The sequence below is a fragment of the Mycobacterium sp. NGS40 genome (genome assembly GCF_059812735.1).
Genome location: NZ_JCALDG010000001.1, coordinates 1 through 113528, shown reverse-complemented (window position 1 = coordinate 113528; position 113528 = coordinate 1). Strand labels below are relative to the sequence as shown.

The 113528-nt window shown below is 66.9% G+C and carries 107 protein-coding genes and 1 tRNA gene (1 of these 108 running past the window's edge); 51 read left to right on the top strand and 57 right to left on the bottom strand.

Annotated features, from left to right (window positions below; genetic code table 11):
* A protein-coding gene (gene dcd, locus AC5Y5O_RS00540; protein ID WP_096284132.1) for a dCTP deaminase crosses the window boundary here: on the bottom strand, nucleotides 1–181 show its 5' end (the start). 392 nt of this gene lie to the left of the window's left edge; only the first 181 of its 573 coding nucleotides appear in the window; it begins with the start codon at nucleotides 179–181; the stop codon falls past the left edge of the window.
* Nucleotides 182–213: 32 nt separating this feature from the next.
* A complete protein-coding gene (locus tag AC5Y5O_RS00535; RefSeq protein WP_207768442.1) occupies nucleotides 214–861 on the bottom strand; it encodes a VldE C-terminal domain-containing protein in 648 nt (215 codons plus the stop codon).
* A 137-nt stretch (nucleotides 862–998) separates the two neighbouring features.
* Between AC5Y5O_RS00535 and AC5Y5O_RS00530 the strand changes: the two genes are divergently transcribed.
* Nucleotides 999–1072: transfer RNA gene (locus AC5Y5O_RS00530), tRNA-Gly, on the top strand.
* Between the two features lie 82 nt (nucleotides 1073–1154).
* Here the strand turns inward: AC5Y5O_RS00530 and AC5Y5O_RS00525 are convergent.
* From AC5Y5O_RS00525 to AC5Y5O_RS00510, 4 genes are all read right to left on the bottom strand, one after another.
* A complete protein-coding gene (locus AC5Y5O_RS00525) occupies nucleotides 1155–1520 on the bottom strand; it encodes a winged helix-turn-helix transcriptional regulator (protein WP_500023269.1) in 366 nt (121 codons plus the stop codon).
* 9 nt (nucleotides 1521–1529) lie between these two features.
* Complete coding sequence (locus AC5Y5O_RS00520; RefSeq protein ID WP_500023267.1) at nucleotides 1530–1964, bottom strand: tautomerase family protein; 435 nt, start codon at nucleotides 1962–1964, stop codon at nucleotides 1530–1532.
* Between the two features lie 181 nt (nucleotides 1965–2145).
* Nucleotides 2146–2520, bottom strand: a complete 375-nt coding sequence (locus AC5Y5O_RS00515) for a hypothetical protein (RefSeq protein WP_133160814.1) — start codon at nucleotides 2518–2520, stop codon at nucleotides 2146–2148.
* An 83-nt stretch (nucleotides 2521–2603) separates the two neighbouring features.
* The gene (locus tag AC5Y5O_RS00510; RefSeq protein WP_096284122.1) at nucleotides 2604–3389 is read right to left on the bottom strand and encodes a Stf0 family sulfotransferase; all 786 of its coding nucleotides are present in this window, start codon (nucleotides 3387–3389) and stop codon (nucleotides 2604–2606) included.
* 131 nt (nucleotides 3390–3520) lie between these two features.
* Here AC5Y5O_RS00510 and AC5Y5O_RS00505 point away from each other — a divergent pair, with 131 nt between their 5' ends.
* On the top strand, nucleotides 3521–4279 hold the full coding sequence (locus AC5Y5O_RS00505) for a class I SAM-dependent methyltransferase (protein WP_096290827.1): 759 nt from the start codon (nucleotides 3521–3523) through the stop codon (nucleotides 4277–4279).
* Here the strand turns inward: AC5Y5O_RS00505 and AC5Y5O_RS00500 are convergent, their stop codons facing one another.
* Entirely contained in the window at nucleotides 4280–4903 is a 624-nt protein-coding gene (locus AC5Y5O_RS00500) for an NADPH-dependent F420 reductase (RefSeq protein WP_096284120.1), read from the bottom strand.
* 97 nt (nucleotides 4904–5000) lie between these two features.
* On the opposite strand from AC5Y5O_RS00500, the gene AC5Y5O_RS00495 reads away from it, so the two are divergent.
* The 3 genes from AC5Y5O_RS00495 to AC5Y5O_RS00485 all read left to right on the top strand — a co-directional run bounded on the left by AC5Y5O_RS00495 (nucleotide 5001) and on the right by AC5Y5O_RS00485 (nucleotide 7584).
* Nucleotides 5001–5483: a MarR family winged helix-turn-helix transcriptional regulator gene (locus tag AC5Y5O_RS00495; protein ID WP_096284118.1), complete on the top strand. Its 483-nt coding sequence runs from the start codon at nucleotides 5001–5003 to the stop codon at nucleotides 5481–5483.
* A gap of 95 nt (nucleotides 5484–5578) precedes the next feature.
* Entirely contained in the window at nucleotides 5579–6382 is an 804-nt protein-coding gene (locus AC5Y5O_RS00490) for a mycofactocin-coupled SDR family oxidoreductase (protein ID WP_096284116.1), read from the top strand.
* Nucleotides 6383–6483: 101 nt separating this feature from the next.
* Nucleotides 6484–7584, top strand: a complete 1101-nt coding sequence (locus AC5Y5O_RS00485; RefSeq protein ID WP_096284114.1) for a ferritin-like domain-containing protein — start codon at nucleotides 6484–6486, stop codon at nucleotides 7582–7584.
* Between the two features lie 22 nt (nucleotides 7585–7606).
* On the opposite strand, the gene AC5Y5O_RS00480 is transcribed toward AC5Y5O_RS00485, so the two are convergent.
* Nucleotides 7607–8248, bottom strand: a complete 642-nt coding sequence (locus AC5Y5O_RS00480; RefSeq protein ID WP_500023263.1) for a S1 family peptidase — start codon at nucleotides 8246–8248, stop codon at nucleotides 7607–7609.
* Nucleotides 8249–8440: 192 nt separating this feature from the next.
* On the opposite strand from AC5Y5O_RS00480, the gene AC5Y5O_RS00475 reads away from it, so the two are divergent.
* Nucleotides 8441–9298, top strand: coding sequence for a L,D-transpeptidase (locus AC5Y5O_RS00475; protein ID WP_500023261.1), 858 nt, complete (start codon nucleotides 8441–8443; stop codon nucleotides 9296–9298).
* 272 nt (nucleotides 9299–9570) lie between these two features.
* On the opposite strand, the gene AC5Y5O_RS00470 is transcribed toward AC5Y5O_RS00475, so the two are convergent.
* The 3 genes from AC5Y5O_RS00470 to AC5Y5O_RS00460 form a co-directional block, all read right to left on the bottom strand.
* Nucleotides 9571–10104 carry a hypothetical protein gene (locus AC5Y5O_RS00470; protein WP_096284108.1) on the bottom strand — a complete coding sequence of 178 codons (534 nt, stop codon included), beginning with the start codon at nucleotides 10102–10104 and terminating at the stop codon, nucleotides 9571–9573.
* Between the two features lie 188 nt (nucleotides 10105–10292).
* The gene (locus tag AC5Y5O_RS00465) at nucleotides 10293–11135 is read right to left on the bottom strand and encodes a carotenoid biosynthesis protein (RefSeq protein ID WP_243393744.1); all 843 of its coding nucleotides are present in this window, start codon (nucleotides 11133–11135) and stop codon (nucleotides 10293–10295) included.
* A gap of 47 nt (nucleotides 11136–11182) precedes the next feature.
* Nucleotides 11183–13210 carry a cyclic nucleotide-binding domain-containing protein gene (locus AC5Y5O_RS00460; RefSeq protein ID WP_096284106.1) on the bottom strand — a complete coding sequence of 676 codons (2028 nt, stop codon included), beginning with the start codon at nucleotides 13208–13210 and terminating at the stop codon, nucleotides 11183–11185.
* A gap of 145 nt (nucleotides 13211–13355) precedes the next feature.
* Here AC5Y5O_RS00460 and AC5Y5O_RS00455 point away from each other — a divergent pair, with 145 nt between their 5' ends.
* The gene (locus tag AC5Y5O_RS00455; protein ID WP_096284104.1) at nucleotides 13356–14144 is read left to right on the top strand and encodes an alpha/beta hydrolase family protein; all 789 of its coding nucleotides are present in this window, start codon (nucleotides 13356–13358) and stop codon (nucleotides 14142–14144) included.
* A 23-nt stretch (nucleotides 14145–14167) separates the two neighbouring features.
* On the opposite strand, the gene AC5Y5O_RS00450 is transcribed toward AC5Y5O_RS00455, so the two are convergent.
* Nucleotides 14168–15658 (bottom strand): bifunctional phosphatase PAP2/diacylglycerol kinase family protein, encoded by a 1491-nt coding sequence (locus AC5Y5O_RS00450; protein ID WP_096284102.1) that lies wholly within the window; start codon nucleotides 15656–15658, stop codon nucleotides 14168–14170.
* Nucleotides 15659–15700: 42 nt separating this feature from the next.
* Between AC5Y5O_RS00450 and AC5Y5O_RS00445 the strand changes: the two genes are divergently transcribed.
* Nucleotides 15701–16492, top strand: coding sequence for a hypothetical protein (locus AC5Y5O_RS00445; protein ID WP_096284100.1), 792 nt, complete (start codon nucleotides 15701–15703; stop codon nucleotides 16490–16492).
* Nucleotides 16493–16507: 15 nt separating this feature from the next.
* On the opposite strand, the gene AC5Y5O_RS00440 is transcribed toward AC5Y5O_RS00445, so the two are convergent.
* Nucleotides 16508–17200: a GAP family protein gene (locus tag AC5Y5O_RS00440; RefSeq protein WP_096284098.1), complete on the bottom strand. Its 693-nt coding sequence runs from the start codon at nucleotides 17198–17200 to the stop codon at nucleotides 16508–16510.
* A gap of 115 nt (nucleotides 17201–17315) precedes the next feature.
* Between AC5Y5O_RS00440 and AC5Y5O_RS00435 the strand changes: the two genes are divergently transcribed.
* Entirely contained in the window at nucleotides 17316–17459 is a 144-nt protein-coding gene (locus AC5Y5O_RS00435; protein WP_165796286.1) for a hypothetical protein, read from the top strand.
* A 12-nt stretch (nucleotides 17460–17471) separates the two neighbouring features.
* Here the strand turns inward: AC5Y5O_RS00435 and AC5Y5O_RS00430 are convergent, their stop codons facing one another.
* Entirely contained in the window at nucleotides 17472–17777 is a 306-nt protein-coding gene (locus AC5Y5O_RS00430; protein WP_096284096.1) for a hypothetical protein, read from the bottom strand.
* Between the two features lie 120 nt (nucleotides 17778–17897).
* Here AC5Y5O_RS00430 and AC5Y5O_RS00425 point away from each other — a divergent pair, with 120 nt between their 5' ends.
* Complete coding sequence (locus tag AC5Y5O_RS00425; protein WP_096284094.1) at nucleotides 17898–18125, top strand: hypothetical protein; 228 nt, start codon at nucleotides 17898–17900, stop codon at nucleotides 18123–18125.
* Nucleotides 18126–18174: 49 nt separating this feature from the next.
* The gene (locus AC5Y5O_RS00420; protein WP_243393743.1) at nucleotides 18175–19677 is read left to right on the top strand and encodes a glycosyltransferase family 39 protein; all 1503 of its coding nucleotides are present in this window, start codon (nucleotides 18175–18177) and stop codon (nucleotides 19675–19677) included.
* On the opposite strand, the gene AC5Y5O_RS00415 is transcribed toward AC5Y5O_RS00420, so the two are convergent.
* The 3 genes from AC5Y5O_RS00415 to AC5Y5O_RS00405 all read right to left on the bottom strand — a co-directional run bounded on the left by AC5Y5O_RS00415 (nucleotide 19678) and on the right by AC5Y5O_RS00405 (nucleotide 21674).
* Nucleotides 19678–20511: a glycoside hydrolase family 16 protein gene (locus tag AC5Y5O_RS00415; RefSeq protein ID WP_096284090.1), complete on the bottom strand. Its 834-nt coding sequence runs from the start codon at nucleotides 20509–20511 to the stop codon at nucleotides 19678–19680.
* A 121-nt stretch (nucleotides 20512–20632) separates the two neighbouring features.
* A complete protein-coding gene (locus AC5Y5O_RS00410) occupies nucleotides 20633–21487 on the bottom strand; it encodes a glycoside hydrolase family 16 protein (RefSeq protein ID WP_096284088.1) in 855 nt (284 codons plus the stop codon).
* Nucleotides 21468–21674: a hypothetical protein gene (locus AC5Y5O_RS00405; protein ID WP_096284086.1), complete on the bottom strand. Its 207-nt coding sequence runs from the start codon at nucleotides 21672–21674 to the stop codon at nucleotides 21468–21470. Before AC5Y5O_RS00405 ends, AC5Y5O_RS00410 begins: the two co-directional genes overlap by 20 nt.
* Before the next feature lie 73 nt (nucleotides 21675–21747).
* Here AC5Y5O_RS00405 and AC5Y5O_RS00400 point away from each other — a divergent pair, with 73 nt between their 5' ends.
* Nucleotides 21748–22401, top strand: a complete 654-nt coding sequence (locus AC5Y5O_RS00400; protein ID WP_096284085.1) for a hypothetical protein — start codon at nucleotides 21748–21750, stop codon at nucleotides 22399–22401.
* A gap of 75 nt (nucleotides 22402–22476) precedes the next feature.
* Here AC5Y5O_RS00400 and AC5Y5O_RS00395 read toward each other — a convergent pair whose 3' ends face one another.
* Entirely contained in the window at nucleotides 22477–23496 is a 1020-nt protein-coding gene (locus tag AC5Y5O_RS00395; protein ID WP_096284083.1) for an NADP-dependent oxidoreductase, read from the bottom strand.
* A 67-nt stretch (nucleotides 23497–23563) separates the two neighbouring features.
* Here AC5Y5O_RS00395 and AC5Y5O_RS00390 point away from each other — a divergent pair, with 67 nt between their 5' ends.
* Entirely contained in the window at nucleotides 23564–24289 is a 726-nt protein-coding gene (locus AC5Y5O_RS00390; RefSeq protein WP_096284081.1) for a DUF3060 domain-containing protein, read from the top strand.
* 4 nt (nucleotides 24290–24293) lie between these two features.
* On the opposite strand, the gene AC5Y5O_RS00385 is transcribed toward AC5Y5O_RS00390, so the two are convergent.
* The 4 genes from AC5Y5O_RS00385 to AC5Y5O_RS00370 all read right to left on the bottom strand — a co-directional run bounded on the left by AC5Y5O_RS00385 (nucleotide 24294) and on the right by AC5Y5O_RS00370 (nucleotide 31333).
* Nucleotides 24294–27467: an AAA family ATPase gene (locus AC5Y5O_RS00385; protein ID WP_341477046.1), complete on the bottom strand. Its 3174-nt coding sequence runs from the start codon at nucleotides 27465–27467 to the stop codon at nucleotides 24294–24296.
* A gap of 54 nt (nucleotides 27468–27521) precedes the next feature.
* Nucleotides 27522–27905, bottom strand: coding sequence for an Rv0313 family protein (locus AC5Y5O_RS00380; RefSeq protein WP_096284077.1), 384 nt, complete (start codon nucleotides 27903–27905; stop codon nucleotides 27522–27524).
* A gap of 91 nt (nucleotides 27906–27996) precedes the next feature.
* Complete coding sequence (locus AC5Y5O_RS00375) at nucleotides 27997–29949, bottom strand: Hsp70 family protein (RefSeq protein ID WP_500023253.1); 1953 nt, start codon at nucleotides 29947–29949, stop codon at nucleotides 27997–27999.
* A 154-nt stretch (nucleotides 29950–30103) separates the two neighbouring features.
* Nucleotides 30104–31333: a hypothetical protein gene (locus tag AC5Y5O_RS00370; protein ID WP_500023251.1), complete on the bottom strand. Its 1230-nt coding sequence runs from the start codon at nucleotides 31331–31333 to the stop codon at nucleotides 30104–30106.
* A 38-nt stretch (nucleotides 31334–31371) separates the two neighbouring features.
* Here AC5Y5O_RS00370 and AC5Y5O_RS00365 point away from each other — a divergent pair, with 38 nt between their 5' ends.
* Nucleotides 31372–31992, top strand: coding sequence for a TetR/AcrR family transcriptional regulator (locus AC5Y5O_RS00365; protein ID WP_096284071.1), 621 nt, complete (start codon nucleotides 31372–31374; stop codon nucleotides 31990–31992).
* Nucleotides 31993–31996: 4 nt separating this feature from the next.
* The gene (locus tag AC5Y5O_RS00360; protein WP_207768440.1) at nucleotides 31997–32476 is read left to right on the top strand and encodes a nuclear transport factor 2 family protein; all 480 of its coding nucleotides are present in this window, start codon (nucleotides 31997–31999) and stop codon (nucleotides 32474–32476) included.
* A gap of 3 nt (nucleotides 32477–32479) precedes the next feature.
* Here the strand turns inward: AC5Y5O_RS00360 and AC5Y5O_RS00355 are convergent, their stop codons facing one another.
* Together AC5Y5O_RS00355 and AC5Y5O_RS00350 are read right to left on the bottom strand one after the other, a co-directional pair.
* Nucleotides 32480–33160, bottom strand: coding sequence for a L,D-transpeptidase family protein (locus tag AC5Y5O_RS00355; RefSeq protein WP_096290825.1), 681 nt, complete (start codon nucleotides 33158–33160; stop codon nucleotides 32480–32482).
* Between the two features lie 74 nt (nucleotides 33161–33234).
* Entirely contained in the window at nucleotides 33235–33882 is a 648-nt protein-coding gene (locus AC5Y5O_RS00350) for a phosphatase PAP2 family protein (RefSeq protein WP_500023248.1), read from the bottom strand.
* Nucleotides 33883–34010: 128 nt separating this feature from the next.
* On the opposite strand from AC5Y5O_RS00350, the gene AC5Y5O_RS00345 reads away from it, so the two are divergent.
* Entirely contained in the window at nucleotides 34011–34493 is a 483-nt protein-coding gene (locus AC5Y5O_RS00345; RefSeq protein ID WP_096284065.1) for a hypothetical protein, read from the top strand.
* On the opposite strand, the gene AC5Y5O_RS00340 is transcribed toward AC5Y5O_RS00345, so the two are convergent.
* Nucleotides 34477–34761, bottom strand: coding sequence for a hypothetical protein (locus AC5Y5O_RS00340; protein WP_096284064.1), 285 nt, complete (start codon nucleotides 34759–34761; stop codon nucleotides 34477–34479). The two genes, AC5Y5O_RS00345 and AC5Y5O_RS00340, sit on opposite strands and share 17 nt — an antisense overlap.
* A 49-nt stretch (nucleotides 34762–34810) precedes the next feature.
* Between AC5Y5O_RS00340 and bluB the strand changes: the two genes are divergently transcribed.
* Nucleotides 34811–35557, top strand: coding sequence for a 5,6-dimethylbenzimidazole synthase (bluB, locus tag AC5Y5O_RS00335; RefSeq protein WP_500023245.1), 747 nt, complete (start codon nucleotides 34811–34813; stop codon nucleotides 35555–35557).
* A 171-nt stretch (nucleotides 35558–35728) separates the two neighbouring features.
* Entirely contained in the window at nucleotides 35729–37102 is a 1374-nt protein-coding gene (locus tag AC5Y5O_RS00330; RefSeq protein WP_500023243.1) for a sulfatase family protein, read from the top strand.
* 7 nt (nucleotides 37103–37109) lie between these two features.
* Here AC5Y5O_RS00330 and AC5Y5O_RS00325 read toward each other — a convergent pair whose 3' ends face one another.
* The gene (locus AC5Y5O_RS00325) at nucleotides 37110–37889 is read right to left on the bottom strand and encodes a trans-aconitate 2-methyltransferase (RefSeq protein WP_096284058.1); all 780 of its coding nucleotides are present in this window, start codon (nucleotides 37887–37889) and stop codon (nucleotides 37110–37112) included.
* A gap of 144 nt (nucleotides 37890–38033) precedes the next feature.
* Here AC5Y5O_RS00325 and AC5Y5O_RS00320 point away from each other — a divergent pair, with 144 nt between their 5' ends.
* Entirely contained in the window at nucleotides 38034–39236 is a 1203-nt protein-coding gene (locus AC5Y5O_RS00320; RefSeq protein ID WP_243393741.1) for an alpha/beta hydrolase family protein, read from the top strand.
* On the opposite strand, the gene eccE is transcribed toward AC5Y5O_RS00320, so the two are convergent.
* The 16 genes from eccE to AC5Y5O_RS00240 all read right to left on the bottom strand — a co-directional run bounded on the left by eccE (nucleotide 39223) and on the right by AC5Y5O_RS00240 (nucleotide 61660).
* Complete coding sequence (gene eccE, locus AC5Y5O_RS00315) at nucleotides 39223–40227, bottom strand: type VII secretion protein EccE (protein WP_096284053.1); 1005 nt, start codon at nucleotides 40225–40227, stop codon at nucleotides 39223–39225. The two genes, AC5Y5O_RS00320 and eccE, sit on opposite strands and share 14 nt — an antisense overlap.
* Entirely contained in the window at nucleotides 40224–41636 is a 1413-nt protein-coding gene (mycP, locus tag AC5Y5O_RS00310; RefSeq protein ID WP_500023240.1) for a type VII secretion-associated serine protease mycosin, read from the bottom strand. Before mycP ends, eccE begins: the two co-directional genes overlap by 4 nt.
* Nucleotides 41633–43045, bottom strand: a complete 1413-nt coding sequence (gene eccD / locus AC5Y5O_RS00305; protein ID WP_500023238.1) for a type VII secretion integral membrane protein EccD — start codon at nucleotides 43043–43045, stop codon at nucleotides 41633–41635. Before eccD ends, mycP begins: the two co-directional genes overlap by 4 nt.
* A gap of 71 nt (nucleotides 43046–43116) precedes the next feature.
* Nucleotides 43117–43986: an ESX secretion-associated protein EspG gene (locus tag AC5Y5O_RS00300; protein ID WP_096284047.1), complete on the bottom strand. Its 870-nt coding sequence runs from the start codon at nucleotides 43984–43986 to the stop codon at nucleotides 43117–43119.
* 10 nt (nucleotides 43987–43996) lie between these two features.
* Nucleotides 43997–44287, bottom strand: coding sequence for a WXG100 family type VII secretion target (locus AC5Y5O_RS00295; RefSeq protein WP_025736523.1), 291 nt, complete (start codon nucleotides 44285–44287; stop codon nucleotides 43997–43999).
* A 32-nt stretch (nucleotides 44288–44319) separates the two neighbouring features.
* Entirely contained in the window at nucleotides 44320–44613 is a 294-nt protein-coding gene (esxG, locus tag AC5Y5O_RS00290; RefSeq protein WP_096284045.1) for a type VII secretion system protein EsxG, read from the bottom strand.
* A gap of 54 nt (nucleotides 44614–44667) precedes the next feature.
* Nucleotides 44668–46143, bottom strand: a complete 1476-nt coding sequence (locus AC5Y5O_RS00285; RefSeq protein WP_096284043.1) for a PPE family protein — start codon at nucleotides 46141–46143, stop codon at nucleotides 44668–44670.
* Nucleotides 46144–46145: 2 nt separating this feature from the next.
* Nucleotides 46146–46445, bottom strand: coding sequence for a PE family protein (locus tag AC5Y5O_RS00280; RefSeq protein ID WP_096284041.1), 300 nt, complete (start codon nucleotides 46443–46445; stop codon nucleotides 46146–46148).
* Nucleotides 46446–46479: 34 nt separating this feature from the next.
* Nucleotides 46480–50469, bottom strand: a complete 3990-nt coding sequence (gene eccCa, locus AC5Y5O_RS00275; RefSeq protein ID WP_096284039.1) for a type VII secretion protein EccCa — start codon at nucleotides 50467–50469, stop codon at nucleotides 46480–46482.
* Entirely contained in the window at nucleotides 50466–52067 is a 1602-nt protein-coding gene (gene eccB, locus AC5Y5O_RS00270; RefSeq protein ID WP_096284037.1) for a type VII secretion protein EccB, read from the bottom strand. Before eccB ends, eccCa begins: the two co-directional genes overlap by 4 nt.
* Complete coding sequence (eccA, locus tag AC5Y5O_RS00265) at nucleotides 52064–53917, bottom strand: type VII secretion AAA-ATPase EccA (protein WP_096284035.1); 1854 nt, start codon at nucleotides 53915–53917, stop codon at nucleotides 52064–52066. The genes eccB and eccA overlap by 4 nt, the downstream gene beginning before the upstream one ends.
* Nucleotides 53918–54453: 536 nt before the next feature.
* Complete coding sequence (locus AC5Y5O_RS00260; protein ID WP_096284033.1) at nucleotides 54454–55953, bottom strand: PPE family protein; 1500 nt, start codon at nucleotides 55951–55953, stop codon at nucleotides 54454–54456.
* A gap of 209 nt (nucleotides 55954–56162) precedes the next feature.
* Complete coding sequence (locus tag AC5Y5O_RS00255; RefSeq protein WP_500023232.1) at nucleotides 56163–57068, bottom strand: class I SAM-dependent methyltransferase; 906 nt, start codon at nucleotides 57066–57068, stop codon at nucleotides 56163–56165.
* A gap of 130 nt (nucleotides 57069–57198) precedes the next feature.
* Nucleotides 57199–58788 (bottom strand): PPE family protein, encoded by a 1590-nt coding sequence (locus tag AC5Y5O_RS00250; protein WP_500023230.1) that lies wholly within the window; start codon nucleotides 58786–58788, stop codon nucleotides 57199–57201.
* A gap of 193 nt (nucleotides 58789–58981) precedes the next feature.
* A complete protein-coding gene (locus AC5Y5O_RS00245) occupies nucleotides 58982–60589 on the bottom strand; it encodes a PPE family protein (RefSeq protein ID WP_500023228.1) in 1608 nt (535 codons plus the stop codon).
* Nucleotides 60590–60751: 162 nt separating this feature from the next.
* Nucleotides 60752–61660 (bottom strand): oxygenase MpaB family protein, encoded by a 909-nt coding sequence (locus tag AC5Y5O_RS00240; RefSeq protein WP_500023226.1) that lies wholly within the window; start codon nucleotides 61658–61660, stop codon nucleotides 60752–60754.
* A gap of 83 nt (nucleotides 61661–61743) precedes the next feature.
* Here AC5Y5O_RS00240 and AC5Y5O_RS00235 point away from each other — a divergent pair, with 83 nt between their 5' ends.
* A complete protein-coding gene (locus tag AC5Y5O_RS00235) occupies nucleotides 61744–62448 on the top strand; it encodes a TetR/AcrR family transcriptional regulator (protein WP_096284025.1) in 705 nt (234 codons plus the stop codon).
* Here the strand turns inward: AC5Y5O_RS00235 and AC5Y5O_RS00230 are convergent.
* Nucleotides 62381–62929, bottom strand: a complete 549-nt coding sequence (locus AC5Y5O_RS00230; protein WP_096284023.1) for a hypothetical protein — start codon at nucleotides 62927–62929, stop codon at nucleotides 62381–62383. The genes AC5Y5O_RS00235 and AC5Y5O_RS00230 overlap by 68 nt on opposite strands.
* Before the next feature lie 36 nt (nucleotides 62930–62965).
* Complete coding sequence (locus tag AC5Y5O_RS00225; protein ID WP_096284021.1) at nucleotides 62966–63547, bottom strand: VOC family protein; 582 nt, start codon at nucleotides 63545–63547, stop codon at nucleotides 62966–62968.
* Between the two features lie 101 nt (nucleotides 63548–63648).
* On the opposite strand from AC5Y5O_RS00225, the gene AC5Y5O_RS00220 reads away from it, so the two are divergent.
* The 4 genes from AC5Y5O_RS00220 to AC5Y5O_RS00205 are packed head-to-tail and all read left to right on the top strand — an operon-like array spanning nucleotide 63649 to nucleotide 68610.
* The gene (locus tag AC5Y5O_RS00220) at nucleotides 63649–64290 is read left to right on the top strand and encodes a TetR/AcrR family transcriptional regulator (protein ID WP_423790877.1); all 642 of its coding nucleotides are present in this window, start codon (nucleotides 63649–63651) and stop codon (nucleotides 64288–64290) included.
* A gap of 1 nt (nucleotide 64291) precedes the next feature.
* Nucleotides 64292–65425, top strand: coding sequence for an alpha/beta hydrolase (locus AC5Y5O_RS00215; protein ID WP_096284017.1), 1134 nt, complete (start codon nucleotides 64292–64294; stop codon nucleotides 65423–65425).
* Nucleotides 65401–66384, top strand: coding sequence for a 2-hydroxyacid dehydrogenase (locus AC5Y5O_RS00210; RefSeq protein ID WP_243393740.1), 984 nt, complete (start codon nucleotides 65401–65403; stop codon nucleotides 66382–66384). Before AC5Y5O_RS00215 ends, AC5Y5O_RS00210 begins: the two co-directional genes overlap by 25 nt.
* A gap of 51 nt (nucleotides 66385–66435) precedes the next feature.
* Complete coding sequence (locus AC5Y5O_RS00205) at nucleotides 66436–68610, top strand: acyl-CoA dehydrogenase family protein (RefSeq protein ID WP_500023222.1); 2175 nt, start codon at nucleotides 66436–66438, stop codon at nucleotides 68608–68610.
* Between the two features lie 171 nt (nucleotides 68611–68781).
* Here the strand turns inward: AC5Y5O_RS00205 and AC5Y5O_RS00200 are convergent, their stop codons facing one another.
* Nucleotides 68782–69168, bottom strand: a complete 387-nt coding sequence (locus AC5Y5O_RS00200; protein ID WP_500023220.1) for a hypothetical protein — start codon at nucleotides 69166–69168, stop codon at nucleotides 68782–68784.
* Nucleotides 69169–69779: 611 nt separating this feature from the next.
* Here AC5Y5O_RS00200 and AC5Y5O_RS00195 point away from each other — a divergent pair.
* Nucleotides 69780–70163: an ATPase gene (locus AC5Y5O_RS00195; protein ID WP_096290823.1), complete on the top strand. Its 384-nt coding sequence runs from the start codon at nucleotides 69780–69782 to the stop codon at nucleotides 70161–70163.
* 18 nt (nucleotides 70164–70181) lie between these two features.
* Here the strand turns inward: AC5Y5O_RS00195 and fadD2 are convergent, their stop codons facing one another.
* Nucleotides 70182–71861: a long-chain-fatty-acid--CoA ligase FadD2 gene (gene fadD2, locus AC5Y5O_RS00190; RefSeq protein WP_500023218.1), complete on the bottom strand. Its 1680-nt coding sequence runs from the start codon at nucleotides 71859–71861 to the stop codon at nucleotides 70182–70184.
* Nucleotides 71862–71919: 58 nt separating this feature from the next.
* Here fadD2 and AC5Y5O_RS00185 point away from each other — a divergent pair, with 58 nt between their 5' ends.
* The 11 genes from AC5Y5O_RS00185 (at nucleotide 71920) to AC5Y5O_RS00135 (ending at nucleotide 83006) form a co-directional block, all read left to right on the top strand.
* Nucleotides 71920–73224 carry a DNA polymerase domain-containing protein gene (locus tag AC5Y5O_RS00185; protein WP_500023216.1) on the top strand — a complete coding sequence of 435 codons (1305 nt, stop codon included), beginning with the start codon at nucleotides 71920–71922 and terminating at the stop codon, nucleotides 73222–73224.
* Nucleotides 73211–73795 (top strand): acyl-CoA-like ligand-binding transcription factor, encoded by a 585-nt coding sequence (locus tag AC5Y5O_RS00180; RefSeq protein WP_096284011.1) that lies wholly within the window; start codon nucleotides 73211–73213, stop codon nucleotides 73793–73795. The genes AC5Y5O_RS00185 and AC5Y5O_RS00180 overlap by 14 nt, the downstream gene beginning before the upstream one ends.
* Before the next feature lie 56 nt (nucleotides 73796–73851).
* Nucleotides 73852–74850: an ABC transporter substrate-binding protein gene (locus tag AC5Y5O_RS00175; protein WP_096284009.1), complete on the top strand. Its 999-nt coding sequence runs from the start codon at nucleotides 73852–73854 to the stop codon at nucleotides 74848–74850.
* Between the two features lie 99 nt (nucleotides 74851–74949).
* Nucleotides 74950–75612, top strand: coding sequence for a 5-oxoprolinase subunit B family protein (locus AC5Y5O_RS00170; RefSeq protein ID WP_500023214.1), 663 nt, complete (start codon nucleotides 74950–74952; stop codon nucleotides 75610–75612).
* A gap of 14 nt (nucleotides 75613–75626) precedes the next feature.
* Nucleotides 75627–76553, top strand: a complete 927-nt coding sequence (locus AC5Y5O_RS00165; protein ID WP_096290822.1) for a 5-oxoprolinase/urea amidolyase family protein — start codon at nucleotides 75627–75629, stop codon at nucleotides 76551–76553.
* A gap of 53 nt (nucleotides 76554–76606) precedes the next feature.
* On the top strand, nucleotides 76607–77152 hold the full coding sequence (locus tag AC5Y5O_RS00160; RefSeq protein WP_500023212.1) for a GNAT family N-acetyltransferase: 546 nt from the start codon (nucleotides 76607–76609) through the stop codon (nucleotides 77150–77152).
* Nucleotides 77153–77381: 229 nt separating this feature from the next.
* The gene (locus AC5Y5O_RS00155) at nucleotides 77382–78782 is read left to right on the top strand and encodes a nitrate/nitrite transporter (protein ID WP_096290821.1); all 1401 of its coding nucleotides are present in this window, start codon (nucleotides 77382–77384) and stop codon (nucleotides 78780–78782) included.
* 395 nt (nucleotides 78783–79177) lie between these two features.
* Nucleotides 79178–80575, top strand: a complete 1398-nt coding sequence (locus AC5Y5O_RS00150) for a nitrate/nitrite transporter (RefSeq protein WP_096284004.1) — start codon at nucleotides 79178–79180, stop codon at nucleotides 80573–80575.
* Nucleotides 80576–80652: 77 nt separating this feature from the next.
* Nucleotides 80653–81798: a uroporphyrinogen-III synthase gene (locus tag AC5Y5O_RS00145; RefSeq protein WP_096284002.1), complete on the top strand. Its 1146-nt coding sequence runs from the start codon at nucleotides 80653–80655 to the stop codon at nucleotides 81796–81798.
* Nucleotides 81795–82532, top strand: a complete 738-nt coding sequence (locus AC5Y5O_RS00140) for a sirohydrochlorin chelatase (RefSeq protein WP_096284000.1) — start codon at nucleotides 81795–81797, stop codon at nucleotides 82530–82532. The genes AC5Y5O_RS00145 and AC5Y5O_RS00140 overlap by 4 nt, the downstream gene beginning before the upstream one ends.
* 24 nt (nucleotides 82533–82556) lie before the next feature.
* Nucleotides 82557–83006 carry a TetR/AcrR family transcriptional regulator gene (locus AC5Y5O_RS00135; RefSeq protein WP_096283998.1) on the top strand — a complete coding sequence of 150 codons (450 nt, stop codon included), beginning with the start codon at nucleotides 82557–82559 and terminating at the stop codon, nucleotides 83004–83006.
* On the opposite strand, the gene nirD is transcribed toward AC5Y5O_RS00135, so the two are convergent.
* Complete coding sequence (nirD, locus tag AC5Y5O_RS00130) at nucleotides 83003–83359, bottom strand: nitrite reductase small subunit NirD (protein WP_096283996.1); 357 nt, start codon at nucleotides 83357–83359, stop codon at nucleotides 83003–83005. The two genes, AC5Y5O_RS00135 and nirD, sit on opposite strands and share 4 nt — an antisense overlap.
* Nucleotides 83360–83376: 17 nt before the next feature.
* Nucleotides 83377–85944 carry a nitrite reductase large subunit NirB gene (nirB, locus tag AC5Y5O_RS00125; protein ID WP_096283994.1) on the bottom strand — a complete coding sequence of 856 codons (2568 nt, stop codon included), beginning with the start codon at nucleotides 85942–85944 and terminating at the stop codon, nucleotides 83377–83379.
* A gap of 225 nt (nucleotides 85945–86169) precedes the next feature.
* Here nirB and AC5Y5O_RS00120 point away from each other — a divergent pair, with 225 nt between their 5' ends.
* Nucleotides 86170–86610: an Hsp20/alpha crystallin family protein gene (locus tag AC5Y5O_RS00120; RefSeq protein ID WP_096283992.1), complete on the top strand. Its 441-nt coding sequence runs from the start codon at nucleotides 86170–86172 to the stop codon at nucleotides 86608–86610.
* Nucleotides 86611–86675: 65 nt separating this feature from the next.
* Here AC5Y5O_RS00120 and AC5Y5O_RS00115 read toward each other — a convergent pair whose 3' ends face one another.
* The gene (locus AC5Y5O_RS00115; RefSeq protein WP_096283990.1) at nucleotides 86676–87215 is read right to left on the bottom strand and encodes a DUF302 domain-containing protein; all 540 of its coding nucleotides are present in this window, start codon (nucleotides 87213–87215) and stop codon (nucleotides 86676–86678) included.
* Nucleotides 87216–87312: 97 nt separating this feature from the next.
* Here AC5Y5O_RS00115 and AC5Y5O_RS00110 point away from each other — a divergent pair, with 97 nt between their 5' ends.
* A complete protein-coding gene (locus AC5Y5O_RS00110) occupies nucleotides 87313–87807 on the top strand; it encodes a winged helix-turn-helix transcriptional regulator (protein WP_096283988.1) in 495 nt (164 codons plus the stop codon).
* A 125-nt stretch (nucleotides 87808–87932) separates the two neighbouring features.
* Here the strand turns inward: AC5Y5O_RS00110 and AC5Y5O_RS00105 are convergent, their stop codons facing one another.
* Complete coding sequence (locus AC5Y5O_RS00105) at nucleotides 87933–88694, bottom strand: isocitrate lyase/PEP mutase family protein (protein WP_096283986.1); 762 nt, start codon at nucleotides 88692–88694, stop codon at nucleotides 87933–87935.
* A gap of 112 nt (nucleotides 88695–88806) precedes the next feature.
* Between AC5Y5O_RS00105 and AC5Y5O_RS00100 the strand changes: the two genes are divergently transcribed.
* The 4 genes from AC5Y5O_RS00100 (at nucleotide 88807) to AC5Y5O_RS00085 (ending at nucleotide 92716) form a co-directional block, all read left to right on the top strand.
* Nucleotides 88807–89103, top strand: a complete 297-nt coding sequence (locus tag AC5Y5O_RS00100) for an Rv0250c family protein (RefSeq protein WP_096283984.1) — start codon at nucleotides 88807–88809, stop codon at nucleotides 89101–89103.
* Between the two features lie 79 nt (nucleotides 89104–89182).
* Nucleotides 89183–90010, top strand: coding sequence for a succinate dehydrogenase subunit SdhC (gene sdhC, locus AC5Y5O_RS00095; protein WP_096283982.1), 828 nt, complete (start codon nucleotides 89183–89185; stop codon nucleotides 90008–90010).
* A gap of 40 nt (nucleotides 90011–90050) precedes the next feature.
* Complete coding sequence (locus tag AC5Y5O_RS00090) at nucleotides 90051–91970, top strand: fumarate reductase/succinate dehydrogenase flavoprotein subunit (RefSeq protein ID WP_096283980.1); 1920 nt, start codon at nucleotides 90051–90053, stop codon at nucleotides 91968–91970.
* Nucleotides 91970–92716 (top strand): succinate dehydrogenase/fumarate reductase iron-sulfur subunit, encoded by a 747-nt coding sequence (locus AC5Y5O_RS00085; protein WP_096283978.1) that lies wholly within the window; start codon nucleotides 91970–91972, stop codon nucleotides 92714–92716. The genes AC5Y5O_RS00090 and AC5Y5O_RS00085 overlap by 1 nt, the downstream gene beginning before the upstream one ends.
* A gap of 69 nt (nucleotides 92717–92785) precedes the next feature.
* On the opposite strand, the gene AC5Y5O_RS00080 is transcribed toward AC5Y5O_RS00085, so the two are convergent.
* On the bottom strand, nucleotides 92786–93274 hold the full coding sequence (locus AC5Y5O_RS00080; RefSeq protein WP_096283976.1) for a flavin reductase family protein: 489 nt from the start codon (nucleotides 93272–93274) through the stop codon (nucleotides 92786–92788).
* Nucleotides 93271–94326 (bottom strand): isopenicillin N synthase family dioxygenase, encoded by a 1056-nt coding sequence (locus AC5Y5O_RS00075; RefSeq protein WP_500023731.1) that lies wholly within the window; start codon nucleotides 94324–94326, stop codon nucleotides 93271–93273. Before AC5Y5O_RS00075 ends, AC5Y5O_RS00080 begins: the two co-directional genes overlap by 4 nt.
* Nucleotides 94327–94536: 210 nt before the next feature.
* Between AC5Y5O_RS00075 and AC5Y5O_RS00070 the strand changes: the two genes are divergently transcribed.
* Nucleotides 94537–96372, top strand: coding sequence for an acyl-CoA dehydrogenase (locus AC5Y5O_RS00070; RefSeq protein ID WP_096283974.1), 1836 nt, complete (start codon nucleotides 94537–94539; stop codon nucleotides 96370–96372).
* Nucleotides 96373–96674: 302 nt separating this feature from the next.
* Here AC5Y5O_RS00070 and AC5Y5O_RS00065 read toward each other — a convergent pair whose 3' ends face one another.
* Nucleotides 96675–97967: an acetyl-CoA C-acetyltransferase gene (locus tag AC5Y5O_RS00065; RefSeq protein ID WP_500023205.1), complete on the bottom strand. Its 1293-nt coding sequence runs from the start codon at nucleotides 97965–97967 to the stop codon at nucleotides 96675–96677.
* Nucleotides 97968–98162: 195 nt separating this feature from the next.
* On the opposite strand from AC5Y5O_RS00065, the gene AC5Y5O_RS00060 reads away from it, so the two are divergent.
* Entirely contained in the window at nucleotides 98163–99539 is a 1377-nt protein-coding gene (locus tag AC5Y5O_RS00060; RefSeq protein WP_096283970.1) for a 3-oxoacyl-ACP reductase, read from the top strand.
* A gap of 73 nt (nucleotides 99540–99612) precedes the next feature.
* Complete coding sequence (locus tag AC5Y5O_RS00055) at nucleotides 99613–100458, top strand: MaoC/PaaZ C-terminal domain-containing protein (RefSeq protein WP_500023203.1); 846 nt, start codon at nucleotides 99613–99615, stop codon at nucleotides 100456–100458.
* Nucleotides 100459–100461: 3 nt separating this feature from the next.
* Here the strand turns inward: AC5Y5O_RS00055 and AC5Y5O_RS00050 are convergent, their stop codons facing one another.
* The 3 genes from AC5Y5O_RS00050 to AC5Y5O_RS00040 form a co-directional block, all read right to left on the bottom strand.
* A complete protein-coding gene (locus AC5Y5O_RS00050) occupies nucleotides 100462–101721 on the bottom strand; it encodes a chloride channel protein (protein WP_096283966.1) in 1260 nt (419 codons plus the stop codon).
* Between the two features lie 18 nt (nucleotides 101722–101739).
* A complete protein-coding gene (locus AC5Y5O_RS00045; protein ID WP_096283964.1) occupies nucleotides 101740–102369 on the bottom strand; it encodes a TetR/AcrR family transcriptional regulator in 630 nt (209 codons plus the stop codon).
* 66 nt (nucleotides 102370–102435) lie between these two features.
* On the bottom strand, nucleotides 102436–103581 hold the full coding sequence (locus tag AC5Y5O_RS00040; RefSeq protein ID WP_096283962.1) for a glycoside hydrolase family 3 N-terminal domain-containing protein: 1146 nt from the start codon (nucleotides 103579–103581) through the stop codon (nucleotides 102436–102438).
* A gap of 127 nt (nucleotides 103582–103708) precedes the next feature.
* Here AC5Y5O_RS00040 and AC5Y5O_RS00035 point away from each other — a divergent pair, with 127 nt between their 5' ends.
* The 5 genes from AC5Y5O_RS00035 (at nucleotide 103709) to AC5Y5O_RS00015 (ending at nucleotide 110340) form a co-directional block, all read left to right on the top strand.
* Complete coding sequence (locus AC5Y5O_RS00035) at nucleotides 103709–103969, top strand: DUF2613 family protein (protein WP_500023200.1); 261 nt, start codon at nucleotides 103709–103711, stop codon at nucleotides 103967–103969.
* A gap of 88 nt (nucleotides 103970–104057) precedes the next feature.
* A complete protein-coding gene (locus AC5Y5O_RS00030) occupies nucleotides 104058–104264 on the top strand; it encodes a DUF2613 family protein (RefSeq protein WP_096283958.1) in 207 nt (68 codons plus the stop codon).
* An 86-nt stretch (nucleotides 104265–104350) separates the two neighbouring features.
* Nucleotides 104351–104524, top strand: coding sequence for a DUF2613 domain-containing protein (locus tag AC5Y5O_RS00025; protein ID WP_066947240.1), 174 nt, complete (start codon nucleotides 104351–104353; stop codon nucleotides 104522–104524).
* Between the two features lie 49 nt (nucleotides 104525–104573).
* On the top strand, nucleotides 104574–108830 hold the full coding sequence (locus tag AC5Y5O_RS00020) for an alpha-(1->3)-arabinofuranosyltransferase domain-containing protein (protein ID WP_500023197.1): 4257 nt from the start codon (nucleotides 104574–104576) through the stop codon (nucleotides 108828–108830).
* A gap of 67 nt (nucleotides 108831–108897) precedes the next feature.
* The gene (locus AC5Y5O_RS00015; protein WP_096283956.1) at nucleotides 108898–110340 is read left to right on the top strand and encodes a lipase maturation factor family protein; all 1443 of its coding nucleotides are present in this window, start codon (nucleotides 108898–108900) and stop codon (nucleotides 110338–110340) included.
* Between the two features lie 37 nt (nucleotides 110341–110377).
* Here the strand turns inward: AC5Y5O_RS00015 and AC5Y5O_RS00010 are convergent, their stop codons facing one another.
* Nucleotides 110378–112024: an acetolactate synthase large subunit gene (locus tag AC5Y5O_RS00010; RefSeq protein WP_096283954.1), complete on the bottom strand. Its 1647-nt coding sequence runs from the start codon at nucleotides 112022–112024 to the stop codon at nucleotides 110378–110380.
* Between the two features lie 81 nt (nucleotides 112025–112105).
* Between AC5Y5O_RS00010 and AC5Y5O_RS00005 the strand changes: the two genes are divergently transcribed.
* On the top strand, nucleotides 112106–113521 hold the full coding sequence (locus AC5Y5O_RS00005; RefSeq protein ID WP_096283952.1) for an NADP-dependent succinic semialdehyde dehydrogenase: 1416 nt from the start codon (nucleotides 112106–112108) through the stop codon (nucleotides 113519–113521).
* The last annotated feature ends 7 nt before the right edge of the window (nucleotides 113522–113528 follow it).

Below are 113528 nucleotides of genomic sequence, written 5' to 3'. Positions count from 1 at the left end.
TCAGTTCGTCCTGCTGCTTGGCGGGGTCGATGTGGGTATAGCGGGTGTTGTTGAACACGCGGAACATGCTGTCGAGGCGAACATCGACGCTGGAGGGCTGTACCAGAGTGTCGTCGAACGGGTCGATGCCCAACCGGCCGGCGGAGATTTCGGCCCTGAGGTCACGATCGGAGAGCAGCACGCGACGAGCCTATCCGCTGCGTTGTCCCGCGCTCAGTCGGCGAGGTACGTTTCGCCACCCTTGGGGTAGCCGCCCCCGGTCGTCGTGACGTGGACGTGGTCATAGTGGCCGAGCCTGCTCGTTTGCGCACCGGTGGGCGTGTAGTAGACGCCGCGCCAAATCGCGTCCTGGATGCCGAATCGGTTCGCGTTCTTCAGCACGTACGCGACGATCGCGTTGCCCAGCGCGATGCCCTGCGCGCTCTGGGGGTTCGGGATCATCACGTCCAGCGCCAAGCCGAGCGGATGCCAGGGCAGCGAATCCGGTCGCACACCGCCGATTTCGTGAATCTCGGGGAATGTCGCGCTGATGGCGCGCGACGCCAGGATCGTGCGCACCTGCAGGCCCTGTTCCGAGCAGAGCCCGACGGGCAAGAAGCGGGATCGAACGTGATACCGAGATGCCATCGGCTGGCGATCGGGAGCACCCGCGGCTGCCCAGCTGCGCGGCAAGTTCGCTTCCGCAGCGACGATTTCCAATCGGCTCGGAGCCACGTCACCAATAACGGCCTTGGCCTCTGCCGGCGCGGCAATTGGGCCGACGTCTCCGCCCACCGCGAAGAACAACGCAGCCGGGGCAAGCATCGCTGCCAGGACAACCGGCGACTTCCGCCGCTTCTTGGCTAACCTGTGCCGACCCACTCACGGCACATTACGGCATGATAACGAAAGAATAAATGTGAGCATTTTAAATTTCGGTGGATAGCCGCAATAACGCGTCGGCATTCGACCGTCGCGGCTGGTTGCGCGCCCGGGTGCTAGCCTTCTTGGGCAACCGCGCCGATGTAGTTCAATGGCAGAACATCAGCTTCCCAAGCTGAATACGCGGGTTCGATTCCCGTCATCGGCTCCATAAAACCGCAGCTCAGCAACCGCGGCCATCAGCCGACGATTCTGCATAACGCGCTACACGCGCCGGAGTGGCGCCAAAGAGTTCAGTCGACGGACGTCGGCCACTCCACTTCCTCGGGGTCCACCCACTTGAGGGCCCATCGGTTGAGTTCGAGCAGGACCGCGCCAAGCTCAATGCCTTTCTCGGTGAGCTGGTATTGAATTCGCGCTGGACGGCCGTCGCCGAGGGCACGCTCGACAAGCCCGGCTGCCTCAAGGTCCTTGAGTCGTTGAGACAGCAGTCGGTCGGTCATGTTGGAGATGGCTGAAGAGATCTCGCCGAAACGCGCCGGGCCAACTACCAGCACGCGCAGAATCAGCGCGGCCCATCGCTGGCTCAGAATGTCGCCGGCCACTGCGTAGTAAGGGCAATACGGCAGCCAGCCCTTGCTACCTGGCGCGCTGGTCATTTGGGCATGCTAAGTGGAGACGGTCCATCCGAGTGCGGCCAGCTTGGCGCCGTTTTCGCTCATCCACTGCGCTTCTTCGCCCGGCCTGGGGAACATCAGTCCGGCCTCCATTGCATTCTCGGCAGGAGTCTCCTTGATCGCGACCAGCAGTTGGGCTTCGTTCTGACCCGTCGCCTCGGTCCAAATCGCGCTCAGTTGCCGTAGAAGTGCCTGGCGGATGTCCAAGTCGCGGCCCGCCCGGATTTCTGCGGCAATGAACGAATTCTGGGACGGCTGGCCGCCGGTGAACAACTCACCGCTGACGTACTCCGAGAACAGCACATTGACGAAAGCTGCTGGTGCGCCGGTGACTTCGCAGTGTAAGCGCGTGATGCCCTCCGCGATGCGGGCGCGGGCGTCGGCGGACACCAGCCCCGCAGAACTGACGCATTGATACACGGGCATGGAGGGCCCCTCTCGCGAGAACTGGGCGGCGGGATAGGTCGATCAACATGAGCAGTGCCAACCCGCCGGGTCGGAGTACCGCTAACGCTGACTGAAACTATCTTTAAGTAATTAGACTATTAAATCAATAGTTCAATGAGCGCGCAAGCGCGAGACTCGACCGCCATCGGCTCCACCCGAGTTATCGCATGCGCCGCAGAAGATCAGTCAGCTGAAACATCGCCGACAAGAGCATGCCCTCGACCTGCAGCTGCTGACCCGGCGGCAGATTGCGAGTCTCGGCCTCGACCATCGGGGCCTCCTGCTGTAGGGCCTTCAGCCGTTGATTCCGCTCGTCCGGGCTCAGAGCGTCCCAGTTGTCGTGCAGATCGGAGATGTGGCGCTGAAAGTCCTGCACCGCCACCACCGGATCGGGGTTGACAACGGGACCGGGCGGTGGCTGCAGCGGATAGATGTGGGCCGGCACCGGCCCAGGCACCATGTCGGCGTGGGCGGTGCTCGCGGTCAGCGATGTGCCGGCCAAAAGGCCGGCAAGTGCGATGGCGGCAAACCTCATGGGAACTCCCTCGGGGCGAATGATCTCGTCGCGGTAAGTGCACACCGAAGGTTGTGCTACCGATCCCAACATCGACGCTGCTATCACGAGCCGCGAAACTCGCGCTGCCGCCGGTCGATTAGTCGGCGCCAGCTTTCGTTGATGTGGTCGGACTGACGCTCGAGCGGCGGTTTGGGCAAGCCGGCGGCGCGCGCGGGTTCGGCGCCGAGGAACTGCAAAACTCGCGCAATCTCACCGCGATAATTCGCGTCGAGCTCTTCGTACTGGACGGTCAAAACCTTCAGACGGCGAGTAGTGAAGTAATCGATCCACGCTGCCTGCTCGACATCAAGATTGCGTTCTATCTCGATAATCTGCTCGTATGTCGGCGCGACGCCGCTGAGATCGGCCGCGCCCTCGCCAGGAGTGGACCGAGCCATATAGAGCCCCCACGGGCGCACACTTCCTGACGCGCCGTGCGAACGAAACCACTCGCCAGTCGCTTCGGCGCGAAACAGCGATAGGGCCTGCGCACGCCGATCAGCACGGACGATATTGACGAAAGCCGCTGCGGGAAAAAGCTTTTCGAGAACAGCTGCCGGATCGCCACGAATATCCAGGGCTTGCGCTAGCGAAACGACATGGCGCCAATGGATTTTCACGCCCCGAGCACCGTTCTCCGTCGTCGCGAACGCCATAACCTTCGCCAGATATTCGTCCCATGAGCAATTCGCGGGAAGGTTCAAGTCTTCCTTGTAGGACGCAATGTGCTCGGGCGTGAAGTACTCCTCGGGCCGCCCGGCAACTCCGGTCGCCACCAGGCCGGCGGCCAGAAGTGAACTGCCCGAACGGGGAGTGGAGGCGATGACATAAGTCGCGTGTCTCGTCACCTTCGACCCTCCGCGATTGCTCCCATACCCGCACGCCGCTACCTAGAGTTTCAGCGGCCATTGCCCTTGTGTCGAGCATGCCTACGATCGCTTCCAGGACGTTCGCTCGACACTTTGACGAGAAGGCAATGATGTCTCGAACATTCGAAGATCTGGTGGCCGAAGCCGATTCGGTATCCGTTGACGGCTGGGACTTCTCCTGGCTCGACGGCCGTGCGACCGAGGAAAGGCCGTCCTGGGGCTACCAGCGGCAGCTGAGCAGCCGGTTGGCGACGGTGTCGGCCGCGCTGGACATTCACACCGGAGGCGGGGAGGTACTGGCCGGCGCCGGACCATTTCCCCCGACGATGGCGGCGCTCGAGACCTGGCCGCCGAACGCGGCCCTGGCAACCAAACGCTTACATCCGCTCGGCGTGGTGCTCGTGGCGACTCGGGATGAGCCGCCGTTGCCGTTCGCTGACGAAGCGTTCGACCTGGTGACCACACGCCATCCGATCTCCGTGTGGTGGACGGAGATCCGTCGGGTGCTGCGGCCGGGCGGCACCTACTTCGCGCAACACATCGGGCCCGCCACGGTGCGCGAGCTGGTCGAGTATTTCACCGCGCCGCGGCCAGAGATATGGGCCGAGTTGCACCCGGACACCGTGCGCGCGCAGGCACAGGCTGCAGGCCTGCAGATCGTGGACCTGCGCATGGAGCGGCTGCGCGCCGAGTTCTTCGACATCGGCGCCGTCGTCTACTTCCTGCGCAAGGTGATTTGGACGGTGCCGGACTTCACCGTGCAGCGCTATCGGAACCGGCTACGCCAACTTCACGAACACATCGAGGCCGAGGGGCCGTTCGTCGCGCACTCGACGCGGCTGCTCGTCGAGGTCCGTAAGCCCGGGTGATCAGCCGGGAACGGCGGCGCCGAGGGCGAAGTCGAAGTTCCCCACGCCGTGGCGCGCAAGACCCATCATGACCAGGCCCGTTCCTTCCAGCCAGTGCGCCATGTTCAGGCCACCGACGTCCAGCGGGCGTAGCCCGAGGCTGTCGATGAACTCCGCCACGGCCTTCTTGGCGCGCGCGTCGTCGCCCGCGAGGAAGACGTCGAGCGGTCGGCCCTCGGCCAGGACGACGCCGAAGATTGTGTTGAAGGCCTTCACCACGCTGGCTCCGGCCGGAGCCGCCTTGGCAACTTCCTGCGCGACCGAGGTGTCATGCGGGATGGCGAGCCCGTCGGCCGCGGAATTGAACGGGTTGCTGATGTCGACGATGATCTTGCCCGCGAGGGCGTCTCCATATTGGGCTACAACCGGAACGACGTTGGCGTACAGCAGGGAAACGATGACGATGTCCCCGGCCGGGACGGCGCCGAACTCTCCGGTCGTGGCGCTGCCGCCGAGATTCTTGGCCAAGTCGGCAGCCTTGGACCGATCGCGGCCGATGACCTGCACGGCATTGCCGCCCGCCACTGCCAGAGCGCCGATGGTGCGGGCCATGTTCCCGGTGCCGATGATACTGATGCTGCTCATGAGATATCCCGTCTAACGGTATCGGTGAGAAAGGTTGATTCCTCAACCTTATGCATTCTTTGTTGATGCGTCAACCAAACGAGTACCATGGCAACTGATGGAACCGAACTGGCTGAACCCCCGAGAAGACCGCGCCTGGCGGGCGTTCAGGCACGCGCACCATCAGCTCGACGTGCAGCTCAACCGCGGACTGCAGGCATCGGGACTGTCCGGGGCCGACTACGAGATCCTGGCGGTGCTCACCAGCCACGACGGGGATCGCATGCCCGCGCGCGACCTGTGCAACACGCTGGGCTGGGAGAAGAGCCGTGTCTCCCACCAAGTGCGGCGCATGGAGAAGGACGGGCTGATCGGCCGCGAGCCCAACCCCGACGATGCCCGCAGCACCATGGTCTGCCTGCTGCCGGCCGGCCGCGACGCCATCGAGAAGGCAGCGCCTGGGCACGTGGAGGACGTCCGCCGAAACTTCATCGACCTGCTCACTCCGGCCGAGCTCGACATCCTCGCCGCCCTCAACGAACGAGTCCTGCACCACCTGGCCAACGCCGACGACTCCCCCACCGAAGGCGAGCCGTCGTAAACCACCAGCCGACTGCGATCCACGAAATATATTCCGCAGCAACATCTTTCATGACGCGCCGGTAAGCGCCTGACTCGCTGGTAGCTTCTATCCCCATGGGTGCTTTGGATGGACGCGTGGCCTTGATCACCGGCGGAGCTCGGGGGCAGGGGCGCGCGCATGCGCTGGCATTAGCCACAGAGGGAGCCGACGTCGTGGTTGCCGATGCCCCCGAAGCGATGGCGGAGTTGACCTATCCGCTGGGCAGCGACGAAGACCTGCGGGAGACGACGAAGCTCGTTGAGGAATTGGGCGGGCGGTGCTTGCCGCTAACCCTGGACGTGCGCGATTCGGCCGCGGTCGGCGCCGCGGTCAAGCAGATCGTCGCCGATATGGGCAGCCTTGACATCGTGGTGGCCAACGCCGGAATCGTCAGCACCGGGCTGCTGGAAGACGTCAGCGATGTGGTCTGGCAACAGCTCATCGACACGAACCTGACCGGTGCGTTTCACACGTTGCGGGCCGCGATACCGGTGATGCGCCAGCAGCGGTTCGGCAGGATCGTCGTGACCTCCTCGATGGGCGGCCGCATGGGCATTCCCGAGCTGGCCGCCTACAACGCCACCAAATGGGGTGTCATCGGCCTGGCGAAATCCGCCGCGTTAGAGGTCGCCAAAGAGGGCATCACGATCAACGTCATCTGCCCCACCACCGTCCAAACCCCGATGGTGCAACCGGCTGGAAGTGACGACATCCCAGACGATCTGGTGCGCCGGATGATGCGAGCCAACCCCATCCCCCAGCCCTGGCTACAGCCCGAGGACGTCAGCCGCGGCGTGGTGTATCTGGTTACCGATCCAGGGGTCATCACCGGCAGCGTGCTCGAGATCGGCCTGGGCGGCAGCGCGCGCATGCACTGATCGTTTTGCTCGCTCGTCAAGGGTTGACAGTGCCGCCACTCGCGGCGCACTGTGATAGCCATCACATGACCACTGGTCACGTCGGAGAGAGGTGGCAGCCCATGACCACGAGAGACAAGTACACGGACGTCCCCGAGCCGTATTCGTGGGCAGTCCCCAGCGCCGGCGACGCGCGCTTCACCTGGGAGTACGACGAGGGCCGCGCCCGGCTGCTGTCCCTGTATCAGAAGGGCAAGGACAAACAGTGGGACGCGCAGTCGCGCATCGACTGGGCACAAGACGTCGACCCGCTGAATCCGGTCGGGCTGCCCGACGAATTCCATCCGCTGTTCGGCAGCCCGATGTGGGAGGCTGCCGACGACGCACGCCGCGCCGAGATGCGCCTGCACTCCCAAGCCTGGCAGTTCTCCCAATTCCTGCATGGCGAGCAGGGGGCGATGGTGTGCGCGGCCAAGATCGTCGAGGTCGTCCCGGACCTCGACGCGAAGTTCTACGCGGCCACCCAGACGATGGACGAGGCCCGGCACGTCGAGGCGTTCTCGCGGTTCCTGCAGGACAAGGTCGGCCTGGTCTATCCGATCAACAAGCACCTGACCGCGCTGCTGGACGATACCCTGCGCGACTCCCGATGGGACATGCCCTACCTCGGGATGCAGGTCCTCATCGAGGGGCTCGCGCTGGCCGCGTTCGGAGTGCTGCGTGACATGGCGGCGCCGGACTCGCTGGCCAAGCAATTGCTGGCCTACGTCATGCAGGACGAGGCCCGACACGTCGCCTTCGGCCGAATCTCGCTGAAGGACTACTACTGCGCGCTGACCGAGACCGAGCGGGACGAGCGCGAAGAGTTCGTCGTGGAAGCCTGCTACCTGATGCGCGACCGGTTCCGCGCCGAGGAGGTTTTCGAGACCCTCGACCTCGACGTCAAAGCGTGCGCGGAATGGGTCGACACGTCGCCATTGATGATCCAGTTCCGCTCACACCTGTTCAGCCGCATCGTGCCGATCGTCAAGGACATCGGCCTGTGGGGCGACAAGGTGCAGAAGGCCTTCTCGGACATGGGTGTTCTGGACATGGCCGGCTTCGACATCGAGTCGCTGATGAAGGCCGACGAGGATCAGGCCGAAGCGCTCGACAAGGCGCATGCCGAAATGGCAGAGCGGGCCGTCGAGGTGGACCAGGTGATCGCGGCGGGCGCGAGCTGACGCCGCGGGGGCGGCGCCGTCGTCAGCTGACGAGGTGCACACCCCATCTGCCGAGCAGGGGCTGCACCAGGACGAAGTACGTCGTGTTGGGGTCACCCGCGAGGGACGTCTCCATCACCAGGCCGACCGCGGTCACGGTGCCGTCCGGATTCTTCACGTAGCCGGGCCCGCCGCTGTCGCCGGGCTGGGCGAACACGTTGGCTTCGACGACTTCGCCGTCGATGCTCTTGACGGAGCCACAGGTCTCCCCGGACATCGCACCGAACTTGCAGAACGGCATGCCCGCCTTGATCTGGGAAGCGCTCAAGACGCCCCGAACGCGTTGGCCGCCGACGTCAGCGCCCGGGGCGCCGACGCCCGGGTCGAGACGGATGATCGCGGCGTCCTTCAGGTCGCCCAGCATCTCACTGGAAGTGACGTGTCCGAGCGGGACATTCTCGTCGTAAGTGAACGGCGCCCCGTGGTCACAATGCCCGCTGGTGAACAAGTAGTAACTGCCGTCACCGCTTTGGGCCGCGAAACCCGTTGTGCACTTGGTGATTCCATCGCTGACCAGAATCCCGGGCGCGGGAGGCGGTGCGGCCACCGCCGTGCCCGCGAATGCGACCGCGCACAGCAGTGCGGCACCCGCCAGACCAACCCCACGAACCCAACGCCCCGACACACCGTCCTCCTCTGCTGACAACACTGGTGCTCAGACATCCGCCCTGCGTATGACCCACGTTGACAGATCGGACCGCTGTGGCCAAATCGTGACAGACACTTGATCAATTGCTAACGCGCCCTTACGCTTCCGCAGTTCAGCAGACATTTACCATTCCTATTGCAACTCTGTCAGTTAAAAGGAATTGGGGTTATGCGCGCGGGTATTCGGTGTGCCGTGGCTGTCATCGGAGTCGGCGCGAGCGTGGTCGCGGGGACCGCCGTCGTGAATGTGCCGGCGCCGGCCGATCTGAGCCTCGTGTCGGCCAGTCAGTCGTATACCCCCTTCCCCATCGCGTCGGTGCAGCCCACCAGCGGCAAGGCGGTCGGCGTGGCGCACCCCGTGATAGTGACCTTCCGCTCCCCCGTCACCGACCGGCATGCCGCCGAGCGCGCCCTCGACGTGAAGTCGACGCCGCCGATGTCGGGCAAGTACGAATGGCTCGACAACAAAGTGGTGCAGTGGGTTCCCGACCGATACTGGCCCGCGCACACCACGATCGCGCTGACCGTGGAAGGCCAACCCGCCGAGATCAAGACGGGTCCGAGGGTCATCGGCATCGCCAGCATCTCCGAGCACACCTTCACCGTGAGCATCGACGGGGTCGAGGCGGGACCGCCGCCGTCACTGCCATCGCCGCACCACCGGCCGCACTTCGGCCAAGAGGGCGTGCTGCCCGCCTCGCTGGGTAGACCCGAGTACCCGACGCCGATCGGTTCCTACACCGTTCTGTCCAAAGACCGCTCAGTGCAAATGGATTCGAGCAGCGTCGGCATTCCCGTCAACGATCCCGACGGTTATCTCGTCAACGTCGACTACGCCGTCCGGATCACCAACCATGGTCTTTTCGTGCACTCAGCACCCTGGGCGGTCAATTCGTTGGGGCTGGAGAATGTCAGCCACGGCTGCATCAGCCTGAGCCCCGAGGACGCCGAGTGGTATTACAACACGGTCAACGTCGGTGACCCGGTCGTCGTGCGCGAGGCCACAAACGAACTGCCCTCGTCGTAAGTAAACCGTTGTGAGACAGGCGCTAGCGTTGGTTCGCGGTCTCTAGCGTTGGTTCGCGGTCTCTAGCGTTGCGCCGCGACGTCGAGTGTGAACTCACGGCGTCGAATGTGAGCTCCCGGCGGCATTTCGGCGGACTTTCCGCCGTGGCTTAACACGCAACGCCCTCGCGTCACACGCAACGCCCTGGCTTCACACGCCACGCGGAACCCGATGTCCCGCAATGAAAATGACCCGCCGGGTGCGGCCCGGCGGGTCATTTTCACTGCTGAGGTTTAGCCTCCGTGCACCGGCGAGGGACCGGGCGATACCGGCTGGCCGGCCACCGGCCCGCCGGTGGGCGCCGGTCCGGTCGGCGCGTCCTTCACCCCTGACATGTCAATCAGCGGAGCGACCGGAAGCCCATCCGCGACCCCGCCGAGGGCAACCAGCGGAGCACCCAGCGGCAACGGAGCACCGATCGGCACCGGAGGCGCAAACGGCAACGGGGGGACCACCGGCACCGGCGGTCCGAGCGCGATCAACGGAGCACCGGCCGGAACTGGGACAATTCCCGGACCGGGCACCACCATTGGAACACCCGCCATGTCAGTCAAAGGGGCCGCACACGGCGCTGCCGCTCCGGCTGCGCCCCCTGCACCCACGGGCCCCGCGGCCGGCGCGCCGGCCTCGCCGGCCTGGCCGTACATGCACGCACCGCCACCCGTCATATATGGGACGGCTGCAGCGTCCGGGCTCAACGCTATAGCGGCACCGCACAATCCAGCGCTAGCAACAATACCGATGTTGAATCGATCAAAGATCGTCATCAACGTCCAACTCCTTCATTCCGCGCAGCAGAACCACATAGCCGTAGCCAAGTCGCCCCTCGACGACCGCCCCCATTGTTGGTGGGCGACCGGCGGCACAGCGCGCGCCGCACCGCGCCGTTTCCAAATGGTGACGTCACGACGCCGTCACAAGTCGGTAGCGCGAATACTGCGCCGCGCCAAGGGGATCAGCGAGGTGACGGCCGACGGCTGTAAAGCCGCACCAGCGCGATGATCCCCGTGCAGACGATGGTGAATAGCGCTGCCGAAGCGCCGGATTCGTACACGTCGGCGATCCGGATGGTCTTGCCGCCCCGGACCACCGTCCCGGCGGCCGGGTGGATCAGGCCGGCGAATACCTGGGTGGCGGTGGACAGCCAGAATAGACACGGCAGCAGCCAGTAGCCGCGCCCCGAGGTGACGGGCCGGACGGGGAATCTGCTTTCGACGAGCGCGGCGAGTTGAAAGATCAGCCAGCCGGTGAGAAGCCAGCCGAGGAAGTTGGTCAACGGGACACCCAGCGCTCCGGTCGGGTGGTCGTAGGAATACCAGTCGTGTGCCGTCGCTCCGACCGGGTCGTAAACAAGGTCGTAACCGCCGAGAATGAACGTCGCCACGAGGGGTGTCGTAAAGCGTTCGGCGCCAACACCAGCCACCGCGGGTTCGGCCCGGATGATCACCCGGGCCAGTGCCCAGGCCAGCCAGCCGAACATGATCCAGCTTGCGACTGCCACCGGGGGAACGCCCAGGGGTTTCGGACCTGGCAGGTGATGGACGTAGGAGCCGAACGGGAAACCGGTCGCCACACCGATTGCCTCCAACGCGAACGCGACGACGCACGCGATGACGACAAACGTGATCATGCCGCGGGCGGAGTAGCCCAGCCACGCATGGACCACGACGAACAGGATGAGAAATCCCATTTGGGCAGCACCGGCTTGGGCCGTCAGCGAGGGACACACCGCCATGACTACAGCGGCGAACAATGTGAGGATGAACAAGACCCAGCACAGCGCCGTGGAAATTTTCATTCGCGCCGCAACCTCCGTTGGCCAGGGTTGCGCCAGCATAGCGGCTGTTACCCGGATTGCCGAGCGCGGTGAAACGCGTCGCGGTCCACGGCCAGCAACGTGGTGTCGCCCTGCGCCCGCACGGTGGCGGTGCGGGGAACGTCGCGCAGGATCGCCAGCTCACCGAATCCGTCCCCGGCCCGCAGTTCACGGATCTCGGCGTCGCTCTCGAAAACCTTTGCGGCGCCGTCGACTATCACGTAGTACGTATCGCCGTAGTCGCCCTCGCGGGTGATCAGCGCACCGTCGCCGGCCGCGAACACCCGCGCCGTATCGGCAAGCTCACCGAGCGCCGTGGCCTCGATCGCGGCCATCGGAGGCTGCGAGGCCAGCAGCTGGCGGGCGGCCCCGCTGCTCAGCGTCGTGTCGCGGTTCACCTCGACGAGGCGCTCGGCGACCGGCGGGGTGGCCATGCGGGTAGTGGCAATTCGGCCGAGGCGACCGACCGACACGTTATCGGTGCACAGCGCACTGAGGAACTCGGCGCGTTCGACGGCCACCAGATCCAGCTCCTCGCGCGCCGTCACGGTCGAGGAGCGGGGCACGTCGTGCAGCAGGGCGATTTCACCGAACGAGCCACCGGGACCAAGCGTGGCTACGCGGTGACCATCGACCGCGACCTCCGCCACGCCGGCAGCGATCATGTAGAAGCGATCACCTGGGTCGCCCTGCCGGAAGACCTCGCAGCCGGCGGGCAGCGTCAGGCGCGTCGCGGCCCGCGCGAGTTGTTCAAGTGCCAGCGCCGGTAGCGGCTCAAGCATGGGAACGGCGCGAATGACTGCCAGCTTGGCGGCGTCTTCTGCGCTGAGCTGGTCGGCGCCGCGCAGTCGTGGCCAGGCCAGCAACGAGATCAGCCCGGCCACACCGCCCACCAGGCCCAGGGTGGCGGGAAGGCCCAACGGATCGATGAGAAACGGCGCGACCAGGGCGCCGGAGGCCATGCCAAGCGAATACAGGCTCTGCAGGGTGGCCACGGCCGGCACCATCGACTCGCGTGCGACGCCGCGCTGCACCAGAGTGGGCGCGATCGCGTACGTGACGGCACCGGCGACACCCAGCCCGCCGGCCAGCGCCAGACCGACGACCGGCGAACTGATCATTCCCAGCGAGGCGATGACGGCAGCGAGGCCCAGCAGCGAACCGGCGAGCACGGAAGCCAGGCCGCGACGCGCGGCGAACGACAGCATGGCCAGGGCTCCGAACAGTCCACCGGCGCCGTAAAACGTCATGATGGTCGTGACGCCATCCTTGCCCAGACGCAACTGCTCCTTGGCCACCGACGCACTGCTGGCAAACCAGACGCCCAGCACGATGACGTTGACGGAGAACAGCACGGTGGCCGCGGCAGCGGGACGACTTGCGAAGATCCCGCGAAACCCGACCCCCAGCAGACGGAGCACCGACGTCGCGGGCCTGGACGGCCCAGAGGTATGGGGTCGGGAATTGTCGGCACTCGGCACGCGGATCAGCGCCGCCGCGGCCGCACCGGCAACGAACAGAATCGCCGGGAGAGCGAAGGCCCACCCGAAACCCCAGAGTTCTAACGCCACTCCGGCCACCGCCGGCCCGACCAGCGCGCTGGCGCTGACGAGTGAGCTGGTCATGGCATTTCCCGCGGCCGCCTCGGCGGCGGTAGTCGAGAGTCGGACCACCATCGCGCCATGCAGCGGCCGCACAGCCCCCGACAAAACGGAGTCGAGGGCCACGATCACCAACACGACACCGATAGGCGCTTCGCTGAGCACCGCGATAATGGTCGCGGCCATCGTCAGGGCACGAATCCCGTTCCCGAACGCCAGATGACGCTGCGGATGTGCGCTCGCCGCGAGCGGCGCGGTCAGCGGCCCGACCAGCCCGGCCGGCAACGTCACCAGCACCGTCGCCGCACCGACGGCGGCAGCGCCTCCGACCGAGAAGGTGAAGGCGATCACCAGGACCATATGGGCGAATGCACCGACGTAGAAGGCCACCCAGGCCGCCATGAGCATGCGCAATTGCCCGTTTCGCGCCAGCATGCGACTCGCAGCAAAGGCCACGCATCCACCTTATGGGGAGCGCGTGCCGGCCGCTTCTCACACCGCTAATTTCCTTTGCGATTCCTATCTTTCGCGCCAAGGCACCGCTGGGGAAAAGATCAGCAGCCGTCGCGGAGGCCCGGCGTCGCGTAGTTAGATCGGCACTATGGGCGAACGTGTCACGTTCCAAAGCGCCAGCGGCGCGAATCTGGCCGGCGTCATCGAGGTCCCGGAGTCGCAGGTGCGCGGTTGGGGGGTGTTCGCGCACGGGTTCACTCTCGGCAAGGACTCTCCGGCCGCGTCCCGGATCTGCAAGCAGCTGGCGGCCGACGGCATCGGGATGCTGCGCTTCGACGCACTGGGGCTCGGTGGATCCGATGGGAACTGGGGTGACGGGTCGTTCACCGTCAAGGTCGACGACGTGGTCCGGGCATGCGAGTTCATGACGCACCGCGGGACGCCGGCCGACATCCTGGTCGGTCACTCGTGGGGTGGCGCCGCGGTGATCGCCGCGGCGATGCGCGCCCCGAGCGTGCGCTCGGTCGTCACGGTGGCGGCACCGTTTGACCCCAGCCACGTCGAAAAGCATTACGACGCAGTCGTCGACCGATGCTTGGCCGAGGGCAGCGTCGAGTGGATGGTCGGCGGGCGCAAGCTGACGCTCAAGCGCGCATTCGTCGAGGATGTCCGCGCGGCCCGGCTGCACGACAAGATCCAGGCTTTACGGCTGCCGTTGCTGATCCTGCACTCGCCGACCGACAACACCGTCAGCATCGACAACGCCAGCGAGATCTTCCGGCTGGCCCGGCATCCGCGCAGCTTCGTCTCGCTCGAGGGCTCCGATCACCTGCTCACCACCCGTGGCCAAGCTCACCGAGCCGGGCGAATCATCGGCGCCTGGGCCGACGCCTACCTGGGTGTTGACGCGGAAAGCGATCGGGCAGAACGCAATTGAGTTCGATCAGCCGAACGGCCAGCTCAGCGAATCGGGCAGAACACCGGCAGCACCCGGTACTTCGCGGTGAAGCTCGCGTCGCGGTACTCGTCGCCGACCTCGCCGTCATGGGCGATCACCGTCGGCGCGTCGACGGCCGTGAAGCTGAATTCGGGCACCTGCAGCTCGTGGTAGAGCGGGCTGCGCCGCAGCCGTCCCAGCGCCAGCGCGGTCAGGATCCTGGTCGTTGCCAACCGGCGACCGGTTTCGAGAATGCGCACGTCGAGCAGACCGTCGTCCATGCGCGTTCGACGTGACGGTGCGAATCCCGTTGGCAGATAAAGAGAGTTGCCCAGAAAGAACAGCGACGTCAGCAGGGTCTTGTTGTCGTAGCGGATGCGGACCGGCTGATCGCTGCGCAGTGTGTGCAGCATCGCGTAGAAGCCGGCCAGCGGCTTGCCGATCCGCTTCTCCAACTTTTCGCGTTGCTGCACGAACGCCGGATACGCGCCGATGCTGGCGGTGTTGATCACCATCCGACTTTCGTTGAGGCACACCAGATCTACGCAAGCCACGCTGCCGCGACGGATCGACTCAACCGTCTTGCCGACGGTGTCGCAGCCGATGTCCTTTGCGAAGTGGTTGAACGTTCCGGCCGGAAAGACAGCCAGCGGGAGTCCCGCCTCGACCGCCACCGCCGCCGCGGTGGCCACCGTTCCGTCGCCGCCGCCCACCGCGAGCACTTCGGCGCGCGCGGCGGCGGCGCGCAGCACCCGCTCGGGGTCATCGTCGGGACCGAGCTCGACAACCTCGGCTTTCGGCAGCTCGGTGCGAACCTCTTCGACGACGCGAGCCCCGGTACCGCTACCCGAGGCCGGATTGACCACGAACACCACGCCGCAGCCGTCCGGCCGTTCCGGCGTCTCGACGCGCAGCGGTTCCGATTGCGGCAGAGCGGTTTCGATGACGGGCGGGACCAGCTTGCCGCCCAGCACGGCGATCCCGGCACCGACGCCCAGCCCCGCGATGACATCGCCGGGGTAGTGTGCGCCGGTCGCCACGCGTGACAACCCGACCAGTCCGGCCAGCAGCGCCAGCGCGAAGCCCAACGGCGGACTCTCCAGACCCACTCCTACGGCGAACGCGGCGGCGCTGGCCGAGTGTCCCGACGGGAACGAGTTGGACGTCGGGCGGCGGTGGGCTCTTCTGACCACCGGCACCGACTCGTAGAGCGGTCGGGAGCGCGGGCGGATTCGTTTGGCGATCTGATTGGTGAACAGGCTCGTCACGCCCAGCGTCACGACACCGCGCGTCGCGCCGCGCTGCGCGGCGGGCTTCCGGGTCGCGAGCAGCCCGGCCGCGATGGCGAACCACAGCTTGGAATGGTCGGCCGCCCGCGTCAGCGGCGGCATGACCGTGTCGAGCAGCGGGGTGGGGGTTTCGGCCACGGCGACGAACAACTCGCGATCAAGGGTGCCCAAACCCCGGGTGATCTGTTTGATTCCGCGCGCGCGTTGCCAGGGCCCCCTGCTCATTCGCTACACCCTAGCGGTGGGACTGATAACAATTGACGGACTATGACCAGGCGACCGCCACCGGACCATCACCACACGTGGCTGGCCAATGCCGAACGTCTGGGCGTGCCCGCCGCAGTCACCACCGCGATCGCGGCGCAACACGGCATCACCCCTGAGAGCTTTCGGGTCCTTGCCGAAATGACCGAGATCAACGATCCGGATGGCAAATCGTTCTTCCTCGTCCCGGCGGGCACCCCCGGCGACGAGGTGCGCGCGGCCACGCTGATGACCTACATCCTCAACGCGGGCACCGGTTACGGCGGCCCGGCAAGCCCGCCCACCGACTTCCCCGAGACGCCGTACTGCGCCGACGAAGTGCGGCGAATCGTCGATCGCCAGCGTGCGAACCGCTGGAGTTACGACGAGGACGTCGGATTCGTCCACCGCACTGGCGGACGCCTCGTCACCACCCCGAACGGCATGCTTATGGGCCTGGGCGGCAACTGGATCCAGCGGCTCTTCAGCCAGCAGGGTGGCACCGCGTGGGGTGACATCTTCATGGTCAACGTCGCGGTCGACGTCACGGACCCGACCGCCGCCGCCCGGCGGCTGCGCCAGATCGTCGAGTCCGGACACGCGTGGTACACCGATCGCAAGGGCCGGCCCGTAAAAAGCACTCTCGCGCTCGACCGGGTCCTGCACCACGAGGAGCTGCACTCCCAACAGTGGGCCGCTAAGGGTCATTCCCGGATGATCATTGCCTACCTCTGGGAACTGGCCCGCGACAGGCTCTTTGGCAAGACGAACCGGCTCGAGGCGCAGGCCGGGCTGGCCGACGGCGGCTACCGGTAACCACGCAGCATCCTGCTACAAAGCGCGAATACCGTTGTGCAGCACCATAATACCGATGAGGATCAGGATGGCCGCCATCAGTGCGGCATTGTGCTTCTCCATCCAGTTTCGGACGCGCTCCAGGAGATCGTCGAGACGATGGCCCGCGGCCGCATAGGCCAGGATCGGGATCGCCACCGTCGACGCGGACACCGCGACGAAGACTATGCCGGCCGACAGCTTGTCGACATCGTCGAGGCGACTGGTGCCGATGGCCAAGCCGGCCGCCACGTTCAACAGCAACACTTCGACGCGGACCACGGTCAGGACCAGTCCGGTGATGGCCGCGCGCCGCGGGCGCATCGTGGCAAAGTGCCGCATCCAGGCCGGGGACTCGGTGGACCGGTGCCGGGTCAGCCACCGGTAAATACCGAACAGGATCAGTGCGGAGCCCAGCACCACCCGGGTCCAGGACGCCCACGCCGGTGGCGACGACTTGTGTATGTCGCCGAGCCCACCCGAGCCGGCCACGAAGATCACGGTCTGCGCGGCCAGCCCGAAGACCCAGCCGCCGAGGAAGGCCAGCCCGGCGGGCCGCGGCTGCGGAGCGTGCAGCACCAGGACGGCCGGGATGATCGACAGCGGCGAGACGGCGGTAACGAGCGCCAGCGGAATGAGGGTGGGTAACAGCGAGCTCCAGCTTCCTGCCACGGGCAGCAATCCTCTCATCGACGTCGCCGGCGTGCTACCGAACGAGCCGCGCTCGCTGTCCGGGGCCCGTCGCTGAACACGCCCAGGTGGTTGTATGTGATTTGCGGCGCGACGGGGAAAACACTAGGGGACGATGATGTGGCTCGGATTCATCTTGGGCACATTTTTCACCCACAGCTCGGAGCCGATGGCGCGCGACCAGACCCTGTTCGGCTTGCTGATGCGAACACGTGAGACGTCTATTGCCGGCACGTATGTGCAGGACCGTCGGCTGTAACCCACACCGCCGCTAGCCTTTTCGGCGCAGCGTCCAGGCCGGTATCCAGTGCGTCACGGTTTTTTGCCTGGACCCGTAGGCGATTGGATAGGTCACCAGTCCCCACCAGTCGCCCTGCTCGCACAGACCCCAGCAGCTCAGCCGCCCCTCGACGACCTTGTGCAGCTGCAGACCATTGGGCTGATACCGGCCGGAGCGATGTGGCTCGCGCGGAAAAAGCACCGTCAGATCGATCAGCACCGCGATCGGCGGACGCACCAGCCGAAACGGGTCGCGGACCGGCTGCCCGTTATATCCGATCGACGCGAGCGGTCTCATTGTTCGATCATACGTTCGAAAAGTGAAGGTCAGGTTGCGTCCGGTCAATTGCCCCTCCGCGACCCCGGCAAATCGATATAGTTCGCCTCGCAACCGATCGCTACAACCGGGGAGATCCGCATGATCAGGCTCATCGCTACGGGCTTACTGGCCCTGGGCGGGCTGATGACCACTGCGGTGGGCGTCGCCAATGCCGATGAAATTCAGGTCGACGGCGTCTACTCGACCCTGGGGGCATGCGAGGCGGACGGCCCGCACGTCGAACTGGCCCACAACGATAACTTGTGGACGCACTGGGACTGCCGCCAGCACGCGGACGGTCTGTACTACCTGTACCTGACCAACTAGCAGGAGCGCCCGGAAAAGAGTCCGGGGTTGCTTCTGGCACCATAACGGTGTGTCAGGGCGTCGCGTGCTGGACCCGCTGATCGTCGGCGTACTGGCCACCGCGATAAGTCTTGTCGGCGCCGGCCGTCCCTCCTTCTGGTACGACGAGGCCGCGACGATTTCGGCGGCATACAGCCGTTCCCTGGCTCAGCTGTGGCAGATGCTGGGCAACGTCGACGCCGTGCAGGGTCTGTACTACCTGTTGATGCACGGCTGGTTCCAGCTCTGCGCGCCGACCGAGTTCTGGTCGCGCGTGCCGAGCGGTCTGGCAGTCGGAGGTGCCGCGGCCGGAGTCGTGGTGCTGGGCAACCTATTTTCGTCTCGCACCGTGGCGCTGGCCTCCGGGGTGATCTGCGCGGTATTACCGCGGTCGACGTGGGCCGGTATCGAGGCTCGTCCGTACGCCATGTCGATGATGGCCGCGGTGTGGCTAACCGTCCTGTTCGTCTGCGCGACGCGTCGCAACCGCGGCTGGATCTGGGTGGCTTACGGTGTTGCCCAAGCATTTTCGGTCGTGCTCGACGTGTACCTGGTGCTGCTGTTGCCGGTTCACTTCGCGTTCGTCTGCGCGTTCCTGCGCAAGCGAACCGTGGTGGCCGGCTTCGTCGTCACGTCGGTTCTGGCCAGCTGTGCCGTGGCGCCGTTCCTGCTCGTGGCCGCGGGGCAGGTGCACCAGATCAGTTGGGTCGCACCGATCGGGCACCGGACGATCGAGGACGTGACGGTTCAGCAGTACTTCGAGCGGAGCCCGCCGTTCGCGGTGCTTTCCGCGCTGGTGATCGTGGTGGCCATTGCCGCGTGGCGCTGGACATCGGTGAAACTCGTTGCGACAGATCGGCAGTTGCTGACCTTGGCGGGCGCCTGGGTGCTGATACCGACCGCGCTGATCGTGGTGTGGTCGGCGCTGCTGCACCCGATCTACACGCCGCGCTACCTGTGCTTCACCGCGCCGGCGATCGCGTTGGTCCTGGGCGTCTGCGTTGGCGCACTGGCGGCCAAACCGTGGGTGGCACCGGCTGTCGTCACCCTGTTCGCGGTCGCGGCGGCGCCGAATTACCTATGGGTGCAACATAGCCCGTATGCCAAGTACGGCATGGACTACAGCCAGGTCGCGGATCTAATCACGGCCAAGGCGGCACCGGGAGATTGCCTGCTGATTAACGACACTGTGACGTTTATGCCGGCACCGATGCGTCCTTTGATGGCCGCGCGCCCCGATGCCTACCGCAAGCTGATCGACCTCACGCTGTGGCAACGGGCCACCGACCGCCGGGATGTCTTTGACACCAACCTGATCCCGGAGGTCGTCGCCAAGCCGCTCAGCCAGTGCGCCGTGGTGTGGATCATCACCCAGGCCGACGAGTCGATGCCCGCCCACGAGGAGGGTTCGGCGCTGCCGCCGGGCCCACGCTATGGCGCGACACCCGCTTTCGCGGTCCCGCACGACCTGGGCTTCCGGCTCGTCGAGCGCTGGCAGTTCAACCTTGTTCAGGTGCTCAAAGCGACGCGCTGATCACCAGACGCGGATGTAGTCGACCAGCATGGACGCCGGGAAAACCCCGCCGGCAGGATCGCCGGCGCCGACGCCACCGACCGCCAGCGTGAACATCGGCGTCATCCAGTAGCCGGGATTGCTGAACGGCCAGCGCATGTCCTCCGGCGGATTGCCGGCGACGTGGATCGGCTTGGGCGGAACCTTGAAGTACTCGGCGCCGTCGCGCGCGAACGCGAATCCCTTGTCGTCCCAACGCATCCGCCAGGTGTGCCAGTCACCGTCGACCAGACCGGGGATCGATTTGCCTTCCCAGGTCTTTCCGTTGGATGCCGCGTGCACGGTGGTACCCGGGGCCCATTGGCCGTTGCCGTACCACTCGAAGACGTCGACCTCGCCGTCGGGCAGCGGGTCCTCGTTGACCGCCCAGAACGACGGCCAGAGGCCGGGGGTCAGGCAGTCCAGTTTGATCTTGGCTTCCCAGGTGGTGTTGATCATGCCGCGCCAGTTGCCGCGCAGTTTGCCGCTGTAGTAGGTGTTGGCCAGGAAATCGTGTGTGGCGCGCAGGACCAGGTTGGAGTGCCCGTCCTGGAACACGTTTTGGGGATCGGCGCGGTAGATCCCCTCGACCGGAGGGTAGACGTCGTCCTGCCAGGTCTGGATCGTCCACTTGCCCGGGTCAGGAGGTGAACCGGCCGGGCCGTCGAACTCGTCGGAGAAGAGGTAGGGCCCACCCGGTCCGGCGGCCGGTGCGGCCGGCGCCGACGGGGCCGCCAGCGCTTCGGGGAGAGGCATCGATGCCGCCGCTGCCAGCATGCCGAGCCCTGTCGTCATCAACATGCGGCGACGATCCATCTGCACTACCACCCATCGCTAGACGCCGGAGCTCCGGCTCGGCACGGTCCCCCCCGGCCAACTCCCGCAAACGGTGTTATACAACCATGCGCGCCGATGGCGTGCATCCCGCACCCGGGACTTAGAACACGCGCACCCAGTCGACCAGCATTTCCGCCGGATAGGTGCCGGACGCGGGGTCGCCGGCGCCCGAACCGCCGACCGCCAGGTTGAGCATGGGAAACATCATGTAGCCGACGTCGTTGAACGGCCACATCCGGATCGGGTCATGCAGATCCTCGATGCCGGTCGCGGGAACGCTGAAGTACGGCTCGGCGCCCTCGGCATAGTCTTCCCAGAACTGCATGCCGCCCGGATTCCACGCCACGCGCCAGGTGTGCCACCCGCCGTCGACCGCGATCGGATGGGTCTGGAATGCCGTGCCGTCCGGGTTTGCGTGCACCGTGGTGCCCGCGGGCCACTGCCCGTTGCCGTACCACTCCATCAAGTCGACTTCCCCGCTACGGCCGGGATCGTCGTTGGACAACCACCAGGCGGGCCAGCAGCCGCCGGTGAGGCAGTCGAGTTTGATGCGCGCCTCCCAGGTCGTCCCGATGGCGCCGCGCCAGGTGCCACTCACCAGGCCGCCGAAGTAGTTGCCACCCTCTCGGCTGGCGCGCAGTACCAGGTTGGACTTGCCGTCGACGAACACGTTTTGCCGGCTGTCGCGGTACTGCCCGAAAAACTCGGGCCGGTCGAACCCGGTCGGATTCTTGATCGGCGTACGTTGGCTCGCCACAACCCATTTCGAGGGGTCGGGCGCCGAACCGGCCGGCCCGTCGAACTCATCGTGAAACAGGTACGTCCCGGACCGGGCCGGAGCGGCGCTTGCACTCGCGGTGGGGACCGTCGCGGCCAGGGCACCGAATCCGGCCAGCATCATCATCCGGCGACGATCCATACCTGGCACTTTCGGTTCAAGGGATGCCCGCAGCATAAAGCAGTTCTTTGAGCCGGCTTTGCTGTTCGACGGCGAGCCGGGCCAGAATTCGCGTTTCGGCTTCCGCCGCGACGGAGTCCGCGCGCCTCGGCAGCGCTTTGCCACGCCGCGTCAGACGATCCTGCATCGCGCGCCCGGCCGGTGCCACGCGCAGCCTGAGTTCCGCGGCGACCCCGGGAACCATCAACTTTGTTGACATTGTCGGAGTCGGTGGTATCAAGGAGCTTGATGGTCCGATACGGAAAGGAATGACAAGGATGTCTGGTGACGGATTGTTCGGCGGCCCCGGCGGTTTCGGGGGCGGCCCCGGCTTCGGTTTTGGCGGCGGCCCCGGCGGTTTCGGGGGCGGCCCCGGCTTCGGTTTTGGCGGCGGCCCCGGCGGTTTCGGGGGCGGTTGGGGTAAGCACGGTTGGGGTCATGGCGGGCCGGGCGGCCCAGGTTTTGGTCCGGGTGGTCGTCCGCCGCTCAAGCGCGCGGCGTTTGTGACAGCGGCGCTGCTACTCGACGGGCCGGCCGATGCCGCGCAGATCGTCGCGCGGGTGTCCGACGCAACCGACGGCGCGCTCACTCCGCCGCAGGAGATCGCGGAGCTGGCCATCGGCCTGCTCGACGGCCGCGGTGTGGTGACGGTCGACAACGGCGTCGCGACGTTGACCGAGTTCGGCCAGAACCTGCTGAAGTGGCGGGGCGTCAGCAGCGAGACCGCACACGCTTTCCTCAAGCGTGCGGGTCAATTCGGCGACGTCTTCAAGATCCGCCGGGAGATGTTCGAGCTCGCCGGCCTGTCGCGCACGATCACCTGGACCGGCACCGACGAGCAGAAGCAACAGCTCGCGCAGGCCCGGACCAAGGTTCTCGAAGCGCTGCGTGAGGCCAAGAAGACGCTGCACCGCGTCCTCGGCGAGGACTAGCGGCTCAGGGAGTGACCGAGTGCCCGGCTGGCCGGGCCTATGCGCCCGAGCGCCCGGCCAGCCGGGGCGTTCGCCTCAGGGGGTCGAGGGTTCGCTGATCTTGACCAGTGTCTTGCCGATGTTGGCCCCGGTGAACAACCCGTTGAGGGCGTCCACACACGACTCGATGCCCTCAAAGATGGTCTGGCGGTGCTTGAGTCGGCCTTCGGCCTCCCATTGACGCAGTGCGGCAAAGGCTTCGTCGAAGCGGCCCCATTGGTCGAGGGCGTTGAAGCCCTGCATCAGCGCGGTCTTCGACAACAGGTTCACGTAGTTCGCCGGACCGGGGTGCTCACCGGTCAGGTAGCTGGAGATGACGCCGCAGAGTACGACGCGCGCGTTGTTGGCGAGCCGGCCGAGCACCGCGTCGAGGATCGGCCCGCCGACGTTGTCGAAGTACACGTCGACGCGTTTCGGGCAGTGCTGCTTGAGCGCGGCGGGCACGTCGTCGTTCTTGTAGTCGATGCACGCGTCGAAGCCGAAGTCCTCGACCACGGCCCGGCACTTATCCGGCCCGCCGGCGATGCCCACCACCCGGGCGCCGGCGATCTTGGCGATCTGCCCGGCCACCGACCCGGTGGCGCCCGCCGCCGCCGAGACCACCACTGTCTCACCGGCCTTGGGCTTACCGATGTCGGTCATGCCGAAGTAGGCGGTGGCCCCGGTGGGGCCGTACACCGACATGATCGCGAGCTGATCGTCCTCGCCCGGAATGGGCGTGCTGAACACATCATCGCGGATGATCACGTATTCCTGAAACCCGGTCAGCGTGGTGATCACGTCGCCGACGGCATAGGCGTCACACCGGGACGCGACGACTTCGCCGATGCCGGCCGCCCGGATCACCTCGCCGAGTTGCACCGGCGGCAGGTAACTCGGCTGATCGTTCAGCCAGGTCCGGACGGCCGCGTCGAGCCCGACGTAGGTGGTTCGGAGCAGCGCCTCACCGTCGCCGGGTTCGGGTGCCGGCCGGGTGATCAGCTCGGTGTCGTCGGGTGCGACCAGCCCGCTCGGGCGGCGACGAAGGAGGATCTGGCGGTTCGGCATGTCGGGCACGGTGCTGAAACTACCGATTGAAGCCGAAACTTCCTATGAGACGTCGTCTGGTGGGAGCATCTGTCCCATGGAATCGCAGGACGACCCGGAAAAACGGATTCGGGACCTGGAGCGCCCGCTGGCCGAGACCGCGCGCGCGTCCGAATTGGGCGGCGCACCGCAGGGTCAGGCCTACCCGCCACCGCCACCGGGCCCGGTGCCATCGCCGTCCTACGGTGCGGCGCCGCCGCCACCGCCCATGTACGGCTATGGCAGCCCCTACGGCGGGTCGTCGCCGAAATCCTCGGGCAACCGGATGTGGTGGATCGTCGGCACCATCATCGTGATCGGCGTGCTGGTGCTCGCCGGCGTCATCGCAGCCTTTGCCGCACACCAGCTTTCCACTGTCCGGTCGATCATCTCGTCGGAGGTGACGACCACGCCGGCGACGCCGTCACCCCGCACGACGACGCGCAGTCCGCGGCCGACGACCAGCGCGACGAGCCCGACCCGCAGTTCGGGTCCTTCGGCGTCGCCGCTGCCGCCGCAAGGCGCGCCGCTCGACGTGTCCGGCATCGACGAGAACAAGACGATCGCGTGCAACGACAACGTTGTCACCGTCAGCGGGATCAACAACACGATCGTGATCACCGGCCATTGTGCGAGCCTGTCCGTGTCCGGCATGAAGAACTCGGTCACCGTCGATTCCGCCGACACCATCGAAGCGTCCGGGATGAACAACCAGGTGACGTTCCACTCGGGCGCGCCGAAGATCTCCAACTCCGGGCTCGACAACGTCGTCACGCAGGGGTGAGGGCTCAGTTCGCGGCCATCGCATCGGCCAGCGCCACGTAGCCTTCGAATCCGACGTCGTGCGCGCTGGCCCGAAAGCGTTGCAGGAGTTGACGATAGGCAGCCTCGTCGCCACGGGCGCGGGCCAGCAGCGCCCGCAGCCGCAGCACCGGAATTTCGTGTAGCACGAAGCCCGGCTCGGTCGGGACGGCCTCGAGTCGGTCGACCGCGCGCTGCGCCGCCTCGACATCGCCGGGGCCGGCGCGCGCCAGCAGTGTCTCGACCAGCACGGTGGTCGCGGGCGCCCGGAACATCATCGTCCCGGCGTCGAACTGCGCGTTGAGAACCCGGGACACCAGGTCGGCCGCGCCGTCGAGATCGCCGGATCGGGCACGCCCGCGGGCAATCTCGGCGTCGGTCATGCGGCGGATCGCCACGATCAGCTTCTCGTCGACGAGCATCTCGCGAGCCTTCGCCAGGTATTCGAAGCCCTCCCCCGCGTTTTCGCCGTTGCAGTGGAGCAGCGCGTTAGCACGATTGACCAATGCGTACGCCAATGCGGCGTTGTCGCCGGAACGTTGGGCGATGTCCAACGACTCGGCCGTCTGCGCCACGTCTTCGGCAGTGGGCAGCACCCCGCCGTTCTGCACCGCGGCCGCGTACTTGTACAACTGCGCGAACGGGTGGGTGGTCGGGTCGAACGAGCGGGCCATCGCGATGCCCTCCTCGAGGTCCTGCCGCCAGCCATGCCGACCCAAAAACATTCCGGCCGCGCCCTTTAACGTGGTCGCCCAGGCCAGCGGGGAACCGATCACAAAGTTGCCCATGGTGGGATCGCCAGCTGCGACGTCGATGATCCGTTGCGCCAACTGCAGGCATTCGGTCGCCTCGCCGACCTCCCACTTGGCCTGGGCGGCCGCATAGAACAGGCCGGCCGTCATCGCAGGGTCGCCGATCGAGTCGACGAGCGTGGCGAACTCCGTCGCCATGGCGGCCGCCTCCCGATGATGGGAGTTGAACGTCAGCGTGGTGAGGTGGCCGGCCATGCCGACGGCCAATGACCTCTTGTCACCCGCCTGGGCGGTCAGTGTTCGCAATTCGTCGAATCCGGTCTCCTCGGGCGTGCCGCCCACCTGAAACACGCTGCCGCACAGCAGGGCTCGCGGTGCGATGCGCATGGCCAGCCGATCGGGCTGATCGTCCGGCAGCCGGTCGGCGAATCGCAGCGCCTGTTGCCAGCTGGCCCGGGCCGCGCGGATATCCCGCCCGCCGTACCACGTCCCGGCCTGCATGTACCACTCGTAAGCCTGACGCAGATCCCCGGCGGCCGCGTACTGCGTGGCGACGATCGAGGCCTCCTGACCGGTGAACTCGCCGTAGGTGCGCTGCAATACCGCCGCCACCCGTCGATGCAACTCGGCTCTGCCGGCTTTCAATTGGGATTCGTATGCCACCGCCTGAATCAGCGGATGACAGAAGGCGTATGTCTCGTGCGGTGTGAAGCCGACCTGCTCGACCAATGACGCCTGGACCAGTGGCGCCACGTCGACCGTGCCCAGCAGACATTTCAGCAATTCGGTGTCGAACTGCGCGCCGATGACAGCGGCGGCGTTCAGGGTGCGCTTCGCGGTGGCGTTGAGCCGATCGATGCGCGCCCCGATAATGCCCTGAAGACTTGCCGGAACCTGGATTTCGCGCACTTCGCGCACGCACACGTAGGCGCCCGGCGTGCCCTCGAGCTCGCCTCGCTCGGCGAGGTCACGCACGATCTCCTCGGCGGCGAACGGCAGGCCGGCCGCCCGGCCGGCGATCACCGTCGGTAATCCGGCCACCGAAGGGTCGGCCCCCAGTAGCTCGTTGATCAGTTCGGTGATGTGCGAATTACCCAGTGGCTCAAGGATGAACGGATGGGCGCCCGGGATGTGTGCCAGCGGCCCCGAGTATTCGGGCCGATAGACGACCAGCAGCACCGCGCGCATGCCGGGTACCGCCGCCGCGAATTCGGTGAGCAGCGACTCGCTGACGCTGTCGATCCACTGGGCATCGTCGATGACGTAGAGCGCGGAGTCGGGCCGAGCCAGTGAAATCGTGTTGATCAGGTCGACGAGCCGGCGGCGCCGCGCATCCGGGGTGATGTCCGGACAGGGCATGTCGGGGTCGCGGATGCCGAGCAGGTCGTCGAGCAGCACCAGATCCTCGTTGCCCGCCTCGGGGATTTCGGCGCGCACCCGCGCCCGCGCCACCTCGAGCGTGAGCCCGCCCAGCCCGAAGACCCTGCGCAGCAGCCGGGAGATCACGTGGAACGGAATCTCGCGGGTATGGGATTCGCAGTAGGCGACCGGCACCTCGAACCCGGCACTGCGCGCGATGGCCAACGACTCACGGACCAGCCGGGTCTTGCCCACGCCTGGGCGACCGGTGACCGTGATCACGCTTCCCGCGCCCCGGCTGGCTTGGTCCAGCAATTCCGCGACGGCGTCCTTCTCTTGCTGCCGCCCGACCAGGCGGGACTGGCGACGCGCCTTGCGGCGCTCACCGTCGGCGGCCAGCAGCCGGCGGGCCGGCACGGCGGTGGCGAAACCCTTGATGTGCACGGTTTCGGGCTCGCCCAGCACCGCGCGATCCTCGACCAGCCGCGCGGTGGATTCGCTGAGCATGATGCCGCCCGGCGGCGCCACCGTTTCCATGCGCTGCGCCATCCCCACCTGTTCGCCCACCGCGGTGTAGCCGAGATGAGTCGCGCCGACTTCGCCGGTGATCACCTGGCCGGAGTTCAGCCCGACGCGCAAGCGCAGGTCGATCCCGTCGCGGCGGCCCACCTCGACCGCCAGCGCCCGGACCACCTCCTGGATCTCCAGCGCCGCAAGGCAGGCACGAAAAGCATGATCTTCCAACGTGATCGGCGCTCCGAACAGCGCCATGATGCCGTCGCCGGTGAACTTGTCGACGGTGCCGCCAAAACGCTGGACCACGGCCGCCGACTGATCGACGAGTTCGGTCATCACCTCGCGCAGCCGCTCGGGACCCAATGCCGCGGCGATGTCCATCGAGCGCACCACGTCGGCGAACAGGACGGTGACCTGCTTGTACTCGGCGGGCTCGGCGGCCGGCGCCAGCGGACTGCCGCAGGCATCGCAGAAGCGCGCACCCTGGCGCGGCTGCGAACCGCACACCTGGCACACCGGCGCTGCTGGCGTCACGACTGAAACCCTAGGCGGAATCCCGGTTAGTGGAAACGCCCGGAAAGCGGCAACTTACGTTTGCTCTTCCGCGTCGTCGTCGAGGACGCCGACCGCGATGCCGTACGGCAGAAAACGCACCTTGCGCTTGGGGTCGACGTTGTTCTTGTTGGCCCGCAGCGCGTCGAGCTCAGTGGCATACACCTGTTCGACGTGCGCGCCGCCCGCGGCGTCGACGGTGTAGATCGCCCAGACGCCGTCGCCGGCCTCGCCCGCGGTTTCCGGCCCGGATCGGGGCCGCCGTGACAGGTCGTCGAAGAACGCCGAAAAGCCGCCGCGGGCGCCCGGAGCAGCAAACCTGCCGATCCGCTCGAACACGTCGCGCAGTCCCTCGCTGCCTTCCCTGATCACCCGATCGAACTCCTCGGGATCAAACCCGAATGGTCCATGCTCGCCCACGTGGCCTCCTCGCAGCTCGTAGCGTTACTGCCCAGTGTGCGCCCGCGCGCGGTGATGCGCCACGGAGTTTGCTCGCAGCCAAATCTCACCGCTAGTAGCCCGGGCCCAGGAACGGGTTCTGCGAGTACCCGCCCCCGCTGGGGGGATAGCCGCCCCCGTAGCCACCGCCCGGATACTCCCCGGGATATTGCTGAGCCGGGTACTGCGGAGCCGGGTTCGCCGGCGCCTGATTGGCCGGCACCTGGATCGGGATCGGCACCGGCAGCAGCGGAACGTGGATCCACTGGGTGGTCATCGGCACCGTCGTCGAGGTGGGCGGGGGCGACGTCGTCGTGGGCGGTGGCGGCGGCTCGGTGGTCGGCGTCGTCATGGCCGTCGTGGGCGGTGGCGGCGGAGGTGTCGTCGTCGGCGGCGGCGGCGGACGGTGGGTGGTGTGCACCGGCGGCGGCGGCGCCGTGGTCACCACGACCGGCGGGGGCTCGGGCGACGGCGAAGGTTCCGGCGGTGGCGGCGCGGGCGGCACCGAGCTGGGCACCGGCGCGGCGGTGGGCGGTGGTGGCACCGCGGTGGGCGGGACGGGAGAGGGCACCAACGTACTGGCCGGCGGCAGCGGCACGGGGACGACGGAGGGCGCCGGCGGTGCCTGGTGATTTTCGATCCCGGTCAACGTATATGCCACACCGCCGATCGCGGTCATGGCCACGAGTGCGAACATCCCGACGACCAACTGCGACAGGCGGACCCGGCGCCACGCCTGTTCCCGCGGCGGCTCGATCACGTTCAACCGCATCGACCAGCCGCCGGGGCTGCTGTCTTCGTCGAATGCCTCGGGCGTGTAGGGCACCCGGATGTCACCGGGGTATTCGGTTTGCGACCAAGCCAACTCGCGGTCGGTGAGCGCTTCCTCGTCGATCACCAACAGGTCGCCGGCGGGCAGTTCGATGATGTCGTTGCCCGACGACGCGGTGAGCAGACCGATCGACGTGCGGGTGCGTAGGTCGAGTTCCTCGCCACGGGCGGCCAGCAGCAGCGCGCCGGCGGCGGCGGCGAATGCGGGTTGCGCCGGCGACATGACCGGGCGACGGCTGTGCACCGAAAGACGTTCGTTGACAAGCGGAATGCAGGCGCCGCCGCCAACGGTGATTACCGCCGAAAGGTCGTTCCAGCCCTTGCGGTGTCGGCACAACATGTCGTCGAACGCGTAGATGAGTCCGGTGAGCCGGTCCTGGATCAGGTCGCCCAGCTCGTCGCGGGTGAACCTCATAGTGGCCCGGCGTCCACCCAACTCAGCCGCGAATTCCGTTGTGCGGTCCGTGGATAGCTGCTCTTTGGCGGTACGGCACTGTTCCCGCAGCCGGGCCAGTTGCCCGACCGCGGCGGTGCTGGCCGGGTCGATACCGCTGCCGTGCCCCAGCTCCTCGAACACACAGAGCAATAGGGCCGCGTCGATCTCGTCACCGGAGAAGTCGGTGTAACGCATTGTGGCGCTGAGCGGTTTGAAATCGCCGGCGAGGTCGATCAGGGTTGCTGAGGTACCCGAGCCGCCGAAGTCGAGTAATCCGACGACACCGGTTGCGGCAAGGCACAGCTCGGCGTTCGCCGCGGTCAGCGATGCGATCGCGTCCGAAACCAGGCGCGGTGCCATACCGCTTCGGACAAAGCCCAGATGTGTGCGTAGTGCGTTGCGCAGTGCCTGTGCGGTGCTCGGTTTCCAGTGCGACGGAACGGCGATCGAGATCTCCGAGGAGCCGGCGTCCGCACCGGCCTCCAGCACCATCGCGTCGAGTGCTTCGACCATCAAGAGGTCGGGGTCGTGAGCGGAGCCATCGACGGACACCAGTGCCACCGAGTCGCCGACACGGTCGACGAACCCGCTCATCAACATGCCGGGCTCGGTGAGCTGCGGGTTCTCCTCGGGTAGACCAACTTTCGGTGCGCAGTGCGGGTACAGCGTTAGTACCGCTCGACGTGAAACCGGTTGGTTTCCGTCACGTGCTGCGACCAGGTTCGTGGTTCCGATCGACAACCCAAGTGGGTCGTACATAGAGCGAATACTTTCGTCTATAGGGGTCGGTGGCCAGCGTTAACGATAGCCCCCGACACGCGCAAAGCCGATGGCTTGCAATGCCATTGGTATCGCCCCGATGCGGTTGTGTCACCGAAGTGGTACTAAAAACCCCTTGACAAAGAACTGCGCGTCAGACCACGGTCAGCGGCAGCGAACGCCTCGGCTCAAACTGGAATGTCGCTCCGCCACTGACCCTGACCACCGAAACCTCTGGCAGCTCCTGAGCGTCGGTGTCGGTTTCGATTAGCTCGGCCGTCCAGTCATTGTCGGTTCCGCTAACCCGCACTTGGAGGCGCGGATCGACCGCCGTGGCGATCGCCTGCAGCGGTTGCACGGATTGCGGTGAGCACAGCGAGATCCAGGCACCGTCGTCGTGGGCCGCAGACGCGTAGACGTGCAGCCGGTTCGATTCCAGTTCTGCGGTAACGTAGCCCACCGGGTTCAGCAGCGGGTGCAATTCGAGGACCTTCAGCACGCCGTCAATCCCGCCGGGAAGATTGAGCGCGCGGTGAATGCGCTCCGCGGCTAGGCCCGCGATGCCGATCAGGCCCTTGGTGCAGACCGCAACGGCTTCGGCCTCGTCGGCGGCGCGTGCCCGCACCGCGATCGCGAAGGACAGAAACAGCAGATGCATCTGCAAGCAGACCTCGTCGGCCATCCGGACCAATGCCGAATGCGAGAAGGCGGCGAAGTCGAAATCGGAGAGCAGCGGACCCGAGTAATCCGCCTGCCCCTCGTCCGAGGCATCGATGGGATCGAGTTTCCATGTCGCGGCGCGTGTTTGACGAACGATGTCCAGGGCGGGAATGCCCTGCACCTCGGGATGGGAATCGTCGATGACGACGGTCCACGCGCAGTGCGGGTGCCGGTCGGCCGGCGTCCGGGGCGGGCGGTGGATGGGACGCACCTGAGCCTTCGCGTTGGTCGCCACGGCGGTCGCGTCGAACGTCGGATCCTCGATGGTGTGGCACATCCCGAACACGTACTGCTCACCCATTGGTTCCACGTCGAGCAGCGCGCCGCAGTGGTCGAGGTGGAATTCGCCGTGCCACCGGTCGTGCACGGTGTAGCGAAAATCCATGAATTGCGGTGGGGCGCCGATGTCGAGCTGCAGGCCCTTGAAGATGGTGGGCACGTCGTTGCCCACGTAATTCAATGCCTCCTGCATGCGCCGGGTGTAGATCGGGCTGGCGCCCGCCCACTCCTCGATGGCGATCTGCACCATCTCCTCGCGGCCGAACGAGGAAATGCACCAAGCCATTCCGGACCGGTCGATCAGCTGTCCGATCAGTAACAGTTCGGGAAGCAGAACGACCAGCTCGGCACGGGACAACTGCGCGTATCGCGAGGGGCTGCTCACGCCACAAAAATAGACTCGGCTATGTTATAAAGTCAACAATGTCCATTGCCGCAGGCCAGACGTCTGGGCGCCCGGTCAGCCCGACCCGGCGCACCAGTGCGCCGCGCAAACGCGGCGATGACACCCGCGCGAAGATCATCGACGAGACGGTCCGCTGCATCCAGGAGGAAGGCTTCGCCGCGGCCACCGCCAAGCATGTGGCCGAACGCGCCGGCGTCACATGGGGCGTGATCCAATACCACTTCGGTGACCGCAACGGCCTGTTGATGGCCGTCGTCGACGACGGGGTGGACCGGCTGATCGAGAGCCTGTCGTCGGCCGACGTCAGCGAGCTGCCGCCACAACAACGCATCGAAGTCGTCATCGACACCGCGTGGAGTTGCTACAGCAGCCCGACGTCGATGGCGGCGTTCGAGATCCTGCGGGCAACCCGCGGCAGCCTGGGCGATTCCTCGCGCCGCCACCTGCTCGAGATGAACTCCGCGATCGCCCAGTTAGGCCGGCTGATCACCACCGACCCGGCGAATGCGGGTGTGGCCGAGGTCATTTGGGCCACACTGCGGGGTGTGGTGCTGGCTCAGATGGTCACCGGAACGGCCATCGATTGGAGCCTGGAACGACGGGCCCTGATCGACATGGTTACCCGTGTGCTGCAATGACGGGATGACCCTCGACGATCTGGCCGATATCGAAGCCATCAAGCAAGTCAAGTACCGGTATCTGCGCGCGCTGGACACCAAGCACTGGGACGATTTCAACGACACCCTGGCCGAAGACATCAAGGCCGACTACGGGCCGTCGATCGGCAACGAGTTGCACTTCGCCAACCGCGCCGACTTGGTCGAGTACATGCGGACGTCGCTGCCCGCGAACGTCATCACAGAACACCGGGTGACGCATCCGGACATCGTCGTCGACGGCGACACCGCAACGGGCAGTTGGTATCTGCAGGACCGGGTGATCGTCGCCGACCTGAACTTCATGCTGATCGGCGCCGCCTTCTACCGCGACACCTACCGGCGCACCGATGCCGGCTGGAAGATCTGCGGCACCGGTTACGACCGGACCTACGACGCCACCATGTCGTTGGAGGGCATGAACTTCACGCTCAAGCCCGGTCGCGCCATCGCCACCGTCGACTGAGCGTTACTTGGTGATCGCGATGACTGCGCCCGGCCGCAGCCATTTCATGATCGACACCAGCTGAGCATCGTCGACCGCGACGCAGCCCTCGGTGGGTTGGCCGTCGGTGGTGTGGAAGAAGAACGCCGCACCGCCGCCGGGGGTTTTGTTCTTGTTGACGCCCATCACGACCGCGTGCTTGTACTGCGGAATCTGCAGGTTCTCGCTTTCGGCGGTGTTGAACGGGCACTGCGCCTTCTGGCACATCTGCATCGAGTTGAACGTGGGGCTGTGGTCGTCGCCGCTCCACCAGTAGTTGGGTCCGGAGACCTGGGTGTAGGGCAACCCGGTACCGGGGTTCGGGGCGGTGCCGAACGCGGCGTCGAGGCTGTACACGCCCGTCGGGGTGGCCGGTACCCCGCTCTTGGCCTGCGGCGCCATCCCCGCCGAACCCACGTGCGTCGGAACGCCGGTACGCAGCGCCTGCCAGCCGGCGGCGGTGCGTTGGTAGATGTCGATGGTCGCGTTGGAGCCGCCAGTGCTGACGACCGAAACCACTTGTGTGGCATTGCCAACCTGATTCGCGAACCAGGGCGTGCCGGCCAGCGGGTTGCCCGTTGGGGCGGCGGTTCCCGCCGGCGCGAGTAGCAGCGATGCCCACACGCAGCACGCCACAGCACACAGCGAAGTCAGCAATCGGCGCATGCATTCCATCGTCAGGCGACGCCAACCTCAAGGTCAAGTCAAGCTTTAGCCCCGGTTGGGTCACGGCGCCGTGATCAACGAAAAGCCCACCGCGGCAGCGGCTTAGGACGAAACACTGCCAGACACACCAGGACGTACAGGTATCCCAGTGCCCAGCCGGCGAATACGTCGGACGGGTAGTGCACGTTCAAGGCGACCCGCGAAAAGCCCACCAACACAAGGATGATCGCGGTCAGCGACATCGCGATGCGACCCAGCATCGCGCTCATCATCGGCATGATGAAGGCCAGCAGGGCGAGTAGGGACGCCGTCGTCTCGAGCGCGTGCCCCGAGGGAAACGACGTCTGGGCAATGGGCACCAGCATGGTCGACGGCCGCGGACGATCCGCCAGGCTCTTGGCCGCCTGCGTCACCAATCCGTTCAGCAGCCCACAAGCCACCAGCACCAGTGCCGCGCGCACGTCACGCCGTACCAACGCGGCCACCGCCGCGACCGTGTCGAGCACCCGCAACGGGACCGGCCCCAGCACATTCGTCACCACTCCCCAGAACCGCAGCCACGCCGGATGCTTGACCGCGGCGTCGTGCGAAGCGTTCAACAGCGACCAATCGATCCGGTGCAGCCAGCCCCAATTCTGCAGGTAGCCCACCCACATCAGCGCGTAGACCGCGACGGCCACTGCAACGGCGTAAACAGCCATCGGGAGCCGCGTGCGGATCATCCCTAAGCGATACCAGGGCGTCTGCCACGGCGAGTGTGGGGGTTATGCACATCCGCATCTGGAAATTCGTCCATAGGCGCCACACTCGGCGGCGGCGACGCCACCCGGTTCCGCGTCATACTGGCGTCATGGCGGTCTTTGTCCGCAGGTTGCTCGGTATCGGCAAGCTACCCGAGGACCTGCATGCTCAGGTCGAAACCGAAGGCGTGCTCTACCTCGCCGACTACGTCCCGGTGACCAGGCGGTTCAGCGGCACCATCCCCGGTGTGCGGTTGCCGCGCAGCGTCGCCTACTACACGGGCTCGCTGGTACTCACCCGGCAACGGGTACTCGCGACGCTGTCGATGCTGCCGAAGCTGGCCGGTGCGACCGTCGACGTGCCCTGGGATGCACCGCAGACCGGCACGGCCCGGGCCGAGATCTCGTCGGACGGTTTGGAGGTACACGTCGACGTCGCGCGGGTCGACGACAAGTTCAGCGGCGAACTGTCGCTGCTCTACAAGACCGCGATCCCGGCGGATGTGCTCAGCGGGCTGCCGCTGCGTTCGTTGACGTTCGACATGGCGCCGGACTGCATCGTCCGCGCGGTCGGCGTCACCTATTCTCCGTGATCGTCATCAACGGCCACGGCGGCTGGCGGAGCACCGCGAGGCTGCCGATGACCGCGGCGAGCAGGCCGGTGAGCACTCCGATCAGCGCGACGCGATTGGCGTTGACGGCGGGCACCCAGGTCGCCCGGCCCTGACGAATGACGAAGACGCCGACCGGCCTTTCGACCGTGATCACGGTGGCACCGTCGGTGGTCTCGAAGGGTTCGCCGTAGACACGCCCCGACTGACGGTCGGTGGGCAGCTGCTCGAGCACGTCGGAATACTTCACTGCACGCTCCCTTGGTGGTGTTGTGGGACTGCGCGATACATTGACGCTAATGCCATTCTCCGCCGGCGAATACTCCGATGGCGCGGTGAGCGAACACGCGTTCAGCTCGCAAGATCGTCGCGTCGTTTACCGGGTAATCGCCGAACGACGGGACATGCGCCGGTTCGTGCCGGGCGCCGTGGTGCCCGAGGAAGTGCTGGCCCGCTTGCTGCAGGCCGCGCACGCCGCGCCCAGCGTCGGGTTGATGCAGCCGTGGCGTTTCATCCGGATCACCGACGACGCGGTGCGCCGCGGCATCCACGCCCTGGTCGACGAGGAACGCCCGCGCACCGCGGAAGCGCTGGGACCGCGCGGCGCGGAGTTCCTGCGGCTCAAGGTCGAAGGCATTCTCGAATGCGCCGAACTGCTGGTGGTGGCGCTGGCCGACAAACGCGACGTCCACATCTTCGGCCGGCGCACGCTGCCGCAGATGGATCTCGCGTCGGTGTCCTGCGCGATTCAGAACCTGTGGCTGGCGGCCCGGGCCGAAGGTCTCGGGGTCGGATGGGTCTCGCTGTTCGATCCGCAACCCCTGGCCGAGCTGCTGGGCATGCCCGCCGGTGCCGAGCCGGTGGCCATCCTGTGCGTCGGCCCGGTGCCCGACTTCCCCGACCGGCCGGCGCTGGAACTCGACGGCTGGACGCATGCGCGTCCGCTCTCGGAGTTCGTCTCCGAAAACCGCTGGACTCAGCCGCCGGACACCCGGCCGGCCACGGACACCGGAACGGCGAGCACGGTGCCGTCCCCGCCGGCGTGACGCGGGGATCGGCGACTTGGCATACCCACGCGCCGAACGTGCACTCACTGATGGAATACCGCGGAAAACCGGCCCTCAGAGCACGTTCGGCGGACGGGGATGCGGCGACGCATTCAGATCGTTGGCAGCCGACTGCGGTATCGTCGCCGGTCGGCAAGGCATGGTAGGGAGGTGGCAGTGACCGGCGACAACGTACTGATCGTGCACTGGCACGACCTCGGGCGCTATCTCGGCGCCTACGGCCACCCGGACGTCAGCAGCCCGCGCATGGACCAGCTGGCCAGTGAAAGCATCCGGTTCACCCGGGCCCATGCCACCGCTCCGCTGTGCACACCGTCGCGCGGCTCGTTGTTCACCGGTCGCTACCCGCAGAGCAACGGCCTGGTCGGCCTGGCCCATCACGGCTGGGAATACCGCGCCGGCGTCCAGACCCTTCCCCAGATCCTGTCCGAATCGGGCTGGCACTCAGCGCTTTTCGGTATGCAGCACGAGACTTCCTACCCGAAGCGGCTGGGTTTTGACGAGGTGGACGTGTCGAACTCCTATTGCGACTACGTGGTGGACAGCGTCCAGGATTGGCTGCGCAACGACGCCGCGGCGCGGGCTGGACAGCCGTTCCTGCTGACGGCGGGATTCTTCGAGACCCATCGCCCCTACCCGCGGGACCGCTACGAGCCGGCCGACAGCGCGGCCGTCGATCCACCGGACTACCTGCCCGACACACCCGAGGTGCGCGGCGATCTCGCCGACTTCTACGGCGCGATCAGCACGGCGGACGCCGCGGTCGGCCGGATCGTGGACACCCTGGCCGAGACGGGTCTGGACACCAGCACCTGGGTGGTGTTCTTCACCGATCACGGGCCGGCCTTCCCCCGGGCGAAATCCACGCTGTACGACGCCGGAACAGGCATCGCGCTGCTCATCCGCCCGCCCACTTCGGCGCACCGGGCCGCGACACCCCAGGTCTACGAAGAACTGTTCAGCGGCGTCGACCTGGTTCCGACGTTGCTGGAGCTGCTGGGTCTCGACGTGCCCGCCGAGGTCGAGGGCGTCTCGCACGCCCATGCCCTGCTTGCACCCGAAACGCCGGCCGACCCGGTGCGCGATCAGGTCTACACGATGAAGACCTATCACGACTCGTTCGATCCGATTCGGGCAATCCGCACAAAGGAATACAGCTACATCGAGAACTACGCGCCGCGTCCGCTGCTGGACCTACCGTGGGATATCGAAGAAAGCCCGTCCGGGATGGCGGTCGCACCGTTCGTCAAAGCCGCGCGCCCGGAACGCGAACTCTACGATCTGCGAACCGATCCCACCGAGACCACCAATCTACTGGCCGATGGCGATCCGGGAATGGATGCGATCGCCGCGGATTTGGCTGTCCGCCTTAATGATTGGCGTCAGCGCACCGGCGACGTAATCCCCTCGGACTTCGCCGGTACCCGGATCGCGATGCGCTATACCGAAACGTATCAACGGATCCATCACACGACACCGGCGAACCGGTCGGCGATCGCCGTCGACCGCGGCGTCGAAGAGTAGACAGCCGCTACCCCGCGGCCGCGCCGCCGACCTCGGCGACGATGAATACCCGCCGGAACGGGAAAATCGTTGTGCCGTCGGCCCGCGGCGGGTAGGCGTCGTCGAGCAGCGGGATGAGCTCCTCGCGGAACTGATCCCAGCCCGCGTCGTCGAGGCGTTCACGCACCGGAACCAGCGCGGTGCCGGTAATCCATTCCAGCACTGGGTGTTCCCCGGTCAGCTGGTGTAGGTAGGTCGTCTCCCAGGCATCGACCCGGCACCCCGCGTCCATCAGCAGATTAGCGTAATGCGCCGGCGGCTGGACCACCGCGCCGACCCGGAACGGTATGTCTTTCAGCGTCTTTGCGTAGTGTTCGCGGCGCGCCACGGCCCGCACCGCGGCATGCGACGGGGTTTCGAAGTTACCCGGGATCTGCACTGCGATCCACGACCGGTCCGGTAGTTGGCCGGCCCACCGGACCAGCAGGTCGGCATGTTCGGGAACCCAATGCAGCGCGGCGTTGCTGACCACCACGTCGGTGTCGGGTTTCGGCTTCCAGTCCCGCAAGTCGGCAACCGAAGCATCGATTCCGCGTTCCCGGGCGGCGGCCACCATCTCCGGCGAGGTGTCCATGGCCTCGATGGCCGCGCCGGGCCAGCGCTTCTCGAGATATTTCGTCAAGTTGCCGGGTCCACAGCCCAGGTCGACGACCCGGCGCGCCCGCTCGGCCCCCACTCGCGAGAGCAGGTCGTAAAACGGACGGCTTCGATGGTCTGCAAATGCCAGGTAGACGTCTGGATCCCACATGTCGGTCCTCCTGATCAACGCCGTGGCTGGTCGGCGATATAGACAAACCGTATTACCGCATGGTGCCCCCGTGGCGCCCGAGTGGCCCCGTAATCGGGTCAAATGGCCAGGATCGGGCGCCGGGCCGGGATAGCATCGGCATTCGTGGGGTCCGACACAGATCCGATCGATCCGCCCATTCCGGTTCCCGACGTTCCCGGTGCCGATGTGCCACCCGGCGCCGACGGGTTGCCCCCGCTGTCGGCGTTGCCGCCGCGTGAACGCGGGGTGGTCGCCGCCTGCGCCGCCGGCGACGTCGCATTGCGCACCTGGGTGTCGTCGCTGCTGGCCGTGACAGCCGCGCCGGCGGTGGTGGCCACGACGTTGCGGCACAGCAAGTCCGGGAGCGAACGCGCCAACCTGAACTTCTACGCCGAGCTGGCCGCCGAGCACGATCCGGCGCAGTCATTCCCTGCTCCGACCGAACTGCCCCGGGTGTCGTCGCGGCCCGCCGGCCCGCTCGCGCGATGGATCGCGCGCGGCACCGTCGACAACATCTCGTTCCCCAGCAGTTTCACCGCGATCAATCCCGCGATGCGCGAGCGGTGGAATGCGTGGGGGTCCAACAACATCGTGCGCGCTCAGCATTGGCGCCACGACGACGGTCCTCGTCCCACGCTGTGCGTGATTCACGGCTTCATGGGGTCGTCGTATCTGGCCAATGGCCGCTTCTTCTCTATGCCGTGGTATTACCGGTCCGGCTACGACGTCTTGCTGTTTACGTTGCCGTTCCACGGCCAGCGTGCCGAAAAGTGCTCGCCGTTCAGCGGTTTCGGCTACTTCGCCGGCGGGCTCGGCGGCTTCGCCGAAGCGATGGCCCAGGCCGTGCACGACTTCCGGTCCGTCGTCGACTATTTGCGGCACACCGGCGTCGAACGCATTGCGCTGACCGGCCTTTCGCTGGGCGGCTACACGTCGGCGCTGGTGGCCTCCGTCGACGACCGGCTGGAGGCCGTCATCCCCAACTGCCCGGTCGTCACGCCGGCGACGATGTTCGACCAGTGGTTCCCGGCCAACAAGATGGTCGGCCTGGGGCTTGCGTTGTCCAACATCAATCGCGACGACCTGAATGCCGGGCTGGCTTACCATTGCCCGCTGAACTACCAGCCGCAACTTCCCAAGGACCGGCGGATGATCATCACCGGCCTCGCCGACCGGATGGCTCCCCCGGGACAGGCGGTCATGCTCTGGGAGCATTGGGATCGCTGTGCGCTGCACTGGTTTCCGGGCAGCCACGTGCTGCACACCAGCCAGCTGGACTACCTGCGGCGGATGACCAGCTTCCTGAACGGTTTTATGCTGAACTAGCCGCCTCGGTTCGCACCGCGCGGTGGGCGCCGGTCACCGGCGTCGGCCAATCCAGGGTCGCCAGCAGGCCGTCGGGCTCCGCGGTGTGACCGTCAAGTCGTTGCGTGGACAACAGATCCAGTGCCGCCAGGGCCGGCGCCTGGTTGCCGCGCTGCGGGATCAGCCCGTCCACCGGCGGCGCGCCCTCCGGGGGCGCATCGGTGAGGAAAGCACACGCGACCGCAACCGTGTCCTGCTCACCCGAGCGTGCGATCTCGAGCGCGGTGCACGTCTCGCGGGCCGGATGCGACCGAATGGCCTCCAGCGTCGCGGGCAGGTCCGCATCGACGACGATCTGATATGCGGCAACGAAATCCGAGGTGCCGCGCTGCACCGCACGCCAGCTCTCGCGGGCATTGGCCGTCAGCCACCGCGGCACGTCATCCGACGCGATGGCGTTGGCCTCCCAACCGATCTCGCGCAGGTGGTCGGCAAGCCGTCGCGCGACAACCTCGGCGGTCTCATGCAGCGGGATGCGCGATGAACGTGCCTGCAGCGCCGGCAAGTTGTCGGCCGCCGACACCGTGATACCGATCCACGTCTCGCGTCGCGATGCGTCGGATGCATTGTCGCGGCTGGTGATACGGACCTTGTCAGCGCGGATGCCGTAGCGGTCCAGGTATCGGGCGATCAGCTGCAGCGGCAGCACGGCGTCGTCGGCACTGGACGGCCCGATCCGCACCAACGCGGTTGTCTTTGCGGCAACGACGGATTGGATGTCGGCTTCCCCGGTCGGGTTGGAGCGGCGGCTCATGATGGCCAGCCGGCGCCGCAGAATCGTGGTGAAGTGCAGTCCGCGCCACCAGCCGAACAACACGATCACCGCCACGACGGCGACGCCGATCAGCCAGTAGTCACGAGTCGAGTGCCAGGGGTAGGCCAGCGCCGCTGGCACTACCGCCAACGCCGCCAGGGCGATCCGGGCGCTCCCCGGGATCGGGATCGAGCTCACGAGGTGGTCTCCTTCCGTCGGCGCGCGCCGGCGATCGCGGTCGCGGCGGCAACCGCCGCGACAATCAACGCCAGCGCGGCGGTCCCAGCGAACGCGACGGTTCGCGGGGTGTTGTCTTTCGGCGCAGGTGCCGGGGGTACGGCGACCGGCTTGGCCGGCGTCGCGGCCGGCCCGGTGCTCGCGGGCAGTTCCCAGGTGAGCGCTGCCAGCGGGTCCACACTGCCGGTGCCCACGACGTTCGACGGCGCCCGGGCACCGTTGTGCGCGGTCGCGGTGATCCGGCGCACCACGTCGGTGGCGGACAGGGTGGGGTACTTGCTGCGGACCAGCGCCGCGACACCCGACACGTAGCCGGCCGCGTAGCTGGTGCCGCTTAGCGCGCTCAGTTGCTGATGGTCGTCGGGCAGGCCGTTGGCCAGGCCGCCACCGTCGCGGTTGCTCACCGACACGATCTTTTCGCCCGGCGCCGCGACACCGACCCACGGCCCGGACATGGTGAATTTCGACGGCTGCCCATCCGCGGTCAAGGACGCCGCCGACAGCACGTAGGGCTGCCAGTACGACGGAATGGAGACCGACGTGACACCCGCCCAGTTCCGCGCATCGTCGGGGCGGGCGAGATCGGTGAGCGGGTTTGACTCGCAAGACATTCCGCCGCCGACCGAGCCGGTGGACCCGGTGTTGCCCGCCGCCGCCACGATCACCGCGTCCTTGTCCACCGCCGCGAAGCGGATCGCCGCACCGAGGGCGGCCTGATCGACGGGCCGGTCGGCCGCCATGCAGGTGACCTGCGAGATATCGATGACCCGTGCGCCCAGGTCGGCCGCATGCACGATCGCCCGGGCCAGCGTCGCGACCTCGAGGGACACCCGCGCCACCATCGGGTCGCCGCCCGGTGCGCGCGGCGAGAACTTGCCCGACGCCGTCCGGATCGCCAGCACGCGGGCCGCGGGCGCGACGCCCGAGAAGCCATCCTCGGAGGAAGGCTGGCCCGCGACGAGCCCGGCGACCAGGGTGCCGTGCCCGTCGCAGTCCGTCAGGCCGTCGGTCGTCTCCACGAAATCGCCGCCGGGATCGACATTCGGCAGCCGGGGTCCCGGCCGCACCCCGGTGTCGAGCACCGCCACCAGCTGACCTTCGCCGCGGGAAAACTGCCATGCCGCGGGCAGATTCAGCATCGCCTGACTGGGCGTCACGGCCGTGGGATCGCTGCCTCCGATGACGCCGGAAGCGGCGCACGGCCCGCGCTGCTCCATCGGCTGCACCGCTCCGGCAGCGCCGCTAGGCGGCTGCACGCCCGGGTCGACCGCGGGCTGGCCGATCGCCGATGCCTGCGGACAGCCCCACGGGACGATGGCCTGCGAGAAGACCAACACCGCTGTGAGGCAGGCGAATCCGGCACGAATCATCGATTGAGCACCCAGGCGAAGAGGCCGACCAGGTAAGCGATGACAGGAATCAGCGAAGCGTCCAGGCCGGTCGCGACGAAGCCCAGCAGGCGGCGCAGCGGCAGCGAGTAGGTGTCCGGCGAGGCGATGCTCGGGTTCAGGGCCACCACTCCCCACGCCAGCACCAGCGCAACGAGCACCGCCGCCGCGACGAAGGCGGCCAGGAAACGTTCGGTCGAGGTGTAGAACACCAGCAGGACACCGGCGACCAGGAACGGCTGGGCCAGCAGCCACGCCTTGCACGCGGCCGAATCCCACACGCGGGCACGCAGCACGGAGGTCGCCGCGGTGGCGGCCAGCACGTACCAGCCCCAGCCGCTCAACGATTCGGGTCGCAGCGCGATCGCCACCGATCCCAGCACACTGAGCAGCACCGCGCCGGCGATAAAGCCACTCTGGTGGGCGTCCCCGATGCGCACCCGTCGCGGCAGGTCCTCGAGCACCCGAAGCGCGGGCGCCGACGGAGTCGGATCCCCCGGTGCCGGGATGACCGGCAGCGGGAAGCGTGCCCACAGTGCGGACAGCTGTGCCGCCTCGATGGTGACCAGCAGAGCCACCACGATCAGCCCAGCGCCGATAGTCAATACCGGTAGCTGCCAAAGCAATTCGACACCGGCAGCCAATAAGACACCGGCCCCCAGCACCGCGGTCGCGGTGAAGAAACCGGCGATGCGTTCCCGCTCGGCGGTCGGCACCATCAGCACGATCAGCGACCACGCGGTCACACCGGCAGCGGCCAGCACCAGCTGCGCCGCACCGAACTTCCCGGGCACGGCCAACGCGAGGGCCGCGCCGACGGGTACCAGCGCCGCCATCGACAGCGCCATCCCGGTGCGCTCCGAACGCAGCGTGACCAACAAACCGGCGATCGCGGTCGCTGCCGCGATCACGCTGACCGCGACCAGTCCGGCCAGTGCGCCGGTGGCGACCCGGTAGGTCACCCCCAGTCCCGTGGCCAGGAAGGCCACCAGGATCGCCGCCAGCAGCGCCCCGCGCTGGATCTGCGCGATGCCCCACGGCTTGAGTCTCGACGTCGAGAAGATCATTGCGGCGTCGGCGATATCCTCGACAATGCCGGGCGCGGCCGGACCGGACGGAACCGGCTGCAGCGCAAGCAAATCCCCGTCGACCACGCCGACGGTATCCAGGCTGGCGTCCAGACTGAACGGCGCTCCCCCGATCGGCGCCAGGCTCAGTTGGGAAACGGCGCCGGTGCGCGCACTGTCGGGGTCACCGCCGTCGCCGTTCTGTGCCGTCGGGACCACCAGTCGCTGCACCGCGGGCAGGACTTCACGCAGCGGCAGCTCGGTGGGCAGGGCTACTTCTGTCAGCCTGCTGTGCGCGAGGATGGCCACGCGAACGATCGGCATGACCGCACCGGAGGTCAACGGACCCTCGAATCAGCCTGGTACATCGTGTTCTCTCTCTATCTTGTTGTGTTTTAGGCGTATTGGGTGGATAGATCTCGCGACAGCCGCTGACCGGGGAACCAGTGTCCCTCGGGCAGGCAGGCGGTCAAGTTCTCGATCGCGACGGCAATCGCAAACGGGGTTCCCGGACTGAACGTCGAGACCCATTCACCGTCGAACGCGCGGGACGGACTGACCAGGATCCGGCCCGCGGTGGTGTCGACGATGCTCATCCCGACTTCGGTGGTGGCGTGCTGACCGTCGCGATGGCGACCGGCGACGATCTCCACGTAGGTGCGCGGGCCGGTGAATACGGATTCCACCACTGCCCTGGCGGATTGCGGAATGCCAAGGTAGTCAAGGACTTCAGTCAGCGGCGCACCGGAGCGCAGTCGTTCGTCGGCGCGCGCTCCCACACGCGCCGGCATGCTGAATTCCGCGAACTGCGCCGGCGGACGCTGGCCCAGCCCCACACCGAGGACCGGAACCAGTGCCCGCGCGTCGCCGATATTCATGGCGGTGAACGTGACCAGCTGCGCGCTGCGTAGCGCGACGACGGACTGGCCGGTGGCGCCGGCGCGCCGCGCCACCACACCGCGCAGCAACTCGCCGGCACCGCTGGCTGCGCCGGAGCCCACGTAGCGCAGATCAAGCCATTGGTCGGGAAAACACACCAACTTGATCCAGTCGGCGACCGCCCGGTTCACCACACCGTCGGGCCCCATCAGACCCATCCGGGTCAGCTCGTCCTTCTGATCTTTGAAGAACGCGTCCCGCTCCGCGGCATCGCGATAGGGCGTCGTGATCGCCAAAACCCATGGAAAGGTACCCGCGCCAACGGTTTCGGCGATGAACCACGCGTTTTCGACCGTCAGCTCGACGGCATTGGGCTCGACACTCATCGACGGAGGACTAACCGCCCCACTTGGCGGCTTCGGCCGTGTCGCGGGCGAACATGGCCAGGGTGTTGTTTTCGTGCGTGCTGGCCATCGCCTGGTAAGAGCGCACCAACGCCTCCATGGCCTGGTTCCACTGAGCCTGCCAAACCTGGTAGGTCATACCGGTGTCACCCTGCCAGGCGTTCTGCAACGCGGCCTGCTCGGTGGCGATGTCGGCGCCGAGGCCCTGCATCGTGCCGGCATAGCCCGACATGTCGGCGGCGTGGCTCAACATCGCCGGGTAGTTGTACATGATCTGCGACATCTCAAGTCCTTTCGCGGTTACTAGGGGTCAGCTCAGAACGAGGTGTAGCCGGACGCGGCGGCGGCGTCGGCGGCCACATAGGTGCCCGCGGCGTCACCGAGGTTGGCCTGAGCGATGTCCAGCAGGGTGTTGACCCGTGCCGCCATCTCCACGAACCGGGCGTGCGCGGCCTGGAACGCAGCCGAAGACTCGCCCTGGTGGAATGCCTGGGCGGCCATCGCTTCCTGCTCGGCCCCGTTGATCGTGCTGCGCATCAGGGCGGCCTTGGCGCTGAACGCCGACTGCGAGGCCACCAACTGTGGAATGTGAGCATCCAGAAGACTCATGACATTTCCTTTCTCTTCTGTCCCTTACGATTTCGGCTATTGACTGCGCTACTGCTAACTTTCGGAGCCCCCTCCCCCCGCCTGATCGGGCTCATCGGGACCCGCGCCGTCGCGGTCCCAGGTTCCCGGCACCATCGGCATCCGCGGGCCGCTGCCGTACTCATCGCCAGCCAGCTCGGTCAGTCCCGATGCCTGCAGATCCGCGTCTTTGCGCGCGGTTCCGGCAAATCCAAGCCGCCCGGCCCCACTGCCCGAAGCCATTGCGGCCGTGACCCCCTCGGCGCCACCCCAGTCGGGATCGACGTCGACGTTCATGTCGAGGAACTCGTCACCGTGATCGCGCATCGCGGCCCGTCGGCGTCGTCGAGCCGCGGCCGCGCGGCCGGGTACCGCTGCAGCGGCCGCCGGGATGGTCGCGGCCGGTGCCTTAATCCCGCCGCGGCCGCCCAGGGTGGGGCCGAAGCCGGTTTCCGGATCGCTACCCATGGCCACCAGATAGCCGAAAGTCCCGGCGACCGGAGCGGGTGCCGGTGCGGTCGCCGCGGTGGCGGGCGCGGCGGGTGCGGACGCGGGAGCCGACGCGGGCGTCGCAGCCGGCGGGGCCATGGCTGCCACCGGCGGCATGGATGAACTCTGGGCGGGCAGCACCGGCGGGACCGCGACCGCGCCCGGCACCTCGGGCAGGTCCTGCGGGTTCTGCAAGTACAGGTAGGCGCCGATGCCGATGACCAGTGGGATCAGGAAGGGGGCGGTCAGAATCGCGCCCCAGGTGGGCCAGCCGAGCAGGTTGGTGACCAGCTGATAGGCGAGGAAGAACAGCAGCGGTCCGTTTGCCACCAGGAACGGCCCCAAATTCTGCATGAACTGCTGAATCATGTCGTTCAGGTTCTGGAAGAACTGCTGCAGTTGCCGCAGGAGGTTCTCCCACCAGTTCCCGGAATCCGAGTCACCCTGCTGGGCCAGCGTCGAGAAGTTGTTGGTCTCGGCACCGGGACGCAGCACGTTGGGAGCGGGGTCCGTCCGCGGCGCCCCGGCCAGCGCCGCGTCCGACACCACCTGGTAGGTGCTCATCGTGATGGCGGCCTGGACCCACATCCGTGCGTAGTCGGCCTCGTTGACCGCGATCGGAATCGTGTTGATCCCAAAGAAATTCGTCCCCACCAGCACACCGTGGATCATGTGGTTGGCGGCCAGCTCCCCCAGTGTCGGCATGGCCGTCAAGGCGCCGGTGTAGGCCGCCGCCGCGACTTCGTGCTGGGCAGCCACCCCCGCGCTGTCGGCGCTGGCCTGCATCAGCCACGCCAGATAGGGGATGTGCGCGGCCGCGTATTGCTCGGCGGTCGGCCCTTCCCACGAGCCCGCCTGTACTTCCCCCAGTAGCCCACTGAGTTCGGCTGCCGCGTCGGCATATTCGGTGCTGAGCGAGGTCCACGCACCGGCGGCCGCCAACAGCGGCCCCGGTCCCGGTCCAGCGGTCAGCAACGCCGAATGCACCTCCGGCGGAGACGCCATCCAGATAGGCGCGGTCATTGTCAGACGCCGTACGTGACGGCCGCGGCGGTGTCACCCGCGAGGTAACTCGCCCCGCCTTCGCCGACGCCGATACCGGCGCGGCCCAGCTCCTCGACGCCCTCGGCGGCCACCACCGAGTGCAGCTGGCCCTGGGCACTGAATCCCGCTGCCGTCGTCAGCGACACCGGATCCGCCGCGGGTGGCACCACCGCGGTGATCGCCGGAGCGGCCGCCGCGTGCGCACTCGCCAACCGCGCCGTCAGCGCCTCCACCGCCGCACTCGTCGCCGCCAGGCCTTCAGGGACAACTCGCAACGTCATATTGACTCCTTTTGTTGCGCTTCACTAATCACCATCAGCGGGCGAAACCTTCGTCGGCTCCCCCTACAACAGACTCGCCAACCAACGGGTTGACCAACTGCACATACGTCGGGCTTTCGGTGTCTCCCAACAGAATTGCCCGCCCGGCAGGCAACCGGCCAAACCGTTGACCGCGGATCTTCCCGCTGTCCTGCGGATTGCCCGCCAGCATCAGCGTGGTTGCCTGCAAGTCGTTGAACCGGCGCAGCAGCGGGCTGGTCATCAGGGCATGCCCCGAGCCGGTGGCCCGCGCCGTCACGATCACCCTCAGCCCCAGATCGGCAGCCTGGCTCAGCTCCGGAATGAGGCTGGCCCACGGTCGCTGTCCGATGTATGGGCCACTCATCGCCGGTGCGTCCGGAATCTGGTCGACGTCATCGATGATCAGGTAGTGGGTGTGGCCCTCGTAACTCCACCGCGCCAACTCCGCTGCCGACAAGCCCGCCGGTGGACGGCGCGATCCGATGATGTTGGACAGGCCCAGCATCGCCGGGATGATCCGGTCGATGTTGGCGGTGTACTCATTGTCGGCGAAGAGCGGCTCCTCGACGAGATGCAGCCGCCGATCCAGCACCGTGAACGCCACCTGATCCGATGTGGAGTGCTCGCGGATGGTGCGGATAATGTGGCGCAACAAGGTGGTCTTGCCCGACTTGCTGTCGCCGAACACCATCAGCAGCGGGTTCTCCGCGAAGTCGAGCACGACCGGCGCCAAGTCCTCTTCGCGCTGGCCGATGACGACCTGTTCCGGTCCGCGATACAGCGGCCCGAGGGCGTCCGGTGCCAGGTTGGTCGGCAGCAGCCGAACCGGCGGTGCCGCCATGCCCGGGTAGCGGGCGTTGATCGCGGCGATCTGGTCCAGCTGCGGGGCCGCGAACAGGAAGTGTTCGGCGGCCATGGTCAGCCCGCGACCCGGCTGGTCGGCCGGCACGGCGTCGGCCGGGCGGCGCAGCGCCCCGACCACCCGCACATTGCTGTCCCGCGCGTCGTGCAGCTTGAGCTCGAGGCGCAGCCCGAGGCCATCCCGCATCGCCAACGGCACCTCCAGCCAGCTCGGGGTGGTGACGATCACGTGGATGCCGTACGCAAGGCCTACGTTGACCAGCTCAGTCACCTTGGCCAGCAACGGGTTACGCGTGTTGAACTGGTCGGTGTTGTCCCGGGCGAAGGCGTAGAGGTTGTCGATGACCAGGAACACCTCACCGAAGCCATCGTCGTGAGTCGAACCGTGCTTGTCGCGGAACGCCTCGCGGTGCTGGCGGGAAAGCAGCAACTGCTCGAGCTCGCCGAAGGTGCGGCGAATGCGCTCGGGCTCCAACGGTGACGCCACACTGCCGACGTGCGCCAGGTCTTCCAGGGCACGCAGCTGACCACCGCCGTAGTCCAGGCAGTAGAAGGTGACGTCGCGCGGCGAATGCAAGCTGGCCGCGGACAGCATGAACGTCTGCAGCGCAGACGATTTACCGGACTTTGCGCCGCCGTGAATCACCATGTTGCCCGACGCCGACGTGGCATCGAAAATCAGTGGGTCGCGGCGCATCTCGAACGGCTTGTCGATCTCACCGAGCGGCCAACGCCATTGCCGGTCCGGCACCGCGGCGTTGGCCAGCACCGTCGTCAGCGGGATCGGCTCGTCCAGCGGCGGCAACCAGAGCTGCGGCGCCCGGGGCCCGTAGCGCGCCAGCTGTTCGCCGATGGTCGCGATCAGCTTGCGCGGCGGGCCGGCGAACTCGTCTTGGTCGGCTCCGGTGATCACCGTGCCCTGATCGGGCTCGACCCGTCCGGCCGTGAACAGTTTGGGCTGTGGAACAGACTGCACCACAAGGGTCTTGGCGGTCCGCGGCGGCTCGTAGATGCCGTCGACGTAGGTGCTGCGGAACTTGATCGGGGCGGCACCGGGGGCGGGCACCAAGAAGCCCACGCCCTTGTGTTCCTTACCCGATTCGATGTGATAGGCGTCGTCCACGCCGATGATCTGGCGAGAAACGCTGGGACTGGCCACCTTCAAGCCGATGCGATACGAGGTGTTCTTGTCGATGTCCTTGATCTTGCCGACATCCAGCGTCTGGGACGCGAACAGGATGTGGATGCGGAACGAGCGGCCCTTGCGCGCCACGTAGTCGAACAGTTCCGCGTACTCCGGGTAGTCGGCCAGCATCAGCGTGAACTCGTCGGCGACCACGAACAAGGTCGGGATCGGCGGCAGGTCTTCGGCGCCGGGGGCGCCGGAATCCCGAGCGTTCTCGTATTCGACCACCGAGTTGAACGCGCTGCCCTGCACCCGCCGGCCGGCCTCGCGCAGCAACGTTTCGCGCCGTGCCACCTCACCACGCAGCGTGTCGGCGAACCGGTCGGCCAGCGATTTCTTCTCGGCCATGTTCGAGATCACCGCGACGACCTGCGGGAAGTCCCGGAAGCTGTCGGCCCCGGCCTCACCCTTGAAGTCGGCATAGATCACGATGAGCCGGTCGGCCGAATGAGTTGTCAACAGCGACAAAAGGATTGACATCAGGGTCTGCGACTTGCCGGAACCGGTCATACCGATCATCAGGCCGTGTGGACCCATCCCGCCCTCGGCTTCGTCCTTCAGGTCGAAGTAGAGCGGTTCGCCGGTCGCGGTGACCCCGATCGGCACCCGCAACTCGTCGTCGCGACGCCGCGGTCCCCACAGCGTCGGCACATCCAGCTGCGACGCGTCCGGAACACCCAGCAGCGTCGTGAACGTGGCGCCCCGGGTGGCCGCCGAGCGCAGCCCGGTGTGAGTCGGGTTGGAATCCCAGCGCGACAGCTGACGCGCCAGGTGGGCGGTCTCGTCGGCGCCGAGCGCGTCGGCGTTGTCGATGAACGGCTGCCAGCCGCCGGTCTGCCAGCGCTCGATGGCCCGGCCACCGCCCCCGACGACACGCAGAATCGGCTTTTCCGGATCCGAATACTGTTCTCGGTGAGGCGATGTCGTGGTGCGGTGCACCACGGTCACGCCGGCCCGTCCGAGTGCCAGCGCCGAGGCGTTCACGTCGTATTCGGGGTCGTCGATGATGATCAGCAGGTGCCGCAGCGCGTCGGCCGGATCGCCGGTGAACGCCGGCCGGTCGGCCAGCGCTGGGCCCAGTAGGGCGACCAGTTCATCGGGGTCACTGGACAGGAAGCGGGCCGGGCCGACACCGTCCACCTCGCCGGGAATGTCGCTGTGGGGCAACCACTTCAGCCAGGACCAGTCGTGGTTCTCCGGATCGCGGGTGGCCAGCGCCACCCCCAGCACGGTCGGGTCGTGCCAGGTGACGGCCTGAGCGACCCAGGCCCGCAACGCCCCCCGCACCTCGTCGGGTTCACCGAGGATGGTGATCCGGGAAACCTTGCTCAAGTCGATTCCGGTGGGCACGTCGCGCACGGTGCGCTGGGTATCGAGCAAGCTACGTAATGCGCTGTGCGACACCGGTTCCAGATCGATTTCGTCGGCGGTGTCCTGGACCCGCACTGCGGTGGCCAGGGGGACCTGGTGCCGCCCGGCCCGCAGCACCAGAAAGTCGGGGTCGTGCGGGTCACGTTCCCACTGGCGGCGAGACCCGGGCACCGTTGCCAAAGCCGCCGGCTCGGGATGCGACCACTGCGCGGCGGCACGCTGCTGGGCGGCCTGGGTGCGGATGTTGTCCCGGACGACTGACAGGTAGCGCAGGTAGTCGGCGCGTTCGGCGTCGACCTCCTCGGTGCGCATCTTGTTGTCGTTGCCGCGATAGAGCGCGGTTGCGGCCAGCAGCAACACAAACGGGAAGAACAGGGTCTGCGGGGAAATCACCCGCATCCCGGTGGCGACCAGCGCCACGATCATGCCGACGATCAGAATCACCAGCACGTAGGGCATCGCGCGGCGCAGGAACGACGGCGGAATCACCCGCGGCAACTCTGGCGGCGCTTCGATGGTGATGGTGCCCTGGCGGGTGCTCGGCGGCGCCAGGCGCCGACGGGCTTCGAAGATCAGTCGGCTCATCGGGGTCCTCCTTCGGCCGACACCGGACGTCCGGGCTTGCTGTCGGGCGCCAACCCGTCGTGTGCAAGTAGCGCGTCGGCGCGCGATAGCGTCGGGCCCGTCGCGAACAGCGACAGTATCGACCAGGGAATGGGAACGGGGGGTGTGGTCAAGCCAAGGGCCTCAACGGTTTTGCCGTGCGAGGCGTTCTCGGCCTCGTTGTCGATGCCATAGCGCACTCCGGTGTCGGACACCCAGAACAGTGAGCCCGCACCCGGCGATGTCGCTGCGCCACCGACGCTCTGCGCGAAGTAGCCGGTGCCCGGTGCCAGGGCCACCCGGGTGGCGATCCCCTGCGTGCCGCCGCCGATCAGGTTCACGGTGCGAACCGACTCCGGCACCGGCAGCGCGGAACCCGCCAGCAGGCTCAGCGAGCTACTCGCGGCCCCGGCCGGCTTGCTCCAGTACGCGCAGGCGACGGGATTCCTGGCCGCGTCGACAAGGGCGATTTGGCGGTCCGGAAAGCGCGTGGTGTCCAGCATCCGCGACACCGGCAGCTTGGCCACCTCGTCGGCGCCCAGCCGCGGGGGCTGGTCCAGGCCATAGGAATTGGTGTTGCGCAGGACCGCGGCGAGCACCGGCGAGATCGGCTGCAGACCGTCTGGCAGCACCGCGTAGTAACGCACGTTGCCCGGGTCGACGCCGTAGGACGTCACCACCGACCCGATCGGCGCCGGGACCGGGTAGGTCGCCGGGGTACCGGCATTCGGGACGCCGGGCGCCGCGAGTGCGGGCGCCTCGGGGATCGCGTTGAACAGCCCCGCCGCGATGGGCCGCGGTGCCGGCAGGTCGGCACTCAGCCCCAACGCATTGGTGACCGCGTGGTTGGCCAGGTCGATCTGGCTGCGCTTGCCGTTCCACAGCAGCCAGGTGCTAGCACCCTTGTCGCCGGTGAACTCGACGAGAATTGCGTCGGCGGGCCCGATGGTGGCCGCACGGGCACCGCTGCTGTCGGGCGTGCCTGCGATCACGGTCACGCCGGTGCTGTGCACGGCGTGCGATCCCTGGGCCGCCTCACTGACCGCGTCGCACACCGTCCAGTTCGCGTCATGAGATGTGTTCTGCACCATGCGTTCTGGCGCTCCCGGGATGCCGATCAGGTTTCCGCGCGGAAACCGGTCCAGCTCACTGCTTTTCACCGTGGCGGGGTTGACCGGCTTGCCGGCTATCAGCCGGGCCGAGGTCAGGTTGAGCACCGGGTGCAGTTCGTCGCCGATACGCACGTACAGTGCGGCCGTGTCCCGATCAGCGAGCACCGCGTTGTTGCCCGCCTGACCATTTGGCCGGATCAGCGAGAACACGAAACAACCAGCCAGGCCGGTGATCAGAATCAGGGCGCCCATCAGCACCGCGCGCGACTGGGTGCGCAGCGGGTCGACCAGCATCCTGGTGTCGTGCAAGGCGATTCCCGAGGCGATGCGGCGCATCACGAAACGCCAGCCCGTCACCTGATGCCGGGTGACGAACCCCCGGCGGTAGACCACCTTGTCGGGATTGTCGTTCACGGGGGTACGCGACGAGAACGAACGTCGTTCGTCCTGAGGTTCGGGATTGGTCATGACGGCACCGATAGCCCGAGCCCGCGCAGCAGCGGTTCTACCGAATTACTGACATCTCGGTCGGTGATCGTCATCAGCTCCTCATCGGTGAACGCGCCGGTTCCCGCCTGCTCTGAATGGTCCAACCGGAATTCGCGCTCCTCCTCGGAGCGCTCGACGATGTTCCGGACAAAACGACCGTTACCCGCGATATCGAGGCTGCGCCGTTCGACGCCGTTGGAGTCGGGGGTCGTGGCCGTCGCCAATTTCTCGAACAGGTCGTCCATGTGGTCGAGCGCAGACTGCTCGAAGATACTGTCGCGCTGTTCGGCCATCTTGCGCGCGATCTCCACCAACTCATGGGAGTTGTACGACGGGAAAGTGATGTTGCGGGTAAAGCGCGACCGCAGACCCTCGTTGGTGTCCAGGAACTTGTCCAGATCCGCCCGGTACCCGGCGATGATCACCACCAGCCGGTCACGGTCGTTTTCCATGCGGGCCAGCAGCGTGTCGATGGCGACCAGGCCGAAGTCGTTCTTGGCGCCGGTGGCCACCAGGGCGTAGGCCTCGTCGAGGAACAACACCCCGTCCAGCGCACTGTCGATGATCGCGTTGGTCTTGGCCTCGGTTTCGCCGATGTGCTGACCGATCAGGTCGGCGCGGTGCACCTCGCGAATGTTTTCCTTCTTCAAAAGCCCTAGGCCGCAATAGATTTTGGCGACCACACGCGCAATCGTGGTCTTACCGGTCCCGGGTGGTCCGGCGAACACGAGGTGGTGGGCGCGTTGTGCGACCTGCAGGCCGCGCTGCTTACGCACCAGCTCCATGGCCACCGAACTCTTGAGCCGGGATACCTGGTTTTTCACCTCTTCGAGGCCGATGAACTCGGTGAGCTGACGTTCGGCCTCGTGCAGCAGCACGGACTTGCGTTCGTGCGCGGCGGGGTCGACGAAATCCTCTGCACTGGGCTCGGTTTCCGGATCCCACGGGTCGGTGCGGGCCTCGATGCGAGCCGCATTGGTGGTCACAATCCCGAAACTGGTATCGGTCAGGGCCGTTTCGACCTGTTCGTTCTCCGGGTGCGCGGCGTACAGGTCCTGGAGGACCTCGCTCGCCGACTCTTCGTCGACGTGCGCACGTAGCACGAGCGCCTTGGCCAACGTCCCGTCGACGGTGGCCACCTCGACCGGGCCCTGCGGCTCCTCGAGGTAGGACAGCGCGGGGGCGAACAGGCCCAGACGGGCCAGTGCGGTTCCCAGCGCGATCTTGGCCGCGTGCGCGTAGGCGCCGTCGAGATCGGCGTCGTTGACGATCGGGGTCAGCAGCTTCACGACGTCGGACCATCGCTCGGCGCGGTAGTTGATGACCACGGAGATCCACCGCGCCTCACGCCAGCTCGGACGGCGTGCGGTCAGCCCGGTGACGATCTCGTCGGCCTCGGCAAACCGTCCGGCCGTGGCCAGGGCCGCGGCGAAGGCGAGGTGAAACTCCTCCGGGTTGGCGGCGCGAAACTGTAGATACAGTCCGCTGTCGTAGCGGAAGCCCAGGGCTCCGGGCGCCAAATCGGCCTGCCGCTGCAGCACCCCGGCCGTGGCCGCGGTGCGCGACACCGCCTCCAGTACCCGCAAGGATGCGTCGCCCGCGGCCGCGAGCCCGGTCCACGCGTCGCACTGGTCGTGGGCGACGCGTGTCAGGGCGGTGAAGCCCGAGCGAGCGGCGGCCAGGTCGGCGGGGCGCTGACGCTGATATACCGCGATACCGAGAGCGCGGCAGCACGTAGCAAAACGGCTGACGACGTCGCCGTCGACTCTGGCGTCCACCCGGGAAGTGCCGGGCTGGACTGCGAGCACACCGCTGTCACCGAGTTCCACGGCCGCTACTTTCCATGAAGATAGTCTCCCCTAACTTAATTTGCTGAAGTTAGCATTGCATAAGCTAAGTGTCGAGGCTCTTGGGGCCGTCCGACCGACCACCTGCCCACCCTGATTCCACCCCTGAACTGGGTTTTCTGAGCGTTCACCGGTCCACCTCTCCAGTTGTGGCATTGGCCGCACTTCCCCTCGACGGCAGAGCCTACTGAAAATGGTTTTCATTAGCAAAGCGCTTCTCCGGGCGGCGGTGGCCCCGACGTCGCCGGGGACTCCAGACCCGCGCGCTGACGCTGGAAGCCGGCGGGCGGCAAGCTCCCGGGCCGACTCGAATTCGCGGTGGTCGTTGATCGCCAAACGCCGGCGCGGGGGTGCGGCCATCCAAACCGGCGCGGTCACAGCAGCGACTCCTAACCGATCGGGTGGGCGCAACGACCGCCTTAGCTGATAAGCGGCGCCGCGAGCAGGCAGTTAATAGTCGGCTACTCGACCGGAAAAGTTCCCTGCTGGGCGCCCGCCCGGTTTGCGCTCCGGGCGTCTCACGTCGGTCCGTCATCGCTGGGTAGCTGCCAGGTTCCAGGCACCATCGGAACCGACGTGCCGCTTCCGAATCCGTCGCCTTCCAGCGTCGCCAATCCGGCAGCCGGCACCGCATCCTTGCGGACGGTCCCAGCAAACCCCAAAGCACCGGCTCCCTGCTCGGACGGCGCGGAGGGGCCAGTTCCAACCGGCTCGTCGACGAAAGGACCGGCCTGATCATCGGCGTCCAAGAATTCGTAACGGTAGCCAGGCTGATGGCCCCTCATCGCTGCGCGCCGGCGCCGACGCGCCTTGCTCTCTTCCCGCGCGGCTGCCGCGGCTGCGGCGGCGGCAGCCGCCGAATCGGGCTCCGGAGCTCTGCGTTGTGCGCCGCTGCTCATGCCCGAGCCGGACCCGATGCCGGGGCCTCCCACTAGGTACGGGTACGCCGCGCCCTCGATCCCGGCGGGCGGCGGCGGGGATCCGGCTGCCGGGGCCGAAGCCGGCGCGGACGCGGGAGCCGAAGCCGGGGCTGGGGACGGCGTAGGAGCCGCGGCGCTCGCTGCAGCAGGGGCGCTCAGCACGGCCGGCGGACGAGGCGCATCGGGCAGTGCTGCGGGTACCACCGGGGCAGGGGCCACGTCGGGCTGGATCGCGGCGAGCGACGCCAGGCTCGCCAAGGCTCCGGCGAATCCGAGGCTGGAGGTCGCCACAATGATCGCGATTTGCGGGGCGAACGCCTGAAAGGCCTCGATGACGTGGGTGAACTCGTCGGCGACCAGTAGCCCAATGTCGGCCCACAACTGCGCGAACGCCTGGGCCGGGTTCGTTTGGAATAACTTTAAGTCGCGGCCCAACGTCTGGAATATTTCGAGGAAGCGGTTTATCCACCAACTCAGCTGGTACGGGTTGCCGTCGTCGTTGTCGATGATGTCGTCGTAGGGAAGATTGCTCCCACTGTCGGAGCTGCCGGTGTCGTCGGCTTGCATGATCACCGGCGCCGGATCGGCCTGCGGGCTGGCCGCCAGGGCCGTGCTGGTGATGGCCTGATAGGTGGACATCGTGGTGGCGGCCTGGACCCACATCCGTGCGTAGTCCGCCTCGTTGACCGCGATCGGAATCGTGTTCATCCCAAAGAAATTGGTCGCCACCAAGACGCCGTGTACCAGGTGGTTGGTGGCCAATTCGGGCAGCGTCGGCATCGCCGCCACCGCGGCCGTGTAGGCGGCTGCCGCCGTCGCGTGCTGGGCCGCCATCGCCGCACTGTCGGCGCTGGCTTTCGTCAGCCAGGCCAGGTAAGGCGCATGGGCAGCCACATACTCCTCGGCGGTCGGCCCCTGCCACGCCCCGGCCTGGGTATTGGACAAGATCGCGGAGAGTTCGTCCGCGGTCTCGGCGTAGGAGGCACTCAACGACTCCCACGCGTCACTGGCGGCCAGCAAACCACCGGGTCCCGGACCGCTGCTCAGCAGGCTGGAGTGAACTTCGGGAGGCGATCCCATCCATATCGGTGCGGTCATTCCCGGCCGCCGACCGAGTACGGCATCGACAGCGCCATCCCAGCACTCCTCGCCTGGCCGGAATCGGCGACGCCCGGGCAGTGGACGGCACACCTATCAGCCTGTTAGTAGTCGGCGAACAGTGCGCACTAGTTCCCGCGCGTCTTGAACTCATCGAAAGCTCAGAGAAAGACGCCGCGAAAGAGTCGCGCGAGACTACCGCGGAGAACTCACGCCCGAACGGCGCTGACCAGGGTGTTGCGGGCAATCATCGGTCCCGCTTCGGTGTCTGGCCCGGGTACCGGGCGGCCGACCTCGCGCAGGTAATCGGCCAGCGGGGTGCCGACCGCCTTCCAGCCGTGCTGGCCGAACCATTCGGTGGCCGGGGCGTGTTGCTCGTTGTAGACCAATTGGAAGAACAGCCGCTTGTCGCCCTGGGCGCCGGCCGCGCGCTCTTCTTCGACGGCGGCCTCGAATTCGTCGGGCTGCAGCGGTGCGCCATCCTCCACGGCGACATGGCTGCCGTGTCCGGCCAGGCTGTCGATGCCGGTGAACAGCTGCTCCTGCGCGGTGGCCGGCAAATAGATCAGCAGTCCCTCGGCGATCCACGCCGACGGCTTGGCAGGGTCGAAGCCGCTGTCCCGCAACGCTTGTGGCCAGTCGTCGCGCAGGTCGACGGCGATCTCCCGCCGCTCGGCGCGCGGCTGGTCGCCGTGGCCGGCGAGCACCCGATGCTTGAAATCGAGGACCTGCGGGCGATCCAGTTCGAAGATCGTGGTCGCGGCGGGCCAGTCCAGCCGGTAGGCGCGCGAGTCGAGCCCGGCCGCCAGCAGGACGATCTGGCGCGCACCGGCGTCGGCGGCCCGCAGGAAGTAGTCGTCGAAGTACTTCGTGCGGGCGGCCTGGAAGTTCACGAAGTGCTCGCCGAAGTCGGCGCTCTTGAGCGGGTGGTCGGGTTCCTTGCCGTCGAGGACGTCAGCGGACGAGCCACCGACGGCACGACAGAAGACCTCCGCATATGGGTCCACGGCCAGCGGGTTGGGCTTTTGCGCCTCCAACGCCCGCGCGGTCGCTACGAATAACGCCGTCGATCCGACGCTCGTTGTGATATCCCAGGTGTCACCTTCGCTACGCACTCAACCGACAGTACGCCGCCGCGCCGACACACCTTTCCCGCTGGGGTCAACCGGGATTGGGCGCCGGCGACCCATCTTTCCAACTGTCGACGGCACGGTGAAGTCGCGGCCGACGGCAGGCATCGCGCCGCTAGTCGCCGCGGTCGTGCGGCACGTCACCGCCCTGCGCGTCCCAGCTGCCCGGCAGCATCGGCATCCGGGGGCCGTCCCCGAACTCACTCACGGCCAAAGTGGTCAGTCCCGCCGCCTCAGCGGTTGCCGTACGCGCCGTGCCGGCGAACCCGAGACTCCCGGCGCCGCGGCCCGACGCCTCCGACACCGCCGGCCCTACCCAGTCCGGGTCGACGTCGACGTTCATCTGCATGAACTCGTCGCCGCGCTGGCGCGCCCGTCCCCGGCGCCGCACCCGGGCCTGCCCGCGGCCGGTAGCCGCGGCGGACGCGGTGGCCGAATCCGGTTCTGGTGCTTGTCTTTTCGCATCGGCGGCCGCACCGGCGCTCATCCCGGAACCGAAGCCGACACCGGGCGGCGCCACGAAGTACGGGGGCGCAAAGCCGGGGCCGGCGGGAGCCGGTGGCGCGGGTGGCGCCGCGCCGCTGACCGCACTCGCTGTGGGCGCCGGCGCGGGTGCCGGGGGCGTCGCGGCGACGGCCGGGGCGGCGAGGGGCGTCGTTCCGAGCGCCACCGGCAAGTCGGGCACAGGTGCGGCGACCGGGGCCGGGGCCACCGCGGGCGCCGGAGTGGGCGGCAGCCCGGCCAGACCCGCGAATCCGGCCACGGCGCCGAAGGGAGCCGCGGCGATCAGCATCGGAACCAAGAACAGTTGCGGCTGCGCCGGCAACCAACTCCCGAGCTGGGCCAGGTGAGTCGGCCAGTCCAGCAGCACCAGGTCGGTGATGAATTGGAAAGCCGCCGCGGGGTTTTCCTGCAACAGCGTGCCGAACCGCTGGAAATCGCTGAAAAGCTCGAGGGCTCGAACCACCCACCAGAGGATGTCGCCCGGGTTCGTGTAGTCGTCGAAGGGCACTCCGTTCAGCGTCCCCTCGACGGGATCCCAATCGAGTCCGAACAGCCGCAAAATTTGGGCGAGCAACTGATTGAGCGGACTGTCGAAACCGTGGTCGTGGCCCTCGTGATCGTCGCCCTCCTCGTGGTCGTGGTCGTGCTGGGCGGCGGCCTCGGATCGCAGGATCTGCGGTGCCGGCTCGGTCTGCGGCGTAGCCGCCACCGCCGCGGTCGAAACGGCCTGGTAGGTCGTCATCGTGACGGCGGCCTGCACCCACATCCGCGCGTAGTCGGCCTCGTTGACCGCAATCGGAATCGTGTTGATGCCAAAGAAATTCGTCGCCATCAAAGCACCATGGACCGCATGGTTAGCGGCCAGCTCGCCCACGGTCGGCATCGCCGACAACGCCGCGGCGTACGCCGTGCCCGCCGTCTCATGCGCTGTGGCCGCGGCGGCACTGTGCGCGCTGGCCTGGGTCAACCACGCCAAATACGGGCCGTGCGCGGCCACATACGACTCGGCGCTGGGACCCTGCCATGCCCCGGCCTGCGTCGAGGCCAGAACCTCGCTGAGTTCGGCTGCAGCCGAAGCGTATTCGACGCTCATCGAACTCCACGCCGCCGCCGCCGCGAACAAAGATGCGGGCCCCGGGCCGCTGCTCAGCAACACGGAGTGCACCTCCGGCGGTGCGGCCATCCACATCGGCGCCGTCATGCTAAGCCGCCGCCGACAACCAGATACGACGAATCTGACACAACAACGCCAGCTGGCATCACGGCAACTCCTCGGCTGAGGGGACTGGAAAGTTGCCCAGGAGCCTACTGAAAATGATTGTCGTTATCAATGCAGCCTCGGCCGAAGCGATCACTCCGCCGATACGGTCATCACCATTACCGTGGCCGTGAGATTACCTACCGTCCTGTGGCCCTTCCCTTTCTGCCGCGGCACCATTTCCCGCATCCCACGTGCCGGGCACCATCGGCAGCTTTGGGCCACCGCCGAATTCGTCACCGGCCAGCGTCGCCAACCCCGTCGCGCCGGGGCTTTGCTTGCGCACGGTACCCGCGAAACCCAGGTTTGCCGCGCCCCGATCCGACGCCGTCGTCGCCGGTTCCGCCCAGTCCGGGTCGACGTCGACGTTCATGTCCATGTACTCGTCGCCGTAGCCGAGCCGCCGTTGCCTCTGGCCCCGCCGCGACCGGGCCGCGTCCCGAGCCAACCCCGCGGCGGTGGCAGCAGCCGAATCAGGCTCCGGCGACTTCCTTTTCGCGGCCGCCGCAGCGGCCGCGCTCATTCCCGAACCCGCACCGATGCCTGGCGGCGCGACGAAATAAGGCGGCACAAAACCCGGCCCCGACGGAGCCGGCGGCGCGGGCGGCGCCGGACTGGCCGCAGTACTGGCCGTGGCAGTCGGCGCGGGCGCGGGAGCCGAGGCAGGGACCGCAGTCGGCGCGACGATCGGGGTCGACCCGAGCGCCGGCACCAGCCCGGGCGGCGGCGGCGCGGGCGGCGCCGGCACGACGGGCGGCGCAGGGATCCCGGCCAATCCGGCCAGACCGGCCAGGCCACCGACGGCCCCGAGCGGGGCAACCGCCGCAATGATCGGAACGAGTAGCAATTGGGGCGTGCTCGACAGCCAGCTGGCGATCTCAGCAATGTGGGTAGGCCAGTCGACCGACTCGAGGAAGGCGATGTACTGAAAAGCCAAGGCAGGATTTGTCTGCAGGTACTCGCCGAACTGCTCAAAATCCTCCAGCAGTTCCAGCGCGCGAACTACCCAGAAGATCAGCTGGCCCGGGTTGGTGTATTCGTCATACGGAATGCCGTTGACGGTCGCTTGGCCGGGATTCCAATCGATCCCGAACCACCGCAGAATCTGGGCAAGGAACTGATTGAACGGGTTGTCGACGGAGGGGTCGGGGAACTCCTCGTCGTCACCGCCGTCGTCCTGGGCGACCGGGGCTGCCGCGACGTCCGCGCGCAGGATCTGCGGTGCCGGCTCGGTCTGCGGCGTAGCCGCCACCGCCGCGGTCGAAACGGCCTGGTAGGTCGTCATCGTGACGGCGGCCTGCACCCACATCCGCGCGTAGTCGGCCTCGTTGACCGCAATCGGAATCGTGTTGATGCCAAAGAAATTCGTCGCCATCAAAGCACCATGGACCGCATGGTTAGCGGCCAGCTCGCCCACGGTCGGCATCGCCGACAACGCCGCGGCGTACGCCGTGCCCGCCGTCTCATGCGCTGTGGCCGCGGCGGCACTGTGCGCGCTGGCCTGGGTCAACCACGCCAAATACGGGCCGTGCGCGGCCACATACGACTCGGCGCTGGGACCCTGCCATGCCCCGGCCTGCGTCGAGGCCAGAACCTCGCTGAGTTCGGCTGCAGCCGAAGCGTATTCGACGCTCATCGAACTCCACGCCGCCGCCGCCGCGAACAAAGATGCGGGCCCCGGGCCGCTGCTCAGCAACACGGAGTGCACCTCCGGCGGTGCGGCCATCCACATCGGCGCCGTCATGCTAAGCCGCCGCCGACAACCAGATACGACGAATCTGACACAACAACGCCAGCTGGCATCACGGCAACTCCTCGGGCTGGACAGATATGAGGTCGCCCTGAGCGTAATGAAAATGATTGTCGTTATCAACAGAACCTGTTACGGCGGCGCGCCGCCCTGCGCTCAGACCAACGGGCGACCCGTCCGGATCCGGCGGTCCAGGTCCCACAGCATCAGGTTGAACGGAAACTCCCGGACGACCCGAGGCAGCATCCGGTTCACCACCGCCAGGACCGACATCAGCCGGTCGAAGCGCCGCTGCTTAGCGGCATCCCACGGCAACCGCATTTCGTCGCGAAACCGTTGCGGCAGAAAGCCAGTGGTGATCAGCAGATTGAAGTTCTCCAGCGGTTCCCGCACGCGCCGGGGCAGGCGCACACCGCGCACCCTGGACACGGCGATCGGATAAAGGAACTCGCGGACGGTGTCGTCGATGTGCACCTTTTCCAGCGACTCCTGCCAGTACTTGTCGAACGCCGCGCGGTCCGCCGGCCACATCTCCGGCGGCACCTGCAAGGTGGTGCCCAGCGACATGCTGTCGCGGTAGAGCCGGTCGGCGTCCTCCTCGGACACCTCGCCGATGAAGGTGCGATAGATGTCGATGCCGCCCTTGTAGATGCACGCCGCCACCCACAGCTGCAATTCCGGATCGAATGCGTTGTACTGCACCGAGTCGCCGGGCCTGGAGTACACCTGCGCGTGCGAACGATTGACCGCGCGCCGGTAGGCGTCCTTCTGCTCGTCGGTCCCGCCATTGGCTACCGCGATGTAGGTAAAAGTGGTGCGGGCCCGCTTGATCGGATGACGGTCGATGCGGCCGCTCTCGACACGGCTTTCCGCCACGCCGTGGCCGACGCCGGGAATCGAGAGCTCCATGATCACGTTGGCCGGACCGGCCAGCAGCGCCACCCCCATCAGTGCGTAGTCGTCGGGGACCAGCCGGTTGCGTCGCCTCGACTGTGGCCGGGGCGGGTCGGACATCGGGCGTTCGACGTGCGGGATGGACTGCTGAACCGTCTCGTCAATCGCCATCCGGGACACCCTCCGCCGCTCCGTACGCTAAATGTGACAACGCTTGTTTCCTGATATTGTCGGCGCACCGGGCCGGTGTCAAGATGGTGCTCATGGACCAGACCCCCCGCGAGCGCCCCTACGGCGGCGTCGAGGCCGCGCGGCGACTGGCGCAGCGACGGGGTCGGCTGTTGACCGCCGGCCTGGACCTGCTGGGCGCCGACCGCCACGATGCCTCGGTGTTGACCGTTCGCGCGGTCTGCAGCCGCGCCGGCCTGACCCCCCGCTACTTCTACGAAAGCTTCAGCGACAGAGACGCATTCGTCAGCGCGGTGTTCGACTCGGTGATCGCCGACCTGGCCGCCACCACCCAGGCCGCGGTCGCGGCGGTGCCGATACCCGAACAGTCCCGCGCGGGCATGGCCAACATCGTGCGGACCATCGCCGAGGATCCCCGGGTCGGACGGCTGCTGTTCAGCACGCAGCTCGCCGATGCGGTGATCGTGCGCAAACGCGCCGAATCCACCGCGCTGTTCGCGATGCTGCTGGGTCAGCACGGCGGCGACATGCTACGGATTCCGGCAAACGACGGCATGAAGGCGGGCGCGCACTTCGCGGTGGGCGGGGTCGGGCAGATGATCAGCGCCTGGCTGGTCGGCGACGTGGTGCTGGATCCCGATCAACTCGTCGATCAGCTGGCCGTGCTGCTCGACGAACTCGCCCATCCGCGGCTGTACGGGGTCACGGAAACAGCGGCACCTGCCACAGCCGCATCCCGGGATCCAGGAGCCACAGACGCAACATCGTGAGCCGCATGATGCGCTGGGCGCCGCGGATCATGAAAATCGCCAACGGCACCTCGATGCCCAGTGCGGTCGCGACCGACAGCCAGATGTCGTCGGGCCCGGCGGTCATCAGGTCGAACCATGCGTCGCAGATCAGCAGCACGCCGGAAGTGAAGGCCGCGAACAGCAACACCTGGCGGCGGAAGTAACCGAAAACCGCTGTCGCCACCATGAATCCGACCAACAGGATGTCGAAGCCGACCCAGGTCAGTACCCAGTTGTGCGCGACGTAACTTTCCGGCAGGGTCAGCGCGAGATACGCCAGCCAGGGAATCATCGCGATCGAGCCACCGATCATCAGGCCCAACCGCAGACGTCTCATCCGGGCGATCACCACCGGGTCGATCACCTCCGACAGCGGTGCCTCCAGCCGCGTGATCAAGTCTCGCCGCTGTGCGGGCGTCAGCGCCGCGATCTGCTCGTCGGTCAACACGCCGTCCGTCATCATCGACTCCCCCGGCTCGGCAAACGGTTTTGCCGTTCAGGTTACGGCGTGCTCCCGGGGTCGCCGGTCGGCCGCCGTCTTCGGCACGGCCTGGGCGTCGCTCGCGCCGAATTCCTTGACCCAGCAAGCAAACTCCAGCGTGATCCCGTCAGGGTCCTGGAAGTAGAACGAGCGCACGTAGACGCCGGGATGCAGCGTCGCCGAAACCTGCATCTCGCTCTCGTCGTGGTTGAGTATGGGACCGACCCGTACTCCCTTGTCCTTGAGCTGCCGCCGGTAGGCGTCGAACTTCTCGGCCGGGACGTGAAAGGCGAGATGGTTCATCGTGCTGACCGCGCTGGTGATGTCGCCGATACCGGGAATCGCGCCGGGCGAGGAGACGCCCGGCACGCGGTCGGGTGCGTCGGCGAACCAGAAGAAAGCGACACAGTCGCCGTTGCCGGCATCGAAGAAGAAGTGCTGGCCGGCGCCGCCCGGTAGATCGAGCGATTTGATCAGCGGCATGCCAAGGATGTTGCTGTAGAAGTCCACCGTGCGAGCCATGTCCGAACACACCAGCGCAACGTGATTGATTCCGCCGAGATCGAATTCGGTGTTGGGGTTGTCGGGCTTGATCATGTTGCGGCTCCCCTGGATTCCCGGCGCGTTGGGCCTGGCCAATCAGTAGAACTGAATCTAACATCAGATTCAGTTTCCCTCCAGGAAGGAATACAGTGTCGATCGCGGCGGCATCCGACGGCCCGGCCGGCCGGCCGGCCGGATTCCCGACGCACCGCGGTCGGCGAACACAGGCGGCAATCGACGCGGCCGCGCGAACGGTCATCGCGCGCAAGGGAATACTGGCGACGACGATTGCCGACATCGCCGCGGAAGCCGGCCGCTCGCCGGCCTCCTTCTACAACTACTACGACTCCAAAGAGGCGATGGTCCGGCAGTGGGCGCTGCGCTTTCGTGACGAGGCCAATGAGCGCGCCCGCTCGGTCACCGGACATGGCCTGTCCCACCGCGAACGCGCCCACGAGGCGGCCGCGGCGCACTGGTACACCTACCGCAACCGGCTGGCCGAGGTGATCAGCGTGTCCCAGCTGGCTATGGTCAACGACGACTTCGCGCAGTACTGGTCCGAAATCTGTGAGATCCCAACCTCTTTCATCACCGAAACAGTCCGTCGCGCGCAAACCGAAGGGTATTGCCCGGGCGACGATCCGCGGCTGATCGCCGAGGCCATCGTCGCGATGTTCAACCAGTTCTGCTACATCCAGCTCAGCCGAACCACCGACGCGGACCTCCACGACCGGGCCTGCATCCAAACCCTGGCGAACATCTACTACCGGGCGATCTACTCGAAGGAAGGCCACTGAATTGACGCCTACCAGCGGCAGCGCCGGGGTTGTCCGCGAGTTCGTCGGCCTCCAATCGCCCACCGCCGGGCGCGCCGGTGCGGGCGGGCACCCCTGCCAGGGGCTGTATCACCGCGGCGTGGGACGCAAGCCCAAGGTGGCCATGATCGCCACGCACTACCAGATCGACTTCTCCGAGCACTATCTCGCCGACTACATGGCGATTCGGGGTATCGGATTTCTCGGCTGGAACACCCGGTTTCGCGGCTTCGAGACCAACTTTTTGCTCGACCACGCACTGGTCGACATCGGCGTGGGAGTGCGCTGGCTACGCGAGGTTCAGGGCGTGGATGCCGTTGTACTGCTCGGCAATTCGGGAGGCGGATCGTTGATGTCCGCCTACCAGTCACAGGCCGTCGAGCCGAATGTGACCCCGCTGCCCGGCATGCGGCCGGCGAGCGGGCTGACCGAGTTGCTCCCCGCCGACGGCTATATCGCCACCGCGGCGCATCCCGGACGCCCGGAGGTGCTAACCGCCTGGATGGACGCCGCCGTCATCGACGAAAACGACCCCGTCGCCACCAACCCGGACCTCGACCTGTTCAACGAGGTCAACGGCCCACCGTTTTCGCCGGAGTTCATCACCCGATATCGCTCGGCGCAGCTCGCGCGCAACCACGCCATCACCGACTGGGCCGAGACGGAACTCAAACGTGTTCGTGCGGCTGGCTTTTCGGATAGGCCGTTCTCGGTGATGCGAACCTGGGCCGATCCCCGCATGGTCGATCCGGCCATCGAGCCGACCAAGCGTCCGCCTAACCTGTGCTACGCGGGCGTGCCGGCCAGGGCCAACCGCTCGGCACAAGGTATCGCCGCATCCTGCACGCTGCGTAACTGGCTGGGCATGTGGAGCCTGCGGGTAGCGCAGACCCGGGCCGTGCCGCACCTGCGCCGTGTCGCCTGCCCGGCCCTGGTGATCAACGCCGAGGCGGACACCGGCGTGTTTCCGTCTGACGCCCAACGCATCTACGACGCGCTCGCGAGCACTGACAAGCTGCAGGTCTCGCTCGACAGCGACCACTACTTCACCACCCCGGGCGCGCGCAGCGAGCAGGCGGATACCATCGCCAGGTGGATCAGCAAGCGGTGGCGCTGAGAGTTCTCGCCCACTTCGTTCCCGGTGACAAAGTCCTCGATTTCCTTGCAGCCGAAGCAGATTGGCTCGACATTCGCTGGTGTGCCGCCGACGACGACGCCGGCTTCTACCGCGAGCTGCCCGAAGCCGAAGTGATTTGGCATGTACTACGGCCGTTGTCAGGCGAAGACCTGAAACGCGGGGAGAAGCTGCGGCTGGTGCACAAGCTCGGGGCCGGGGTTAACACCATCGACGTGGCGACCGCGACCGACCGCGGCATCGCGGTCGCCAACATGCCCGGTGCCAATGCGCCGTCGGTGGCCGAGGGAACCGTGCTGTTGATGCTCGCCGCGCTGCGCAGGCTGCCGGAGCTGGACCGCGCCACCCGGCAGGGGCGTGGCTGGCCGCTCGATCCCGACCTGGGCGAGACGGTCCGCGACATCGGTGGCTGCACCGTCGGCCTGGTGGGCTACGGCAACATCGCCAAGCGCGTCGCCGCCTTCGTCGGCGCGATGGGCGCCGAGGTACTGCACACCAGCACCCGCGACGACGGACATCCCGGCTGGCGCCCGTTGACCGACCTGCTGGCCGCTAGCGACATCGTCTCGCTGCACCTGCCGTTGACGCCCGACACCCATCATCTGCTCAACAGGGATGCGATCGCCTTGATGAAGCCCAGCGCGGTGCTGGTGAACACCTCGCGCGGCGCCGTCGTCGACGAGGACGCGCTGGCCGGCGCGCTGCGCGACGGGCGGCTGGCCGCCGCCGGTCTCGACGTTTTCGAGGTTGAGCCGGCCGCGCCCGATAATCCACTGTTCGGCCTGGACAACGTCGTGCTGACACCGCACGTCACCTGGTACACCGTCGACACAATGCGGCGCTACCTGGTCGAGGCCGTCGCCAACTGCCGTCGGCTGCGCGACGGCGAGCCGCTGGCCCACGTGGTGACCCCTGTGGTCAACCAACCCACCGGTTATTAGATTGAAGAGTGCTTGGCCGAAACGAACCCCGAACGCATGGGAAGGCGACCAGTGCCGATCGCAATAATTTCCGAGCATCAAGACCTGGCCGACTCGGTGCGGTCCCTGGTGGCGCGCGTCGCGCCGTCAGAGGTGTTGCACGCGGCGATGGAGACGCCGGTCGAGAACCCGCCGCCGTACTGGCAGGCGGCGGCCGAGCAAGGCCTGCCCGGTGTGCATCTCTCCGAGGCGGTCGGCGGGCAGGGCTTCGGCCTGCTCGAGCTGGCCATTGTGCTGGCCGAGTTCGGCTACGGCGCCGTGCCCGGGCCGTTCGTTCCGTCGGCGATCGCCAGTGCCCTGATCGCATCGCACGACCCGGATGCCAAGGTGCTCGCCGAGCTGGCGTCGGGTGCGGCCATCGCCGCCTACGCCCTGGACTCCGGGCTGACCGCCACCCGCAAGGGTGACGTGCTGGTGATCCGCGGCGCGGTCCGCGCGGTTCCGGCCGCGGCCCAGGCGTCGGTGTTGGTGCTGCCGGTGGCGATCGACAGCGGCGACGAGTGGGTGGTGCTGCGCGCCGAGGAGCTCGAGATCGAGCCGGTGAAAAGCCTGGACCCGCTGCGGCCGATTGCTCACGTACGCGCCGACGCTGTCGAGGTCGGCGAGGATGCCCTGCTGAGCACCCTGACCATGACGACCGCCTACGCGCTGATGTCGACGCTGCTGTCGGCCGAGGCGATCGGTGTGGCCCGCTGGGCGACGGACACGGCGGCGCAGTACGCCAAGATCCGGGAGCAGTTCGGCCGGCCGATCGGCCAGTTCCAGGCCATCAAGCACAAGTGCGCCGAGATGATCGCCGACACCGAGCGGGCCACCGCGGCGGTGTGGGACGCGGCGCGCGCAATCGACGAAGCCTCACCGGACGTGGAGTTCGCCGCCGCCGTGGCCGCGACGCTGGCGCCCGCGGCAGCCCAGCGCTGCACGCAGGACTGCATTCAGGTGCACGGCGGTATCGGCTTCACCTGGGAGCACGACACCAACGTGTACTACCGCCGCGCACTGATGCTGGCCGCCTGCTTCGGCCGCAGCTCGGACTACCCGCAGAAGGTGGTGAACACCGCGACCACCACCGGCATGCGCCCGGTGGACATCGACCTGGATCCCGAGACCGAGAAGCTGCGCGACGAGATCCGCGCCGAGGTCGCCGCGTTCAAGGCGATGGATCGGGAGACGCGAACGGTGGCACTCGCCGAGGGCGGTTGGGTGTTGCCGTACCTGCCGAAGCCGTGGGGCCGGGCGTCCAGCCCGATCGAGCAGGTCATCATCGCCCAGGAGTTCACCACCGGACGGGTCCGACGGCCGCAGGTCGGCATCGCCGCGTGGATCATCCCGTCGATCGTCGCGTTCGGGACCGAGGAGCAGAAGCAACGCCTGCTGCCGCCGACGTTGCGCGGCGAGATGGTCTGGTGCCAACTGTTCTCGGAGCCGGGCGCGGGGTCGGACCTGGCCGGGCTGACCACCAAGGCAACGCGGACCGATGGCGGCTGGCGCATCACCGGCCAGAAGATCTGGACCACCGCCGCGCAGTACTCGCAGTGGGGTGCGTTGCTGGCCAGGACGGACCCCTCGGCGCCCAAGCACAACGGCATCACCTACTTCCTGCTGGATATGCGCAGCGAAGGCGTGACGGTCAAGCCGTTGCGTGAGCTGACCGGGAACGCGATGTTCAACACCGTCTACATCGACGATGTGTTCGTCCCCGACGAGTGCGTGCTGGGCGAGGTCAACCGCGGCTGGGAGGTCAGCCGCAACACGCTGACCGCGGAGCGGGTGTCGATCGGCAGCAGCGACGCGAATTTCCTGGCCACCCTGCCCCAGTTCGTCGAGTTCGTCCGCGATGGCCACTTCGATCAGGTCGCCCAGCACCGTGCCGGGCAGTTGATCGCCGAAGGGCATGCGGCCAAGGTGCTGAACCTGCGCTCGACGCTGCTGACGCTGGCCGGCGGTGACGCGATGCCGTCGGCGGCGATCTCCAAGCTGTTGTCGATGCGCACGGGCCAGGGCTACGCCGAATTCGCGGTGTCCTCGTTCGGTACCGACGGTGCGATCGGCGACCCCGATGAGCTGGCGGGCAAGTGGGGCGAGTACCTGTTGGCCAGCCGGGCGACGACGATCTACGGCGGCACCTCGGAGGTGCAGCTCAACATCATCGCCGAGCGGCTGCTGGGCCTGCCGCGCGACCCGTAAAGAAAATCCATGCCGAACCGGGGCCGGTCCCGGTTCGGCATGGACGTCTATTGATTTGGGGGCCACGCCGGTCTGAGGTCGTCAGACCGGCGTGGGTTCCCCCCTACGTGCGGGTCGGCCTGCCTGTGTATCTGGCAGGACGAGGCTGGCCGGCCCCGCGATCGTGGCGGTTCACCACCAGGGGCGCCACCAGTTGCCCCCGCCCCAGCCAGGGTGTCCCCAACCATGACCCCAGCCGTGGCCCCAACCACCGCCCCAGCCGCCGCCGCGGCCCCAACCACCGCCGTGGCCCCAGCCGCCGCCGCGGCCCCAGCCACCGTGCCCGCCGCCGGGACCCCAACCGTGGCCGCCGTGGCCGCCGCCGGGCCGCTCGGGAAGGATCCCGGGACTGAGCGGGGCGCCGCCGTGCGGGCCGCCGATGTCGAAAGTCGTGGCAGGGGCGGGCGCCGGCGCGGCCTGCGCCGCGGGCATCCCGCCGAACAGCATCGCGCCGGCCACCGCACCGGCGCCGACAGCACCCGCGGCCGCGCCGCGGATCGATCGCAGTGAATACCTCATGATGAGCTCCTTCCGAGAACCCCTGTCCCCCGACATCTCGAAACGCTACGCATAAATTTCTGGGCAAACAATAGCAATAGCACCGAATTGTGCTGTGAAATGAATAACAATTCAGTCGCAACCTCAGTCGCACAATTACGTATCTTCGTAACTCAAATCCGTATTTCAAATAATACGCAACTGCGCCATTCAGGAAAACCGAAGATACTGAGATCAGTGCCTACTGAGGCCGATATACACCCAGTTCAAGTGGTATCTACTGATTCACTGATCTAAGAATATCCTCTACTCAGTAGATCAGCTAATACGGGACGATAATGCGCCTCTTGCGCCCGATACGGAAATCTCATATGCCGCAGATCCATCGATACACGATTTGCGCACCGTAGCCATACAGGTCGCGTCCTCTATTTTCCACAGCTACGCTTTTTAATTTCCACTGGTGAGGACCGCCGCACGCGTCCGGGCGTGCCGCGGTCGCTGGAACTTCCGCCGTAACACCCGGCTCCGCGCGACGGGACTTACGCTGGTGTCAGTGAGACAATCAGTAGGCAACGTGCACGGAAGCACTGATTTACTGATTGGCACCCACCGGAGGGATGGTCGCCCCAGTGAGCTTCAACCCCGGCCGGATCGGGCCCGGCGCCGCAGCGTTCCGAGCGCAGATGTCCGCCGCGTCACCCGCCGGAGACAGCGCACCAACTGAACGCCTCACCGGGTTCCGTCAGCCGCGCCCCCAACGAATGGTCGGCGATCCCGCGGAATCCCGATCACGCTCCACGGGCGAAACCCCCCGCATCCAACGGACGCGGCGCACCGTCGACCTCCCGGCCGCCACCCATCGAGCACTCGACATCTGGCAACGGGAAGCCGCCGACCAGTTGGGCGTCGCCCGGGTCACCGGCCAAGAGGTGCTCACGGCGCTCATCGACCAGTTGCTGGCCGATCCCAAGCTCGCGGCCCAGATCATCCGGGCCATTCAGGACCGGCGCTAGCCGGACGCGCGGGCGCGGCTAGTCGACCTGCATTTCGCGCAGTTCGCGCTTGAGAATCTTGCCGGTCGGGTTGCGCGGCAATTCCTCGAGGAAGATCACCTCGCGCGGCACCTTGTAGCGGGCCAGGTGGTCGCGCACGTATCCCTTGATGGTGTCCTCGTCGACCTCAGCGCCGTCCTTCTTCACGACGAACGCGCGCAGCCGGTGGCCCCACTCCTTGTCCTCGACACCGATCGCGGTGGCCTCCACCACGGCTTCGTGTCCGCTGATCAGGTCCTCGACCTCGGCGGGGAACACGTTCTCGCCGCCGGAGACGATCATCTCGTCGTCACGGCCGCTGACATACAGCAGGCCGTATTCGTCGAAGTAGCCGACGTCGCCGGAGGACATCAGGCCGTCGATGATCTGCTTGTGCCCGCCGCCCGTGTAGCCCTCGAACGGGAAGGCGTTGCCGACGAAGATGCGTCCCACGTCGCCCTGAGGCACCTCGTTGCCGTTGTCGTCGAGGATCTTGACCTTCACGCCCTTGACGACCGGGCCGACCGTCGACGCGTTGCGTTCCAGGTCCTCGGGCCGGGCGATGGTCGCGAACGCGATCTCGGTCGAGCCGTACATGTTGTAGACGACCGGACCGATGTCTTTCAGGGCGCGGTTGGCCAACTCGGCGCCCAGCTGGGATCCGGACACGAAGATGATCTTCAGGCTGGACAGGTCGGGCTTGGAGTCCATCTTTTCCAGCGTGTCCAGGATGCGCGACAACATCACCGGCACCACGACCATGGCCGTCACCTTGTATTTCTCGATGTCTTCCAGCACCAGCGGCGGTTTGAATTTGCGCCGCAGCACCAGCGTCGAGCCCAGGAACATCGCGATGGTGGCGTGGAGGTAACCGAGCGCGTGGAACATCGGCGCCGGCAGCGAGGTGACCTCGTTGGCCTTGAACGGAACGTGCGACAGGATGCCCCCGACGGGAGCCAGGGTGGGCGGGGTGCTGCGGTTCGCGCCCTTCGGTGTCCCGGTCGTGCCGCTGGTCAGGATGATGATCGACGCGTGCTTGCTGGCCTTGGGGGCGGGCTCCTTGCTGCTGCGCGCGATCAGCTCTGCCAGGGTTTCGTCGGTGCTGCCGGAGGACTCGTCGCTGTCCGGGTTGACACCTAAAGCGCGCAGCTTGCCCAGCTCCGGCTCGGCCTTGCTGACGGCGTTGGTGTATTCGTCGTCGTAGATGATGACCTTGGCGCCTTCGCGCTCGGACACCTCTTTGATCTGCGGTCCGGAGAATTCGCTGTTGAGCAGGATGATGCGGGCACCGACCCGGGCGGCGCCGTAGTTGGCGATGACGAACCAGCGGTGGTTGCGGGCCAGGATGGCGACGCCGTCGCCGCCCTTGACGCCCTTTTCGATCAGGCCGTTGGCCACGGCGTGCGCGGCCTCGTCGAGTTCGCGGTAGCTGAACTCGCCGTCCTCGTCGATCAGCGCCGCGCGGTCGGGGGTCCGTCTGGCGTTGAGCGAGGGCAGCATGCCGAACTCGCCCCACTTGGCGATGTCGGTTGCCATAGCGGCGGTCTTCAGCGGCGACTCGAGCTTGAATGCGCCCGCCTCGAAGATCTTCCGCACGTAGTGCAGCTCCGCCGAACCGCGTTCGACGTACTGCTGGACCTTGGAAACGGCTTGCCCGGGCAGGCCAGGAAGGTTAGGCATAACCTCACCATATGTGACGCGGGTCGCAACGCGGCCAGAAAATTCTCCCGTAATTACGATGAACGCCATGACCGGTCCGGTGTCAATGGAGGTTGCCGGGCACCACGTCAAGATCACCCACCCGGACAAAGTCGTGTTCGAAGCTCATGGACAGACCGGGCCCTACACCAAACTCGACCTGGTCCGGTATTACCTATCGGTGGCCGACGCGGCGTTGCGGGGTGTGGCCGGGCGGCCGATGATCCTCAAGCGCTTCGTCAAGGGCATCGCGCACGAGGCGGTGTTCCAGAAGCGTGCGCCGACGAAGCGGCCGGATTGGGTCGACGTCGCCGAGCTCCACTACGCGCGGGGTACGTCGGCCGCCGAGGCCGTCATCCACGACGCTGCCGGGCTGGCGTGGGCAGTCAACCTGGGTTGTGTGGACCTCAACCCGCATCCGGTGCTCGCCACCGACCTCGACCATCCGGACGAGTTGCGCGTCGACCTGGATCCGATGCCCGGGGTCGACTGGCAAGGCATCGTCGACGTGGCCCTGGTGGCCCGCGAGGTGCTGGAGGACTACGGCCTGGTCGGTTGGCCCAAGACGTCCGGCTCGCGTGGCTTTCACATCTACGCCCGGATCGCGCCGCGCTGGGAGTTTCGTCAGGTCCGGCTGGCCGCCCAGACCGTTGCCCGTGAGGTGGAGCGGCGAGTGCCCGACGCGGCGACCAGCCGCTGGTGGAAGGAAGAGCGCGAGGGCGTCTTCGTCGACTTCAACCAGAACGCGAAGGACCGCACGGTCGCGTCCGCCTATTCGGTGCGGGCTACGCCGGACGCCCGGGTGTCGACGCCGCTGCACTGGGACGAGGTCGCCGGCTGCCGGCCGGAGACGTTCACGATCGCCACCGTTCCCGACCGGTTCGCCCAGATCGGCGACCCGTGGGCGGGGATGGATGACGCGGTGGGCGACCTGGACCGGCTGCTGATGCTGGCCGAGGAAATGGGCCCCCCGGAGCGGGCGCCGCGCGGGGCGGGGAAGAGTGCCGACGGCCGCCGCCGGTCTTCGATGCCTCTGATCGAGGTCGCCCGGACCAAGACCAAGGACGAGGCGATGGCCGCGCTGGACACCTGGCGCGGCCGTTATCCCGCCGTCGCCGAGCGGTTGGCGCCGGCCGATGTGCTGGTCGACGGCATGCGCGGGCCGAGTTCGATTTGGTACCGGATCCGGATCAACCTGCAGCATGTTCCGGTCGACCAGCGCCCGCCGCAGGAAGAGCTGATCGCCGACTACAGCCCTTGGACAAAGGAGGGGCACGAATACACGCCGCCGGGTTCGCGGCGGGGCGCCGCGGGTGCGGGAGAATTGCCCCATGCCCGCGACTGATCAGCCCCTGGGCCTGCGGGAGCGCAAGAAGCTCAAGACCCGCCAGGCCATCAGGCGCGAGGCGTTCCGCCTGATCGATGCGAATGGCTATGCGGCCACCACCGTCGAACAGATCGCCGAGGCCGCCGAAGTGTCACCCAGCACCTTCTTTCGCTACTTCGGATCCAAGGAGTCGTTGCTGCTCGCCGACGACCTGGACCCGCTGATCTTCGCGGCCTTCGAGTCGCAGCCGCCCGAGCTGTCGCCCACCGAGGCGATCCGCCGGGCCTACACCGAAGTCATGGCCGCTCTGCCCGCTGAGCAGCTGGATTTCGAGAACACCCGGCAGCGACTGATGTTCTCGATACCCGAGCTCAAGGCCGCCATGTACGACGAGTACTACCGCACCGTCAACGTCGTTGCGGAGATGATCGGGCACCGAATCGGCCGCCCCACAGACGATTTCGAAGTCCGGGTGTTCGCGGGAGCGCTGACTGGCGCGATGATGGCCGCCGCCGACAACGCGCCACCGACGGCCGCGACGATCTATCGGGCCCTGGACTTCGTCGACGCCGGCATGCCACTGAGGTGAGCGGCGAAACCGTGCGGCGATGCAGGTCAGCGTCGGCGACGCGATACTCTCACGCGATGCGACAGGGATGGAATCGGCGGGGGTTCTTGCAGCTCGCCGGTGCCGCCGCGGCCGCCGCGGCGGCCGGGACGGCGGCGGGGTGTTCGGACCCGAAACCGCCGGCGAGCGCTCCCGGCAGCGAAGGCGTGACGATCACCCATCTTTTCGGTCAGACCGTCATCAAGACGCCGCCCAAGCGGGTGGTCAGCGCGGGCTACACCGAGCAAGACGACCTGCTCGCCCTCGGCGTCGTACCGATCGCGGTGACCAACTGGTTCGGTGACCAGCCGTTCGCGGTGTGGCCGTGGGCCCAGCCCAAGCTCGGCGGCGCACAACCCGTGGTGCTGAACCTGGACAACGGGATAGCCGTCGAACAGATCTCTGGCCTGAAGCCCGATTTGATCGTCGCCGTCAACGCCGGCTTGGACGCCGACACCTACAAGAAGCTGGCCGCGATCGCCCCGACCGTTGCGCAGTCCGACGGCGACGCGTTCTTCGAGCCGTGGAAGGACCAGGCCACCGCGGTCGGCCAGGCCGTGTTTCAGGCCGGCCAGATGAAGGCGCTGATCGATGGCGTCGACAAGCAGTTCGTCGCCGTAGCCCAGAATCATCCGCAGTGGAAGACCAAGCGCGCCTTGCTGATGCAGGGCACCCTGTTCCGGGGCAGCGTGGTCGCCACCGCGGCGGGCTGGCGAACCGACTTCCTCAACCAGATGGGTTTGGTCATCGCCGACAGCATCAAGCCCTTCGTCAGCGATCACCGCGCCGTCATCCCGCGCGACCAGATCAAGACGGTGCTCGATTCCGCCGACGTGGTGATCTGGACGACCGAGAGTGCCGACGAGCAGAAGGCGCTGCTGGCCGACCCCGAGGTCGCCGGATCGCAGGCGACCGCCCAGAACCGCCATGTCTTCACCACCAAGGACCAGGCCGGCGCGATCGCCTTCGCCTCGCCGCTGAGCTACCCGATGGTCGCCGATCAGCTGCCCCCGATGATCGGCAAAGTGCTCGGCTAGGCACGGCTCTTTGAGCATTCGCTAAGGCAGCTCTGGCAGTGCTCGAAAATCCCGTCTCGGCCTCTTTGCCTGCGCGGATTCCGAAGTTACCGTTCAGTAATGAGCGTGACGGATCTCCCCGCGGACTTGTCGGCCGAACTGGTCGGCAACGTCGTCCTGGACTACGGCGACCAGGCGCTGCTGGTGCAATGTGGCAGCACCGCAGAGGTACTGGCATGGGCGGACACGTTGCGTGCGGCGGCGCTGCCGGGCGTGCTCGACATCGTTCCGGCCGCCCGCACGGTACTGGTCAAACTCGACGGCCCGCGATACCAGGGCGTCATCCGCCAGCGACTACGGAAGCTGCGGATCACCGCGGACACGGCCGCCCCGGCCGAGCGCACCGCCGACGTGGTGATCGACGTCGTCTACGACGGTCCGGACCTCGCCGAGGCCGCCAGCCACACCGGGCTGACGGCCGAACAGGTCATCGACGCTCACACCGCCACGCTGTGGCGCGTCGGATTCAGTGGATTCGCACCGGGTTTCGCGTACCTCGTCGACGGTGACCCGCGGCTGCGGGTGCCGCGCCGCGCCGAGCCGCGCACCTCGGTACCGGCCGGCTCCGTCGCACTCGCGGGTGAGTTCAGCGCCATCTATCCGCGCCAATCCCCCGGCGGCTGGCAACTCATCGGTCGCACCGACGCGGTCCTGTGGGACCTGATGCGGTCCGATCCGGCGTTGCTGACGCAGGGCATGTGGATTCAATTCCGGGCCGTGTAATCAAGGAGCATGCCATGACAAAGCCTGATATCAAGCCCGATATCAAGCCCGACATCAAGCTCGAAATCCTGCGCACCGGACCACTGGCCGTCCTCCAAGATCTCGGCCGGATCGGGCAGGCCCACCTCGGGGTCGGCCGGTCCGGCGCCGCCGACCGCCGCTCGCACAAACTCGCCAATCGGCTGGTCGCCAACCCCGACGATCGCGCCACCGTCGAAGTCACCTTCGGCGGATTCGCCGCCCGGGTACACGGCGGCGACGTCGACATCGCGGTGACCGGCGCCGACACCGACCCGTCGGTCAACGGAATCAAGTTCGGCACCAACAGCATTCACCACGTCCGCGACGGCCAAGTAATTTCGCTGGGCACCCCGCGGGCCGGCCTGCGGACGTATCTGGCAGTGCGCGGCGGTATTTCGGTGCAGCCGGTGCTGGGCTCGCGCAGCTACGACGTGATGTCGGCGATCGGCCCCTCGCCACTGTCGCCCGGGGACCGGCTGCCCGTCGGCGCGCACACCGACGACTATCCCGAACTCGACCAGGCTCCCGTCGCCGCCATCAGTGGCGACACCGTGGAGCTGCTTGTGGTACCCGGACCACGCGACGACTGGTTCGTCGATCCCGACGTGCTCGTCCACAGCGACTGGGTGTCGTCCGATCGCAGCGACCGGGTCGGGATGCGGCTGGTCGGCCGCCCGCTGCAGTACCGCTTTCCGGACCGGCAGCTACCCAGCGAGGGTGCCACCCGCGGCGCGATCCAGGTGCCGCCCAACGGATTACCCGTGATCCTGGGCCCCGACCATCCGATCACCGGCGGCTACCCGGTGGTCGGCGTGGTGATCGACGAGGACATCGACAAGGTCGCCCAGGTGCGGGCGGGCCAGCACGTACGACTGCACTGGGCTCGGCCCCGAGTGCCGGCGGGCGCCCCGTCGTATTAGACATCGCGCGTTGTCCAGGTGCGGGCCCGGCGACAACGTTGTAGACAGGGAGTGTGCTCACCCAGGTCCATACCGCGCGCCTGGTTCACACTGCCGATCTCGACTGCGACACACGGCAGCGCGTTCATCACATGGTCGCCGAAGCCTTCGCCGGTGATTTCACCGACGACGACTGGGAGCACACCCTGGGCGGCATGCACGCCCTGATCTGGCAGCACGGCGCGATCATCGCGCACGCCGCGGTGATCCAACGGCGGTTGATCTACCGGGGCACCGCGCTGCGTTGCGGTTACGTCGAAGGAGTCGCGGTACGGGAGGACCACCGCGGCCAGGGGCTGGTGCACGCGCTGCTGGACGGAGTCGAACAAGTGCTGCGCGGCGCCTACGAGCTGGGAGCACTGAGTTCGTCGGTCCGGGCCCGCGGCCTGTACGCGGCCCGCGGCTGGTCGCCGTGGAACGGACCGACGTCGGTGCTGGCGCCGGGTGGTCCGACGCGCACACCCGACGACGACGGAACGGTATTCGTCTTCCCGGTCACGGTCACCGTGGACAGCTACGCGGAGCTGATGTGCGATTGGCGCGGCGGCGACGTTTGGTAGCGCGGACCGACGGTCCACGCGAAACTCCGCTCACCCCAGCGCGATTCATCACACCGCGGTTAGCTACACTGTGAGCTGTCGTCGCGCCTCACGTCGTGGTGCACGCCGTATCGACTGACCGCCCTCACACCGGCCGGCGTCGTAGGGTGAGCGGAAATTCACGCCCGGGTCATTGCGGGCAGCGCTCGGGCAACAATGGATTTCTAGCGTTGTCGCCATGAAACTTTCGCTGGGCCGTTCGCATGTCCTTTCGAACTGGGACCCCGAAGACACCGTGGCCTGGGAGGCCGGCAACGACAAGATCGCCCGGCGCAACTTGATCTGGTCGGTGGCCGCCGAGCACATCGGCTTCTCGGTCTGGTCGATCTGGTCGGTGATGGTGCTGTTCATGCCGGCGTCGGTGTACGGCTTTTCCGCCGGGGACAAATTCCTGCTCGGCGCCACCGCCACCCTGGTCGGGGCTTGCCTGCGCTTCCCGTACACGTTCGCCACCGCGAAGTTCGGCGGGCGCAACTGGACGGTGTTCTCCGCGCTGGTGCTGTTGATTCCGACGGTCGGCACGATGGTGCTGCTGGCTCACCCCGGCCTGCCGCTGTGGCCGTATCTGGTGTGCGCGGCGCTGGCCGGCCTCGGCGGCGGCAACTTCGCGTCGTCGATGACCAACATCAACGCGTTCTACCCCCAGCGCCTGAAGGGCTGGGCGTTGGCGGTCAACGCCGGTGGTGGCAATCTCGGGGTGCCGGTGGTTCAGCTGGTCGGCCTGCTCGTGATCGCGGCCGCCGGAAACCGGCAGCCCTATTGGGTGTGCGCCATTTACCTTGTGCTGCTGGCGATCGCCGGTATCGGCGCCGCGCTGTACATGGACAACCTGCAGCATTACCGCATCGATACGTCCACCATGCGGGCGGTGTTGTCCGAGCCGCACAGTTGGGTGATCGCGCTGTTGTACATCGGCACCTTCGGCTCGTTCATCGGTTTCTCATTCGCGTTCGGTCAGGTATTGCAGATGAACTTCGTCGCCAGCGGCGAGAACACCGCACAGGCCTCCCTGCATGCCGCCCAAATCGCTTTCCTGGGACCACTTTTGGGATCAGTCTCGAGGGTGTACGGCGGCAAGCTGGCCGACCGCATCGGCGGCGGCAGAGTCACGCTCGCCGTCTTCTGTTCGATGATCGTTGCCGGTGGGATATTGGTCAGCGCAAGCACTTTCGGTAGCCATGGCGCGGGCCGCACATCCGCCTCGACGATGGTCGGTTTCGTGATCGGGTTCGTCGCCCTGTTCATCCTGTCCGGCATCGGCAATGGGTCGGTGTACAAGATGATTCCGTCGATCTTCGAGGCGCGTAGTCACTCGATGCAGATGGGCGAGAACGAGCGCCGGCAGTGGTCACGTTCGATGTCCGGGGCCCTGATCGGTCTCGCCGGCGCGATCGGTGCGCTCGGCGGCGTCGGCGTCAACCTGGCACTGCGGCAGTCGTATCTGCACAGCGGTACCGCGACGTCGGCGTTCTGGGCGTTCACGTTGTGCTACGCGGCCGCCTCGGTACTGACCTGGGCGGTGTATGTACGCCGTCCGCTCGAGGTGATGACGACCGAGGCCGCATCGGGGGCCCGGCTGGCCACCGTATAGGCGCGGTATACGCGTCATACCAATTCGGTAGAGAACGTTTAGCACGAAATGTATTCGACCTCACACCGAATTCCCCAGGCGCTCGGTACTGAAATACCTACGCGCGACTAAAGGAGTAAACATCGAGCCCTGAACTGCGACGACGGTCGACCTTCAGGTTCCTTCAGCGATCTATCAGATAACTAGGATTCAACTTACAGGCGATATTGGTCGGAATGAGTTGACGCAGTTCGGTTCCGAATGTGAGCATCAGAACAAGGCAGGGCATGCCTCTCAATTCGAGGCGCCCACAAGGGCATTGAAGGCCAGAATCACCGCAGCTCTTCCCGGTTATGGGTTGAACTGGTTGACGCCCAGACGATTTCGACCACCCGTCCACGAAAGGTGCAGATCGCATGGGCCGCAACCACCGCATCACGGACTGGAATCCGGAAAACGCCGCGGCCTGGGAGGCCGGCAACGACAGGATCGCTCGCCGCAATCTGCTGTGCACGATGGCGGGTGACCATGTGGCATTTTCGATCTGGACTCTGTGGTCGGTGATGGTGCTGTTCATGCCGATGTCGGTCTACGGCTTCCACGCGAGCGACAAGTTGCTCCTGGGTGCGGTGGCCACGCTGGTCGGCGGCTGCGCGCGGATCCCCTACACCTTGGGTATCGCCAAGTTCGGGGGCCGTAACTGGACCGTGTTCTCGGCGTTCGTGTTGCTGATCCCGACCGTCGGCACGATTGTCCTGCTGGCCAATCCCGGGCTGCCGCTGTGGCCGTATGTGCTGTGCGCGGCGCTGACCGGCCTGGGCGGCGGCAACTATGCGGCATCGCTGGCCAACGTCAACGCCTTCTATCCGCAGCGACTGAAGGGCACGGCGCTGGCGATCAACGCCGGCGTCGGCAATCTCGGAGTCGCGGTGATCCAATTGGTCGGCCTGCTGGCGCTGGCCACCGCCGGGCACCAGGCGCCGTACTGGGTGTGCGCGGTCTATCTGGTGCTGCTCACCGTGGTCGGCATCGCGGCGGCGCTGTCCATGGACAACCTCGACCACGGCGTCGAGGTGAACGACATGCGGTCGATCCTGTTCGACCGTGACACCTGGGTGATCTCGCTGCTGTACATCTGCACCTTCGGCTCCTGGATCGGGTTTTCCTTCGCCTTCGGCCAGGTTCTGCAGGTCAACTTCGGGGCCAACGGCGAAAGCCCCGCCCACGCTTCCCTGCACGCGGCTCAGATCGCCTTTGTCGGGCCGCTATTGGGCTCGCTGGCGCGAATTTACGGCGGCCGGCTGGCAGACCGCCGCGGCGGTAGCCGCGTCACCCTGGGCGTCCTTTTGGGCATGATCGCGGGCGCCGGCATGCTGGTGGCCATCAGCACGATCGAGGACCACAGCGGCAGGACGTCGTTCACCGCGGTGGTCGGCTACGTCACCGGGTTCATGATTCTGTTCGTGCTGTCGGGGATGGGCAACGGTTCGGTGTTCAAACTGATCCCGTCGGTCTTCGAGGCCCGCAGTCGCTCGCTGAATGTCGGCGAGGCGGAGCGCCGGCAGTGGTCGCGCGCCAAATCCGGAGCGCTGATCGGCATCTGCTCGGCGGTCGGCGCGCTGGGCGGCGTCGGAATCAACTTGGCGCTGCGCGAGTCTTACCTGCGCAGCGGCACCGAGACGGCGGCGTATTGGGTGTTTCTGACTTCTTACATCGCGGCGGCCATAGTGACCTGGATGATGTACGTGCGGCGCCCGGTATCTGCGCAGGAAGCGCCTAATTCGGTGCTCACAACAGAGCCCGCCCGGGTGTGACGATCACCGCAACATGGGCAATGCTTCAGCAATCGTCAGGTAACGCCGCGGAAATGTCGCAGGCATACACAGGTCGTATGGACCAGCCCGAGTCCCCGCCGCTGACCGGTTACCGGATAGCGGTCACGTCCGCGCGCCGCTCCGAGGAGCTGTGCGCGCTGTTGGGTCGTCAGGGCGCCGAGGTATCCAGCGCTGCCGCGATCAACATGATCGCGTTACCCGAAGATGAAGAACTGCAGAGCATTACCGAAGCCGTGATCGCCAATCCTCCCGACATTCTGGTAGCCCACACCGGCATCGGATTTCGCGGCTGGGTGGCCGCCGCCGAGGGTTGGGGGCTGTCCAATCAACTCATCGCGTCGTTGTCCAAGGCGCGAGTGCTGGCGCGCGGGCCGAAGGCGACGGGGGCGCTGCGCGCGGCCGGCCTGCACGAGGAGTGGTCGCCGAAATCCGAGTCCTCCCAAGAACTCCTCAAGTACTTGCTGGAGTCGGGGGTGTCCGGCGCGCGGATCGCGGTGCAACTCCACGGCGCCGCCGACGCCTGGGACCCGTTCCCGGAGTTCGTCGGAGGATTGCGCGCCGCCGGTGCCGAGGTGGTGCCGATCCGGGTGTATCGCTGGAAGTCCACCGCGATGGGCGGCAACTTCGACCAACTGGTCACCGGAATCGCGCGGCGCCAATTCGACGCGGTCAGCTTCACGTCCGCGCCAGCTGCGGCGGCGGTTCTGGAGCGCAGCCGCGACCTGAATATCGAGGATCAGGTGATCGAGGCGATGCGCACCGATGTGCACGCCATGTGCGTCGGCCCGGTGACGGCACAGCCGTTGCACCGCAAGGGTATTCCGACGACGGCGCCCGAACGGATGCGGCTGGGGGCGCTGGCCCGCCACATCGCCCAAAAGCTGCCACAGCTCGGGTCGTGCAATGTGAAGGCCGCGGGTCACGCGATCGAGATCCGCGGAAACTGCGTTCTGGTCGACGGTTCGGTCCAATCGCTGTCCGGATCCGGAATGGCGGTGCTGCGCGCGCTGGCGCATCGTCCCGGCGACGTCGTGGCCCGCAATGATTTGTTGCGGGTACTGCCCGGCAACAGCAACGACCCGCACGCCGTCGACACAGCCGTGCTGCGCCTGCGAACGGCATTGGGCGACAAGAACATTGTCGCAACCGTCGTGAAGCGGGGTTACCGGCTGGCGATCGATGAACCGGTAGGAACGCCATGAGCCTGGTACTTGCCGCGCACGGCACGCGCCGACCGGGCGGTGTCGCGATGATCGGCGACCTGGCGGCACAGGTCAGCCGACAGCTCGGCCGCACGGTACGAGTCGCCTTCGTCGACGTATTGGGACCCACACCCAGCGAGGTACTTTCCGCGGTCGGTGGCCACCGGGCCGTCGTGGTGCCCGCATTCTTGTCCCGCGGCTACCACGTCCGCGCCGATGTGCCCGCCCATGTTGCAGCCAGCGGACATCCCAATGTCATCGTCACCCCGGCACTGGGGCCGGGCGGGGAGATCGCCCGGATCGTCGCCGACCAGTTGATGAAATCTGGCTGGCGCCCGGGTGATTCGGTGATCCTCGGGGCTGCGGGAACTTCGGACCCCACTGCCTGTGCGGACCTGCACACCACCGCGACGCTGTTGTCCGCGCTGACCGGATCACGAGTCACTCTGGGATTTGCCGCCTCCGGCGATGCGCAGATCGTCGAGGCTGTCGAGAGGGCGCGGGCCGACGGTGCGCGCCGTGTCGCCGTCGCCTCCTATCTGCTCGCCGACGGGCTGTTCCAGGAAAGGCTGCGCAACTGCGGCGCCGATCTGGTCAGCCGGCCGCTGGGGACACATCCGCGGCTGGCCCGCTTGATCGCGAACCGGTTCCGCCGGGCGGTGCCGGTGGCCACCCGGCATCCAGTACGTCGTTACCGGCCGGGCGCGCCGACGCACGCGATGCTTGATCTTTGATCACCCGCGGGTGATCCTGACACCATGCCCAGTCGCGACGAGCCATCGCGTGGGTTTCTCGACCCGGTCGCCAAGATGCTGCGGTTGCCGTTCGGCACACCGGAATTCATCGACCGGATTATCACCGGAGGGGTCAACCAGGTCGGCCGCCGAACGCTTCATATGCTGATCACCACCTGGGACGCCGCCGGCGGTGGCCCCTTCGCGGCTAGCGCGGTCGCATCCACGGGTATGGCCAAGACGGCCGAAATCGTGCAAAGCATGTTCATCGGGCCGGTTTTCGGCCCGGTGCTGAAAATGCTGGGCGCCGACAAGGTCGCCGTGCGGGCGTCGCTGTGTGCCTCGCAGCTGGTCGGCCTCGGCATCATGCGCTACGGGGTGCGTAGCGAGCCGCTGCACTCGATGTCGGTCGATGCGCTCGTCGACGCGATCGGGCCGACGATGCAGCGCTACCTGGTCGGCGATATCTGCTAGGCAGCCAATCGCGCGATCTGGATTTCTCCCTCGTCGGTGACGCGCACCTGGTACACAGGCACGGACACCCGCGGGTCGTCCAGGCATAGGCCGTCCTCAAGTGCGAAGGCCTGCTTGAGGATTGGCGATTGCACAGTGGCACGACCGCCACGGTCACCGACGATCCCGCGGGAGATCACCGCCGCACCGGAAAACGGGTCGATGTTGCCGATCGCGTGCAGCGAGCCGTCGTCGAGCCGGAACAGCGCCGCCTGCGATCCGTCGTCGAGCAGCACACCGACGCCCCGGCCCGGGATCAGGTGGTCGTAGTTGCACGCGGTGGTCCATACCTCGATGTCGTTGAGAATTGTCATGCTTGCTCCTTCAGACTCTATGAACGGACCTTTGGCATGCCAATGGACACAGGGATTTTGCGCCCGGCATGCTCGGTGAATGTGACAGTCGAATCGATTTCATCCGGCGCGTTGACGAAGGAGACAAACCGCGAGAGCTTGTCCGGATCGTCGAGCACGCCCTTCCACTCACACTGATAGTTCTCCACGTGCCGCTCCATTGCGGCCTCGAATTCCGCGGCCAGGCCCAGCGAGTCCTCGCACACGACCTCGCGCACGTGGTCCAGCCCGCCGTCGATGGACTCGACCCACGGCGCGGTGCGCTGCAGCCGGTCGGCAGTGCGGATGTAGTACATGAGGAACCGGTCGACGTAGCGAACCAGCGTCTCGGTGTCCAGGTCACCGGCCAGCAATTGGGCGTGCTTGGGCGTCATACCGCCGTTGCCGCCGACGTAGAGGTTCCAACCCTTTTCGGTGGCGATCACGCCCACGTCCTTGCCGCGGGCTTCCGCGCATTCCCGCGCGCAGCCCGACACACCCATTTTGATCTTGTGCGGTGCCCGCAGACCGCGATAGCGCAGCTCCAAGTCGATGGCCAGCTGCACCGAGTCCTGCTGACCGTAGCGGCACCAGTCGGTGCCGACGCAGCTCTTGACGGTGCGCAGCGACTTGCCGTACGCGTGGCCGGATTCCATGCCACCGTCGACGAGCCGCTTCCAGATCTGCGGCAATTGGTCCACCCGGGCCCCGAACATGTCGATGCGCTGGCCACCGGTGATCTTGGTGTAAAGCCCGAAGTCCTGCGCGATCTGGCCGATCAGGATCAGATGTTCGGGCTTGATGTCCCCGCCGGCCACCCGCGGCACCACCGAGTAGCTGCCGTTCTTCTGGATGTTGGCCAGGAAGTGGTCATTGGAATCCTGCAGCGAGGCCTGCTCCCCGTCCAGGATGTGCTCGGAACCGGTCGAGGCGAGGATCGACGCGACCACGGGTTTGCAGATGTCGCAACCCTTTCCGCGGCCGAATCGCTCCAGCAGGCCCGAGAAGGTCCGGATCTCGGTGGCCGAGATGATCTCGAAGAGCTCGGCCCGCGACTGGCTGAAGTGCTCACACAGCGCCTTGGACTGTGCCACGCCCTCGGCTTCCAGCAACTGCTTGAGCAGCGGCACGCACGATCCACACGACGTGCCGGCCGCGGTGCACGACTTCAGCGACACAACGTCGCCGCAGCCATCGGCGATCGCGCACTTCAGGTCGCCCTTGGTGACGTTGTTGCAGGAGCAGATCTGCGCCGAATCCGGCAGCGCGCCAACACCCAACGCCGAGGCCCCGCCGCCGGAACCCTCCGGCGCGATCAGCGCGAGCGGGTCGCCGGGCAGTTCGCTGCCGACCATCGGCCGCAGCACGCCGTAGCTGGAGGCGTCGCCGACGAGTACCCCGCCGAGCAAGGTCTTGGCGTCGTCGGAGAGCACCAGCTTGGCGTAGGTCCGGTTCACCGCGTCGTTGATGGCGACCTCGAGGCAGTTCTCGGTCGTACCCATCGCGTCACCGAAGCTGGCGACGTCGACGCCCAGCAGTTTGAGCTTGGTGGATAGGTCGGCTTCCGGGAACTCCGCGCCGCCGCCCAACAGCCGGTCCACCACGACCTCCGCCGAGGTGTAGCCCGGTCCGACCAGGCCGTAGCACCGCCCGTCGATCGCCGCGACCTCGCCGATCGCATAGATGTCGGGATCGCTTGTCCGGCAGGACAAGTCAGTGAGCACACCGCCGCGCTCGGCCAGCGTCAGCCCCGCTGCCGCAGCCAGTTCGTCACGAGGCCGCACGCCGGCCGCGAAAATCACCGGGCCCGCCTCGATCACGTCGCCGTCGGTCAACCGCACCCGCGTCGCCACCGAACCGTCTGCGCGTTCAACGGATTCAATCGATTCGGTGCCCGTGCCGACGTGCACCGAGATCCCGAGCTCGGTGATCATCCGGGCCAGCAGCCCACCACCGGCCTCGTCGATCTGCTGGGCCATCAGTCGCGGCATCATCTCGATGACGTGTGTTTCCAACCCGAACTGGCGCAGCGCATTGGCGGCCTCAAGTCCGAGCAGACCACCGCCGATCACCACGCCGGCAGCACCGTGACCCTCATCACGGGCACGCTCGGCTGCGGCCCGGATCGCATCGAGGTCGTCCAGGGTGCGGTAGACGTGGCAGGCGGGCAGGTCGTGTCCGGGCACGGGAGGGACGAAGGCGTAGGAACCGGTGGCCAGTACCAGGGCGTCGTAGTCGTGCCGTTCGCCGTCCGCGGTCACTACGGTCTTTGCCGCACGGTCGATTTCGGTGACCCGCGCGTTCAGCAGCAGTCGTACCCGCTCGTCACCGGGGTAGTCGTTGCCGGGCAGCGCCAGCAGGGCACGGTCCCAGCTTTCGGTGTACGACGTCAATCCAACGCGGTCGTAGGCGGCGTCGGCTTCTTCGGCCAAAACGGTGATGCGCCAAGCCCCGTCGGTGTCACGGGCGCGGAGCGCCTCGACCAATCGGTGGCCCACCATGCCGTGACCCACCACAACCAAGTGACGGGCGGCACACTGCACGCGCGAGTTTGGGGCTGAGGTCATGCCATGAGGTTAGGGGCCAGAAATTAAGGAAAAACCGCCGAATGTATCGCTCGTATGACGTGGGTCTCACACCTCACAACTTCCTGTGTGATGTGTGTTCGCTCCCGGCGAACGGGCAGGTGGAACTTTAGCGTGGTCAACTCAAGTTCGTCTAAGTAGCCGGCCGGCAAGGCGCCGGTCACAGCAAACTCACAATGAAGCTCAAGGAAGCAATGAGGTGACGAAATGAGTAATCTCGCAGTGTGGTCGCGCCCGGCCTGGGACACCGACCGATGGTTGCGCGACTTCTTCGGCCCGGCCGCGACAGCGGACTGGAACAAGCCGGTGAGCAGCGGTTTCAACCCCGCAGCGGAGGTCGTCAAGGACGGCGACGACGCGGTGGTCCGCCTGGAACTGCCCGGTGTCGATGTCGAGAAGGACGTCAACGTCGAGGTCGATAGGGGCCGGCTGGTAATCCACGGCGAACACCGCGACGAGCACGCAGAAGACAAGGACGGCCGTACCTTGCGGGAGATCCGCTATGGATCGTTCCGTCGCTCGTTCCAGCTGCCCGCGCACGTCACCGGCGAGGCCATCAAGGCTTCCTACGACGCAGGTGTGTTGACCGTGCGCGTCAGCGGCGCGTACGCCGGAGCCCAGCCGCAGCGCATCGAGATCGCCAAGTAACCGTCGATCGCCGGGTTGTTGGGCAATATGGCCGTCAAGGCGCCCAACGACCCGGCGTTCGCGTACTAACGGGTGAACGCCTGGCCGGCGTCAATACCGATGACTCGCAACAGGTTTACCACCTTGCGATCCAGGCTTTCACCCACCTTCGTCACCTCGGGGATACTGAGGCTGCCGAACGCGGGACCAGGCTGGTCCATCGAAAACACCGCATTGCCGTCGGAGTCTGCGTAGATCAGCAGTCGTAATGGCGCGTACAGCAAGGCTTTCGGATCATGGCGGTACATCGTTTCGGCGATCGTGTGGTTGCCGAGCAGATACTCCACCGCCTTGGTGGTGTGGCCGGCCACACTGAAGAACGGCAGTGCGTCGATCTTTGCGTACACCATCAGATCGTTAGGCGCGTTGCGCGCCGCGGCGGCGAGGACGTCGTCCCAGCTCCCACCGCGGTCGACGATCTCCTGGACCGCCGCCCGGTCGACCACCGGAGCGGCCTTCTCGAAAGCCGCGACGAAATCGTCGAAATCCATACCCGTGCTGATGTCGATGCGGTTCATGGTGTGGGACACGCGATTGAATTCGGCCGCCTTAACGCTACTTGTCATGACATTCCTCAAGATTCGTCAATGGTTCGGTGAATGAACTTCACACGTTCGACTATACGGTTCAGTGAATGAACCGGCAAGAGGTAGCATTGACAACGTGGCCCTTCCCCGTGAATATCCGGACACGAATTGCCCGATCGCCCGGTCTCTGGAGATCGTCGGTGAGCGCTGGACGTTGCTGATCATGCGTGACGCGTTCTACGGCGTGCGGCGATTCAGCGACTTTCACAGTCACCTGGGAATCCCCAAAGCCGTGCTGTCCGAACGGCTTACCTTCCTGGTCGCCGAGGGCGTGCTAACCAAGACGGCCGGCGAGTACGCGCTGACCACCAAGGGCAAACGGCTATGGCCGGTGCTTTGGTCGATGATCGCGTGGGGAAGCGAAAACCTGCTGGACAAACCGACCCGGACCTATCGGCACGCGGAGTGCGGCGGCAGCATCGGACCTGATCGACGCTGCGAACGCTGCGATCAGGTCCCTGACGTCGGTGACCTGATCGGGCATCCGGCTCGGCGCCCACATGATTCGAGTCGCGACGATCCGGTCAGCGAGGCGCTGCGCCGGCCCCGCCGGATGCTGGAACCGATCTAGCCGTTCGGGACCAGCGGTGCGCGATTGAGTGTGCCATCACGGTTTTGAGCGTGCACCCACGGCGGAATGTGGGATCGAATTGCGCCCACAGGACACACTCGAAGCCCGCAAGGCACAGTCGAGCTTCAGGCCCAGCGGGCCAGCAGTTCCTTGGCGCGCTCGGCCAGCGCGGCTTGCAGGAACGGGCCGAAGCTGATCCGGGCCACACCCAGCGCACCGAACGACGCCGGGTCACCCTGGTCTGGCAGCGCGATCGCGTTGATCGGCAGCGGCAGCTCAGTTGCCAAGCGCCGCAACGTCTCCGGGTCGTGGCGACCCACCGGGTAGAGCACGTCGGCGCCGGCGTCGGCCGCCTCGATCAGTCGCGCCACGGCCCGCTCGACGCGGTCCGAATCGTCGCCGTCGTTGCGCAGAAAGAGATCGGTACGGGCGTTGATCACAACGCGCACCCCGGCCGCATCGGCCGCCGAGCGCAGCGCGCCCACCAATTCGGCGTGCTCACGCGCGGACCGCAGTCGCTTGTTCTCCGAATGCACGGTGTCCTCGATGTTGAGCCCGACGGCGCCGACGCTCAGCAAGCCGTCGATCAAGCGCTGAGCCGGCTGGCCGTAGCCGGACTCGATGTCCACCGACACCGGCACGTCGACCGCCGCGGTGATCTGGGCGACCCGGGTGAGCACATCGTCGAACGACATGCCCTCGCCATCGGGTTTGCCGATGGAGTCGGCCAGCGGATGGCTGCCCACGGTCAGGGCGGCGAATCCAGCACCCGTGGCAAGGCGGGCCGACCAGGCATCCCAAACGGTCGGCAGCACCACCGGGTTGCCCGGTTGGTGCAATTCCAGCAGCGTGGCCGCGCGCTGGGCGGCGGTGGTCTGACCAGTCATGGGTGTTTGCTCCGCAATCTGGGCGAGTCAGTTGTCCGACGTGCGTCCGGCGCGGTGGATAGTATCGAAAGTCATATTGTGATCCTTGACACCCTCGGCCCTAGGAGATCTCTTGTCCACCACGACTGAACTCGCCGAACTGCACGATCTCATCGGCGGTTTACGGCGGTGCGTGAGCTCCTTGAGATCGCGCTACGGCGACAGCCCGGCGATGCGTCGCATCGTGATCGACGCCGACCGGATCATCGGCGATGTCGAATTACTCGACACCGATGTTTCGGAATTGGACTTGGCGCGAGCCACTGTTCAGCATTCTGGCGAGAAGATCATCATTCCCGACACTCAGTACGACACCGATTTCTGGCGCGATGTCGACGACGAGGGTGTCGGGGGTCACAATCGTTCCTGATATTCCAAGCCCCCGTTAAATCGGAGGCACTGGTCTTGTACCCTTCGAGCAACAGCCCTGTTCGAAGAGGAACATTTGCATGAGCGCACCAACGGCGAACCGTCCTGCGTCCGGCATCTTTTCACCGACGCGCGCCCAAATTCAGCAGCGGACACTACGTACCGACCGGTGGTGGATGTCGCCGTTGCGCATCGACCTCGGCTTCGCCGCATTCGTCATCTACGCGACGTTCCGGGCGTTCCAACAGAACTACTTCTACGTCCCGAAGTACCACTACCTGACGCCGTTCTACTCGCCGTGCGTCAGCAAGGCCTGCGGTGCGTCCAGCGAATTCTGGCCGCAGGTCCTTCCGGACGTGTGGTGGTTGCCGTACGCGGCGCTGACCCTGCCATTCCTGCTGCTGTTCCGGCTGACCTGCTACTACTACCGCGGTGCCTACTACCGCACGGTGTGGCAGTCGCCCACCTCGTGTGCGGTGGCCGAGCCCCGCGTCCACTACACCGGCGAAACCAAGTTCCCGCTGATCGTCCAGAACACGCATCGGTACTTCTTCTACATCGCCGGCATCATCTCGGTCATCAACACCTACGACGCGATCGTCGCGTTTCATTCGGACGAGGGACCAGGCGGATTCGGTTTCGGTCTGGGCAATCTGATCCTGCTGGGCAACGTCATCATGCTGTGGGTCTACACCCTGTCCTGCCACTCGTGCCGGCACGTGACCGGCGGACGGCTCAAGCACTTCTCCAAACACCCTGTGCGGTACTGGATCTGGACCAAGGTCAGCGTCATCAACACCCGGCACAAGCTGTACGCGTGGATCACCCTGGGCACGCTGATGCTTACCGACTTCTACATCGCACTGGTGGCCAGCGGCACCATCTCAGACCCGAGATTTGTTGGCTGACAAGCCCTTTGCCAGAAATCGGAATGTTAAGTGAGGTTCCATGACTGAGGTCGAACGGCACTCCTACGACGTGGTCGTGATCGGTGCCGGCGGCGCGGGTTTGCGCGCGGTCATCGAAGCGCGCGAACGCGGCCTCAAGGTCGCGGTGGTGACCAAATCCCTGTTCGGCAAGGCCCACACGGTCATGGCCGAGGGTGGCTGCGCGGCGTCCATGGGCAACACCAACCCCAAGGACAACTGGAAGACCCACTTCGGCGACACGATGCGCGGTGGCAAGTTCCTCAACAACTGGCGGATGGCCGAACTGCACGCCAAGGAGGCACCGGACCGGGTCTGGGAGCTGGAGACCTACGGCGCGCTGTTCGACCGTCTCAAGGACGGCAAGATCAGCCAGCGCAACTTCGGTGGCCACACCTATCCTCGGCTGGCGCACGTCGGTGACCGCACCGGCCTGGAGCTGATCCGCACCATGCAGCAGAAGATCGTCTCGCTGCAGCAGGAAGACTTCGCCGAACTCGGCGACTACGAGGCGCGGATCAGGGTCTTCGCCGAGTGCGCAATCACCGAGCTGCTCAAAGACGGTGACGCGATCGCCGGAGCATTCGGCTACTGGCGCCAAAGCGGCAAGTTCGTCGTCTTCGACGCACCCGCTGTGGTGCTGGCCACCGGTGGAATCGGCAAGTCCTTCAAGGTCACGTCGAACTCCTGGGAGTACACCGGCGACGGCCACGCACTGGCGCTGCGGGCCGGCGCGACGCTGATCAACATGGAGTTCATCCAGTTCCACCCGACGGGCATGGTCTGGCCGCCGAGTGTGAAGGGAATTCTGGTCACCGAGGGTGTGCGCGGCGACGGCGGAGTGCTGAAGAACTCCGACAACAAGCGCTTCATGTTCGACTACATCCCGCCGGTGTTCAAGGGCCAGTACGCCGAGACCGAGCAGGAAGCCGACCAATGGCTCAAGGACAACGACTCGGCGCGGCGCACCCCGGACCTGCTGCCCCGCGATGAGGTCGCCCGGGCGATCAACTCGGAGGTCAAGTCCGGTCGCGGCACCCCACACGGCGGCGTCTACCTGGACATCGCTTCCCGGTTGACGCCCGACGAGATCAAGCGGCGGCTGCCGTCGATGCACCACCAGTTCATGGAGCTGGCCGGCGTCGACATCACCAAGGAGCCCATGGAAGTCGGGCCCACCTGCCACTACGTGATGGGCGGTGTCGAGGTCGACCCCGACACCGGCGCGGCCACCGTCGCCGGCCTGTTCGCCGCCGGTGAATGCTCCGGCGGCATGCACGGCTCCAACCGGCTGGGTGGCAACTCGCTGTCGGACCTGCTGGTCTTCGGCCGTCGCGCGGGGCTGGGCGCCGCCGATTACGCGCGCGCTCTGTCCAGTCGCCCGACCGTCAGCGAGGACGCGATCGAGGCGGCCGCCAAGCGGGCGCTGGCTCCCTTCGAGGCACCGACCAACGGATCGGCCGCCGAGAACCCGTACACGCTGCAGCTGGAACTGCAGCAGTCGATGAACGACCTGGTCGGCATCATCCGCAAGTCGGAGGAGATCTCCGAGGCGCTGGAACGGCTCAACGCGCTGCGTGAGCGGTTCAAGCACATCCACGTCGAGGGGCACCGCCAGTACAACCCCGGCTGGAACCTGGCCATCGACCTGCGCAACATGCTGCTGGTCAGCGAATGCGTCGCCAAGGCCGCGCTGCTGCGCACCGAGAGCCGTGGCGGACACACCCGCGACGACCACCCCGGCATGGACCCGTCGTGGCGCAAGGTGTTGCTGGTGTGCCGCGCGGACGGCGGTGACGGCGACGCTATTCCCGACGTCACCGTCACACGCGAAGACCAGCTGCCGATGCGGTCCGACCTCTTGGAGCTCTTCGAGATCTCCGAGCTGGAGAAGTACTTCACCGATGAAGAGCTGGCCGACCACCCAGGACGGAGAGGCTAATGGGCTACAACGCGACGATGCGGGTGTGGCGCGGCGACGATGTCGGCGGCGCGCTACAGGACTTCACGGTCGAGGTCAACGAGGGCGAGGTGGTGCTCGACATCATCCATCGCCTGCAGCAGACGCAGACCCCCGACCTCGCGGTGCGGTGGAACTGCAAGGCGGGCAAGTGCGGATCCTGCTCGGCAGAGATCAACGGCATGCCGAAGCTGATGTGCATGACCCGGATGTCGTCGTTCGCCGAGGACGAGGTCGTGACGGTGACCCCGCTGCGCACCTTCCCGGTGATCCGCGACCTGGTCACCGACGTCTCATTCAACTACGAAAAGGCCCGGGAGATCCCGTCTTTCGCACCGCCCAAGGACTTGCAACCCGGCGAGTACCGGATGGCCCAAGCCGACGTGCAGCGCTCGCAGGAGTTCCGCAAGTGCATCGAGTGCTTCCTGTGTAACAACGTCTGCCACGTGATCCGCGACCACGAGGAGAATAAGAAGGCCTTCGCCGGCCCTCGCTTCCTGATGCGGGCCGCCGAGCTCGAGATGCATCCGCTGGACACGCTGGACCGGCGCGACATGGCCCAGGAGGAATTCGGCCTGGGCTACTGCAACATCACCAAGTGCTGCACCGAGGTCTGCCCCGAGCACATCAAGATCACCGACAACGCGCTGATCCCGATGAAAGAGCGGGTCGCCGACCGCAAGTACGACCCCGTCGTCTGGCTGGGCAACAAGCTGTTCCGCCGCTGATATCCGCGAGACTGTAACTTCCGACGTCGCCTCTCGGGCGATGCGTTGCCAATTACAGTTGGGCGGCCGTCAGGCGCCGAGGCGACGAAATACGCTGCGGTGGAAGACAATCGGTGCCACCTCGGCGTCAACCGTCACTTCGTTGACCCGTAGGACGACGATGACGTGGTCCCCGGCCGGGATCACTTGCTCGATCGCGCTCTCCAGCCAGAGTGCGGTGCCCTTGATGAAGACCGCGCCGGATTCATAGGACACCGTCTCCATGTTGGCGAACCTGTCTCCGGTCTTGGCGGCCAGGGTGCGAGCAGCCTCGTCGTGCGCCTCACCGAGCACGCTGATGCCCAGCATCGGCAGGTCCTTGAGCTTGGGCCAGGTGGTCGAGGTGTTCTGCACGCAGAACGAGACCAGCGGCGGGTCCAACGAGACGGGGACAAAGGTGCTGGCGGCCAGACCCACCCGGACTCCCGACACCTCGGCGGCGATCGCCACCACGCCGGACGGGAAATGACCGAAGGCCTCACGAAGTGTGGATGGTGTCAGCTTGTTCGATGCATTCACTGGACTTCATTCGCCCCTTGAGCCAACGACGGATTCGCGTTTCTGACCCTACCCGTCGAGTGTCCGTGCGCATTAGCCACGTCCGGGTGCGCCCGCAGCCTGCTCTTCCAGGCATTGCGACCGTAGACGGAGAAGATCGGGTCGGACGGGTTTTCGGTCGGTGACCAGGTTTTATCGGAGCGGGCGGCAAGAGCCGACAGCTCCGGCGGCAGCGACAACACCGGTATCTGCGCATCCAGCCGGGGGTTGAAGAAGAACGGGATCGAAATTCGCTCGGCGGTCCCGCCGCTCAGATTCACCCGGTGTTCGGTGGCACGCAGGTAGCCGCTCGTCGCGACCTCGAGCAGCTCGCCGATGTTGACGATGAACGCCCCCTGCACCGGCGGCACATCGACCCAGCCTCGCGAGTCGCCCCGGCGCACCTGCAGTCCCCGACTGCCCGGCTCGGCCAACAGCAGCGTCAGCACCCCGGAGTCCCGGTGCGCACCCACGCCCTGCGGGCTGGCCGCGCGGGCCGGATAGCGAATGACCTTGATCAGCGTGGCGGGCGTCTCGGCGAAGGCCGCGTCGAACACGTCGGGCGGGCTGCCCAGCGAGGCTGCCCAATGTCTCAGCAGGATGCGGGCCACTCGCGACAGCGCGGTGTCCCACTCGGCGATGATCGCCGGTAACTCGGGTAGCGCCGCCGGCCACTGGTTGGGGCCCTGCAACCACAGGTAGTCCGGCTGGCCCGGCCCGCCGACGGCCGGGCGCTCGGGCCCAATATCAATCTGCTCGCGCCAATCCACCTCGCCCAGGGTCAGCTCGCCGCCCAGCCGGGTGTAACCGCGGAAATGCGGGCTGCGCACCATCGCGACGGCGTCCTTGTCGGCCTGCGGCAGCGCGAACAACGCGCGGGCTGCTTCCAGCACCCGGGCGACCAGCGTCTGCGCCACGCCGTGGCCGGTCAGATAGAAGAAACCCACCTCGTGGGCGGCGTCGCGCAGGCGCTCGCGCAACACCTCGGTACCGGCCGTCAGGTCCACCACCGGCAAGGCGGTGACGCTCTTCACACCTGTCACTGTTCCATTATCGCCGCAGGTAGAGAAGCTGTCGAAGGCGTGAACTGGGCCTTCCCAACCGGTTGGTTAATTAGACAATGAAATCTAGCTCACATTCACTTGCGCCAACCGATCCAGCGGCTATATTTAGCGGTGTTACTGGTGGGTAACTTAGCCCAAGTACTCAACCACAGCGTGGCATTCTCAACGAGGAGGAGAATAGTGAGCCACTACAAGAGCAACGTCCGCGACCAGGTATTCAACCTGTTTGAGGTGTTGGGCGTTGACCAGGCGCTAGGCCAAGGCGCATTCAGCGACCTCGATGCCGACACCGCCCACGAAATGCTTACCGAAATGAGCCGGCTGGCCGAGGGGCCGGTCGCCGAGTCGTTCGTCGACGGCGACCGCAATCCGCCGGTGTTCGACCCCAAGACTCACGCGGTGACCCTGCCCGAGTCGTTCAAGAAGTCCGTCCGCGCGGTGGTCGAAGCCGGCTGGGACAAGGCCGGCATCGACGAGGTGCTGGGCGGCATGCCGATGCCCAAGGCGCTGGTGTGGGCCCTGCACGAGCACATCCTCGGCGCCAACCCTGCGGTGTGGATGTATGCCGGCGGCGCCGGTTTCGCCAACATCATCTACCACCTCGGTACCGAGGAGCAGAAGAAGTGGGCCGTGATGTGCGCCGAGCGTGGCTGGGGCGCGACCATGGTGCTGACCGAGCCGGACGCCGGCTCGGATGTCGGCGCCGGCCGCACCAAGGCAGTCCAGCAGGAGGACGGCTCCTGGCACATCGACGGCGTCAAGCGGTTCATCACGTCCGCCGACTCTGACGACCTGTTCGAGAACATCGTGCACCTGGTGCTGGCTCGCCCCGAGGGCGCCGGCCCCGGTACCAAGGGACTGTCCCTGTTCATCGTGCCGAAGTTCCTGTTCGACCACGAGACCGGCGAGCTCGGCGAGCGCAACGGGGTGTTCGTCACCAATGTCGAGCACAAGATGGGCCTGAAGGTCTCCGCCACGTGCGAGTTGTCGTTCGGTCAGCACGACGTGCCCGCCAAGGGCTGGCTGGTCGGCGACGTGCACAACGGTATCGCGCAGATGTTCGAGGTCATCGAGATGGCCCGGATGATGGTCGGCACCAAGGCGATTGCCACGCTGTCCACCGGCTACCTGAACGCGCTGGAGTACGCGAAATCGCGCCTGCAGGGCGCTGACATGACTCAGATGACCGACAAGACCGCTCCGCGGGTGACCATCACGCACCACCCGGATGTGCGCCGGTCGCTGATGACCCAGAAGGCCTACGCCGAGGGTTTGCGCGCGCTGTACCTGTTCACCGCGACCTACCAGGACGCGGCCGTCGCCGAGGCGCTGTACGGCGTCGACGCGGACCTGGCGGTCAAGGTCAACGACCTGATGCTGCCGGTGGTCAAGGGAGTGGGCTCCGAGCAGGCCTACGCGAAGCTGACCGAGAGCCTGCAGACGTTCGGTGGGTCCGGCTTCCTGCAGGACTACCCGATCGAGCAGTACATCCGGGACGCCAAGATCGACTCCCTCTACGAGGGCACCACGGCCATCCAGGCGCAGGACTTCTTCTTCCGCAAGATCATCCGCGACAAGGGTGTGGCGCTGGCGCACGTGTCGGAGCAGATCCAGAAGTTCGTCGACGCCGAGACCGGCAACGGCCGGCTCAAGACCGAGCGCGAGCACCTGGCCAAGGCCCTGGAAGACGTCCAGGCGATGGCCGCCACCCTGACCGGCTACCTGATGGCCGCTCAGGAGGACATCTCCAGCCTGTACAAGGTGGGGCTGGGTTCGGTGCGCTTCCTGATGAGCGTCGGAGACCTGGTGATCGGCTGGTTGCTGCAGCGTCAGGCGGCGGTGGCCGTGCAGGCGCTCGACGCCGGCGCCAGCGGTGCCGACCGGTCCTTCTACGAGGGCAAGATCGCGGTCGCGTCGTTCTTCGCGAAGAACTTCCTGCCGCTGTTGGCGGGCACCCGCGAGGTGATCGAGACGCTGGACAACGACATCATGGAGCTGGACGAGGCCGCCTTCTAGAAAGCTGTACACGCAAAATCCCCCGCTTCCACGCTGAAGCGGGGGATTTTGCATCTCGGGCGGGCGGTACCAAAAAGACCGCCGCTGGATCCCCTCAAACCAGCGGCGGCCCTTTTCGTACGCCCGTCTTGTGAACCGGCGGTCGAATAGGGGGATGCCCCGTGTTGCCGTCGGGGTCGGGGGGTCAGACCACAACACGGGACAATCCGCACATCGGTTACCCGTCCCCCGATCTCGCTAACCCGGTGTGACGGACTTCATGCACGACCGGTGCGGATCAGCGGATACCGGCCAACGACGGGTCACGCCTCCAGGATGGCCGCAACACCCTGTCCACCGGCCGCACAGATCGAGATCAGCGCCCGCGCCGGTCCGTTGCGCTCGGCTTTCTTCCCGGCCAGCTGTTTGGCGGCCTGCGCCAGGATCCGCCCGCCGGTGGCCGCGAACGGGTGGCCGGCGGCCAGCGACGAGCCGTTGACGTTGAGTTTGGACCGGTCGATCGATCCGAGCGCGGCGTCGAGCCCCAGCCGTTCCTTGCAGTACTCCTCGGACTCCCACGCCTGCAGATGCGCCAGCACCACCGACGCGAAGGCCTCGTGGATCTCGTAGAAGTCGAAATCCTGCAGGCTCAGGCCGTTGCGGGCCAGCAGCCGGGGCACCGCATACGTCGGTGCCATCAGCAGCCCGTCCCGTCCATTGACGTAGTCGACCGCGGCGGTCTCCGCGTCCACCAGGTAGGCCAGCGTGGGCAACGAATGCTCGGCGGCCCACTCCTCGCTGGCCAGCAGGGCGACCGAGGCGCCGTCGGTCAACGGTGTCGAATTGCCGGCTGTCATCGTCGCGTCGCCGGCCTTGACGCCGAATACCGGGCGCAGCGTGGCGAGCTTCTCGGTGCTGGAGTTGGCCCGCAGGTTGTCGTCGCGGTACAGCCCCAGGAAGGGTGTGACGAGGTCGTCGAAAAAGCCCCGGTCGTAGGCCGCGGCCATGTTGCGGTGGCTGGCGACGGCCAACTCGTCCTGGTCGACCCGCTTGATCCCCATCTGCTTGGCGGTGATGGCGGCATGCTCGCCCATCGACAGGCCGGTGCGCGGCTCGCTGTTGGCCGGGATTTCGACGCCGAGGGTGGCGGGCAACGTCCCCACCAACTTCAGCCGTTGCAGGTTGGACTTGGACCGGCGCAACTTCAGCAGGGTGCGGCGCAGGTTGTCGCCCAGGCCGATCGGCGGGTCCGACGTGGTGTCCACTCCGCCGGCGGCGGCAACCTCGTAGCGGCCTGACGCGATGCCGTCCGCGGCCGCGATCGCCGCCTGCAAGCCGGTACCGCACGCCTGTTGAATGTCGAAGGCCGGTGTGTACGAGGATAATTCGGACCCGAGCACACACTCACGCATCAGGTTGAAGTCGCGGCTGTGCTTGAGCACCGCACCGCCGACGACCACGCCCAACCGCTGCCCACCCAACCCGAACCGGTCCACCAGGCCGCCCAGCGCCGCAGTGAACATGTCTTGATTGGAAGCCTCGGCGTAGGCACCGTCGGATCGTGCGAAGGGAATGCGATTGCCGCCTAGTACGGCGACGCGCCGCCGGGACTTCATACTCGCCTGAGCTGCCTGAGCTGCCTGAGCTGCCTGATTGCCTGGCTGCGAACTTGCAGGGGCCACGTTCATCTCCAATTTTCAGTTTGGGGGATTGGACGTTGGGACCCATACTACCCACGGTTCTTACTCTGCAGTAAGTTCGTGCCCGATACGGTTGGCTCGTACGGCACTCAAGAAACGGAAGGCAGCTCAGTGGCTCCCAATCGTTCGTCCGATCTGTTCTCACAGGTGGTCAACTCCGCTCCCGGCTCCTTTTTGGCGAAGCAACTTGGTGTTCCGCAACCCGAGCACCTGCGCCGCTACTCCGCCGGTGACGCGCCACTGCCCGGATCCTTGCTGATCGGCGGCCCACCCGACCAGCAAGGCAGGGTGGTCGAGCCGCTGCGGGCGGCGCTGGACGGCGACTACGACGTGGTCAGCAACAATCTGGGTGGCCGCTGGGCCGACCGATTCGGCGGGCTGGTCTTCGACGCCACCGGCATTGCGGCGCCCAAGGGCCTCAAGGCGCTGCACGATTTCTTCACACCGCTGCTGCGCAATCTCGCCCACTGCGCGCGCGTGGTTGTGGTCGGCACCACACCCGACGCCGCCGGCAGCACCGACGAGCGGATCGCGCAGCGCGCGCTGGAGGGCTTCACCCGCTCGCTGGGCAAGGAGCTGCGCCACGGCTCGACCGTGGCGCTGGTCTACCTGTCACCGGACGCCAAACCGGCCGCGACGGGCCTGGAATCGACTCTGCGGTTTATCCTTTCGGCTAAGTCGGCCTATGTTGACGGCCAGGTCTTCTATCTGGGTGCCGATGACTCCACCCCGCCGGCCGACTGGGACCGGCCGCTGGACGGCAAGGTGGCGATTGTGACCGGTGCCGCCCGCGGCATCGGCGCGACGATCGCCGAGGTGTTCGCCCGCGACGGTGCGCGCGTCGTCGCGATCGACGTGGAGTCCAGTGCCGAGGCACTGGCCGAAACGGCGAGCCGGGTTGGCGGCACCGCGCTTTGGCTCGACGTCACCGCCGACGATGCCGTCGACAAGATCACCGAGCACCTGCGCGACCACTACGCCGGGCACGCCGATGTGCTGGTCAACAACGCCGGCATCACGCGCGACAAGCTGCTGGCCAACATGGACGACGCCCGCTGGGACTCCGTCCTGGCCGTGAATCTGCTTGCCCCGCAACGACTTACCGAAGGGCTGATCGGCAACGGCAGCATCGGCGAAGGGGGCCGGGTGATCGGCTTATCGTCGATGGCCGGTATCGCCGGCAACCGCGGACAGACGAACTACGCCACCACGAAGGCCGGGATGATCGGCCTCACCCAGGCGCTGGCGCCGGAGCTGCACGAGAAGGGCATCACGATCAACGCGGTGGCACCGGGATTCATCGAAACCAAGATGACAGAAGCGATTCCGCTCGCCACCCGCGAGGTGGGCCGCCGGATGAACTCACTGCTGCAGGGCGGGCAACCGGTCGACGTCGCCGAGGCGATCGCCTACTTCGCCAGCCCGGCGTCAAACGCGGTGACCGGCAACGTCATTCGCGTCTGCGGCCAGGCCATGCTGGGCGCTTGAGTCCGGTGACGATGCGGGCCGCAACGGCCCGCTGAGGAGGCGGACAAATCCAGCCGGAGTTCAAGGAGAACGAATGAATCAGCCAAGCGGCCTGCGGAACATGCTGCGAGCGGCCGCCGGGGCGCTGCCCCTGGTGTCCCGGACGGATCAGCTGCCCAGTCGCACGGCGACCGTCGAGGAACTGCCGATCGACCGCACGAACGTGGCCGAGTACGCCGCGATCACGGGTTTGCGCTACGGCAACAACGTGCCGCTCACCTATCCGTTCGCGCTGACCTTTCCGGCACTGATGTCGTTGGTGACGGGTTTTGACTTCCCTTTCGCCGCAATCGGTTCGGTGCATACCGAGAACCACATCACGCAGTACCGGCCGATCGCGGTCACCGACACCGTCGGGGTGCGGGTGCACGCCGAGAATCTGCGCGAGCACCGCAAGGGCCTACTCGTCGACCTGGTGACCGACGTGAGCGTCGGCAACGAAACCGCATGGCATCAGGTGACGACCTTCCTGCATCAGCAGCGCACCAGCTTGTCCGACGAACCCAAACCCCCGCCGCAGAAGCAGCCGAAGCTGCCGCCACCGCCCGCGCTGCTGCGGATTACGCCCGGTCAGATCCGCCGCTACGCGGTCATCGGCGGTGATCACAACCCGATCCACACCAACCCGATCGCTGCCAGGCTATTCGGATTCCCGACTGTTATTGCGCACGGAATGTTCAGTGCCGCAGCAGTATTGGCTAATATCGAAGCCCGGCTACCCGATGCGGTGAAGTACTCGGTGCGGTTCGGCAAGCCGGTGATCCTGCCCGCGACCATGGGCCTCTACATCGAGGAAAACGACCGGGGCAGCTGGGAGCTCGCCCTGCGCAACATCGCCAAGGGCTATCCGCATCTGACCGGAACAGTCCGGCCGCTGTAGAGCTCAGCCGGCGCGTTCGTCCTGCTTCTGTCCGCGCACGCTGAGCAGTTTTTTGAGGCCGTGGGCGCCGGTCGCGGTCAGCAGGAAAACTCCGAACAGCCATAGCGGCGGCCGGGCCAGCTCCCAGACGAAGATCGCGGCCCAGATCGGTGAGCCCTGGGTGACCGCGAGCACCCCGGCGGCGCCGGCCAGCGAAACGGCCGGCACATGCAAATGCGCTCCGGTCAGCCAATTGATGGCCAGCACCAACGCCGTACCGGTAGCGGCGCCGGTGGCCAGCGACGGCGTGAGCATTCCGCCGGCACCCCCGGCCCGCAGGAACAGGGCGGTCAGTAACGGCTTCAGCACCAGGATCGCGGTCGCCGCGGTCAGTGTCAGGCCGCTGGCCAGGCTGACGGTCAGGATGCTGCGCCCATTGCCGGGCAGTTCGGGCCACCAATGCGAGCAGATGCCCATCACCAGCCCGGCGCCGGCGAGCGCGGGAATCAGCACCCAGCTGCGGATCTGGCGGGCGGGGCGCGCCACCGACATCAGCCGGTTGAACGCCAGTCCCACCGCAAGGGCGAACGGCGCCAGTATCAATCCGTGTGCGGTCAGCAGGTAGGTGGACTCCCCGATCGGCCACGCAAGGTTGGGCTGATCGCGGGTGATGGCCGAGCCGATCGCGACGGCCAGGCTGGAGGTCAGGCATGCCGCGCCCAGCGCCCGCGGGTGCCAGGTGTTGAGCATGATCCGCACCGAGAACAGCGCACCGGCCAGCGGCACGGCGTACACCGCCCCCAGCCCGGCCCCGGCCGCGCAGGCCAGCAGGATCTCGCGGTCGCGGCCGGACAGTCGACGCAGCCAGCCCGTCGCGAAATCACTTAGTGCCGCAGCGAATTGGCGTGGCGCACCTTCCCGGCCCAGGGACGCCCCAGAACCGACCAACAACACCTGCAGCATCGCGTCGATGCTCCACGACAGCCGGGGTATCCGCTCGTGGCGGGCGATGGTTCCGGCCAGCGGCGGCACTTCGGCCCGGCGCCGCAAAATCCACCAGCCCAGCCCGGCCAGCGACGCGCCGACCATCGGTCCCAGCGCGCGGCGCACCGGGCTGCTGCCGGCGACCCCGACCAGCAAAGTGCCGAAACTGTAGTTGTAGGTCAGGTGCTGAACAAAGCGCAGCACGAACGTCGTCGAGAGGCCGGCGACCCCGGCCAACAATCCCACAATGACGACGGCACAGAAGAAGTCGACATTGCGACCCGAGGTCCAGGCGCGCACGCGGGGCACTGCACGAATCTAGCCCGCGTTGCGTGTCGAGGCGCTGGCGTCCTGATCCACCGGCACGCCGCGAAGGCCGTGCCAGAACAGGTCGATCATCAGCTCGGCCGCCTCGTCGACGTCGATATCGCCGGTGGACAGCCGGTTGGCCATCGCCTCGCCGGCGCCCACCAGCGCGACGGCCATCATCTGGTGCTCGGCGTCGGTGCGCGGCGTGCGGCTGTTTTCCCGCACCAACCCGGCCACCAGCTCGATGATCTGCTCGCGTCCCTCGCGCACGGTGTGGGCGAACGCCTGCGAGCTGATGGCCTGGGTGTACATCACGATCCAGGACGCCCGGTTGGCGTCGATGTAGCGCAGGAACGAGCCGATGGTGTTGCGCAGCAAGTCCCTCGGGCTTTGGGTGAAGTCGATGTCGGCGCGCACCGCGTCGATGAACCGGGTCATCTCGCGATTCAGGCAGGCGCCGAACAGGTCCTCTTTGGAGCCGTAATACAGGTAGAGCATCGGCTTGGAAATCTCGGCCGCGGCGGCGATGGTGTCCATCGACGTCTCGTGATAGCCGTTGACCGAGAACATCTGCACGGCGGCGTCGAGCATTTGCTGTTCCCGGACAGCACGCGGTAGCCGCTTGGTACCACCTGCCATCGCTGCGCCCTTTCAAGCCCGTCGGGCTCTGTCAATCTGACTCCAGGGTAACGATCGAGCGGCCGTTCAGTGTCCACACGTCCGGGCGGGTCCCTTCATCGCCGCCACCCGGACCAGCGATTGGTCCACCCCCGGCAACGCCAATTCGCCTGCGGATACTGCCTTTTCGAGACGGTCCAGGACCGCGGGGACTTCGTCGGTGGTGACCCACAGCGCGACATCGATACCCGCCTGCAGACTCCGCAGCGCCGCTTCGGCAACGCCGAAACGATCGGAGATCGCGGCCATGCTGGACAGATCGTCGCTGAACACCGGCCCGTTGAAGGGCGGGGCCCCGTAACCGATGCCGTCGCGCAGCAATTGCACCGCGGGCCGGCTCAAACTGGCCGGGTCGTCGCCGGTCAGCCCGGGAACCTGCAGGTGGCCCACCATGACAGCGACCGGTGTCGCGGTGATCAGCGTCCGGTAGGGCACCAGGTCGCTGGTTTGCAGATCGCTCAGCGGCGGCGTGACGACACCGCCCTTGTGCGAATCCCCGGACCCGTGCCCGTGGCCGGGGAAGTGTTTGAGCACCGGCAGCACTCCGGCGTCGCGCAGGCCCTGCGCGTAGGCCCCGGCGTACGCGGTGACGACGGCCGGGTCGTTGCTGAACGAGCGGTTCCCGATCACGTCGTCGTCCGGCTCGTCGGACACATCGACCACCGGCGCGAAGTCGACGGTGATACCCAGGTCATGCATCTTCTTGCCGCGCTGGGCCGCCTGGTCGTGGACCTGTTCGACGGTTTGGCTCTGGGCCAGCTGCCGCGGTGAGGGCGCGGTACCGATCAGCGATTTCAGCCGCGATACCCGGCCGCCTTCTTCGTCGACGCTGACCGCCAGCGGCAGGGGCCCCGCGTTGCCCGCGATCTCGGCCAATGGGCCCTTGAAGATGTCCAGGTCCGTCCAGCTGCCGATGAAGATGCCGCCGACGTGGTAGCCGTTGACCACCGCGCGGGCGTCGTCGGCGTTCTTCACCCCGACCATCAGCAACTGGGCCAGCTTGTCGCGGGTGGACAGCTTGGCCGTGGGATCACCGCAAACCGGTGGCGCCGGAGGTGCGGCGACCACCTTGCTGCTCGTGCTGGATGCGGGGGGCCGGCCGGTGTCGTGTCCACACGCCGCCACCACAGCGGTGGCGGCGGCCAGCACGGCCAGGGTGCGCGGAAAAGGCATCGGGACATGGTGTCACGACGGCTGTGCGCATTGATGCGCGCCCGACCGGGCGAATTCCGTGGTCACCGAGTGTCGACCCGGGATAAGTTAGCTACGGCTCATCAGCTCGGGGAGGGAGGAGGCAGCGATGACTGCCTTCACGCTGGCGGCCGCGGCAGGTATCGCCGCGGGTTTGGCGATCGGTGCCGTCGCAACCGTCGGCGTCACGCTCGCCGCCGAGGACCACACGATGGTGCCGGCCCGAGCCCCGTCCCATCCGTCCTCGCACTACCTCGTGCAGTACGGCGACCGGTGCATCGGCGGGTACTGCTTACCGTGCGACAGCCCGGATAACTGCCTGAACCAGATCCCGCCGATTCCGGGACTGCCGCCGGAACTGCAGCCCTGACGCGACTCGCGGCCGTCGTCACGCATTTCCGATCCCGCCCCGGTTAGGTTGGCCACAGACCTGTGACTGGCAAGGGGAGGAGCCAGCGATGCCCGGGTTCGCGCTGGCCGCGGCCATCGGCATCGCGGCGGGGCTGACGATCGGCGCCGCCGCGACCGTCGGCGTCACGCTCACCGTCGAGGACCATCGGCTGGAGCCCGTACCAAGCGCGCCGGCCATCCCCAGTCCCGCGGGACCGTATCTGGTGAACTATGGCTCCCGCTGTTGGCATGGGCATTGCGTGCCATGGCCATGACTCGCGGTCCGCGGACCGGGACGGCCGTTCTGCTAGGTTGACTTCTGGGTAGTCCCCCGTGACGCCCGCGAAACCCTAGGAGACCGATGAACCGGATCATTGCGCCCGCCGCCGCGAGCGTGGTGGTTGGTTTGTTGCTGGGCGCGGCCGCGATCTTCGGTGTCACGCTGATGGTGCAACAGGACACGAAGCCGCCACTCCCCGGGGGCGATCCGCAGTCGTCAGTGCTCAACCGGGTCGAGTACGGCAACCGTAGCTAGCTCCGCGGCAACGACTCCGTCGGCGGCGCCCGCGGAATCGGACGCGGGCTTGTCCGTCACACCGCTGTCGCGACGCTGGCTGTTGCTGGTGGGCGCGGTGTGCCTGGCGCTGACGTTGGCGCAATCGCCCGGACAGGTGTCCCCGGACACCAAGCTGGACCTGACGGCCAACCCGCTGCGCTTCCTGGCCCGCGCGACAAACCTGTGGAACAGCGAGCTGCCATTCGGCCAGACGCAGAACCAGGCTTACGGCTATCTGTTTCCGCACGGCGCATTCTTCGCAATCGGCCACCTGCTCGGTGTGCCGGGCTGGATGACCCAGCGACTGTGGTGGGCATTGCTGCTGACGGTCGGCTTCTGGGGCTTGCTGCGGGTCGCCGAGGCGCTGGGGATCGGCAGCCCGACATCGCGTCTGATCGCGGCCGCCGCGTTCGCGCTGAGCCCGCGGGTACTGACCACTCTCGGCTCGATCTCGTCGGAGACCTTGCCGATCATGCTGGCGCCGTGGGTTTTGCTGCCGACGATCCTGGCTTTGCGGGGCGGCAGATCGGTGCGGGCACTGGCCGGCCAAGCGGGGCTGGCGGTCGCTCTGATGGGCGCGGTCAACGCCATCGCCACGCTGGCGGGTTGCCTGCCGGCGGTGATCTGGTGGGCCTGTCATCGGCCGAATCGCTTGTGGTGGCGCTACACGGGATGGTGGCTGTTGAGCCTTGTGCTGGCGATGCTGTGGTGGGTCGTCGCGCTGGTGCTGCTGCGTAACGTCAGCCCGCCGTTCCTGGACTTCATCGAATCCTCGGGGGTGACGACGCAATGGTCGTCACTGGTCGAGATGTTGCGAGGGACCGACAGCTGGACGCCGTTCGTGGCCCCGACCGCGACCGCGGGCGCGCCGCTGGTGACCGGATCGGCGGCCATCCTGGCGACCTGTCTGGTCGCGGCGGCCGGGTTGGCCGGGCTCGCCCACCCCGCGACGCCGGCCCGCGGACGGCTGGTGGCGATGCTGCTGGTCGGGGTGGTGCTGATGGCCGTCGGCTATAGCGGCGGGTTGGGCTCGCCGCTGGCACACCAAGTGCAGCTGTTCCTGGACGCCGCGGGCGCACCGCTGCGCAACGTGCACAAGCTGGAGTCGGTCATCCGGATTCCGATCGTGCTGGGCGTCGCGGCGTTGCTGGGCCGGGTACCTCTTCCTGGCTGGGGGCCGGGTAGCGTGCCGCGAGCGCAGTGGGTGGCTGCCTTCGCCCACCCCGAACGCGACAAGCGGGTCGCCGTGACGGTGGTGGTGCTGACCGCGCTGATGGTCAGCACCTCGCTGGCATGGACCGCCCGGCTCACCCCGCCGGGCACATTCAGCGCGATCCCCCGCTACTGGCACGACGCCGCCGACTGGCTCAGTGCGCACAACACCGGAACCCCCACGCCCGGAAGGGTTTTGGTGGTCCCGGGGGCACCGTTCGCGACGCAGACGTGGGGCACCACCCACGACGAGCCGCTGCAGGTGCTCGGCACCAGCCCGTGGGGTGTGCGCGACTCCATCCCGTTGACCCCGCCGCAGACCATCCGGGCGCTGGATTCCGTGCAGCGCCTGTTCGCCGCCGGTATCCCGTCGGCGGGACTCGCCGATACGCTTGCCCGCCAAGGCATTTCGTATGTGGTGGTGCGCAACGACCTGGATCCCGACACGTCGCGTTCGGCGCGCCCGATCCTGGTGCACCGCGCGGTCGAAGGCTCGCCGCGACTGGAGAAGGTGGCGCAGTTCGGCGAGCCGGTGGGGCCCGGCACCTTGCCGGGGTTCGTCGCCGACAGCGGGCTGCGGCCGAGCTACCCGGCGGTCGAGATCTATCGGGTGGCCGCTGCCGGCAATCCCGGCGCGCCCTACCTGGCCGACGTCGATCAGTTGTCCCGCATCGACGGCGGACCCGAAGTGCTGCTGCGGCTCGACGAACGGCGCCGGCTGCTGGGCCAACCGCCACTGGGTCCGGTGCTGCTGACCGCCGACGCCCGGGGGGCGAGGCTGCCGATGCCCCCCAACGCTGGGGTGACCGTGACGGACACCCCGACGGCACGGGAGACCGACTACGGCCGCGTCGACCAACACTCGTCGGCGATCCGGGCCGACGGCGACACCCGGCACACCTTCAACCGGGTGCCCGACTATCCGGTCCCGGGCACCGACCCGATATTCGGCGGGTGGAACGGCGGCCGGATCACGGTCTCGAGTTCGTCGTCGGATTCGACCGCCATGCCCGATGTGGCTCCGGCGACCTCCCCCGCCGCCGCGATCGACGGCGATCCGGCAACCGCGTGGGTGACCAACGCCCTGCAAGCCGCGGTCGGGCAGTGGATGCAGGTGAACTTCGATCACCCGGTGACCAACGCGGCGCTCACCCTCACACCCAGCGCGACCGCGGTGGGTTCCCAGGTCCGTCGCATCGCGATCGACACCGCCACCGGCAGCACCACGCTGCGCTTCGATCAGCCCGGCAAACCGCTCACCGTGGCGCTGCCCTACGGCGAAACCCCGTGGGTGCGGATCACCGCCGCCGGCACCGACGACGGATCCAGCGGCGTGCAGTTCGGCATCACCGACCTGTCGATCACCCAGTACGACGCCTCGGGTTTCGCGCACCCGGTCGACCTGCGGCATACCGTGCGGGTGCCCGGCCCGCCGCCGGGTTCGGCGGTCACCGGCTGGGATCTGGGTTCCGAGCTGCTCGGCCGGCCGGGCTGTGCCGCGGCCGGTGACAGCGTGCGCTGCGCGCCGTCGATGGCGCTGGCTCCGGAGGAGCCGGTCAATTTCAGCCGCACCCTGACGGTTTCGGCGCCGGTGTCGGTGACCCCGCGGTTGTGGGTGCGGCCGCGCCAGGGCCCCCGCTTGGCCGACCTGATCGCCGAGCCGAATACCACTCGGGCCCAAGGTGATTCGGACACGGTGGACATCCTGGGTTCGGCCTATGCGGCCACCGACGGCGATCCGGCCACCGCCTGGACGGCGCCGCAGCGCGTGGTGCAACACCGCAGCGCGCCGACGCTGACGCTAGTCCTGCCCAGGCCGACCGAGGTCGCGGGTCTGCGGCTGTTGCCCAGCCGGTCGACGTTGCCCGCGCAGCCGACGGTAGTGGCCGTCAACCTCGGCGACGGCCCGCAGGTCCGCAAACTCACGCCGAGCGACGAAGGCGCCGCCCGGCCGCAAACGCTGTCGCTGCGCCCGCGGGTCACCGACACCGTCACCGTCAGCCTGATGGACTGGCAAGACGTCATCGACCGCAACGCGCTGGGCTTCGACCAGCTCAAGCCGCCGGGCCTGGCCGAGATCGCGGCGCTGGGCGCCGACGGCAATCCGATCGCCCCCGCCGACGCGGCGCGCAACCGGTCACGCGAGATCGTCGTCGACTGCGACCATGGCCCGGTCATCGCGGTCGCGGGCCGGTTCGTGCACACCTCGATCCGGACCACGGCACAAGCGCTGCTCAACGGCGAGCCGACACCGGTGAGCACCTGCGATCCCAATCCGATCGCGTTGCCGACCGGGCAACAGGAATTGCTGATCAGTCCCGGCGCCCAGTTCGTCGTGGACGGGGCACAACTGTCGACCGTCGAATCGCCCAGCCCCACCGGGGTTTCGACGATGCCGGCCGCGACGGGTGCGTGGGGGCCCGACCGCCGCGAAATCCGGGCCCCCGCATCCTCCGCCTCGCGGGTGCTGGTCATTCCCGAAAGCATCAACCCGGGCTGGGTCGCACGCACCAGCACCGGGACCCGCTTGACGCCGGTGGCCGTCAACGGGTGGCAGCAGGGCTGGGTGGTGCCCCCCGGAGATCCCGGCACCATCACGCTGAGCTTCGCATCCAACTCGCTGTACCGGGTCGGGCTGGCCGCGGGCCTGGCGTTGCTGCCGCTGTTGGCCATGCTCGCGTTGTGGCGCCGGCGCGCCCGTTCCGACGACCCACCCGCGTCACCATGGTCGCCGGGGCCCTGGGCGGTGGTGCCGCTGTTGGCGGCCGGGGCGCTGATCGCCGGCGTGGCCGGGGTCGCCGTGGTCGGCGCCGCGCTCGGCCTGCGGTACGCGCTGCGCCATCGCGAGCGGTTGCGCGACCGGACCACCATCGCCGCCAGTGCGGGCGGACTGATTCTGGCCGGCGCGGCGCTGTCGCGCCATCCCTGGCGGTCGGTCGACGGGTACTCCGGCCATTGGGCGAATGTTCAACTGCTGGCGATGATTTCGCTGGCTGTGCTCGCCACCTCGGTGGTCGCCATGCCGGATCGCGGGCACCCGCGCACGGCGAATGACGTTTCGGGCGTTGGCTAGCCGTTTATCGGCTGGTTGACTGGATACGCGGAATCGTATGACCGCCGCTGTCCGAGGAGTTGTGGCCATGGACTGGTTTTCAGCCCCCGACTACTGGTTGGGCAGGTTCGTGCTCGAGCGCGGCGCGGCGGCCATCTACCTGATCGCGTTCGTCGCCGCCGCGCTGCAGTTCCGCGCCCTGATCGGCGAGCACGGAATCCTGCCGGTGCCGCGATTTTTGGCGGGGCAGTCAGCGTGGAGATCGCCCAGCATCTTTGCGCTGCACTACTCCGATCGGCTGTTCGCCTCGGTGTCCTGGCTCGGCACCGCGCTGTCGGCGGCCGTCGTCGCCGGTGCGGCCGACGTGCTGCCGCTCTGGGCCGCGATGTCGGTCTGGCTGACTCTGTGGGTGCTCTACCTTTCGATCGTCAACGTCGGACAAGCGTGGTATTCGTTCGGCTGGGAATCCCTGTTGCTGGAAAGCGGATTCCTGATGATCTTCCTCGGCAACGATCACGTCGCTCCGCCGGTGCTGACGTTGTGGATGGCGCGACTGCTGCTGTTTCGGGTCGAGTTCGGCGCCGGGCTGATCAAGATGCGCGGTGACGCCTGCTGGCGCGACCTGACCTGCCTGTACTACCACCACGAAACCCAGCCGATGCCGGGTCCGCTGAGTTGGTTCTTCCATCACCTGCCCAAGCCGCTGCATCGAATCGAAGTGGCGGGCAACCACTTCGCGCAGCTGGTGGTCCCGTTCGGGTTGTTCGCGCCCCAACCGGTGGCCAGCGTGGCCGCGGCGATCATTGTGCTGACCCAGCTGTGGCTGGTGCTTTCGGGCAACTTCGCCTGGCTAAACTGGCTGACGATCGTGCTGGCGTTCAGCGCCATCGACGATTCGACGGCCGCCCCGCTGGTGTCGATACCCGGACATCTCGCGGTGTCGGCGGCGCCGCTGTGGTTTGCCACCCTGGTGGTGGGCTTCGCCGGCGCGGTGCTGTTCCTGACCTACTGGCCGGTGCGCAACATGCTGTCACCGCGTCAGCGAATGAACATGTCGTTCAACCCATTTCACTTGGTGAACACCTACGGCGCCTTCGGCAACATCGGCCGTGTCCGCCGCGAGGTGGTGATCGAAGGCACCGACGAACCGCGACTCACCGCGCAGACAGTGTGGAAGGAATACGAATTCAAGGGCAAACCCGGCGCTCCCGGGCGGTTGCCACGCCAGTGGGCGCCCTACCATTTGCGGCTGGACTGGCTGATGTGGTTCGCCGCCATCTCCCCGGCTTACGCCCAGCCGTGGCTGAAGCCGTTTATGCAACGACTGCTGCGCAACGACCGGGCTACGCTGCGGCTGTTGCGGCACAATCCTTTTCCGGACTCGCCGCCGCGGTATGTGCGCGCGCAGCTCTACCAGTACCGCTTCAGCACACCGGTGGAATTGCGGCGCGATCGGGTCTGGTGGCACCGCGCGCTGGTGGGCCAATATGTTTCGCCGATGACGTTGCACAAAACGGCGAAAAACACCTAACCTCGACGGTCGGGCCGGTTTCCGGAGGGCGGAAGGCCTACAGCGTTTCGTCCAGTTCGCCGAGCCGGTCGGTCAGCCGCAGATTCTCGGAGTAGTCCACCGGGCAGGCGATCAGCGAAACCCCATCATCGGCGAGCGCGGCCTGCAGCGTCGGCAACAACTCGTCGGCGCTGGTGATCCGATATCCATTGGCGCCAAAGCTTTCGGCGTACTTGACGATATCGGGGTTGTCGAACTTCACGTAGTAGTGGTTGCCGAGCTCGAGGTCCATCTTCCACTCGATCAGGCCGTAGCCGCCGTCCTCCCAGATCAACACCACCAGGGGGATCTTCTCGCGCACCGCGGTCTCGATTTCCTGCGAGTTCATCAAGAAGGCGCCGTCACCCACCACGGCGAGCACCTTGGACTCCGGCCGGGCCAGCTTGACTCCCAACGCTCCCGGCAGCGCAAAAGCCATGGTGGACAAGCCATTCGATACCAAGCAGGTGTTGCGCTCATAGGTCGGGTAGAGCCGGGCCATCCACATCTTGGTCGCACCGGTGTCGACCAGCACGACGTCGCTGCGGCCCAGCGCGGCCCGGATGTCGGCGACAACTCGCTGGGGCGCCAGCGGGTATCGCGAATCCTGTTGTCCCCGAGCGAATTCCTCGGCGAGCAGGCCGGACCCGGGTACCTCTTCGGCGTGCTCGATGCCGTGACCGGCCAGGGCCTCGGTCAGGGCGTTGAGCGAAGCAGTGATGTCGCCGATGATCCCGACGTCGACCGGGTAGTGCATGTCGACCTCGGCCGGGAAACGATGAATATGGATGATCTTCTTGTCGGCTTGCGGGTTGATTCGGACCGGGTCGAACTCCTGCAGTTCGTAGCCGACCGCGATCACGACGTCGGCGTTATCGAATCCGAAGTTGACGTAGTCGTGCCGCATGAACCCGATGGTCCCGATGGCGTTGGGGTGATCGTCGGGCATGACACCCTTGCCGTGGAAGGTGTTGGCGACCTGAATCCCGAAGTCCTCGGAGAACCGGACCAATGCCGCGGTGGCGTCGGCGCGCGCGGCGCCGTGCCCGGCCAGCACCACCGGCCGCTTGGCGCCGCGCAGGATTTCGACCGCGCGTTCGATCTGTCCGGGAGCCGGCGCCTCGGCGCGCACCACGTTGCGCGGCAGCGGGCTCAGCTCGTAGTCGGTCTCGTCGGCGTCGATGTGCTCGGGCACCGCGAGGTAGACCGCGGCCGGGCGTTCGGCCTCGGCCACCTTGAACGCCTTGCGGAACATCTCCGGGATCGCGCGTGCGGTGGGCACGCCGTCGGCCCAGCGGGTAATCGGGGCGAACATCGATACCAGGTCGACGTACTGGTGGGACTCCTTGAACTGGCGGTCCTGGCCGACCTGCGCGGAGATCGCCACCATCGGGGTGCTGTTCGTGGTGGCGTCGGCCACCCCGAGCTGCATGTTGATCGCACCCGGGCCCAACGTGGCCGAGACCACGGCCGCCCGGCCCGTCACACGCCCGTACATCTCGGCCATGAACGCCGCGGCCTGCTCGTGGCGGGTCAGCACGTAGCGGATCTGCGAGGACGCCAGGGCCTGCACGAACCGGATGTTCTCCTCCCCGGGCAGTCCGAAGACCACCTCCACACCCTCGTTTTCCAGGCACTTGACCATCAGCTCGGCCGCTTTGCTCATCCGGCACCTCCCTGGAGGGAACGATAGTGGCAGGCTAGATGTTGGACGTATTGCCAACCCTTAAACGCGAAGGATGTCAGCGTGCCTATTGCCACGATCAACCCGGCTACCGGCGAGACAGTCAAAACCTTCACGCCGGCCACGGACGAGGAAGTCGAGGCGGCGATCGCCCGCGCCTACGAGCGATTCCGCGACTATCGCCACAACACCACTTTCGCCCAGCGCGCCCAGTGGGCGAACGCCACCGCAGATCTGCTGGAAGCCGAGGCCGACGAGGTCGGCGCCATGATGACTCTGGAAATGGGCAAGACCCTGAAATCGGCCAAGGCCGAAGTCATCAAGTGCGCCAAGGGCTTTCGCTACTACGCGGATAATGCCGAGCAGCTGCTCGCCGACGAACCGGCCGACGCCAAGGCGGTGGGCGCCAAGCGCGCCTACACCCGTTATCAGCCGCTCGGCGTGGTGCTGGCCATCATGCCGTGGAACTTCCCGCTGTGGCAGGCCGTGCGGTTCGCCGCGCCCGCTCTGATGGCGGGAAACGTCGGCATCCTCAAGCACGCCTCCAACGTCCCGCAGTCGGCGCTGTATCTATCCGACGTCATCGCGCGCGGCGGCTTCCCCGAGGGCTGTTTCCAGACGCTGCTCGTCTCGTCCAGCGCCGTCGAGCGCATCCTGCGGGACCCGCGGGTGGCGGCGGCCACGCTGACCGGCAGCGAGCCGGCCGGCCAGTCCGTCGGCGCCATCGCCGGCGACGAGATCAAGCCCACCGTTCTCGAGCTCGGCGGCAGCGACCCGTTCATCGTGATGCCGTCGGCCAACCTCGACGAGGCCGTCAAGACCGCGGTCACCGCCCGGGTGCAGAACAACGGGCAGTCCTGCATCGCCGCCAAGCGGTTCATCGTGCACACCGACATCTACGACGCTTTCGTCGACAAGTTCGTCGAGCGCATGGCCGCGCTCAAGGTCGGCGACCCGACCGACCCGGACACCGACGTCGGCCCGCTGGCGACCGAATCGGGACGTGACGAGATCGCGAAGCAGGTCGACGCCGCCGCCGCGGCCGGCGCGAAGATTCCCCTGGGCGGCAAGACGCCCGAGGGGCCCGGGTGGTTCTACCCGCCGACGGTGGTCACCGACATCACCAAGGACATGGCGCTCTACACCGAGGAGGTGTTCGGTCCGGTCGCGTCGATGTACCGGGCCGCCGACATCGACGAGGCCATCGAAATCGCCAACGCCACCACCTTCGGGCTGGGTTCCAACGCCTGGACCAACGACGAGGCGGAGCAGCAGCGGTTCATCGACGACATCGAGGCCGGGCAGGTATTCATCAACGGGATGACGGTGTCCTATCCCGAACTCGGCTTCGGCGGCGTCAAGCGCTCCGGTTACGGCCGCGAGCTCGCGGGCTACGGCATCCGCGAGTTCTGCAACACCAAGACGGTGTGGGTTGGGGAATCCGACGAGGGCTCAGCCGCTGGCGCCAAAGTCGAGTGAGCGAGCG

What these genes read in the sequence shown, in the direction of transcription:
- AC5Y5O_RS00525 (WP_500023269.1), bottom strand. Translation starts at nt 1,520, where the DNA reads ATGACCAGCGCGCCAGGTAGCAAGGGCTGGCTGCCGTATTGCCCTTAC.
- AC5Y5O_RS00520 (WP_500023267.1), bottom strand. Translation starts at nt 1,964, where the DNA reads ATGCCCGTGTATCAATGCGTCAGTTCTGCGGGGCTGGTGTCCGCCGAC.
- AC5Y5O_RS00515 (WP_133160814.1), bottom strand. Translation starts at nt 2,520, where the DNA reads ATGAGGTTTGCCGCCATCGCACTTGCCGGCCTTTTGGCCGGCACATCG.
- AC5Y5O_RS00505 (WP_096290827.1), top strand. Translation starts at nt 3,521, where the DNA reads ATGTCTCGAACATTCGAAGATCTGGTGGCCGAAGCCGATTCGGTATCC.
- AC5Y5O_RS00500 (WP_096284120.1), bottom strand. Translation starts at nt 4,903, where the DNA reads ATGAGCAGCATCAGTATCATCGGCACCGGGAACATGGCCCGCACCATC.
- AC5Y5O_RS00495 (WP_096284118.1), top strand. Translation starts at nt 5,001, where the DNA reads ATGGAACCGAACTGGCTGAACCCCCGAGAAGACCGCGCCTGGCGGGCG.
- AC5Y5O_RS00490 (WP_096284116.1), top strand. Translation starts at nt 5,579, where the DNA reads ATGGGTGCTTTGGATGGACGCGTGGCCTTGATCACCGGCGGAGCTCGG.
- AC5Y5O_RS00485 (WP_096284114.1), top strand. Translation starts at nt 6,484, where the DNA reads ATGACCACGAGAGACAAGTACACGGACGTCCCCGAGCCGTATTCGTGG.
- AC5Y5O_RS00475 (WP_500023261.1), top strand. Translation starts at nt 8,441, where the DNA reads ATGCGCGCGGGTATTCGGTGTGCCGTGGCTGTCATCGGAGTCGGCGCG.
- AC5Y5O_RS00470 (WP_096284108.1), bottom strand. Translation starts at nt 10,104, where the DNA reads ATGACGATCTTTGATCGATTCAACATCGGTATTGTTGCTAGCGCTGGA.
- AC5Y5O_RS00465 (WP_243393744.1), bottom strand. Translation starts at nt 11,135, where the DNA reads ATGAAAATTTCCACGGCGCTGTGCTGGGTCTTGTTCATCCTCACATTG.
- AC5Y5O_RS00455 (WP_096284104.1), top strand. Translation starts at nt 13,356, where the DNA reads ATGGGCGAACGTGTCACGTTCCAAAGCGCCAGCGGCGCGAATCTGGCC.
- AC5Y5O_RS00450 (WP_096284102.1), bottom strand. Translation starts at nt 15,658, where the DNA reads ATGAGCAGGGGGCCCTGGCAACGCGCGCGCGGAATCAAACAGATCACC.
- AC5Y5O_RS00445 (WP_096284100.1), top strand. Translation starts at nt 15,701, where the DNA reads ATGACCAGGCGACCGCCACCGGACCATCACCACACGTGGCTGGCCAAT.
- AC5Y5O_RS00440 (WP_096284098.1), bottom strand. Translation starts at nt 17,200, where the DNA reads ATGAGAGGATTGCTGCCCGTGGCAGGAAGCTGGAGCTCGCTGTTACCC.
- AC5Y5O_RS00435 (WP_165796286.1), top strand. Translation starts at nt 17,316, where the DNA reads ATGATGTGGCTCGGATTCATCTTGGGCACATTTTTCACCCACAGCTCG.
- AC5Y5O_RS00430 (WP_096284096.1), bottom strand. Translation starts at nt 17,777, where the DNA reads ATGAGACCGCTCGCGTCGATCGGATATAACGGGCAGCCGGTCCGCGAC.
- AC5Y5O_RS00425 (WP_096284094.1), top strand. Translation starts at nt 17,898, where the DNA reads ATGATCAGGCTCATCGCTACGGGCTTACTGGCCCTGGGCGGGCTGATG.
- AC5Y5O_RS00415 (WP_096284090.1), bottom strand. Translation starts at nt 20,511, where the DNA reads ATGGATCGTCGCCGCATGTTGATGACGACAGGGCTCGGCATGCTGGCA.
- AC5Y5O_RS00410 (WP_096284088.1), bottom strand. Translation starts at nt 21,487, where the DNA reads ATGCTGCGGGCATCCCTTGAACCGAAAGTGCCAGGTATGGATCGTCGC.
- AC5Y5O_RS00405 (WP_096284086.1), bottom strand. Translation starts at nt 21,674, where the DNA reads ATGGTTCCCGGGGTCGCCGCGGAACTCAGGCTGCGCGTGGCACCGGCC.
- AC5Y5O_RS00400 (WP_096284085.1), top strand. Translation starts at nt 21,748, where the DNA reads ATGTCTGGTGACGGATTGTTCGGCGGCCCCGGCGGTTTCGGGGGCGGC.
- AC5Y5O_RS00390 (WP_096284081.1), top strand. Translation starts at nt 23,564, where the DNA reads ATGGAATCGCAGGACGACCCGGAAAAACGGATTCGGGACCTGGAGCGC.
- AC5Y5O_RS00375 (WP_500023253.1), bottom strand. Translation starts at nt 29,949, where the DNA reads ATGTACGACCCACTTGGGTTGTCGATCGGAACCACGAACCTGGTCGCA.
- AC5Y5O_RS00365 (WP_096284071.1), top strand. Translation starts at nt 31,372, where the DNA reads ATGTCCATTGCCGCAGGCCAGACGTCTGGGCGCCCGGTCAGCCCGACC.
- AC5Y5O_RS00360 (WP_207768440.1), top strand. Translation starts at nt 31,997, where the DNA reads ATGACCCTCGACGATCTGGCCGATATCGAAGCCATCAAGCAAGTCAAG.
- AC5Y5O_RS00355 (WP_096290825.1), bottom strand. Translation starts at nt 33,160, where the DNA reads ATGCGCCGATTGCTGACTTCGCTGTGTGCTGTGGCGTGCTGCGTGTGG.
- AC5Y5O_RS00350 (WP_500023248.1), bottom strand. Translation starts at nt 33,882, where the DNA reads ATGATCCGCACGCGGCTCCCGATGGCTGTTTACGCCGTTGCAGTGGCC.
- AC5Y5O_RS00345 (WP_096284065.1), top strand. Translation starts at nt 34,011, where the DNA reads ATGGCGGTCTTTGTCCGCAGGTTGCTCGGTATCGGCAAGCTACCCGAG.
- bluB (WP_500023245.1), top strand. Translation starts at nt 34,811, where the DNA reads ATGCCATTCTCCGCCGGCGAATACTCCGATGGCGCGGTGAGCGAACAC.
- AC5Y5O_RS00325 (WP_096284058.1), bottom strand. Translation starts at nt 37,889, where the DNA reads ATGTGGGATCCAGACGTCTACCTGGCATTTGCAGACCATCGAAGCCGT.
- mycP (WP_500023240.1), bottom strand. Translation starts at nt 41,636, where the DNA reads ATGATTCGTGCCGGATTCGCCTGCCTCACAGCGGTGTTGGTCTTCTCG.
- eccD (WP_500023238.1), bottom strand. Translation starts at nt 43,045, where the DNA reads ATGCCGATCGTTCGCGTGGCCATCCTCGCGCACAGCAGGCTGACAGAA.
- AC5Y5O_RS00300 (WP_096284047.1), bottom strand. Translation starts at nt 43,986, where the DNA reads ATGAGTGTCGAGCCCAATGCCGTCGAGCTGACGGTCGAAAACGCGTGG.
- AC5Y5O_RS00295 (WP_025736523.1), bottom strand. Translation starts at nt 44,287, where the DNA reads ATGTCGCAGATCATGTACAACTACCCGGCGATGTTGAGCCACGCCGCC.
- esxG (WP_096284045.1), bottom strand. Translation starts at nt 44,613, where the DNA reads ATGAGTCTTCTGGATGCTCACATTCCACAGTTGGTGGCCTCGCAGTCG.
- AC5Y5O_RS00285 (WP_096284043.1), bottom strand. Translation starts at nt 46,143, where the DNA reads ATGACCGCGCCTATCTGGATGGCGTCTCCGCCGGAGGTGCATTCGGCG.
- AC5Y5O_RS00280 (WP_096284041.1), bottom strand. Translation starts at nt 46,445, where the DNA reads ATGACGTTGCGAGTTGTCCCTGAAGGCCTGGCGGCGACGAGTGCGGCG.
- eccCa (WP_096284039.1), bottom strand. Translation starts at nt 50,469, where the DNA reads ATGAGCCGACTGATCTTCGAAGCCCGTCGGCGCCTGGCGCCGCCGAGC.
- eccB (WP_096284037.1), bottom strand. Translation starts at nt 52,067, where the DNA reads ATGACCAATCCCGAACCTCAGGACGAACGACGTTCGTTCTCGTCGCGT.
- AC5Y5O_RS00260 (WP_096284033.1), bottom strand. Translation starts at nt 55,953, where the DNA reads ATGACCGCACCGATATGGATGGGATCGCCTCCCGAAGTTCACTCCAGC.
- AC5Y5O_RS00250 (WP_500023230.1), bottom strand. Translation starts at nt 58,788, where the DNA reads ATGACGGCGCCGATGTGGATGGCCGCACCGCCGGAGGTGCACTCCGTG.
- AC5Y5O_RS00245 (WP_500023228.1), bottom strand. Translation starts at nt 60,589, where the DNA reads ATGACGGCGCCGATGTGGATGGCCGCACCGCCGGAGGTGCACTCCGTG.
- AC5Y5O_RS00240 (WP_500023226.1), bottom strand. Translation starts at nt 61,660, where the DNA reads ATGGCGATTGACGAGACGGTTCAGCAGTCCATCCCGCACGTCGAACGC.
- AC5Y5O_RS00235 (WP_096284025.1), top strand. Translation starts at nt 61,744, where the DNA reads ATGGTGCTCATGGACCAGACCCCCCGCGAGCGCCCCTACGGCGGCGTC.
- AC5Y5O_RS00230 (WP_096284023.1), bottom strand. Translation starts at nt 62,929, where the DNA reads ATGACGGACGGCGTGTTGACCGACGAGCAGATCGCGGCGCTGACGCCC.
- AC5Y5O_RS00225 (WP_096284021.1), bottom strand. Translation starts at nt 63,547, where the DNA reads ATGATCAAGCCCGACAACCCCAACACCGAATTCGATCTCGGCGGAATC.
- AC5Y5O_RS00200 (WP_500023220.1), bottom strand. Translation starts at nt 69,168, where the DNA reads ATGAGGTATTCACTGCGATCGATCCGCGGCGCGGCCGCGGGTGCTGTC.
- fadD2 (WP_500023218.1), bottom strand. Translation starts at nt 71,861, where the DNA reads ATGCCTAACCTTCCTGGCCTGCCCGGGCAAGCCGTTTCCAAGGTCCAG.
- AC5Y5O_RS00185 (WP_500023216.1), top strand. Translation starts at nt 71,920, where the DNA reads ATGAACGCCATGACCGGTCCGGTGTCAATGGAGGTTGCCGGGCACCAC.
- AC5Y5O_RS00180 (WP_096284011.1), top strand. Translation starts at nt 73,211, where the DNA reads ATGCCCGCGACTGATCAGCCCCTGGGCCTGCGGGAGCGCAAGAAGCTC.
- AC5Y5O_RS00175 (WP_096284009.1), top strand. Translation starts at nt 73,852, where the DNA reads ATGCGACAGGGATGGAATCGGCGGGGGTTCTTGCAGCTCGCCGGTGCC.
- AC5Y5O_RS00170 (WP_500023214.1), top strand. Translation starts at nt 74,950, where the DNA reads ATGAGCGTGACGGATCTCCCCGCGGACTTGTCGGCCGAACTGGTCGGC.
- AC5Y5O_RS00165 (WP_096290822.1), top strand. Translation starts at nt 75,627, where the DNA reads ATGACAAAGCCTGATATCAAGCCCGATATCAAGCCCGACATCAAGCTC.
- AC5Y5O_RS00150 (WP_096284004.1), top strand. Translation starts at nt 79,178, where the DNA reads ATGGGCCGCAACCACCGCATCACGGACTGGAATCCGGAAAACGCCGCG.
- AC5Y5O_RS00145 (WP_096284002.1), top strand. Translation starts at nt 80,653, where the DNA reads ATGGACCAGCCCGAGTCCCCGCCGCTGACCGGTTACCGGATAGCGGTC.
- AC5Y5O_RS00140 (WP_096284000.1), top strand. Translation starts at nt 81,795, where the DNA reads ATGAGCCTGGTACTTGCCGCGCACGGCACGCGCCGACCGGGCGGTGTC.
- AC5Y5O_RS00135 (WP_096283998.1), top strand. Translation starts at nt 82,557, where the DNA reads ATGCCCAGTCGCGACGAGCCATCGCGTGGGTTTCTCGACCCGGTCGCC.
- nirD (WP_096283996.1), bottom strand. Translation starts at nt 83,359, where the DNA reads ATGACAATTCTCAACGACATCGAGGTATGGACCACCGCGTGCAACTAC.
- nirB (WP_096283994.1), bottom strand. Translation starts at nt 85,944, where the DNA reads ATGACCTCAGCCCCAAACTCGCGCGTGCAGTGTGCCGCCCGTCACTTG.
- AC5Y5O_RS00120 (WP_096283992.1), top strand. Translation starts at nt 86,170, where the DNA reads ATGAGTAATCTCGCAGTGTGGTCGCGCCCGGCCTGGGACACCGACCGA.
- AC5Y5O_RS00115 (WP_096283990.1), bottom strand. Translation starts at nt 87,215, where the DNA reads ATGACAAGTAGCGTTAAGGCGGCCGAATTCAATCGCGTGTCCCACACC.
- AC5Y5O_RS00105 (WP_096283986.1), bottom strand. Translation starts at nt 88,694, where the DNA reads ATGACTGGTCAGACCACCGCCGCCCAGCGCGCGGCCACGCTGCTGGAA.
- sdhC (WP_096283982.1), top strand. Translation starts at nt 89,183, where the DNA reads ATGAGCGCACCAACGGCGAACCGTCCTGCGTCCGGCATCTTTTCACCG.
- AC5Y5O_RS00090 (WP_096283980.1), top strand. Translation starts at nt 90,051, where the DNA reads ATGACTGAGGTCGAACGGCACTCCTACGACGTGGTCGTGATCGGTGCC.
- AC5Y5O_RS00085 (WP_096283978.1), top strand. Translation starts at nt 91,970, where the DNA reads ATGGGCTACAACGCGACGATGCGGGTGTGGCGCGGCGACGATGTCGGC.
- AC5Y5O_RS00065 (WP_500023205.1), bottom strand. Translation starts at nt 97,967, where the DNA reads ATGAAGTCCCGGCGGCGCGTCGCCGTACTAGGCGGCAATCGCATTCCC.
- AC5Y5O_RS00055 (WP_500023203.1), top strand. Translation starts at nt 99,613, where the DNA reads ATGAATCAGCCAAGCGGCCTGCGGAACATGCTGCGAGCGGCCGCCGGG.
- AC5Y5O_RS00045 (WP_096283964.1), bottom strand. Translation starts at nt 102,369, where the DNA reads ATGGCAGGTGGTACCAAGCGGCTACCGCGTGCTGTCCGGGAACAGCAA.
- AC5Y5O_RS00040 (WP_096283962.1), bottom strand. Translation starts at nt 103,581, where the DNA reads ATGCCTTTTCCGCGCACCCTGGCCGTGCTGGCCGCCGCCACCGCTGTG.
- AC5Y5O_RS00035 (WP_500023200.1), top strand. Translation starts at nt 103,709, where the DNA reads ATGACTGCCTTCACGCTGGCGGCCGCGGCAGGTATCGCCGCGGGTTTG.
- AC5Y5O_RS00030 (WP_096283958.1), top strand. Translation starts at nt 104,058, where the DNA reads ATGCCCGGGTTCGCGCTGGCCGCGGCCATCGGCATCGCGGCGGGGCTG.
- AC5Y5O_RS00025 (WP_066947240.1), top strand. Translation starts at nt 104,351, where the DNA reads ATGAACCGGATCATTGCGCCCGCCGCCGCGAGCGTGGTGGTTGGTTTG.
- AC5Y5O_RS00015 (WP_096283956.1), top strand. Translation starts at nt 108,898, where the DNA reads ATGGACTGGTTTTCAGCCCCCGACTACTGGTTGGGCAGGTTCGTGCTC.
- AC5Y5O_RS00010 (WP_096283954.1), bottom strand. Translation starts at nt 112,024, where the DNA reads ATGAGCAAAGCGGCCGAGCTGATGGTCAAGTGCCTGGAAAACGAGGGT.